We start from the raw sequence: 113,594 nt of genomic DNA, 5'->3' as shown, positions 1-113,594 counted from the left end.
CGGGGCCGCCGCAACTAAATGCACAAGGCATATTTAGTGCGGCAGCCCCGCCAGGCCACCATAACAGGAATCTGTTCGATCAGGCGAACAGCGTGCAGAACAGCCACGCGCCGACGATCGCGCCCAGGATCGGGGCGACCACCGGAATCCAGGCCTCGCCCCAGCGCGAGGAACCCTTGTGCGGGATCGGCAGCAGCTGGTGCAGCAGTCGCGGCATCAGGTCGCGGGCGGGGTTCAGGCCGGGGCCGGTCGGGCCGCCCATCGAGGTCACCAGACCCCACACGATGAAACCGACCACGATCGATGCGGCAGCCGGATTCGCAGCGCCCCACGGCAGGCTCAGGCAGCACAGCGCGCCAAGCACGAGCATCAGCGTGCCGAAGAACTCGTTGACGAAGTAGTTGACCTTCGAGTTGTAGGCGTCGGTGGTGCTGAAGGTGCCGAAGATGGCCTCCGCCTCCTCGGTGTCGCGATAATGCGGGTAGTAGGTCACGAACACGATCAGCTGGCCCACAAGCGCGCCGAGCAGCTGGGCGATGATATACGGGAGCACTTCACCCCAGGGGAACATGCCGTTGATGGCCTGGGCCAGCGTCATGGCCGGGTTGATGTGCGCGCCGGAGATGCCGCCGAACATGAGCACGGGGAACATGACGCCGAAGCCGTAGCCCATGGCGATGGTCAGCCAGCCGGCATGATGACCCTTGGTGTTTTTCAGTTCCACGTTCGCCACGGCGCCGTTGCCGAACACCATGAGGACGGCCGTGCCGATGAATTCGGCTGCCAATTTGGTAAAGAGCGAGTATTCCATGCGGATCCCTTGTCTTCTCTCGATACTCTCGTATTACAGGCGACGAGACTTCGTTCGGCGCCTAAAGAACATCGATTACCTTACCTCGCCCGCTGTACGAGGCACAACCTGGCCGTCAGGCGGCATCCGGCTCGATGGAAGACGGGTCAACCCGCTGGTACACATCAACGGTATCCCAGTGATCCTTGACGAAGGGGTTATGCGCCGGCTGCGCAGTATGACGCCGCTCGATGGGAGTCCGATCCCAGGTGTCCACATACGTGTACTCGATGCGGCCGGGGGCAAGTTGCTCGATGAATCGGTCCCGATAGTAATCGCGCTCGGACAGCAGCGTATCGACCAGATAGCCAGACTCACCAGAAAAGTTACGCAGACCGCGATAGTACAGCAGCTTCTGCGAGTCGCGAACCACAGCCGGCACCGTATCGATACGCAGCAGTTCCTTGAACATGATCATCCTGCCGACGCGACCGTTGCCGTCCGACAACGGGTGTGTGGATTCGAACATCCAGTGGGCCTTCGCGATCGCATAGGGGTCATCCGTAAGATTCCGGTATAGCTCGTAGACCACATTCATGGCGGCCGGCACGTCAGCGGGGAGAACGGTATGGATCTGTTCGATCTCACTGATCACATTCGGCAGAATCTTGTATCCGCCGATATTCCTGTCCGGATTCGATTCCTGGCTGGTGCCACGTTTCAGGATCGACTGCATCGTGCAGACCATGGTCTTATCAACCGGATCGTCGACATGATCAAGCATCCAGTCAAACATGCGGAAGTGATTGCCCATCTCGATGACGTCATCGGCGCGGATGATGTCATCCGGCCCATCCGCCAGTACCGAACCGGTAGTGAACAGCTGGGCCGTCTGCTCCGGGGTCAGCGTGGAGCCCTCCATGTGGTTCGAATTGTACCCCATGGCGATCTGCGTGTTGTAGTACAACCCATGAGACACCCGTTCGCTGCGCTCCCGCACCAGCCAATCCACAAGTCTGCTCATAGACGCTCCAATCCATCGCCCGCACGTTGCTCATACTCATGTTGGACGAGAGCCCAGGGATCGTATGGTACATGAATACGAAAAGGTCCCGACCGCGAACGGTCGGGACCTTGCGGGTGCCCCCTCAGGGACTCGAACCCTGGACACGCTGATTAAGAGTCAGCTGCTCTAACCAACTGAGCTAAAGGGGCTTGCTCAGCGGCTCTCTGTTTTCTTGAGCCGAGTGATTACTATACTCAGAATTCACCGACTCGCAAGCTTCGGCGTGTCGCGCTTCATGATTTGCCATCAAATGCCGCGTCAAGCCGGCCTGTCGATGTATCCCCCCCCGCACGCGCCATAACGACAAACCCCGCCGTCCGCCGTGCAAAAGCGGCGAACAGCGGGGTCGAATGCTTAAGCTCAGACTCGTTTCAGCCTGGTGACCGGGTCTTACTCAGCCACAACCTTCACGGTGAAGGACGCGGTGATCTCCGGGTGCAGAGCCACGGTGGCGGGGAACTCACCGGTGGTCTTGATGACCTCGACCTCAATGGCCTTCGGATCGACGGCAGCCTTGTCGGCCAGAGCCTTGGCGATCGCGTCGGCGGAGATGCCACCGAACAGCTTGCCGGACTCGGACACCTTGGCGGCGATCTCAACGGTCGTGCCCTCGATGGCGGCCTTGGCGGCGACGGCATCCTCGCGGGTGGCGACGGCCTTGGCCAGACGGGCGCGGCGCATGGCCTCGATCTGGGCAGCGGCACCCTTGGTCCACGCGAAGGCCATGCCCTGCGGGATCAGGTAGTTGCGCGCGTAGCCGGCCTTGACGGTGACCACGTCACCGGACTGGCCGAGGTTGGAGACGGTCTGGGTGAGAATAACCTTGGTTTCAGCCATGATGCAATCCTCCTAATCCAGATCAGCGACCCGAGGTGGCGTACGGCAGCAGAGCCATCTCGCGGGCGTTCTTGATGGCCTTCGAGATCTCGCGCTGCTCCTGCACGGTGACACCGGTGATACGACGGGAACGGATCTTGCCGCGATCGGAGATGAACTTGCGCAGCAGCGCAACGTCCTTGTAATCGATCTCGGTAACCTTGGCAGCCTTCAGCGGGTTCGGCTTCTTCTTGAACGGCTTGACCGGCGGCTGCGGCCTCTTGCGTGACATTGTGATGTTCTCCTTACAACTGATTCAGCGCAATGATGCGTATTGGAAAAGGTACGGTTTAGAACTCGGGTTCCTCGGAGTCGCCACCGAAATCGGTCGTGGCCCCGAATGACGAGAAGGAGGAGCCGGAACCGGCATCGCTCCACGGATCGACGGCCGGACCGGACTGTGCGGCCATGGGTGCCGAAGAGGCACCACCCTGGTACCCACCGCTCTGGTAGGAGGCTCCGCCGGAGTACCCGGCACCGCCCTGATACCCACCGTTGTTCTGGAATCCGCCGTTGTTGCCTCCGCCGAATCCGCCACGATTGCCGCCCGAGAAGCCGGAGCTCTGACGGGTGACCTGGGCGGTGGCGTAGCGCAGCGACGGGCCAATCTCGTCGATCTGCATCTCCACGACGGTGCGGTTGGTGCCATCGTTCGCCTGATACGAACGCTGCTGCAGACGGCCCTGTGCGATGACGCGCATGCCCTTGGTCAGCGACTGGGCGCAGTGGTCGGCGAGTTCACGCCAGGCCGAGCAGCGCATGAAGAGCGCCTGCCCGTCCTCCCACTGTCCGGACTGCCGGTTGAACGTGCGCGGGGTCGAGGCGATGGTGAAGCTCGCCACGGAAGCGCCACTGCCGATGGTGCGCAGCTCGGGATCCGCGGTGAGGTTACCGATGACGGTGATGACGGTCTCGCCTGCCATGTCGTGCCTTCTTACCTAGTACCTATATTCCAGCTTGGTTGCGCCGTATTGACGACTTACTTGACGTCCTTACGAAGGATCTTCGTACGGATCACGGATTCGTTGAGGTTGAGCACACGGTCGAGCTCATCGTTCGTGGCGGGCTCGCAGGTGTAGTTGACCACCACGTAGTTGCCCTCGGTCTTGCCGGCGATCTCATAGGCGAGCTTGCGACGGCCCCAGATGTCGATATTCTCGACGGAACCGCCCTCGTTGGTGACGATCTCCAGATACTGCTCGGTCAGCTTCTTCAGACCGCGCTCATCCAGCTCAGGATCGGCAATGAACATCAATTCGTACTTATGCGCAGACATCACCCACCTCCTTCGGACTATTCGGCCACGGACCTTCCGTGGCAGGAGTGTGTTTGCGTGTTATCCGCAGATACTCTGCGGGCAACCGTGTAAGGATAACCCGCGGCACAGACATTGAGGCATGCCCGATACCGGCGTCCCCGCGCCGCTTCCGTGCAACGTGCCACCCGCTACTGCAGATTCACGGCGATGCAGTCATCGGTGCTGTACCCGTTGGCCGGGCACCATGCGGTGGCGTCCGCGGCGCTGCCGAATCCTTCGCCCGACAGAATGACGTAGAAGTCCGTGGTACCGTTCTCCTGGTAGGTCGGATAGTCGCCTGACCAGATGAACAGCGCATTCGGGTGCTTCGCGCGCCGCTGCAGGAACTGTTCGTAGATATCCCGATATTTCCAGGTTTTCCCTTCCACTTGCATACCATATTGCTTGCTGGACAACTGCGTGGTGAATGTGGAGTAGAAGGCGTTCGCCGCGGTCGTGTCATGATCCAGCTGCCAGCTCATGGCCAGCTGCGCATACCGTTCGATATCCGCGTCCGCAATGTTCGCCCCGCCCAACGCTCCTTCGGCGGCAGCCGCGGAAGCACCTGATGCCGTTGCGCCCTCGGTGAGTTCAACGCTCGCGTCTGAAACATCAATCTGATCATACGGACGCCAGTATTGCACCGTGGTGAATGCCAGATCGGCCTGTGCCGTTCCGTCATCGAATTCCAGTGGATCGTCTCCAAAGTCGTAGATGGCCGCGGCCACAACGTTGCCGTCATCCTGTATCGTGACCTGCACCCCTGCGGCGGAATATGAGGAGTCCCCACATGATTCCGATTCGAAATCCACACTGGCGATCAGCAAGGTCCCCCTGAGTCTCACATCCGACAGTGACGCATCCGGCACCGTGCAGACAACTGTCCGCGATTCATCCCCCGCCGAAGCGTGCCCCCGTGCATCGGCGTCACCGGAATCGGCCGTATCCTCCGCGTCATTTGAGTCCGACGATTCAGATGATTTACCGGACAGCGATGTTCCGGCGGTACCGGACTGTGCCGAGGCATCGTCGCGCAGCACGAACCACCAGACGCCGAATGCGGCAATCGCAATAACCGCCACCACCACAGCCGCAATCGCCGCCACGGCACCCTTAGTCATTCCGCGTTTCCGCTGCGGTTCAGGTTCTACGGGAACTGCCGAAGCAACCGGAGCGGCAGGTCGGAACAACTCCGCGCCGCAATGCATGCAGAAGCGCATCGAATCATCAATCGCGGCACCGCACGCCGGACAGACCGTAGACGGATTCGTAGCCGCCGGCCGAGCAGGCTCCTGTCTGGCAGCGCCGCACCGCATGCAGAATTTATCCTGCTCCCCCATGGGAGCGCCGCAGGATTGACATGGCATCATTGCATCCCCTTTCATCCGATTGTCCACCGGCTGACGGTGCCAGTATAAGACCGCTTCTCTCATGTCGGTAGATATGTACCGTCTCCTGAAAAGTATGGCTAGCATGGGATACAAGAAGAGAACAACCCATTTCCGAAAGGAGTTGTCATGTTCTGTCCTCACTGTGGAGCGCAAATGAGGGAGGGGGCAAGGTTCTGCGCGCAATGTGGCCAGCCGATGCCCACGCTCCCCACCCCAACCGCCGCGCCTACCAATATGGAAGAGCCTGTGGTGGAAGCAACGATGCCCATGCCTCAGTTCTCCGGCTCCTCCCAGCCGGTTTCCGAGGAACCGACGGCGACCGAGCCGATGGTAACTGAACCGATGGCAGCCGAGCCGGCAGCAGCGCAACCGACGGCGGCCGAGGCCGGCGTCGCGGTGCCGGCACCCGTTGACGGATTCGTTGAGGCCGGTGAATCCCCCGCACCGGCGTCGAATGTCGAGCCCGCGGTCGAGGACAGTGCAGGGGACAACACCACGGCTACGCCGCAGGCTCCCCTTGATGAACCCGCAGAAGCGCCAGCTCCCGACGACGCTCCGACAACGGCAATCCCCGCTCAGGAGCAGCCGACCATGGCCATACCGATGCCGGCGGAGCCGGCACAAGCAGAGCCGGCACAAGCGGAGCCGGCACCGACGAATTATCAGCCCGCGCCCGAACAGCCGGAGGCACCGCAGACCCCCGATTTCCAGGACCAGTCCGCCGCCGGACCGGTGCCACTTGTTCAGCAGGTGCCACCCATTCAGCCGACCCAGGCACCGATTATCAACACGCAAGCCATTACCTCCAATGCCACGGTCAAGGAGCTCACTGCTCCCGCGGTGCTGCAGACCGCCGGCGTTTCCCTCGGTATCGGCCTGGGGTCGGCCGTTGTCATCGCGCTGATCAGCGCCATTGTCTGCCTGGCCGGCTCCAGTCAGGCATTCTCTGGCATGGGCCAGTTCTCGTCCGTCATGTCGTATGGCGGTATGGGCGACCTCGGTTCGATGGTTTCCGGTCTGAATTTCTTCCAGCTGCTGGTCATGTCGCTGATTATGGGCGTCTCCGGCGCGTTCTCCCTGAGCGCGTCCGCCGCGGGAATCTCGCTGGATTCACTGGCGAATGTCTCCCTGTCCATGCCCGTTGGGCTGTCCGGCGTCGCCCTGATGGTCGGCGCGGCGTTCGGCGCCTACTGGTTCGCCCGGAAATCCGGCATCCGGTTCGCGTGGACCGGCGCAATCAGCGCCGCGGCCGTCGGCCTGGTGACCTCCATCCTGTATCTGGTGCTGGGTGCGGTCTTCCCGCTCAGCCTCAGTGTGGCCAGCGGAGGATACGGCGCTTCCGCCTCGTTGGTGGGTGCGACCTTCCGAACCTTCCTGATGACGTTCCTCATCGCGGGACTCGGCGCACTGGCCGGCTACGCGTTGGCCCAGTTCGCCCCTGATTCCAGCAACGTGTTCATCGCCGCCTGGCGTTGGATGCACCGCACGCGTGGCTTCGTGCGCACCATTGCGGAGTCCATCATGGTGTACGCTGTGGTGTTCACCGTCATCGGCGTCATTGCACTGATTGCCATGGCCATCTCCGGCAAGGATCCGTCCGCGTTGGCGCTGGTCTTCTTCCTGTTCCCGTTCCTGCCGATCGCCACCTTCGTCATCGGCGCTCTCGGATCGTTGGATGTAACAATCACCGGCCAGCAGTCTACCGGTATTTCGGTATTCGCCTCCGGCATGGGGAATGCGCGCTGGGTGTTCGTGGCACTCGTCGTCGTGTTCATCGTCGCCACACTGTACGTCGCGCTGCGTGCCGCCGCCCGCAACATGTATGACCGCGCCTACGCCGATTGGAAGCATTCCTGGAAGTCGCCGGTTGTGGCATTGGTCGCTTGGCTGGTGATTGATTTCGCCGTCGCATCCATGAACGTCACGGCTTCGGTTTCGACCCAGGGCTCGTTCTCGGCGGCGTTCGGCCCGGCCATGTGGTTCTTCCTGGTGGCGGCCATCTGGGCTTTCCTGGTTGAGGTGGTTGCGCTGACCTTCGGTCCGTCGCTGGTGACCTCCATGCCGGGCCTGTGGAAGGTGTTCGTAGGTGGCACCGTGCAGCAGACGCCGCAGAACGTGGCGGATTATGTGGCGGCCTGCTCGCCGAAGAAGGCCAACGCCGCGCAGCAGCCGTCCGGATTCGATACCGCCTCGGAACAGGCTTCTGTCGATTCCGTCGGAACCACGCCGGCAGCCACAACGCAGACATGGCAGCCCCCGACTGCTGTTCCGATGTCCGCCCCGACGGGGCCGGATACCCCCAATGCCGCCAACGCGACGCAACCGATTCCGGTAACACCTGCGCAGCAGACAACGCCGACACAGCAGATTCCGACAGCTGCCGCCATGCCGGCGCTCACCGATCAGGTGCCGCCCACCACGTCCGCCACTGCGCAGATGCCGCCCGTCATACCGCCGGCCGCTCCGGCTGCGCCGAAGGGTAAGCCGCTGACTGCCAAGCAGAAGACCGGCATCATCATCGGCGCGGTTGTGGTAGGCGTGATCGCCGTGCTTGGCATCGCCTATGCGGTGCTGAATGCCACGGTGTTCAGCCCCCAGTCTGTCGCCGACCGCTACGTGGCGGCGCTGTCCAGCGGCGACTACGAGGAGGCGAACAACATCGCCGACCCGCAGCTCGACCAGGACCAGCATCTGCTGCTGACGAACAAGGCCGCGCAGACCGAGAACGCAACCATCACCAACGCCCGAGTCACCGGTATCACCGACAGCGCGGACGGCTCCAAGCTCGTGAACGTGACCTACACCATCGGCGGCGAACCGGTGAACGACACCTTCACCATGGCACCGTCCGGCTCGCAGTTCCTGATCTTCCGCGACTGGACCGTCACCACGCCGCTGCTCAAGGAGATCACGGTCTCCACCGACGCTGCCACACCGGGATTGACCATCAACGGCGTTGAGGTCGGTGAGGAGAACGCCGTCAGCGGCTCCTTCGGCTCGGATCTGGTGTTCAAGGTCTATCCGGGAACCTACCGCATCGCGGTCACGGAAACCGAGTTCATCACCGAATCCGGCGACGGACCGGCCACCGTAAGCACGAACGGCTCTACCTATGCCTACACGAGCGTCGAGGCAACCGACGCACTCGTTCAGGCGGTTCAAGATGGGCTCGACGCACAACTGCAGACCTGCGCTGCCTCCACCGAATTCGAACCGGAAGGCTGCCCGTTCAGCATGTACACGTTCTCGGAGGATCGCTACCGTAACGTGACGTGGAGCATCACCGAATCGCCCGAGGTTGACTACATCGACCTTGGCTCCGGCGAGTTCATGACCAGCGGCGGCGAAGCCACCGCGACCTACGAGTATCGTCAGTACGACGACAGCTGGGAACCGGACGACTACACCGATTACATCTACGTCTACGGATCGTTCACGATCGACGGTGACCAAGTGAACGTCACCATGGACACGTACTGATTCGGATGACCGGCTGCAGGCACCCACCATGCAGCCGAGTCTGACTCACACAATCCATGACGTAACAGGCAACCCGCCATCCGCTCCTGGGTGGCGGGTTGCCTGTATATTGGATACGGTTGTAACGCGGCGACGGCAGAACATATACGTCAGACTGGGTCGCGCAACCGCACAGGCCACATAGAGGCTACGGAGAAAGGCGGAACATGTCGGCGATTCTCGAAGGCACACCGGATAAGCGACTGGCGCTGGTGACGGGACGCGCCTACCCCGAACAAGCCGAGGAAACCGCCAAATACCTGGGCACCACCGTGCTCGAAACCACCGCCTATGACTTTGCGAACGGCGAGATGTACATCCGATTCACCGAGCCGGTGCGCGGCGCCGACGTGTTCGTGATGCAGTCGCACACCGAACCGATCAACACGTGGGTGATGGAGCAGCTCATCATGATCGACGCGCTCAAGCGCGCCTCCGCCCGTTCCATCACCGCCGTCTGCCCGTTCATGGGCTATTCCCGCCAGGACAAGAAGCATCAGGGTCGCGAGCCGATCACCGCCCGCCTGGTCTTCGACCTGTTCCGCACCGCCGGTGCCGACCGCATCATGACCGTGGACCTGCACGCCGCGCAGGAGCAGGGCTTCTTCAACGGTCCCGTCGATCACCTGACCGCCATGCCGGTGCTGCTCGACTACGTCCGCGGCCACCTGCCGCTGGAGAACACCACCATCGTCTCCCCTGATGCGGGCCGCATCAAGGTCTCCGAGCAGTGGGCCGCCAAGCTCGGTGGATTGCCGCTGGCCTTCATCCACAAGACCCGTGACACCACGCGCCCGAACTGCGCGGAAGCGCACGGCATCATCGGCGATGTGGCAGGCCGCGACTGCGTGGTGGTGGACGACATGATCGATACCGCCGGCACCATCTGCGAGGCCGTGCGTACTCTGAACAACGCCGGAGCAGCCTCCGTGACCCTGGTGGCCACGCACGGCTTGCTCTCCGGTCCGGCCGTGGAACGCCTGAGCCAGTGCGGCGCGCGCGAGATCGTACTCATGGACACCGTGCCGGTGCCCGAGGAGAAGCGCCTGCCGAACATGACCGTGCTGTCCGTGGCGCCGCTGTTGGCCGCCGGCATCCGCTCCGTGTTCGAATCCGGTTCGGTCAGCACGCTGCTCAACGGCCTGCCCGAAGATATGCGCCCGCGCAACATCTACGCGTAAATCACCGCGACTTTATCGACACAAGTTCGAACAAGAATGCACCTGATCACGCACCTGCGCTGATCAGGTGCATCTTCATGTCAATCAAGCCGCCGGTGATATTACGTCAGCTGCACCCCATACTGTCTGACACTGTCTGACACATAATCGGCGCTGCACAGCCAGCAACGCATATCCCCGCATATCCTTATGCACAAGATTGCATACTACCCGCCCGTTCCCGCGACACGCACATAATCATGTAAGCCCTGCAACGTCAACGGTCAGCGTATACTCGCTTCGGCAAACAACCAATGCATAACCAATGCATACCGATTGCATACCATAGGAGAACATCCCATGACCGAAGCAGAGAAGAAGACTGCCGCCGAATCGACACAATCGAATGGCGCAAAGTCCAAGACCCCGCTGATCATCGGCGCCGTTGTGGTCGTTGTGGTCGTCATCGCCGCGATTGTGGCGTTCCTGATGATGAACCAGGGCGGCGGCAACACCGAGGAAGCCCTTTCGCTGTGCGAGCGCAACGCCGCCGCGATCGAAGTGCATCAGAACACGCTGTCCACCGTGCAGGAGTCCGCCGACGCGCTGGACTTGGATGGGGCCGACGAGGCCGCGCTCGAAGCACTGGAGGCCGCCCAGGAGGAAGTCGACGCTCTGGGCGAGATGCCGGTCTGCCCGGCCGACGGCTCGGCCAAGGACATCGAGGCCGTGACCGAGGAGATCAAGACGTACGCGAACGATCTGCGCGCCGCCACCAACGACCTCGACGTCGCCGTCAAGGCCCTGGCCCCCGCCGAGGAGTAAATCCGGCCTCGTCGTGCCCGGTTCAACCCGGAATCGGGCACGGTCTTACGCCAGGGTGCCGTGGGCAAGGCGGCCCTGCACCCATACGGCACGGATGTTCGCCGGCGTTGAGAGGTTCATAATCTTCTGGAACGTGATCGCCGGATCCTCGTCGTTCTCGAAAATCGGCAGATCGTTGCCCGGCGCGTGCACGTCGATCAGCTGCACATCCCACGCGTAGCCGGCCTCCAGGCGTCCGGCACGTACACCCAACGCCTCCGCACCGCCAACGGTGGCCAGGTAGAACGCCCGGTCAAGGGTGACCAGAGCGTCCGACACTCCCCCACGTTCCGCCGCCTCATGCGAGGCGTCCACGCCGGATTCCAGATTGCGGGAGACAATCGCCGCCAGACGGACCATCGCATGCACGCTCGGATCGTAGCCGCCGGAAATATCGGTGCCCAGGCCGACCGTCACGCCCTGGCGACGATACCGACGCACCGGCGCCACCGCATTGGCGAAGTACGCGTTGGACAGTGGGCAGTGCGCCACGGCCGCACCGCGCCGAGCGAACAGGTCCGCATCGGATTCGGACAGGTACACGCAGTGGTGCATGACCGTATGATCCGTCAGCAGGCCGAACATGTCGAGCGCCTCGGTGTCCGACCGGCCGTAGCGCTCGAATACGGTATGGTGCTCCCAATCGCTTTCCGAACAGTGCGACTGGGTGAAGCAGTGGTAGCGGGCCGCCAGCTCGCCCAGTCCCTCCAGGGCCGCGTCGGTGCAGCTGGGGATGAATCGCGGGGTGATGACCGGCTGGACGATCGGCGGTGCCGCGTCACATACACGATTAGACGTCACACCATCCGCCACAGCATCTTCCCGGCAGTCGACACCGGCACCACCACTGGCGTCGGTACCGTTGTCGGCAGCTGCGTGTGCGAACTCACGCACCTCGTTGATGAACCGTTCGGTTTCGGCCAACGCCGTGGCGGTGTCCTCGCGGTAATAGTCGGGATTGGATTCCGGGTCGTCCATCACGACCTTGCCGATGAAGCCGCGCTGGCCGAGTTCGGCGCAGACGTGCGCCAGGTTGACGGCGGCGGCGCGGTCGATGGTGTCATAGTACAGGACGCTGGTAGTGCCGCGGGCGAGCGTGGCCTGGACGAGATGGCGATGGGCGCGGTCGGCGTACGCAAGGTCGGCGAAGCGGGCCTCCGTGGGGAACGTGTAGCGGCCGAGCCAGCGTTCGAGCGGTTCGTCGAGCGCGGCACCGGCCTGCGCCCACTGCGGGGCGTGCAGGTGCAGGTCCGAGAAGCCGGGGAGCAGGACCTGGCCGTCGGCGAGGCTGGTGAGCCGGTTGAGTCGGGCCAGTTCGGCGCGGATGGCGTGGTACTGCGGGTCGGCCGGGGTGAGGACGGCCGCGATGACGCCGTCGGTGCCGACGAGATACAGCGATTGCGGGCGATACGCGACATGGGTCTCGCTCTCACTCGTGTAAGCCGGGCCCTCGACGGCGAAGGCGATGGTGCTGAGATCGACGGCGATGATTGGCATGGTGTTCATGGTTCGATGTTCCTCGTCGTTACTGCTGGTACCTGTTGATCGATGCTTGGTGATTTCAATCTACCGGAAGTTGTGCCGTAGATATGCATTTAATCGTCGACAACAAAGTTCTCAAGTTCTTCTTCATTGGCATAGGTTAGTTCGAAGGCCGCTGCGTAGGTTTCCGTTGCGCTCGTATTGTAGCGGCGCCGCCATGTGTTGCCATAGCAGTCGGTGAATTCGATCTCGGTGACCTGATGCTCATCCGTTGTGCTGTAGATGGACATCCACTCCGAGTCGGATGGCAACGGTTGCGGGTGGGTCCAAGGGTATGTAGTGGCGGGGCGGATCAGCCAGTTGCCGGGACGAACCATGCGCCATGGGTGGGACGCGCCCGGGACCGCGTAGCATTTCTCCCTCCCCTCGCCGCCCGCACCGGTACGGCACCGGGGCTTCTGGGAGAAATCACTCTCGACCCACCGAACCCAAAGTCGCACGTCGAAAATCGAAGCCTCGGTGGGCACGCTGAGCTCGATGCCATACCGAAACTGCGGCTTGCTCGAATCCCCGGAGCACCGTTGCATGACGGCGAACGCCTCCACATGGGAGATCTCGCGTTGCCTATCACGGAACACCTCACGGTTACGGGATTCCCGCAATTCCAAGTCATGCCGTTCACGGCGCTCCAACTCGCGCGCGTCCTGTTTTGCCTCCTGTTCCTCGGCCCATCGCTGCTGCCTGAGGGAGTCACGACACTGAATACCCGCAAAAATCAGCGCCGCCAACGCGGTCAAAGCCATGACGACGTTGCCAATAGCGCTCACCGCATCACACCATGTCCAATCCATGGTTCTCTCACCTCTGATCACTTAGGGTGCTGGTTACCCTTCTATGTCGATGCTACCGTGAAACATCCCGCTGGCGTGGTACCCGCCCATTCCGGCGTTATTCCGCAACCTTCAGGATGTTTGCCCATCTACGACGCGCAACGCGACCCCCTCGCCAGCATTCTCACGACAAATCGTTGATGACCACCCAAACACCCTATGCGGCACGCCGCGAGTTCCGCACAATGCCGTCGATTCCCTCTTTAGGTACATATCCCCTCAATGTACAACGTTGAAAACGATGCTACAGTGGACACGCGGCAGCGATGCCGCAACACAAGGGTGTACGCACGCCAAAAGCGTCGACGCATCGCAACGACACGGAGGTGCGCCCCCGCACTCGTCCACGCACACTACGCACATCAGAGACGAGGAAGGTCATATGCGAAATTTATAACGTTATAAAACGCCGACGTTGATACCTCCATCTTCCAGCTCATGCAGAACCGTCGGAGCCAAACCGGCGGCCGCACTGACCGCCGCCGCACTGCTGCTCGGCATTGTCGGAATGGGAACGACCACAGCTTCCGCGCAGGAAACCACGCCGCAACCGATCGTCAGCTACGATTTCTCTACCGCCGCCAACGGCACCACCACCGTCGCCAACGATGTCGAGAACTCGTTGTTCGGCGACGCCGTTGTCACCGACTCGGATGACGAAACCGCGGGACATTACGAAGAAGGCGCCCTGCAGATGGATGGCAGCTACTACGTGAAGCTGCCCGATGACATCCTCAAGGACCACGCCTCCGCCACCATCTCCACCGTGGTGCGCAACGACGAGTTCAACAGCTCCGGCAGCCAATGGACCTATCTGTGGTCACTTGGCGGCACAGGCCAGACTGCCAAAGGATCCTGGGCCGCGTCCACCCACACCTCGCTCTACACCTCCATCACCTCCAAGGAAAACGGCGCCGGCGAGACCTTCTTCTCAGCCTCCGAGAACCTGTCCATGGACGAGTTCCAGACCTTCACCGCCACCATCGACGGCACGACCAACACCGTGACCCTGTACATCAACGGTCGTGAGGTCGGCAGCAGTCCGGTCACCACCAATCCCGCACAGTTCGGCGACCATACGCACAACGTCATCGGCGAATCCCGCTATCCCGGCGTTGGCGACGCCTATTACCATGGCGCCATCAAGATGTTCACCGTTTATGACGGCGCGATGACCCAACAGCAGATTGCGCAGACCCTGCCCACCGACGGTGTCGCAGATCTGCTTGACAGCCAGGCCTCAGCCATCGACGTTCCGGCCTATGCCAAGAACGACTTCACCCTGCCGAACAGCACGCGCAACGCCACCGTCGCATGGGAATCATCCGATGAAACGGTGATCCGCGTCGACAATGCGACCGGAGAGGCGAGCGTCACCCCGCAACCCCAGGACACCGCCGTCACCCTGACCGCCACACTTACCCCGTTGGACGGAATGTCCGCGCCCGCCGAACCGGTGAGTCGCGAGTTCACGGTCACGGTGCCCCACGACGTGACCGAGGACGAACTGCGCGAGATCGTGGCCGCCAACGTGGTCGTCGACAACCCCGACGACGTACGCGGCAGCCTGTTGCTGCCCGCCACGGTCCGTGTCGAATCCTATGACGTGGACGGCACCGTCTCCTGGGCCTCATCCGATCCGGACACGCTGGCCATCGAACCGTTAACAGAAGGCTCCACTTCCTACACCACCGTGGTCACCCGCCCGTCCTGCGGCAACGCTCGGACGGTCACGTTGACCGCCACAATCAGCTCCGACACGTTCGCCGAACCAATCGTCAAAACCCTCGATGTCATGGTCCAGCCATCCGCCGCCGGCGATGACCCGACGCACACCCGTGTGACCTCCCACGACCCGGGCATCATCAAGGCCAACGGCAAATACTACATCTTCGGCTCGCACCGTGCATTCGCCAAGAGCACCGACCTGCAGCACTGGGAGTATTTCACCAACAACCTCGTGACCGATTACCAGTCCGTGCTCGGCGACATCTGGGAAGCGTGGCCGAAGCAGGACACCAATCCCGATCTTGCCGGCAACATGTGGGCGCCCGAAGTGGTCTGGAACCCGACAATGAACAAGTGGTGCATGTACCTGAGTGTCAACGGCGGCGGCGCACAGTACCAGAAGACCGTCATGGTGCTGCTGACCGCCGACGACATCGAGGGCGACTGGACCTACGTGGGTCCGGTCATCTACTCCGGGTTCAATGCCGACAACGCCAACCAGACCGACGTCTACCGCGTGCTGGGCGAAGGCGCGGACCTGAGTCGGTACGACAGCCTGCAGGATACCGGCATCAACGCCATCGACGCCAGCGTGAAATACGACGGCAACGACATGTGGATGGCACTCGGCTCCTGGTTCGGCGGCATCTGGATGATCAAGCTCGACCCGACCACCGGCCTGCGCGACTACACCACCACCTACGAAACCGTGCCGAACGTCTCCGACGCGTACTACGGCCACAAACTGGCCGGCGGATACGGCAACTCCGGTGAAGGCGTGGCGCTCACCAAACAAGGCGACTACTGGTACATGTTCCTCTCCTACGGCGGTCTGACCCAGACAGGCGGCTACCAGATGCGTGAGTTCCGCTCCGAGAACATCACCGGACCATACGTGGACCAGAACGGCAACTCGGCGGTATACACCCAGGGTGTGCCCGACGACAAGGCCTTCAACCGAGGATTGCGCATCCTGAGCTCGTACAGCCAGACCGGCTCGGAGAACGTCAAGACCGCACAGGGCGGCAACGCCATCTTGACCGACGATGACGGCAGCGTCTACAACGTGTTCCACACGCGTTTCGTGCGCACCGAAGGCAACCTTGAGGAGCATCAGGTACGGGTGCAGCCCATGGTGGTACCGCCCGACGGATGGCTGGTCATGGCACCGTATGAGAAATCCGGCACCGTGCGTCAACAGGACGCATACACCACCGAGCAGGTGGCAGGCGACTATGAGATTGTGGTGCACAACCCGATTGCGTTCTACGCCGGCGGCGGCGATTCCAGCGACGCAATCTACCATGCACAAACCGTGACGCTGAACACCGACGGCACAATCGGTGGTGCCGCCACCGGAGCGTGGAGCGTGGATGGCACCGCGGTGTCCATGACCATCGACGCCGCCGAGGAAGGCAGCCTGCTCCATGGCTCATACACGGCCACCTTGGGTACGCAGACCACCGAAACCAGCGACTACGCGATGTTCTTCACCGGCGTGGGCGGCGACGTATTCCCCGACGCCGGTCCGGATGCGCAGTATCAGACCGGACGCGCCGCGTTCTGGGGCACGAAGGCCATTGATCCGCCGACCGCGGAGATCGTACCGTGCCCGACGGATCCCACCGATCCGGATGATTCCGGTCAATCGCCCGATCCAGACAGCCCCATCGACCAATCCGGCCAGAACAACCCCAACAATCAGGCCGGAGACACGAACGAGACCAAGCCGTTGGCGCAGTCCGGCTCGGCGACGGTGCCGGTACTGTTCGCCGCCATGGTCGCGATCACGTTCGGCGGAGCGTGCGCGTTCGCGCGCAGGAAGCGCCGCTGACGGGGACGACTGATTAGGGAAATCCGACGGGAAGAACGGCTAACAGCCGTTTGCCCCGCCGGATTTCCTGAGTCGTCAGGCAATACACCCGATAGTCATCCATGCCATTACGACAGTGCCTTGGTCACCTGAACCGCGCACGGATGCGAAACGGGCGGATCGGCCCTGCCGCCTCACACATTGCGATGAGACCGGACCGATCCGCTCATGTTGCCGGGGATGTCACGCCATCACCGACGCACCCGCCTGCGACCCAGCCAAACCCCTGCGCCAGCGCCAGCCAACACAATCACGGTGACCACAACGGCGATGATGTCGGAACCGCTCCGTGCAAACGCACCCCCAGTCTCCGCGGCGGATGCCGTCGCACCGACGTCGTCACCGTCGGCCCCGGTGATGTCGCCGGATTCGGGGGCATCACTGCCGACCCCGGCATCGCCCTGCCCACCGTCGGCTGACACCAAGGCGTCCAACGCGTCGGCGAGCCGTTCGGCGGCAACCACGACGAGACCGTTCTGTTCGCTGCTGAATGTGGTGTTTTCCTGCAGGGACAGCGCCTCCTCATACACGGGAACCAAGGCAGCCAGCGAATCGCCGGTATACGAACCGGACTCCCCATCCAGCACCGTCCGAGCCTCCGCGATCGGTTCGCTCAGAGGAGTCTTGTCCAAGGCCGACATGGCGCCGTACAGCGAAACGTATCCGGGAATATACCGGGCGGCAAGCGTGTCGTACATGCGCGAATACAAACGGGCTTGGAAATTCGTCAAGCCGAAGCCGGTATCGGAAAGGTTCATCGTGCGGAATTCCAAGTTATCCGGATCATAGGCACCCTGGGCAAACGTCATGTCGACAGACGTCGCCTCGGATGCGCCCCTTCCTGTGCCGCTCGTATCCAGCGCGCTGCCAGTCGCGTAGTCGAACGAGGTGCCGTTTCGACCCGACCACGGCGTTATGATCAGACTGGACGTGCGGAACGGATCCGCGCCCACACCATAATAATTGTATCCAGCCACTTCCTTATTGGACGAAACCGTCTCACCGGATTCGTCCACCGAGTATATCGGGTTGCCGTCGGCATCCAGCGGATACCCGTCGGGCCCCCAGACGTTGGTTGAGACCACGGCCAACCCGTCACGGTCGGTATAGCTGCCCATACGGCTCTCCCGGTACCAAGCATTGCCGGTCGTCGCAGTCGGATGCAACAGCAGAGACGCCCCCTCTGCCGCATAATAACGGCCGAGTTCCGGATAGAAGTGCCCATCGCGGCAGATCTCGACACCCGCCTTCAACGGATTGCCTTCCGAATCGGCCCATTCCGGCATCTCGATCATCACGGGCGTGCTGCCGGCCACGGACCATACGGTTTCCTCGCTACCGGCGCGATGCATCTTCTGAAACGACTCGGTATGGCCATCAGGGAAGCAAATCGCGGCGGAGTTGTACACCTTATCAGCACCGTCCTCCACGATAGGACCTCCCTCCGGCATCTCCGGCATGCCAAAGATGATGTACATGTCGTACTGCTGTGCTGCGGAGGCAAGCTGCTGAACGGATTCGCCACGGCTGGTGTCGCCTGCGGGACCGACGATCTTCTCGGCGAGAACCACCTGCATGTAGTCGTCGCTGGAGGCGAGCTCCCTGTTCACCTCGGCATTCGCCGTATGTGCGTCGTTCGCACCCACTGGGTCGGTGCTGTCGTATCCGGTCAGGATTGTCTCGGGGAAGACCAGGATATCGACGTCCTGCGATGCGGCATAGTCAACGTATTGCAGCATCATGTCGACGTTCGCCTGCTTGTCACCCCATACGGCGCTGACATTGGCTACCGCCGCGGTGGGACCGTCATCGGAGCCGTAGTAGTACGACAGCGAATCACCCGATTCCTGCATGTCCGCAAGCTCGTCATACCACTTCGCATAGTAATCAGGGTGGAAATCGTTGGCGATCTGCGTGGTGCTGCCGACGCTCAGCCGCAAATCAGCATTGTTGGTCAGTGCGCCCGCCTCACCGGTCAGCAATGTGCCATCTTGGTTCTCGCCCGCGTAATACACGCCGCCATCGAATGCGCCTTGCATGATGACGCTGCCTCCCGGGAAATCATACGGCTGTGCCTCCCCGTCCGCGGCGTAGCCGTCCGCGCCCACCAAGTCGGCGCTAGCGATGGTCAGGCCGTCACGCGAGGCGATGGATTCGAGGCGATTTCGGTAATACCATTCCCACCCAATCGCATCGGCGACGCCATCGCCGTCGATATCGGTGTAGCTACGGGATGTGGCGGTCGGATTAACCAACAAGCTGACACCCTGCGCCGCATAGTACCGTTCGATTTCAGGCATCGCATACGTGTCGTAGCAAATGCTCAGACCGACCAATCCCCATTGCGTCTGCAGAATCACAGGGGTCGAACCTGGTGTGGCCCAACTGCCCTCTACCGGCGAAATCTTCTGGTACGCCGTCACCGTACCATCCGGGGAGGCCGCGAACGCGGAATTGTACGCATGCTCCGAATCGCCAGGAATCCTTTCGGGAGTGCCGAAGATGACCCACATATCGTACTTGTCTGCAGCCGACGCCAATTCCAAGGTGATGGGACTTTCAGTGGTTTCAGCCTGGGAAACAGCCATTCGATATGCAGGAGAATTCGGATCGCTGGATGATACATACCCGGTCAACGCCATCTCAGGGAAGACAATCATCCTCACTCCAGCCGCAGAAGCCTCGTCAATGTAGTCGAGCATGCTTTCCTTGTTGACCTGCTTATTGCCCCAAACCGGGTGGAAATTCACCACGGAGAGCTGGCCGGCCGGAATGGTCCCATTAACAACAACCCCATCAGTATGAGCGGCAGCGTCGCTAGTATAGGGATCAGCGTACGCGCTGCCCGCGGCGCCCAGCGTCATCGTCATCGACAGGGCCACGCCGCTGGCCACTGCGACGGTTTTCAGCAGCAGACGGCGACCACGCGCGCGCAATGACTGCCAGTCATGTCTCGAACCCTCCTGCGAACTCGCAATAATCATCGGTCGTTTCATCTTTGTTTGTTCCTCTCTTGCAGAGCGACCAAGGTGCCTCGGTCGCGTCGTATCCTCACCACGCCTACGCCGCAACGCATTCCTTAGTTCGGAGTCGGACAATTCGGTATCTTGGCACCGATTTTTTTCGGAAGCGATTCGGAAATATTTCGTTGTCGCGGGCGACACGCACCTTCCTGCCGATGCGGGCACCGATAATTTACGACCCAGAAACGCGGCAGCAAACAGCGGGATATCTCCATCGCATTGCCATAACGGGAATGCGACGCCCGAATGCGCAACGGGACTGCCATTATGCCAACCGCCAAACTGCCACCCAATCGCGGAATTCTTCACCCCGACGAAGCGAAACATCCGATTATCTTGAGAAGTGAACGATAACGACTATCCGAAGAAGACCCATGCAGACGTTCACCAGCACGAGAGCCGGACTGACGGCATTGAAGCCGCGCTGCAACACTGCTACATCGTCCAACTATTCCGAAACTGGCGAGAACCGCCACAGATCGGCCGTCCTCATCATCCTGCGTGGGGATATGAGATGATCGCCGATCTGACCCATTGCAATGGGACACATATCAAGAAGTCCGGTCTGGCAAAGCCCGATACAATACAGGAAAAGTTTTGGACAGGTCGCATGACCGTCTATGAAAACATCCGCATCCCATTCGCCGTTGAAGCTGTTCGTCCGAGCAGACAGGCTACAATGTTCTGCGGTAGATGAACACTTGGTAAATAGACGGTGACATGCAGCAGACAATCATTGGCGATTCAGACATGGACGAGGCCGAGGCAGAGAACGAAGCGGCCACGGATTTCAACGAGGACAGGCATGCCGATAACGCCGGCAATAGCGACAACGTAGTTGATGACGCCGAACATGCAACCGCGCTCTCACACATTGCCTCGCTCCTGCGCTGTTACAGGGACAAGCAGCGGACAGCCGACATCGCCGAACATGGCAAACAGCTCTCTCGCCTCGACGCACTCCTGCACCGTTACGAGGACAAACTCCAAGCAACCGACAACCCAGACGCTACAAACACTGCAGACAGCGCAGATGTCGTGGATGTCGAAGCGGCCCCGCAGGCCGAATCACCAACGCCAACCGAACAAATCGAACAATCCCAACCGACAGCACGGGAACGACTTGCCGCCGCAGTTCAGGTTCTCAACCATATCGGCCGCGGCATCCGCACGGTATGGGGCAAACGCCCCAAGCTGTCGTACGCGTTGTATGCCATCGTGTTCATTGTCGTAACAGCCGCTGCGGTACTGTTCCTGCAGTGGAGCGTATACAACCCGATTGAATATGCCGACGATGCGCAGGTTGACAACACCACACGGATCATGGGCACCATGGCCGGGCAACTGACGAAGTTCGTCAGCCAGATGTGGTTGGAGAACCAGTGGCAGTTCCTGCTGAATTTCCTGGCCGTGGGTCTGATGTATCTGGTCGTCGTCACGTTCCTGAACCGCTTCTGGGTGGCCACCGCCATCTTCGGCACCGTCATGGTGGTGTTCTCGATAGCCAACCGGTTCAAATACCTGCTGCGCAACGAGCCGATCATCCCGGCCGACCTCAGTTTCATCTCCAGCGGCAACACCGGGGAGATCGTGTCGTTCATCCCCGAGGACGGTGAGGATCTGGTGAATGCCGCCATCGTCGGGCTGACGTACTTCGTGGTCATTTGCCTCGCCCTGCAGTTCCTCGACCGACGCAATGGCCTGATTCCCTGCCACTGGCGACCGTCGCGGTTCCTCCGGGTGACGAATATCATCGCCGTACTCGCCCGCATCGCGGCGTTTGTGGCGACCGCGTCCCTGCTGGTTTCGTTCACGTGGAACCTCAACGTTCCGAACTCCTGGGCGCAGCAGTGGGCGCGGGAGTTGGGCGACTCGTCCCAGCCGTGGAACGCGATGGCCGACGCGCAGTCCAACGGCACGGCGATCAACTTCCTGCGGCTCGCCCATGCCAAAACCATGGAGCAGCCGAAGGGGTACTCCGAAGAGACCATGCAGGCCGTCGCCAAACGTTACGCGGCCGCCGCGGATGACATCAACGCCACCCGCACCGCCAATCTCACGGACAGCACCGTGGTCATGATCCTATCGGAATCGTTCTCCGACCCCACGCGCATTCCCGACGTAGCATTTTCCGTCGATCCGATGCCGAACATCAGGGCGATCAAGGATGCCACGACCTCTGGTCTCATGCTTTCCCCGGGGTACGGTGGCGGCACGGCCAATATCGAGTATCAGGCCCTTACCGGTCTGAATATGGCGAACTTCGACGAATCGATGCTTTCGGTCTACCAGCAGCTGGTGCCCTCCCAGGAGGAACCGTATTCGTTCAATCGAATCTGGTCCGAACAGTACGGCGAGAGCGGATCCGTCGCGTTCCACCCGTACTACAAGAACATGTACCTGCGGGACCACAACTATGACCGATTCGGGTTCTCCGAGCTGCTGACGTTGGACAGCGATCCGGCCATCGAACATCAGGACCACATCGACGCCTCACCGTACGTCAGCGATGCCGCGTCATACGCCAATGTGCTCGATGCCGTCAACAGCCAGGACCATCCGCAGTTCATCCAGCTGGTCACCATGCAGAACCACAGCGGCTACGGAGACTATTACGCAACTAACGAGTTCAGGGAAGCCGATCTTTCCCCGTTGAATGACAACGAACGTTGGCAGATCGAGAACTACACCAAGGGGCTCAACCTGACCGACCAGGCGACGGCGGACTTCCTGAACACACTGAACACCATCGACAAACCCGTGACCGTGATCTTCTACGGCGATCACCTGCCGAGCATCTACACCACGGCCAACGCCGATATGGACAATACACTGACGTTGCACGAAACCGACTACTTCATCTGGTCGAATCAGGCTTCCGCAAGCGCTGGCGGCAAGGTGTCCGGGGAACACACCGCGTTCTCGTCCTCGAACTACTGCATGTCCTTGGCGGCGGAACACATGAACGCCACGGTCTCCCCGTATCTGGCACTGCTGACGGAACTGCAACGGGAGATTCCCTCCATCAGCCGTGTCGGTAGCGCCGCCGCAGGATGGGGAGAGGGAGACGCCACCTATCTGGATGAAAACGGCGACATCATCGATCCGGAGACACTATCGGAGCGTGCGGACCAATTGCTGCACGACTACCAACTCGTACAGTACGACATGACCGCGGGAGATGGATACCTGTACCAGACCGAGTTCTTCGATGTGGAGGAGTCCGATCATGTTCCGCTGATGCGCGATCAGGTACCGCAGACGTATGAAGCGATGCAGACAGATGACCCGTATGTGGATATGTGGTATCAGGAGTATTGGTACTGACGGAGGGTGCGGTTCTTGGTGTTGGGCAGGCGCTCTCGACGCATAGCCACTCAGTGCCCCTGCAGCCGGTATTTCTCCTCCGTTGCAGCCTTGGCCGGCTCCCACCAATCGCGATGTGTCCGGTACCACTCGATTGTTGCGTCGAGTCCGGCCGCAAAGTCCGTATACTGTGGCCGCCATCCGAGCTCACGTTGGATCTTGCCGGCGTCGATCGCATACCGTTTGTCGCCGCCCGGTCGATCGTTGACGTGGTCGAACGCGTCGGCAGGCTGCCCCATCCGTTCGAGGATCATCCGCAGCACCTCGATGTTGCTATACTCGCCGTCCGCTCCAACCAGATAGGTTTCGCCGATACAACCGCGCGTCAGCACCGCCCATACGGCACTGCAGTGATCCTCCACACTGATCCAGTCGCGCACGGCCAGTCCCTGCCCGTACAGTTTGGGCCGGATACCGCTGAGGATATTCGTGATCTGCCGCGGAATGAACTTCTCCACATGCTGCCACGGTCCATAGTTGTTCGAGCAATTCGAGATGGTTGTCCGCACGCCGTAGGTCCGGTGCCAAGCTCGTACCAGATGGTCGCTCGCGGCCTTGGATGCGGAATAGGGGCTGGACGGTTTGTAGGGGGTGGTTTCGGTGAACCGATGCGGATCATCGAGCGAGAGATCGCCATAGACCTCGTCAGTGGAGATGTGATGGAACCGGAGATCATGCCGCCTCGCCGCTTCGAGCAGCACGTATGTGCCGTCGATGTTGGTGCGCAGGAATGGCGCCGCGTCCAGGATGGAGTTGTCGTTATGCGATTCGGCGGCGAAGTGGACGATCGCATCGATGGGTGGCAGAGTCGATTGTGCAGAGACCAGGGACTCGACCAATTCCGCGTTACAGATATTGCCGTGGACGAACGTCATACGATCATCGGGTACGCCGATCAGATTCGCTCGGTTGCCGGCATACGTGAGGGCGTCCAGCACTGTGATATGGATATCGGGGTGTTCGCGCACCACATGGTGCACGAAGTTCGCGCCGATGAATCCCGCACCGCCGGTGACCAGCAGATGCCGAGGCCGGAATGCGTCTCGTTCGTCAGTCATGACACCCATGGTAAGTGAACGTCGGGAATAGACTGATTCCTTGAGCATAGCAATGATAGTGACGTGACCACCAAGATCCGCGGCAGATTACCTTGGCCGCATGGAGCTTATGGCGGGCCAGTAAACGGCAACTATAGGACGCCGATCAGGTCAGGTGCTTCGGTGCGGCTGAAACGGCCGCTTCAAGACGCTGCTTTTCCTCCGACACAATCCGTTGCGCGATTTCAGTGACCTTATGGGTAATCCACATATTCGCCGTAGTGCCAGCGCTGTAGTCCGCTTCGGCATACATATCGATGCGACCATCCTCACGGAGCTGTTCCACTTGCGCGAATGCTTTCTTGTTCCCCTTCGGATACACGGCGAATGTCGAACCGCCGTAGTGTTTGACCACGGAAAAGGCGGGCACATCACTGGGCCCATCCGCAATGTAGATCATGTTCTCGAACCGTACGCGACGCAGATTCTTGGGCACGCGGGCATTGACGTCAATGCCCTCCTCCACGGGAACGCCTTTGTTGATTTCAAAAAGCGCCCGTGTCTTCGACGTGTTGTCGATGGTGTACCCCAGCTCGCCGATGACCGAATCGCCTTCAGCGTTGCGCGTTTCGATAAGTTCACATCCCCAAATATGGTCAACGTGATCGGATACCGCCGACCCTCGGATCACCTCAGCCATACCAGTGCTGACGATGTAATGCTCCACTCTGATGCCCCGCTCGGCAAAACTCTTATTACTGCCGATTACGGACCGTGTGCTGTCGAATATCTCCGGCACACCTGGATAGAAATTCAATTCACTGCCGGATTCTCGCAGAATCGCATTGTTCAGCCCTTCAAACTTTCCACCCGGTTGAGTTTCGTGGATGAACCGATTCAGATAAATGGTGTCTTTGTTGACCTCTACACCTTGTGTCTTTCGATAATGTTCCGGCAGGGCATTGACTTCCTCCCAGAATTGCTCAGCATTCACATTGTATCGAGCGAATAACGGATCCTGCATGTAACCGTCAACCAAGGTGCGGTCGAAATCCCAAATCACGGCGATCACATTGGCCATATGGCCTCCTTTTCGGAGTCACGGCGATTTTGGTTGCGCGACTCCATCATATGTCAATCTACCGCTTCAGCACTATCGATACCCAGTGCACAAACGCTTCCGTCAGCGTCACCGGTGCGACTTCCAGATAAGGTACGCGGAAAGCGTGATGCCGTCCATGATGTTGCCGGCACGTACCATGTCCTCGAATTCGTTGCAGTCCAGCCATTGCAGACGCGGATCGTTGAGCGCGGCGGCGTCGGCGCGATCCGCGGATACCCGAAGTTCCACGACCGCGATGGAGTCACGCAGTTTTCCGGTATCGGCATGGATCATCTGCAAAGTGTGATGCGAGAGCGAACGTATGCCGGTTTCCTTCATCAGTTCGTATTCGGCAGTGTCGCCAACGATAAGTCCAGGCTCTCCGAGGCTACGCGGAAATTCCCATTCGTCTGAGTTCGTGGCGATACGCCAATGCCGTACCAAAAGGACTCGCCCGTCCGGGCGGACCGCCACGCATACCACGCTGGGCTGCCCGCCACGGACTTGTGCGAAATACATAGGGTACGAAGGAGATGAAACATCTTCGGCACTCGTTTCGCCGTCATCAGCGCGTGCGACGTTGGCACAGATGACTTCGAACTGAGCATCATCGCCGCCACGAAACACGGTTTCCTCGCTTTGCACGATGAAATCCGTATCCATTCCGGTGCGGATACCGCTGACCGGCGACTGTTTCATATCCTCCATAATGTGCTGTCTACTTGGTGAGCATGGGGTGGATTTGTTCCTGGTAGGCGGTCAGGGCGGTGTCGATGACCTGGTGCATGTCGTAGTACTTGTAGGTGCCCAGGCGGCCGCCGAACACGGTGTTGGGCACGGTCTGCTCGAGTTCCACGTACCGGGCGTACAGCTCCCGGTCCTTCTCGGTGTTGATCGGGTAGTACGGCTCGTCGCCGCGCTCTGCGAACCGGCTGTACTCCTCCCACACCACCGTGCGCCCGTGGTTCTGCGAATCGTGGCGTTCCGGGTTGAAGTTCTTAAACTCGATCGCGCGCGTGTACGGCACATCCGCGTCCGAGAAGTTCATCACCGGGCAGCCGAAATGGTCGTCCTCGTCGTAGCGGACCTCCTTGAAGTCCACCGTCCGCCACTTCAAATCGCCCAGAGCGTAGTCGAAGTACCGGTCCACCGGGCCCGTGTACACCACCGGCACGCCCGCCGCGTTCAGCGCCTCCCTGTTGTACGGCTGGGAGGCGTCGAAGAAGTCCGTGTTCAGCGACACGGTGATGCGCGGGTCGTCGATCATCCGCTCGAACCACGCCGCGTACCCGTCCCTGGGCAGGCCCTCCCACGTGTCTTTGAAGTACCGGTTGTCGTAGTTGAACCGCACCGGCAGCCGGCTGATGATCGACGCGGGCAGCTCGCCGGGGTCGGTCTGCCACTGCTTGCCCGTGTACTCCTTGATGAACGCCTCGTACAACGGGCGTCCAATCAACGAGACGCCCTTGTCGTCCAGGTTCCCCGGGTCCCTGCCCGCCAGCTCGCCCGCCTGCCCGGCGACCAAAGCCCTGGCTTCGGCCGGCGTGTAGTGCGCGCGGAAGAACTGGTTGATCGTGCCCAGGTTGATCGGCAGCGGGTACACCTCACCCTTGTGCGTGGCGTACACGCGGTGCACATAATCCGTGAATTCGGTGAACCGGTTGACGTACTCCCACACCCGCGGGTTCGACGTGTGGAACAGGTGCGCCCCGTACTTGTGGATCTCCGCCCCGGTCTCCTCGTCGAAGTACGAGTACGCGTTGCCCCCGATATGGTCGCGCACGTCGATGATACGGACGGTCGCGCCCGCCTTCTCCACCGCCTGCTGCGCCACCGTCAGACCGAACAGGCCCGCGCCGACCACCACCAAATCCGGATACGTCACTGAATCGGCCATGTCATACTCCTTCAACAATCAGTTAGAGTACAGTCGATTGACTGTACGCCATACCGAACATCGTACATGTTCGTTTCTTGTACTACTGTACGGCACATTCGCTTCCGACTATTCTGCCGACGATTCCTCTTCGAAGATTTTCGCCCAGTTATCGATTGATGGCAGGTTGTATGCCTTGTACTCAGCGGAAATCTTTTTCCAGTTCTTCTGCAGTTTTCGAGATAGACGAATCGTTTCAAACAATTCCTTGCGGAAACGCTTGTCATCACGCTTAAACCATGCCACAGAATCACCATCCGGCGCCGTGACCAAGGCAGAATCAATTCCAGCAAAAGCAAGCCACGTCCATGCGGTATCTTGCGCATCTATGGCTGTGTCAGGACGCGTCATCTTATCCGGATTGGTGCGGCCGAGCAAACCTTTCAGTACCATCTTGATGCCGAGCTTATGCCGCTGGGATGCGGACTTAGGCATATACCGAGGAGAGACAACCTCGCGTTCGGGAGCAGGGAATTCGTCAAAGCTGGCTTTGGTCTGCGCATCAGTAAATTGCGAACGGACCTTCCGCACTTCTCCCAGCTTGGTCGGCAGGCAATCAGCGATATAGGCAGGTCCACGAAGAATGTCACGCAGTGCCATGTTGCGTAGCACCATGGCCGAATAGATGAATCTCACACCCAAGCTGATCTGCGAATAGATATTTTCCCGCACCACATGCTTGCCCACTGCATCAGACTGAGTGGTTAGCGCGGCAATCCACCGGTTACGGTTCGTGAAATACTCTTCCCAGGTCCGGGCATTGTCTTTCCCGTGCCATGCTTGATGCCACACTGCCACACCAGGAAGGCAAACGGTGGGGTACCCAGCGTTCTTGGCGCGCAAACCAAATTCGATATCATCGAACTTGATGAATACCGGCATGGACAGTCCGATCTCTTTGAGAACCTTGACCGGAATCAAACACATCCACCAACCGTTGAAATCTTCATCGATACGCTGATGCCGCTCCGGCGAATCACGTAATGGCTCTACAGCAAAATCATGGTTGTATCCCAACCCTCGCGAAGGATGCATCCACATATGCAATGGGTCAATACGCTCACCCTGCGTATACAGAATGGTGCGGTTATCCAGATGGAGCATACCGCCACCAACCAATACAGGCTTGGTTGCATAATCAGCGAACTGAACAGCTCGAAGAATCGCCTCCGGCTCACTGATGGCATCATCATCCAACAGCAATGTGTACTCGCTCTTGCCGGCCTTTACCGTTTCATACATACCCCGGGAGAAGCCACCGGAACCACCAAGGTTTCGCTGACGGATATAGGTTAGCTGATCACCCAGCTCCTGAGCCACGGCATCGAAACCCGGCTGGTCACACACCAGATCACTGCCTTGGTCCGTGCAGTACACGGTGTCGAGGCGCTTGCGCAGTTCCGCCGCCTGACTGATGGCTGTAAGTTGACCGATACAGTAAGGAGCCCGGTTGAATGTGGTGATGGCAATTGACAGCGTAGTACAAGTCTGCGCGGTCCGAGCGGAGACCGGCACTTGCCAAGAGGCATCGGAAACCTGCAATTCAGCGTCAGGTGAAGCTTCGACGTCGAACCATACGTAGCCACCGTCCATGAATCCGGTTATCGGCACATCCAACACCACACGGTCGGTTTCAGAACCGGCAACGTCAACAGCGATAGTGCCAACAGGCACAGACAGGCCACGACCATTGGACTTGTACACATATAAGGTTCCCGTCCCCCGCACCTCCGCAGCAAACCGTACCGTGTCTACCGCAGTCCAACGACGCCAGTACCCGGCGGGGAAAGCGTTAAAGTACGTACATAACGAGGTACGAGACCCTTTGCGGACGACGAGCGCAGTGCGAGAGTGGACGATAAACGTGTCCTTGCCAGCGTAGCCTGTAGCACCGGATTCGGCGACGCCACGCTTGACTAGATGCTCGAAGGATGACTGATTCATCCCGCCAAAATCCAAGGTGCGCATGTCGATACGGGAGTCCAATGTGGTTTCCGGCAACACTGGCGGCGTCCAGTCCAAAGCATAAAGAGGCAACGTCAGTTCAGCATCCTTGACCGGGTATACAACGCGTACGACGTCTTCCCACGTATCAGCGTTTTTCTTCTCCGTCACGTCGTTATCCGTCATGTTTCTGCTCCCATAGCTACGAGTTCTGTTGCGTACATTGTAACCGTCGCGCACAATCACCATTGTGCACAATCATGCAATGTCGATATCATGGACTTCGCCATGACGTCTATCCTTCAGTCGCGCTGTTATCCATTTGAGCTAGCCGACCCATCACTATGTCCAATTCGTTACGTGTCGCCGGATGACTTCAGTCATATCATCGGCTGGCGTAATCATCATTGCGCTGTCGTTCAGCAATGCGTAAGAACTACGACAATGAGGATCCTGAATCAGGAAACTGCACGCATTGTCATCAAGCGCAACCGCCACGGCATCCGTATAATTCGTATCTGGGGAATGGGGAGTACGCAATGACGCAATTAACCGAAATTCACCGTCATTAAATAGGTTTAGTGGCATTTCAAAATATGCTTTATGATGTCCATGCTTCTTCATACGCATCACCATTGAGCCAGTATCATAGGTGATTCCACCTCGACGGATATCATGTAGCGCAACTGCTAGATAAAAATCTCCCGGTTCATCATATTGATATTCAATATAAAATCTGAATTTATCTTTGGTTGTGTAAATCTTTTGCTCAACCGGCACAGTACGAAGTAAAGGACAACGCTCATTTAGCCCGTTCGGATAGCCACCACTTGCAGCTTGACGCTCTTTTGCGAGTTTCCGCTCTGCTTCAAGGTTGGCCAAAGTATATTCCTGCGATACAGACTCAGGATCGCCTACGGCGATAACTTTGCCATCCTGAATCATCAAAGCCCTAGTGCAGTATTTCTTCACTGCACTCATATCATGAGTTACTAGAACAACGGTCTTAGTCGGATCTTTCTTGATTTCAGTAAAAAAGTCATTACACTTGCGCTGAAATGCCTCGTCGCCGACGGCAAGAACCTCGTCAAGAACCAGAATATCGCCTTGAGCTTTGATGGCCACAGAGAACGCTAAACGCACCTGCATGCCGGAGGAATAGTTTTTTAGCTTCTGGTCCATGAATTCCTCGAGCTCGGCAAACTGCACGATGTCGTCATACATTGCATCGATTTGCTCAGTAGTGAAGCCGAGCAAAGCACCATTCAAATAGACGTTCTCACGCCCGGTTAGTTCCGGGTTAAAGCCGACTCCCAGCTCAATAAACGGCACTAACTTCCCGGAAACACGAATCTCACCATGTTCGGGATAGTAAATTTGCGAAATCAGCTTCAGTAGCGTGGACTTACCACCGCCATTACGACCTACGATACCGAAGAACTCGCCTTGATGAACTTCAAAGCTGACGTCCTGAAGTACCTGCTGCATCTTGTAACCTTTGATGCCCTTGGTCCAGTTGATGAACGCCTGCTTAAGACCTGTAGCCTGTTCCGTTGGTAGTTTGAATGACTTGGAGACATGACTAGCGGAAAGTACCACAGGAGAGTCAGAGTAATCCCGCTTTTGCTGTGCAGTACCCATATCTTGGTCGGTTTGCCGGTTCTCTCCCATTTACATCACCTCCGCAAACTTCTTACTATTACGACGGAATAGATATACGCCCAACCACAGTGCCAGCACCGTCAATGCAATTGGGAACAGACGGATACCCCAATTGGTGAACTGATTCCAGATGGTTGGCTGTGTCTCTGGCGCAATGAAATTGTGTCTGATGTCTTGAATGCTTTGGGCAATCGGATTCAGCAATTCCAGACGGGCCAATGTGGCCAAGATACCGCCTCGATCAGTCACATAACTCAGCGGATAGATAATCGGCATCGCATAAAAGATCAACTGCTGAAGCACATCCCAGATATGTGCTATATCACGGAAATAGACATACATTGTAGCCATGATGAGCGTGATTGCTAACGTAAAAGCATACAGTTGAATGATGTTCAGCGGCAACAGCACCACACACCAAGTGAATTGCACGCGAGCAATCAGCGCGAAAATCAATACTACAATCAAATTGATTGCATAGCTAATCAGTGCTCCCATGGTGGCGGAGACCACCACAATATAGTTTGGGAAATGAATCTTACGAAGTAAATCGCCGCGGTCGACCACCGACCGTAACCCTACGCTTGCCGATTCAGTAACAAACTGCCATGAGCTGATGCCCAGCAACAGCACTACGGGATACGTTGGAGTGCCATCGGACATACGCAGGAACTTGCCAAATACCACGTACATCACGCAAAACATCATCAACGGCTTGAGCACCGACCAAGCAATGCCCAGGAACGATCCCTGATAGCGTAGACGGAAGTCAGTTCTGACCAGTCCGCGCAACACCACCCACGCATAGCCGTATCGGGCTTGCATCTTCTTCACCAAGTTCGTCACAGAATTCATCCTATCAATGTCTGGGAACCAACATGGACGAGACGGCGCGCATGGTCACAGACATCGCATCACTTGTAGCGTATGGAATATGCCCGAACGCATATCGTATCTGGGTGACCATCCCAGAGCTTTAAGTTTGTCCACGGACATCACAGCACGATTCGCTGTCGAATATCCCTGCGCTTCCTGCGTGTCGGGCATCTCAAACACCACATTGACGTCGCATGCCATCGCCACCATTCCTGCCAGGTCACGCAGAGTGACATCGGATGACGTGTCAGCGACGTTATATGCTTCTCCCGACTGACCATCGATCATGCATCGCAACAGAGCCGACACCGCATCCCCCACATATACATATGAAAACATCTGAGTTCCGTCGCTTTTTAATACGATGTCCTCACCGGCAAGACCACGATGAAGAAACTGCGACAACGCTTTGGAATCCGTAGGCAGCAATGTGGGACCGTACACCCGAGCCAATCGTGGCACCACCGAACGGACACCATACTGTCGGGCATAAGCCTGGCATAGACTCTCCCCTAGACGTTTCGCCTCCGGATATCCGGCCCTCAACGTATTGGAATCAATGTAACCGCAATAATCCTCGGCAAACTTGTCCGCATCGCCGCGGTTTCTGCCATAAATCTCCACCGACGAAGCAAACACAAACTCGTTGCATCCTTCATAGATAGTCCTGCGTCGCTCCCTAGAACTGAGGCTATAATCAAGCAAGTTTTTAAGTCCAAACACGTTGGAGGCAATGGTGTCCACAGGTTCAGTCGTATACGCCAACGGATGGGTAGTACTAGCCAAATGAATGACAATGTCCGAGTCGACTCTGGGAACCGAACCCGGTTCGCCGATGTCCATACGCTCGAACGCGAAATGGGCATTATCCCAGTAAGGCAATCGTTGCAGTGCTTTGTCACGGTTACGTCCCAATGCAAGAACGTCACATTTGAAATCATCCCGCCTGTTTTTCCACATCAGCACATCGATCAAAAATGCGCCAATCATTCCTGTAGCTCCGGATATGGCCACACGGCGACCGTCTATAGCAGACCAGTCAATGGGCAGCGAAGCATAATAATCCAAATCATCCGTGTACTGCGCAACGTCCAGTCGATTCACGAAACCAATACCCCAATCGTGCGAGTGATTATTTCAACCATTTGTCCTCGTCCGATTCCAGATACGCTTTGAACAATTCCAAATCGGCCTTTGTGGTCAGCTTAATGTTCCGGTCAGAGCCTTTGGCAAAATACAGTGTCTTCCCCAGCTCCACCATCATGGTGTTGGTGTAATTCGAACCGCTGATGGCCACACCTTCTGCAAAAGCCTGCCGATACGCATCAAGCAGGTCAGCATATCGATATGCCTGTGGCGTGGATACACGACGTATGGTCTCGCGAGGGATAAATGCCGCTGTTGATTCAGGATCATCTGCAGATACCACAAAAATCTGTTCGTTATACGGCATCGATGTCACAGCGTTTCCTTTTTCCCGACACACACGAATAACGTCGGTAAGTACATCACTATCAATCAGCGGACGGATGCCATCATGGATGATGATGATATCGTCAGGCGCCATTTCAGTATTCAAATATTCGACACCGTTACGAATGGATTCCTGCACCGTCGAGCCTCCCGGCACAATCCAACGTAACTTATCGATGTTGAACTGTTTGGCGTAGGCGTCCACTACAGCTTCCCAACCTTTAATACACACCACTAAGATAGAGTCAATCAATTCATGACGCTGAAAACTTTCTAATGTGTATATAAGCACAGGCTTATCAAGGACATTGATAAACTGTTTCGGGATATCCTGCCCCATACGTGACCCAGAACCACCAGCGACAATAATCGCTATATTGTTGACGGACTTCCCATCCATACTCATGGCTATTACCCCCTCTTCTTACTTATATACGCTTCAATAGCAGAATGATTCATGTTATTCAATTCTTCCGTAGATACATGTACCCAATGCAATCCAATATCATCAGGAAGGCTGAAAATGTCACCATATGAATGTTCCAGAAAATACATATAAGAAGCTGGAGCTGGATACATATGTCCCTCAAATTGAAGATTTGCGCAGGGAAACATCATATCCAATGCGCAAATCCATGCTAGCCCATATGGTTGATCCATATTATCAAAAGATCGGACCACACCTGTTGCACAATCAGCTGAGCAGCCTACACCTATCGAAGTTAGAGATTCCAATGCGCCATCGAAAACTTCGGAAATAGATTCTCCTAGAGGTGAATCGGCATCTTGATAGACATCTTCTGCCCATGCTGGGCCAATTACAGGATCTGCTTCAATTTCAGCGATAGTTTTACGCCGTACTTGCAAAGTTTCATTGAACGTCTTCTCGCTAATATCGGAACACCAATCAAACGGAAACAGATCAATAAAACCTGGAATCTGTTCATTCCTAGGTTTGAAGCGAATTTGCCGACAATGAGCAATTCGATCCCACACTACAGTAACTTGATACTCTGGATCATCACGCAATTCATGCATTAACCGGTAAATATCTTCTCGCATCATACCTAAATCAAGATCGTCATCCCAGGGAATAAAACCATGATGCCTTACTGCCCCAAGAAGTGTTCCACCCACCAACCAATATCGAGTAATCCCATATCGCTTACAAACATCAGCAAAATCCTCCAACATCACAGCAAGCACCTGTTGCAAAGTACCAATACGTCCAGATGCTTTAGGCATATTCAAGAAAAATCTCTGTCTTGCATCCGCATCGTCTTCGCCATCGAAGCGATATAATGACCAAAATCGAATATCACTTTTCCCTTTCTCTGCGATCTGACCCCTGCGAAGATCATTGATGCCATCTTGAATAATTCGCTGCATTTCCGGCAAGCGATCTTCCATTTCCCGCAACATTCTCTGGCAATCATCAACCTGTCTCTGTAAACCAATAACCTGTTCCTGAAACGTTTTTACAGACGTCTGTACAGAACGATCTGAAGGCCAAAAAAACCTTTCCCTTAGTCGGCGTAGTACTGACACCATCGTCTCTTCCCCTTTCGTGTATACCTGCTCGTGATTCTGAAATGGCAATGAAGATTGGATTCCCTATTCGAAAACCACCATACACAGTCATCTCATTTGACGTATTACTCCTATATAGTACAATATTTGCACTTTACCCACGCCCATGCCTTATGTCAATGGTGGAAAATTATAAGACTATACAATCAAAATCTTTTCTCCAACCAATCATTCGGATAACTAGCACTTAAATAGAATAACAAATATACATTCGCGCACAAAGCCTCATGCAAGAAAGAATATTCCCAATATCATACAATTGAGTCGACTGTCGATATTGGCACAATATTGACACTCATAGCGCCATAGATACCGAATAAGACTTTTACTAAAGACAAATAGGTCATCCAATGTATTCATATATACATTGGATGACCTATTGACCTCAAAAAAAATTACTCCATGTTTAAATAGTGTTTCCAATACTTAATCGACGTCAACTCTTTACGGGCAGCAGAGTATTCTTGGCGCAATCTCGCAATATTAGCTTTATAATAACGCAAATCACGAGCATATCGCTTCTTAATTTCGGAATAACGTTTTGTATCTTTAACTCGGATTATCCCCTTACGGTTATACCAATCAATAACAATTAGTTTATTTTTGCCCCTGATTACACCAGCAGGATACACCCATCCCTGTAACGGAATAACAGCATACCCCTCACCGCGAACCTTCAGGATACGTTGCCCATTATCCGTAATTAAATCCCGCAGTCGTTGCGGAATGCTTCGTGGTTTATCGCTTTCGATCAGCTGACGGTCAACTTTCTTTAAATCAAAACCGTGAAGATCCGGATCTTCATTAGCCATCTTTTGCAACTCATCAAAACCGACTAGTTGTTCTTTATTCCGATTTGCTGCCATGAAACTCGCTTCAGCCTGCCCTACTTTACTTATGAACTTTGGCCCCTTTAGGAAATCTTCAAAAGCGTCTAGACACAGCTCAGCATTGGCATAACCAAATTTTTTCAACTCTAGACGGATATTGTTATGCAGCTCATGCATAAAATCTGCCTCAGGGGCCATACCAGTTGCAGCTTGGGCAATCATTGTATTACGCGTAGTCTGGTACCGTTCAACAGCCGCGTTATAACGCTCATGGAACGACATATGCCACACGCACAAACTATTCATCGTAATAAAGTTTGTCTTACAACGAATACCGTACTCGGCGTCATCACAACGAACAAAGAACGGCAAGGGAAGACCATTCTTCTTAATCAAAGACATCGGGATGCAGCAATACCACCACGCGGCATACATGTTATTACGCTGCCAGTCAGTGGGGTCATACAACTCGTTATAAATCAAATTCCCAAAAACTGTCAGACGGAGAGACGGTTTACAGGGCGAGAAAGTTCCTTGTGCCGTCATATTTCCGACATCTTCCCACTGATCTTCACCAATCTCATAGTCAAGCATAGCACCGCTAATTAGTGCTTCCGAATACTCATCATTAACTAGGCGAAGCAGGTTATAGGTACGCTTGATGCTTTCAGGAGAGACGGCCACATCATCGTCCATCAACAGGATATTGGTGGCCTGCGGTGTCTGTTCCATTGCCTCAATCATGCCGCGGGTGAAGCCGCCGGCACCTCCCACATTGTCGTTGGGCCGCACATATACGTGTTCGCTGCTCAACGCCTCCGCGTCAAGCGTACGGCCGTTGTCAATCACATACATCGTAAAGTGCTCGGAAATATCCTCGCCAGAGTCGATGATCTGGGACTTGACCAGCTTGATGTTGCGTTCGATAAAGCTTTCCTTCTTGAACGTCGTAGTGGACAGTGCAAGTTCCACGTCGCGCAATTTACCGTCGTAGTTGACCGAGTAGTAACTGTTGCGGATGTATACACGGCCCTCAGTGATAATGCGAAAACCGACAAGGACCATCTTGTCTGTGATGATGAGCGGGATGTCCAGCATCTGCCAGTCTTCGGAAGCCTTCAGCTCATGCGTGGTCCCATCGACATCCTGGGAATGCGCAGAGAATGCGTCACCCATCGTTTGGTTCACCGTACAGGCGGCCCCCTTAAGTTCTAGATGAAGAAAGAACCCATCGGCGATAGTATACTTCCTGAGCTTCAACACCGACAGCGAATTAAAATACGTGGTGTAATCGTACTCACCCTTGCCGTACATCATCCACTCACCGGCATCGGTGTCAAATATCACCGGCTGGTCGCCGTTACAGTACATCGTGGGATAAGCCAGCGACCGCGGATTGGTCTCCAACAGCACGTTGGCGAACTTCATAGTGCTCACTGTTAATAGCACCGCCCTTCTTGTACACATCCATCGGATACGATATAAATCTCACTTGATATGATAGCGAATACAAAAGAAGAATGAATCGTGTACTGCGGGAAGGTCTTTCCCGGATATACGACACTCACTAATTGAGGGAAGAAGCAGGTCAAACTATGCCTTCGCGTATACGATACTTCGACATCGCTAAAGGTATCGCGATGTTGTGCGTAGTGTTGGGTCACAGCATCCTTATCACCAATGCATTCACACCTGTCGGGACCGGACAGCTTACCATACTCAATGTTTGCTTCACTTTCCATATGCCACTGTTCTTTATCCTTTCCGGTTATTTTATGAAAGTACCGGGAAAATTCTCTTGGGAGAAGGAAAGCCGGGAACTACTAGCCACATATGCCATTACTGCAACGGCGACAATTGTCGTCAATACAATTTTGGCGTTTATCCTACGTACCGGCACCAAAGCGACATTCGCTGGATGGGCAGCGGCAGCCTTCTATGGTGCGGGTGATTTGGCCACAAACTACTTATGGCCTGTGCCATATCGTATCGGGGCCATATGGTTCCTGCTCGCCCTGTTTTGGGCGCATTTGTTTGTTTATTGGATTTCCCGAAGGAAACACCCATTGCTGTGGGTGGTTTTATTTTTTCTTGTAGGGTATTTCAGCGCGAAGATTTTCTGGCTTCCGTTGAGCATCCAGTCAGGTATGACAGCCACAGTGTTCCTGTATTTCGGTATTGATGCCCGTCGGCACCGTTTACTGGATGCATTCCGTCAACGTCCGTATTTGTGGATTCTCACAGCAGCCATCTGGATCATTTTCATTTGGAAGTTCACCGGCTTCAGTATGGCAATGAACAATTACGGTGTGTATCCTATTCTTGACCTTTTTGGCTCTTTATGCGCATGTCTGTGCATAATGGGAATCGCTATGTTATGCGATAAATGGCTGGATATGATAAGCAGGGGTCTAGCGTTGATCGGCCGTCATACGTTGGCAATTCTTTGCGTACATCTTTTCGAGGACAACCTCATACCTTGGGCTGTAGTGTTGCCATGGTTGTCTGCCATAACCCATGAGCATATGACAGGTCTCGTTCTTTTCGTAGTTCGATTTGCCATCGATTGTTTGCTTGTTTGGGGTCTATATCATGTGCCCAAAGTAAATGAAGTTTTCTTTCCGATATTACGGAAAAGACAACTGAAAGTCTGAATTGACCCCTCGTTGAGGGGTCAAACTTATTCAGACAAACAAGAACCATGAATATACTTGCCACCACAGTCTGCTACCTAGAGGGGTAGACGTCTGGGCGACAATATGTAGAAAAGTATATATCCATGTAATCACAATAGCTGTTACTACGATACCAATGATGATTTTTGTCAATCTAAATGACGCTAATGTGTACGTATATTCGCCCCCTACTGGCACAGTGGATACAGAATCTTGTATTTCAGATATTACTATAAAGCACAGGGCAAAAAGCAGCATGATTGCCCAGCCGAAATCAAGGATATAGCGCACGTCATATCCGACGATATGAACATCGAAACTGAATACCACAATAAGATAGGCTATAGTTCCGAGAAAAAGGGGCACAAGTTTCTTTTGCCTTAATTCATGTCGCCAGTTCCACAGTAGCAGCACAATTACCGTAAAAGGAGCGATTAACGTGAAGTATCCACCGTAACTGGGCTGCATGGGGGTCCATATCCCCATTTGCTGTTGTGTGGTTATTGAGAAGGGAAAAGATAGTGTGAGGTACGGAGGCTGAAAGAAGTAAAGGAAAATCAACGGAACCAGTTGAGTCCATGGAAGATCGTGGTGGGTCATATCGTAACCGGTAAGGTTATAGTTCGCACCAAAATCAAATGGACTACCAAACCGAGCGTGATTATACGCTAGCAACGGTATGAAAACCACAAGGAACGGCAACAACGCACACGTCCACGTACCGATTTCATTAATGAGTCCTTTACGGTCTTCGCGTCCTTGCCGCCACAAATCGGCAATATCTTCACCGAAAATTGGAAGTGCCAGAACTGCAGCCAAAATCAGCTGCGGACGACATCCTAATGTCAGGGCCATGAAGAAAGAGCCTGCTACTAACCAACCCTTGTTGAGATTGGTCAATTTAGATTTGAACCAACATGCCAGTGCAATGAATACGCAGGCCAAACCAAGAGTTTGTGGAATTTGATAGAACAACATGTGCTGAATGGTATATGACAGCGGTAAGCTAAAGGATAGGACTGAAACAGCCAGCAGCACACTTCCAGTGCTTACCCGTACGCCGCGAGAAACCAACCAACGAGCAACTTGCAGTAATGCGACGATTCCAGCGATCATGACGAGTAGCACTAAGATGATGATAGCTATACCTACGTTTAAGTTATTGCCGGTAATTAGCCTATAGGGGGCAAACAGCACCAGCGCGGGCAATACACCAAAATAGCAGTAATATTTCCCGTCCTTAAATGCAACATCAAAATAAATAGGGGTGTTATCAGTTGTGGTTTGGGCAATCTGTGTACGTAGAGCATAATCATAAGGGTTATTCATTTGCGCCAAATCACTATTAACTGGCAAATCCAAGTACACATGTCCTTGTAGTAACGCATTAGCCAGATGCGCATACTGGTCAAAATCGACCATGCTGCCGTTGGCCATTTCACTTTGACCTGAAGGTGCCTGCAGGCCGCCAGCGACGAGCCACGCACAAAAAAGGAAACCAATTTGTACCATTGCAGCAATAGCGATTCCTACTCTGTCGAATAGAACATTGCTGCCGAAACGTTTGCGATATAGAAATGATCCAGGACGAAACAAGATGATGATGGCAGCGATAACGATTTCTAATCCCAATCGAACGATATCAATATTAAAAGGGATGACGGGATTAACTGTGATATCAGACAGAGGAATAACATCACCGTCCGTTACTTTGTACTGAAAACGAACTTCCGTGGCCCCGCCGCCAACATGCGAATATCTGGAAATATGAGATATGGTAGAATATCCGACAGTAGCTGTAGCGGCATACCAATTACTATCAGTTGATTTTTTCGTAAAAATAGTCCAGCTAAGCGATTGATCAGCACTTTCACCAGCTGATGGCTCTACATATAGGTAATCGATGGGTTCATCGCTGGCAATGGAGCGCCAAGCTTCATCGCTATCAGTTACTTTCGCGGTTCCATCCTTCTGCACTTGCAAACCGGTACCGATACCAGTGATATTGGCCTCGGTAGGAGTGGTGTTCAACGTTTGCCAGAAAGGCAAATTGAACAGAAAAATCTCGATGACTGCAAGGAACACGATTACTACAATCGGGACGATGTGGGAACGAATGAGGCGAATAAAATTCCCTCCCGTGCACATTACATCTTGCTTCTTCATTCTGTTTAGTATACCCGCACGATCCGTCGGCCACCATCGCGGCTATAGTGGTAAACATGCCAGTTAAGAACAAAGAACCGAAGGTTGCGATACTTCTCCCCTGTTACAACGAAGAAGTCACCATCGGTAAAGTCGTCCGGGACTTCCAGATGACACTGCCTAACGCCGCTATCTACGTCTACGACAACAACTCCACAGATCACACCGCAGAAATCGCTACGCGAGAAGGTGCAATCGTCCGCAAGGAACCGCGTCAGGGCAAGGGCAATGTCATCCGCGCCATGTTCGAGGACATCGATGCCGATGTTTATATCATGGCCGACGGTGACGATACCTACCCGGCCGATGCCGCCCCAGCCATGGTCGAGAAGATTCTCGAAGGCTATGACATGGTGATCGGGGATCGCCTCAGCTCCACATACTTCCAAGAGAACAAGCGGCCGTTCCACAACTTCGGCAACCGACTAGTCCGCGGCTCGATCAACACTCTGTTCGGCGCACACGTCACCGACATCATGACCGGATATCGCGCATTCTCGTTCACGTTCGCCAAGACCTATCCGGTTCTTTCCCGCGGTTTCGAGGTCGAGACCGAGATGACGATCCACAGCCTGAACAACAATCTGCGACTCTACGAGATGCCGATCCAGTACCGGGACAGGCCTGAAGGTTCGGTTTCCAAGCTTGATACCGTGGGCGACGGCATCAAGGTCATGAGCACCATCTTCCGGATGATCCGCGAATACAAGCCGCTGCCGTTCTTCGGCGGGTTCGGGCTTCTCTTCGGCGTCATCGGGTTGATTCTGACCATCTCGGTAGGCATCGATTTCATGCATACCGGTATCGTGGCACGATTCCCCACGCTCATCGGTGCGGTTATGCTCATCATCGCAGGCCTCCTGCTCATCGTGGCGGGCATCATCCTCGATGTCATCGCCAAGAACAACCGAAAGACCTTTGTCATAGACACCAATAGATTCGCTTTCCTGAAGCGGCATCATAGCTGATTATTCGACAACACCTTACAGGGATGCCTCCATATCCGACAACAGATACGGAGGCATCCCTGTTATGTACGAGAATCCGTCTACTTGATCGTCCACCGTTGCGCCTTGGTGCCATTGCCCGCGTAGAGCTGCACGTTCGCGCCGTTTGAGGTCATACCACCGTAGACGTCCAGTACCTTTCGGTCGTGCATGCCGGAATAGAACGTATAAGACCCATCTGCGTTCTTGATCGCAATCCACTTCTGCGCCCACGTGCCGTTCGATGCATACTGTTGCACATTCGCCCCATCCGCGGTCGAGGCTCCATTGACGTCCAATACCTTGCCGGAGCCGGCATTCGTCAATGTCACGTATCCCTTGGAATCATGCGTCACCCGCCACCGCTGCGCATTGGTACTGTTGGACTGATACAGCTGCACATTCGCACCGTTGGCGGACGAGCCGCCGGAGACATCCATTACCTTGCCCGATTGCAACGCGGTCTCCACCACGTACGTGCCGTCGGTCAGGTCTCCGCGGTGCTTGCTGGCCAGCTCATCCAAATACTCCCGCACGGTGGGCGCCTTGCTGATCGTCCACTGCTGGGCGTTGGTGCCATTGGCCGTATACGACTGCAATTTCACCGAATTGGCTGCATTGGCGTTGGGAACATCGATGGCCTTGCCCGCCTTACTGTTCAACAGTGCAACCTTCGAGCCATACTTCACAGCCACCCACCGCTGGGCCTGCGTACCGTTCGCCGCATACTGCTGAACCGCACCACCATTACCCATGGTGCCACCGGCAATCTCTACCAATTTCCCGGATTTGACATTAGTGATCTGGTACACACCGTTACCGACCTCTGCGAACCGATATTTCTGCGCATCGGTGTCGTTCCAGCCATACAGCTGAACCGCAACCTTGTTGGCGGTCGCCCCACCGGCGATATCCATCACCAGCTTGTTATTGATGGCGGAGGCAATCTTCACCGTGGTATTAATCGGAATCCCCGCATCTACGGAAGACAACAGGAACCGTTGCGCGTTGGTGCCGTTCGGCTCATACAGTGCGATTGCCGTACCATTCGCAGTAGCGGCACCGGCCAAATCCAAAACCCAATTCCCCAACGCTGATTGCAGATAATACCCGGGATTAGCGTCGCGAATAAACCAACGCTGTGCGGCACTCCCATTCGGCTCATACTGCTGTACCACCGCGGAGTTACCCGGCACCGCGTTCAATACGTCCAACGCTTTGCCGGAATTCACATTGGTAATCACATAGCTGCCATCTGATTGCTTGGTGAAAGTAAAACGTTGCGCACCGGACTTGTTATAGCCGTACAACTGGGTCTTTACGCCATTCTGCGTTCCGCCACCGGCAATCTCCAGACTCGACGAATCCTTCAGATACGCATTGATGTAATACGTGCCGTTCGGAATTTCAACCTTGGTCATCGACGTAACATCGTGCGACGCCTTATACGTCTTATTCCCAAACGCATTCAGATCCACCGATCCCTGGATGCCGGCCACGCTCCCCTGGGACGTGTACTGCCAGCCGCGATCATTCGTGGCATAGGGGAAGTTGGTGCGGGCACCGTAGCTGGCGACCCATCGCGTCTTGTTGCGGATGTTGGCGGAGTTGAGCGCGGTATCCAGATAGTTCGTGTACGAGTACACGGACAGGTTGTTGTATCCGGCGGCCTGCAACTTGGCATACCAGGCGTTCACGATGCCGTCGTACACGCTCGGGCTGGTCGGCGGCGTGTGACCGGTCCACGTCCACTTCTCCAGATCGTAGAACACCGGATAACTCAGGTCGCCCGGCTGCACGTCGGCCTGCCGCAGCAGGTTCACCATATCATCGCCTTCATAGGCGGCGGTCGTGCTGTCATACGCGTACGAATACGAGTAGATGCCGAACGGGATACCCAGTCGCTTGCATTCGCTGATGTTGCGCAGGGCCTGCTTGTCGAACCCGTTGCCCCAGCCGTAGCTGATGCGGATGATGGCGCCTTCCACGCCGTCGTTCTTGGCTTTCTGCCAGTCGATCTGCCCCTGCCATTCGGACACGTCGATCACGCCCTTGGCCTGCTGCGCGAACAACGTGCCATCGGACTCGAAGAACGCGGGCGTGCCATTGTACGTGCCCCAGTGGGCGCCATACGAGTTGTTCTGCAGGGCTGCGGGCCGCACCACGACACCCGCCGCACCGTCGTCCGCGACGTCCCGCTGCGTCTCCGCAACGTCGCCGTCGTCTTCCGTATCGGCCGCGTCATCGGGCTCCGCTTCGGCCGCGGCGTCCCCCATCGCCTCCTTGACCTCGGCCACCTCAACCGGAATGAACGATTCGCCGTCGGTTTTGGCGAGCGGATCGGCCGGCTTGTCCACCGTGCCGACGAGCTGCGGATCGGTCACGGTGTCCCCGGTCTCCAAATCCATCACCTCGCCGGCGTCGGTCACAGCCAGTTCCTCCGAGACCACCGTCGCGTCGTCGGGAATCTCCTTGCTTACGGTCTGCGGCAGGTCCTTGGTCGGATTATCCGGCATCGACTCCGCTTGATCCGCTGACGGTTGGCTCTGCAGAGAAGGCGATTCGTCCGCCGATGCCGGGGTTGCCGAAGTTCCCGTCGAGGCTCCCGTCGTCTCATCCAGATTCGTATCGGTCAGCGCATACGCGGGCATACCCGCCATCGAACAGGCGAACGCAGCGGACGCCGCAACGGCGAACAGCTTGGCGAAATGGGGCGCAACCATACGATCTCCCTCACAACAACATCGACTTCCATCGAACAACTTATCCGGAATGACTCTATCCCATACCCACCGTATGCACCCGTGACGGCCAGGGTTTGCGCGAATCGTTGACAATTCCGAATCTGAAACGTGCCTCACACCATGATGCACGAAATCGACAGCACAAAACCCGAATAAGCAGGATCGACCAAGCGATTTGCCGCTCAATAATTCCCCAAACGAACGCAGACATCGAAATATGCGAAGGAAAATAACAGTGAATTGCGATATTTTATTGAATAATGGCGTATTGAATTTACCCAATAGCGTAGAATAATAACCATCGAATTAATCACAAACAATGGAGGTAAAATCATGGCATCATTGCAGGGATTTCAGGAAGTATCCCTCGCGGCACCGGTCAGCAAATCCGTGATGACGGTCACGGATTCCGTGGTGCGCTTCAACAAGGCCACGGCGGCGGAACTGGGTTATCCGGCGTACGTGCACGTGCTCGTCAACGAATCGGCCAAGCAGATCGCCATCCAGGCGTGCGCCGACAAGGATGAGAACGCGGTGAAATTCAGCAAGCCCGCGGACAAGCAGACCACGTCCATCAGCGTCAAGGCACCGGCCGTGGTGGCGGCCGTGACCGCGTTCTTCGAACTGCACAACCCCTCCGAGGACGAGATCGACTACCGCTCCATCCCCGGCGTCGGTCAGCCCGACGACAAGGCCATCATCTTCGCCGTGGCCGACGCCAAGGCCGGCACGATGAAGAAGCGCGGCCGCAAGAAGGCGGCTGACGCGGAGTGAGCGGGGATGCGCCGCGGGAATCTGCCGCACAGCGCACGACGGGTTCCCGCGGCACCCCAAGCAATACACCAAACGTTAAGGTGCATCCGAACCCGTTCGGATGCACCTTTTATCCCCGCAAATATCGACATCTTTTTTTCTCACAGCGTTCATTGATGCATGCACATGAACGCAATGCCTCCGGATGGATCCCAATATCTCCGCATCGAAGCAGGACCGGCGCTTCCGCCGGCAACCCGCGCATGCCGTATCTTTCCAGCCACGGTCGGTAGGATGGAACCAGACGAGCCGGCTGACGGCGGACGACGCCGAACGCATAACAGAAATGGGGCGTGCGATGGATGTGATCACGGACTGGCTGCAGCAGCATGCGGGCAAGGTCATCCTGCTGGTTATCGTGATGGCGATCGCCATGATAGCCACCAAGGTCGTGGTCCGCGTGACCAACGAGGTACTGGGCCGGGCCAGCATACCGAATGCGTCGATCTTCGCCAACATCCTGCGCGTGATCATCTGGGCGGCGGCGATCACCATCGTGCTGCAGCCGGTGTTCGGCGTCAACCCCACCACTATCCTGGCGGCGCTTGGCGTCGGCGGCGTCGCGATCTCCCTCGGCATGCAGGATACAATCGCGAACATCATCAGCGGGTTCGGGCTCATGCTCGGCAAGGTGATCCAACCCGGCGATCTGGTGCGCATCCAGGGCACCACCGGCGTGGTCAAGGACATCACCTGGCGGCAGACCGTCATCCTCGAACGTGGCGGCAATCAGATGGTCATCCCCAACTCGGTGCTCAACACGTCGTCGCTGGAGAAACTCACGCAGGCGTCGGAGGGGTACGTGCCGGTGCCGTTCACGGTGGCCGCAGGCAGCGACCTGAAGGAGGTCGAGCGGCGTGCGCTGGACGTGGTCAACAAGGCGACCGAGGGCATGCGGCTGGAGAATGTGCCGACGCTGGTCAAGTTCACCGGGTTCACGCCGTACGGCATTACCGCGGAGGTGCAGGTGTACGCGCGGTTCGACGTGTTCCCCTCCACCGCGGCCGACGCCGCGGCGCGGGCGCTGGCCGGGGCCGACTTCATCGAACAGCATGCCGGCGCCGGCGCAATCGCCGCGGAGTAGTAGCCGGTCAGAATAGGCCGTACATCGATAGGGCGATGAGCGCGGCGCACATGGCGATGTAGATCACCATGCCCGGGTTGCCGAAGGCGGTCTGCCCGCCCAGGCCCTTCGGCAGCTGCTCGGGCGTGGTATAGAACTCGAACGTGCGACGCTTGGTGATCAGCAGCACCACGCCCGCAATCGACAGGGCTATCAGCAACAATCCATACCCGGACACCAGCATCATGCCGGCACCGTTCTGCGCCAGCAGCGCCTGGGCCGCAGCCGCATCGGTGGTGTCCGTGGTGGCGAGCGCCTCCAAGTCCACCTGCGAAAGCACCCATGGAGCCAGCACCGAACCGTTGAAGTTGATGATCATGTGCATCGCAATCGAATACCGCAGTTGGCTCGTGCGCATGTACACGTAGCCGAACATCAGTCCCAGCCCGAATGCGTAGAAGAACTGGAACAGATTCAGGTGGAACAGCGCGAACATCAGGGCGGACAGCAGAATCGACAGTTTCTCGCCATACCGGCGGGTGCGGCTGATGATCTGCTTGCGGAACATCCACTCCTCGAAGATCGGTCCCAGGATGACGCCGAAGACGATCATCGACGGGTCATTGGCCATGGCCAGATCCGCGATCGCGTTCTGGGCCGTGCCTCCGGAGAGAGTCATCGACAGCATGTTGCCGATGATGTTGCCGCCATACATGATCGGCAGGCACATGAGCAGCAGCGTGAAGAACCGGCCGGGAGTCATCGGGAACCTGCGAGTCGGCAGTTCGGGCGCCGCCTTCATCAGCATCAGGCCCATCGGCATGGCGATCAGGTACAGCGGACCGCTGGAGATGAGGAACTGCAGCCATATCGGCGCATTCACGGCGTTCTGCCCCATCGCCCGCACCAGCATCATGGACAGCGCCATGTTCAGCGCCACCCACACGGCCAGCATCACGCATGCACCGGCACCGATGCGGCCGAACCGCCAGCGCGCCTGAGTCAGCCAGTCCATTGCCGTTCCTTTCCTCAAAACGGTCCAGTTCAGCCTCAGTCTAACCCACACCCCTTAGCCGTCTGTTCCAGCCAGGTCAACTGTTGAAAAACCTGTGGGAACCAGCCCCGCTAAGCGCATAACTCAACAGTTGAAAAGTGGAACTGTTGAGAAGTCGGCGGAAAACGGCGCCGTTAAACGCATAGATCAACAGTTGAAAGATGGTCCTGTTGAAAAGTCGGCGGAAACAGGCCATATTGCACACACAAGTCAACAGTTGTCGGGGCGGCGAGCCATCCGAGCCGGCCGCCCCGACAATCCTCACACCGCCAACGCGGGCACGGCCCTGGGCGCCACCACCACATCGGAGCCGACCGCCAGACCGGCCGGCAGCTCGCTGGCCGGCAGCTGCACGGTCACGCGCAGCTGTTCTCCGCCGTTCCACCGTTGCCATTCCCCGGAGCTGATCACCGTGTCCACACGGACCAACGCGCCCAGGAAGTGGATGGTCTCCACGCGCGCGTGCTCGCCCACATTGGAGGTGTTCGTCTCGGCCGGAGTCAGCGTCAGCGCCTCCGGGCGAACCAGCACAGCAACCAGCGGACCTTGCTGGGAACCCTCCAGCAGCGGCACGCGCTGGCCGAACACCACAGCCTCGGAACCGTTGGAGCCGCCGGGCAGGCGATTGGTCAAGCCGATGAACGTGGCCACATATTCGGTGGCGGGACGCTGGTAGAGGTCCTGCGGAGCGGCGATCTGCTCGATGCGCCCGTGGTTCATGACGCCGATGCGATCGGCCACGGCGAGCGCCTCCTCCTGATCGTGGGTCACGAACACAGTGGTGGTGCCGGTTTCCAGCTGGATGCGACGAATCTCGTCGCGCAGCTGCACACGAACCTTGGCATCCAGCGCGGACAGCGGCTCATCAAGCAGCAACACGCGCGGCGAGATGGCCAGCGCACGGGCCAACGCCACGCGCTGCTGCTGGCCACCGGACATCTGCTGGGTGTACTTGCCGGCCTGATCGGTCAGGCCAACCAGCTCCAGCTTCTCCATGGCAATCCGACGGCGTTCCGCCTTCTTCATGCCGCGCACCTCCAGCCCGAATTCCACGTTCTGCAGCGCGGTCATATGGGGGAACAGCGAATAGGCTTGGAACACCATGGCCATGTTGCGCTTGTTCACCGGTGTGGCGGTGACGTCCTGACCTCCGACGAGGATACGTCCGGCTTGGATGTCCTCAAGTCCGGCGAGCGCGCGCAATGCAGTGGACTTGCCGCAGCCGGAGCCGCCGAGCAGCACCACCATCTCGCCGGGTTTGATGTCCAGGTTGAAGTCGTCGAGCGCCTTGCTGGCGGCTCCCGGATAGATCTTGTCCACATGCTGCATGCGGATGCCGCCGCCGCGTTCGGTGGAGTCCTCGAGAACCGCCTGGGCGGCTTCGGTTACGGTGCTCCCCAGATCGGTGTCGGTAAACGATTCCGACGCTTCGGCCACAACCGCCTTCTGATCGGCGAGAGTCATGATTACTTACCTTCCTTGGATGTACGCATGGCGGTGGAAATCAGGTCGAGCGCCACCAGCAGTATCACGCCGAACATCAACGCGAGCAGCGACATGGCAGTGGAGACCTGTGAATTCGACTGGCCGAGCTGGTAGAGCGCGACCTGCAGGTTCATACGGCCGAGCAATGAAGCGACCGTGTACTCGCCGAGCACTACGGCGATGGAAATGAACGAGGCGGACAGAATCGACTGCCACAGGTTCGGAATGATCACGCGGATGAACACGTGCAGCCAAGAGGCGCCCAGCGAACGCGAAGCCTCCACGAGGGTCTTGACGTCGATGGAGTTCAGCCCTACCGCAATCGATCGGAACGCGAACGGCATGACCAGCACCACGTAGGCGAAGCACAACCACACGGGGTCGGTGCTGAGCACGTCGGCGGACAGCCATCGGTAGATCGGGCCCAGGCCCACCACCAGCACGATCGCGGGAATCGTCAGCGGCAGCGTGGCCACCCACTCGATCGCACGCTCCAACCGGCGGGAGCGGATGTGCACGATCACCATCGTCGGCACCATGAGCACCAGCATGATCACCACCGTGACCACGCACAGCAGCAGCGAAGAGCCAAGTCCTTCCCACAGCACGGTCAGATCCGCGCCCAGCGACTCGCCGTTGCCGGTGAAAATCGCCTGCCACGGGGCCAGACTCCACTGTCCGGACAACGGATGCCGTACCGTGAACAGCAGCATGGAGGCCAGCGGAATGAATAGAAACAGCAACGTGAGCGTCAGCACAATCGCCTTGATGATGCGCTGTTTGCGCAGACGTGCCGCACGCAGCTGCGGCGGGTTCGCGGCGCCCACGGTCCTGTGCGCGGTTTCGGGATTCACTGCCATCGTCCGGCCCTCTTTTCGATGATGTGGCTCAGCAGCATCACGATCGCGACGACCACGACCATCGCGAACGCGAGCACCTGTGCAAAACCCTGCTGGTTCGGATCCATCTCGTTGCGCATCGCACCCTGGATCATCAGCGGCACGAGAATCGCCCGCTGGGAGAACAGGGCCGCGGCGGTGGCATACGCGGAGAACGCGTTGGCGAACAGCAGCAGGAACGCGGAGATGAAGCGCGGCGCCAGAATCGGGCAGGCCACGCGCGTCCAATACTGGACGGTGCTACCACCCAGGCTTTCGGTGGCCTCGCGCCACTCCGTGCGGATCGAATCGACTGCGGGCAGGAAGACGATGATCATCAGCGGGATCTGAAAATAGCTGTAGATCACGATCAGACCCGGCAGCGAGGACAGCCAGTTCGGGTCCACGGTCACGCCGAACAGCTGCTGCAGCAGCATCGCGCCCACGCCGTTGATGCCGATGGTGGCGATGAACGCGAACGCGAGCATGACACCGCCGAACTGGGCGAGCACCGACGAGATGGCGGAGACCATGCGGCGCAGCAGGCCGTCCGGCTTGGCGCCGATGACCAGCGCGTAGGAGGCGAGCGCGCCGACGACCGAACCGATCACCGCGGAGATGATCGACACCGTAATCGACGTGCCGAAGCTGGCGATGGTGTTCGGCTCGGCGAGTCGGGCGAAATTGGCGAGCGTGAAGCCGCCGTCGGCACCGGTGAACGCGCCGACGACCACGATGATCGTGGGCACGAGCAGGAAGCAGGCCGTGTATGCGAAGAACGGAACCGTAACGCCCACGGTGCCGAGTTCCTTGCGATGCGCGGCGACGAAGGAGGTAGCGGACGGGCCCGCCGTCTTACGGGCGGGCCGTCCCTGTGCGAGTGCGATGGTCATGGGATCAGTTGCCGATCGTCGCGTCCCAGTTTTCCTGCAGCCACTCGGTGATGCGGGTGGAGTCCTCATTGGTGTAGCTCAGCGAGTCGCCCTCGAGTACGTCCGCGTCGGCCAGAATGTCCTGGTCCACGGTGCCCTCGTCGATCATCGACTGCAGCAGGATCGGGTTGGAACCGCCCTTGAGCCACAGATTCTGGGCCTCCGGGCTGTACAGGTACTCCATCCACAGGCGGGCGGCCGCCGGGTGCGGGGCGTCCTTATTGATGGACTGGTTGTAGTAGCTGACCACTTGAGCCTCGGGGAAGGTGATGTATTCCCAGTCCACGCCCTTGCTCTCCAGGCTGGCCTCATAGGAGGCCTGGTTGTAGGTCCAGTCGAAGACCACACCGGTCTGGCCGGAGTCGATGGTGCCGTTGGTCACGTCCACCTGGGTCAGGTTGCCGGCGTCCTTGAGCTCCTTGAAGAAGTCCAGGCCGGGCTGCAGGTTGTTCAGGTCGCCGCCCTTGAGCGCGTTGACCATCACGAATCCGTTGAACGCGGCACCAGCCTCGGCAGGCTTGCCGTTCAGAGCCACAGTGCCAGCGAACTTCGGGTCGAGCAGGTCGTCAATCGATTCGATCTCACCGTACTTGTCCTTGTTCCAGCCAACGGACATAATGCCGGTATAGTCGCCGTAGTACAGGCCGTCCGGATCCTTGAGCTCATCCGGAATCTTGTCCCAAGCCTGTACCTTGTAGGGTGCGAAGTAATCGGTGTTGGTGGAGGCCACGGCCAGACCGGTGTCGAACACATCCGGGGCGGCGTCGGTGCCGGCGTTGGTCTTGGCGGCATCGATCTCCTCCTTGGAGGAGGCGTTCGGGTTGAGCTCGGTGACTTCGATCTCCGGATACTTCTCCTTGAAGGTCTCGATGACCTCGCCCCAGTTGGACCAGTCGTGCGGCAGAGCGATGACGTTCAGCGCGCCCTCCTCCTTGGCGGCGGCCTCGAGGTCCTCGAAGCTGCCGAAGTCGGCCACGGAGGTGGCGGCGGCCCACTCCTCGTTGGCGTCGGAAGCCTGGCCGGCATTGTCGCCGCCGGCCGCGTTGGCGGAACCGCAGGCGGCCACGGACATCAGCATGGCGGCGGCGAGTGCGCCGGCCGCGATCTTACGCAGGGAATTCATCTACGTTCCTTTCCTCGGTGACATTCGGCCCGGCAACGATGAGTGGCTTGCCGGCCGTTCACGATTCAGGAGCGTAGGCGGCCAAGTTAACGCCAGATTGACCTCCTCATGAACCCCCAACGGATTATGGCGACCATCCGCTGAACTTTCGGTAACATGCCGGCTCCATAGGTCAACTGTTGAAAAGATGGCGGAAACTACCCCAATTAAGCGTATAAGTCAACGGTTGAACAACAGCCTTGCAGAAAAGGTGGTGGGAACTCACCTCATGTCAGGCTGCGGGCAACACATTCAGTTGGGGATTGTCATCTTCAGTTGGAAACCTATCCGCCATCATCGCCGTCGAATACCGCCAAATATGGCTTTGCCTTCAGTTGGAAACCCGAAAAGTTTCCAACTGAAGGCAATAATCCCCTACTGAGCTCAGAGCACGCCCTCGATCAGGGTGGTGATCAGATCGGTGTAGCTGAGGCCGGTGGCCTCCCATGCCTTGGGGTACATGGAGATCGGGGTGAAGCCGGGCATCGTGTTGATCTCGTTAATCATGATGGCGCCGTCGGCGGTCACGAACGAATCCACGCGGCTCAGGCCCATGCCGTCCACGGCCTTGAACGCCTTGATCGCGGTCTCGCGCACGCGCTGCAGCGTCTCCTCCGGCAGGTTCGCGGGCACCTCCACATGCGAGGCGGAGGAGTCCATGTACTTGCTGTCGAAGTCGTAGAACTGGTCGCCGCCGTCCTCGCGGCGGTCGAGCACGATCTCGCCCGGCCAGCTGGCCTTCGGTTCGTCGCCCGGCTTGGCGCACAACACCGCGCACTCAATCTCGCGCGCGTCGATGCCCTGCTCGATCAGCACGCGCCAGTCATGGTGGGAGGCCTCGAACACGGCGGCGGCCAGTTCGGCCGCATCGCCCTCGCGCTCCACCTTGGTCACGCCGAAGCTGGAGCCGGCACGCGACGGCTTGACGAACAGCGGGTAGCGCAGGCCGGCGGCCTCGACCTCGGCCATGATGGCCGCGGCGTCGGAGGCGAACCCGTCCGAGGCGTCAAAGGAGCGCGCATCCAGCGTGACGCCCGGCGCCGTGGCGATGCCGGCGGCGTTCAGCAGCACCTTGGTGTAATGCTTGTCCATGCACGCGGCCGAAGCAAGCACGCCGCAACCGACGTACGGCACGTTCATCATCTCAAGCAGACCCTGAATGGTACCGTCCTCGCCATACGGGCCGTGCAGCACCGGCAGCACCGCATCGATATGGCCGAGGGATTCGACGGTGTCACCGCCGACCAGGAACCCGTCGCAGCCACGGCTCACGTCCAGCAGCACCGGACGGGACTCCGGGGTGACCTTGACCTCGGGCAGGGCGTCGCCGCTCAGATCCCAGCCGCGCGGATCCTCGCCGTTGACGATCCACTGGCCGTCCTTGGTGATGCCGACCGGAATCGGTTCGAAACGCTCGGTGTCCATCGCCTTCAGGACGCCGGCGGTCGAGATGCAGGAGATCGGATGCTCATCCGCCTTGCCGCCGTACAACACCACGATGCGCTTCTTAGCCATGCTGCCCATGTCCTTTGTCTCGTGTTTCATTCAACCGATCAGTCGACCGATTCGATCAGATAACCGGGTACCAGCCTACCCGCAGCCGTGCTCTACGTCGGCGCTTCCGCATGTGTGCATGGACCATTTGACGCAGTAGATTCACAAACCCGCGATAAAAGGGTCTTGCTGCTCCCGTCTGATTGCAAACGCCAGCCCAGCGAAATGGCTCCGTTCGCTCACTCCTCGGTGATATCGGGACCGAACAGTTCGGCAAGCATCTCGCTGCAGCTGATGCCGCGATCCAGCACATGGCTCATCGCGGTGGCCAGCGGCGTCGGTACGCCGAGCTTCCGACCCAACGCCACCACGGCGTCGGTGGTCGGCACGCCTTCGGCCACGCCGTTGCTCACGCGCGTCGCCTCCTCCACGCTCAGCCCCTTGCCCAGGTTCGCGCCGAACGTGTAGTTGCGGCTCAACGGCGACCCGCAGGTGGCGATCAGATCGCCCACGCCCGCGAGCCCGCAGAACGTCTTGGGGTCGGCGCCGGCCGCCTTGCCCAGCGCGGTCATCTCGGACAGGCCGCGCGTCTCGATCATCGCGGCGGTGTTCTCGCCATAGCCTGCGCCACGCGCCATGCCGACGGCGAGCGCGATCACGTTCTTCAGCGATCCGCACATCTCCAATCCGATGACGTCGGTGGTGACGAACGCCTTGAAATAATGCGTGGTGCAGGCGTGAGCCACACGGCGCGCATTGTCGATGTTCGTGCAGGCGACGACGGTGGCGGCCGGCTCCCGCGCAGCGATCTCCTTACTCAGATTCGGCCCGGAGATGGCGGCGAACCGATCCTCCGGCAGGCCGAGGGTCTCGGTGACGACCTCGTCCATCCGTTTGCCGGTGGTGCGTTCGATGCCCTTCATCAGGGAGACGACGATGGCGTCGCCGGGAATCAGGTCGCGGAACGGTTCGAGCGCGACGCGGGCGGCCTGCGCGGCAATGGAGACGATGATGATCTCCGCTCCTCTGACGGCCTCGGCGCGATCGCCGGTGGCGGTCATGTTCTCGGGGAGACGTTCGACGCTGGGCAGGCGGACGGCGTTGTGGTGACGGTCGCGGATGCCTTCGACGATTTCGGGTTCGATGGCCCACATCGTCACGTCGTTGCCCGCATCGGCCAGCACCTGACCGAATGCCGTGCCCCACGCGCCTGCGCCCAGTACCGTGATCTTCATCGTTCCGCTCCTTTGCCGATCGGTCCACTATGTCTCAAGGTCTGCGGTCATCCTACCCGCAGGTATGCACGGGACTCCCGCCGCCCGACGAACGGGCGCCGCACCAGGTTGTCCGCATGTGCGCCGCTACCGACACGTGCGCGTGCGAGCCGCCGCCCGCGCACGCCGCGTATCCGGCTCACCACGCCTGGCGACGCATGTTGCGGTAATCCCAGTATCCTTCGGCGGGCATGCGTTCGCCGCGGATCTCTTCCATGACCTCGTTCATGCGGCGGAAGACGCGCATCGTCAGCTCCGACACCTTATCGGCGGGCGGCTCCTCGCCCCAGGAGTCCATGTCGGCGAGCAGGTCGGCGTAATCGAGTTGCTCGTCGTAGCACATGACCACGTTCTTGCGCGGCCAGGGCCACCACTGGTTGATGCTGGCGGCGCCCCAGGTGACGGCGCAGAAGATCGGCACCTGACGGCCCAGGCGACGGGAGGATTCGAGCGCGATGTAGCCGATGCCGGGCTTGAGGCTCATGACCCATTTCTGCGGGTCGCGGGTCACAGTGCCTTCCGGCCAGATGGTCAGCGGCCGGCCGGAGGTGATGATCTTGATCGACTCCTCCTCGATGGCCTTGGCCTGGCCGCTGCGGCGCGGCACCGGCTGCATGCCGACGAGCTGGAACCATTTGCCAATCAGAGGCCACTTGGCCATTTCGGCCTTGGCCATATAGCGGGGGCGACGGCCCATGTGGAACAGGCTCATCATCGGCACGAACACGTCATACATGGTCACATGCGAGGCGGCGGTGATGAACGTGCCGGTTTCGGGGACGCGTTCGAGGCCCCAGGCGCGCACCTTGCTGCGGTTGCGCAGCACCTTGGAGACACCTCCGAGCAAACGCTCGGTGGCCTTGGGGTTCTGCGCGTTGATTTCAGCGGTGTTGGGCGTGCGCGGGCCGGTCGGATAGTAGCGGGTCGGGTCCACGAGGTGATGTTTTGCGTCGAGGCGTGCAACCTGCTCATCACTGAGCGGCTTGACGGCTGAACGCGGGGAGGGTTTTCCTTTCGATGCCATGGTTCCATTGTGCCGCACTCCCCCGAACTTCGATTACGGCACGCACCGTTTGTCCGAATCGGGGGATTCGTTCGTAACGGCGTCGTATGTGAACGCTCACTCGACAGAATCCCCCGATTCGGACATTCGAATTTTACATACCGACCGACGGTATGTATACTGGGATCACAAGCTCGATCAGTAGATTGGCACATGCGGACGGGTACGGAAGGAAAGCCCATGGCACGCAACGCACACCCGGAAGTCACACGGCGGCGCATCCTCGATGCCGCGCAGAAGCTGTTCTCCGAAAAGGGATTCGAACACACCTCGATGCAGGACATCGTCAATGAGCTTGGCAACCTCTCCAAGGGAGCGATCTACCACCACTTCCCCGGCAAGGAAGCCATCCTTGAAGAACTCACGCACCGCGACTTTGCAACCAGCCACGACCTACTCAACGAACTACGCCAACGCACCGACCTGACCGGACTGGAGAAGCTGCGCGAGCTCATACGCCGGTCAATCACCAACGAGACGCATCTGAACATCCAACGCGACGCCGCCCAGTTCCTTGAGGACCCCACCACGCTGGCCCACAACCTGCAAAGCTGGCAGACCACGGTGGCCAACGGATTCCACACCCTGATCATGGACGGCGTGGAGGACGGCTCCATCACCACCGAATACCCGCGCGAGGCTGCCATCCTGCTCTCACTGCTACTCAACTACTGGGTCGCCTGCGCCCCCACCGCCGCCGACACCGAGCCCCGAACGAGATGCGTGGCGACCATGCTGGCCGCCATCGGCCTGCCGGTGCTCAACGAGGAGTTGATCGATCTGACCGTTCGCGGATTCCAGGCCATCAACGCCCCGAGCTTCTACCCCGAACCGCACGACACCGCCGACGATCGCAACCGCTAGCCCCAGCGCCCGCAGACCCCTGCACGTCCCCGGCAATCCTTGCGCTATCCGCCGTATCCGCCCCGTTGTTCGTCCACTTTGACGGCCGGCGCGATGAACACGTGACACCATGCGTATGACAATCGGGAATCAAGCTTATGATAATCAGGAATGAATGCTATGATAATCAGGAATCAAGCTTATGATAATCAGGAATGAGTTGATATGATTCCACGCGCGATCACCCCCAAAATGGTGGATTTGCTCACGAAATTCCCCATTCTCAGTCTCACTGGGGCACGACAATCAGGCAAGACCACGTTGCTCAGGGAGCAGTTCTCCGATTATCGTTATGTCAATCTTGAGCAAGCCAACGTTGCAAATCTGGCTCGAACAGACATCAGAAGCTTCCTGTCCCTGTATGACAACAACGTCATCTTCGATGAAGCGCAGCGAGTCCCCGACTTGTTCTCCGAATTGCAGGTTATGGTCGACGAACGCCGTCAGACACCTGGACAGTTCATCCTGAGCGGCTCCCAGAACTTCCTGCTGATGAACAACATCACGCAATCGCTGGCCGGACGCGTGGCCATCATGCATCTGCCGCCACTGTCCCATATGGAACTTACCGCCGCCGACATGATGCCGTCGACTACCGACGAATGGACGTGGCGCGGCGGATACCCGCGCCTATATGACATCGACATCGCCCCCGAGGACTATTTCCCGAACTACATCAGCACCTATGTGGAACGCGATGTACACCGCGAGCTCGGAGTCCAAAAACTGACGGAATTCCGCACGTTCCTCACTCAATGCGCACTGCACACCGGCGAACTGGTCAATTACGCCGCACTGGCGCAAGGCAGCGGGGTGGACGCCAAGACGGCCACGGGATGGCTGTCGCTACTCGAATCGAGCTTCATTACCTTCCGGTTGTACCCCTACCACCGCAATATGGGCAAACGTCTCGTCAAGACCCCGAAGCTTTATTTTCACGACACCGGCTTGGCCGCCCACCTGCTCGGCATCGACTCCCCAGAAGAACTGCTGTTCAGCAAATTCCGAGGCCCTTTATTTGAGAATGCCGTGATCAGCGAACTCGTCAAGCAGTACCAAGCGCAAGGCAAGCGACCGCACCTGTATTTCTGGAGAGATACCAATCGCAAGGAAATCGATCTACTCATCGAAAAAGGCGGCTCTCTGCGCCATGCCATTGAGATCAAGGCCGCCAGCAGCTACGATTCCCACGCTTTTGGCCCGATTAGTGATTTGTCATCGCAGCTCGGTTTAAACTCAACCGACTGCGCAGTGGTGTATGGCGGCCAAGAATCGTTCAATACCAAATTCGGACGGCTGATGACCGTTAATCAGCTCGACCAGCTCGTGGCGTGATTGCCCATCCGGGGTCACGGCGCATGGCGTGCTGTTCTTACCCTCGGATACGTGACATTCCAAGACATATAGTTCCGCCGTCACTGCGTACTTGCTAATCGGCAAGTACGCGGTGACGGCGTTTCACACAGTTTGGAGGAAACGGGCGCGCCCGCAGACATCCGCCCGGTTTCACCGTCCGACGATCAGTCCACGTCGGCGCCGAGGGCGGCGAGCTTGCCGCGGAAATCGGCGTAGCCACGGTCGATCAGCGAGATGCCGTGTACATTCGACGGACCGGAGGCCGCGAGCGCCGCAATCAGGTGGCTGAAGCCGCCGCGCAGATCCGGCACGTCGATGTCGCGACCGGTCAGCGGTGTGGGCCCGAAGATGACGGCCGAATGCTTGTAGTTGCGCTGCTGGAAGCGGCAGGGCAACGAACCGAGGCATTCGCGGTACAGCTGCACGGTCGCGCCCATCTGCACAAGCGGCTTGGTGAAGCCGAAGCGGTTCTCGTACACGGTTTCGTGCACGATCGACAGGCCCTTGGCCTGGGTGAGTGCCACGACCAGCGGCTGCTGCCAGTCGGTCATGAAACCGGGATGCACGTCGGTTTCGATGGCCACCGGGTTCAGGTCGCCGCCCGGATGCCAGAAGCGGATGCCCTTGTCGGTGATGTCGAATTCGCCGCCGATCTTGCGGAACACGTTGAGGAAGGTCATCATCTCCGGCTGGGTGGCACCCTTGACGAAGATGTCACCGTGGGTGGCGAGCGCGGCGGACGCCCAGCTGGCAGCCTCGATGCGGTCAGTCAGCGAGGTGTGCGTATACCCCTTGAGCTCCTTGACGCCTTCGATGCGGAAGGTGCGGTCCACGTCCACGGAGATGATGGCACCCATCTTCTGCAGCACGGCCACGAGGTCCATGATCTCAGGCTCGGTGGCGGCGCCGGACAGTTCGGTCTTGCCCTCGGCCAGCACGGCGGCCAACAAGGTCTGCTCGGTGGCGCCGACCGACGGGTACGGCAGATGAATCTTCGCTCCCCTCAGGCCGTTCGGCGCGGTGATGTGGATGCCGTCGGCGTGGTCCTTGTCCACATCGGCACCGAGCTTGCGCAGGGTTTCCAGATGGAAGTCGATGGGTCGGCCGCCGATGTTGCAGCCACCGAGCGCCGGGATGAAGGCCTCGCCGAGGCGATGCAGCAGCGGTCCGGAAAAGAGGATCGGGATGCGGGAGGAGCCGGCGAGGGTGTCGACATCGGCCACGGACGGCATCTCCACATGGGAGGCGTTGATGGTCACGACGCCCTTGTCGCCGTTGACGTCCACGTCCACGCCGTGCAGGCGCAGCAGGTCGGACACGACGTGCACGTCGCGGATTTCCGGCACGTTCTTGAGCACCGAGGTGCCCGGCGCGAGCAGAGCGGCCACCATGGCCTTACTGACGAAGTTCTTCGCGCCACGCACCTTGATGGTGCCGTTCAACGGCTTGCCGCCCTCGACGTGCAGGACGTCTTCCTTGTTCTCGGCCACAGTCAACCTCTTTTCATGGAAACACACTGTATTCCAGTGTGCCACAACGCTTGTGGCGACGCGGTGAAATGCGCCAGAAGCGGTAACGCGCTTCGCACTGTCCCCTTTTTGGGGGAATCCCGCCCCTCCCCACCGCGCGGGAGAAGACCGCGCAACGGATGGAGGCAGGAAGCACGCTGCCATCTCTCATCGGAAAAGACGCAACCATAAAGTCAGCCCGGCCACGGCCCCGCACTAGAGAGAGGACGGGGCAATAGGACGACGAGACGACTCAGCGGGACTTGATGCGCCGGGCCAGCCGCGCGTCCCACATGGCACCGGTGGCGCTCATCACGGCGTCGGCGCCGGCCGCACGGTAATCGTCGTAATCCAACGGTTCCACCACGCCGCCCACGCCGATAATCGCGAAATCCAACCCGAGTCGTTCACGGATCGCAGCCAGGCGCGCGACCATATCGAGTCCGGCGTAACGGATCGCATGTCCGCACACGCCGCTGCGTTCCCGGCCTGCGCCGGGCAACGCCTGATTGCCGTTCGCATCGACGAGTCTGGCGGAGATCGTATTGATGGCGGCGATGGCCTGCACGGTGCCGCGGGCCACGGTCTGCCGCACCATCAGCTCCAACGCCGAGTCGTCGGTCACGCGCGCATAGGTGTAGCGACCCGCCCCGGAGTCCTGCGGCCACGGTTCCGTTGCCACCGGCGGGATGTACGCCAGTTTGATGATGAGAGGACGATCGGCGATCTCGTTCTTGACCGCTTCGGTGATGCGACCGACCAGATGCGGATCGTGGCACAACAGCCGATTATGTCCTTCGTTGGGGCAACTGGTGTTCATGGCCATCAGTCCCGCGCCCGTCTCACAGACCAGCCGCGCGGTGGTCACGTGATCGGCGATGTAATCGTCGGTGGACATGCCTTCGACGCGCGAACCCTGGAAGCTGGGCACCAGCAGCTGCCCATGGCCCGCCGCCGCGATGGCTCGGCGCATGTCCGGCTGCCAGATGTCGGGGTCGCGCGAGGGCACGCCGAAGGAGTTGGAGATGGAGATCGGCGTCTCGTAACGGGTGTCGGCGAGCACGCCCTCGTCAAGTTCGGGGCTGCCCGGAATCAGGAGGCCGTCGGCGGACCGGGGATGCACGGCGAGGACGTTGGGGAACGCGTTGCAGCCCCAAGCCCGCGACCGTACGGTTTTGTAGACGGCCAGGTCGAACCCCATGCGGAATGCGGCGGTGGTGAACCGTTCGTTGAGCAACGGTCCGGCGGGGATGCCGAACGGCAGGCTCACCGGGAAACCGAGGAACGATTCGCATGGCGACGTTGCAGACTGATTGTCCACCCGCGCCGGATCCGCCAACGCCTGCGCGAAGGCACCGAACGGGCCTTGCACATAATTGTCCTCATAGGTGCGGTTGACGTCGTAGAACGGCTCGAAAGACTGGCTCATGGTTCCATCTTGACACACGCCACCCCCGCAATGTGGTTGTTTTCCGATCCGCGACCAACCACATACGCGCGGCCGAATGCACCGCATCCATCAGGTTTAGACTCGCCGTGCCTGACTCGCATTTGGCACTGTCCCCATGCTGTGTTATGGTTATATCTTGTGCTTGAGATGCGCCTGCATCGAGAACACCATGGAGGATTCGCCTAGTGGTCTATGGCGCACGCTTGGAAAGCGTGTTGGTGTAACAGCCTCACGAGTTCGAATCTCGTATCCTCCGCCATCAGGGTTTTGAGCTATGCTCAAAACCCTTTTTCGTTGTTCGGTCACGCAACAAGCGTATCGGTCTTGACCCCGGCACGGTTGCAGGCCTCGCTGGCATCGTCAGACTCGCAAGACGTCTCGTCCTCCAACAGCTGCAACACAGTATCACCGTATTGCTTCGGCTCGCAGAGGATCAGCGCCAACGCGGCCTTACGGGCCAAGTCCTCGTTGGGCATGCGCGCCATCGCCACGGCAGCCATGCTGGCGCCCACGCTCATCATCGAATCCTCCTCGTCGCCGGGTGCATCACAGCACGGCGTGACGCCGCACGACCCATCGCACACCCCATCGAGACAGGATTCATCGGCACAATCGGCGTCACGTCCCTCCGCATCCAGCATCGCATCGCACTCCGACTGGCTGAGCCCCGTGTATTTCGGCAGGTCGGCGGTTTTCACCTTGCCCGAAGCAACCGCCGACTCCATCGCACACCGCACCTGATCATCCGCGCAGGCGCTGAGCACGCATACCGGCATCACCAGAAATCCGATGTCCTTGACGAACCCCACGAATCCACGCAGCTGTTCCACACCTCTATCGAACAGCTCCCGATCATGGTCCTCGAGTCCCAGCCACAGCATGCCGGCATACGAGGGACCCATCAGCGAATTCGCCACGTCCTGCAGATACGCGGGATTACGCCACAACGGCAGATCCGGCTTGTCTCCGGTCCGCTCAACGTCCATGAGGATCTCATGCGCCGCGCAGTCACTCCACTCATTCCACAGCGATTCAAGGGCCTCGATCAGCCGTTCGGCGTCATACACATAACGCGTATCGACCTCCGCGAACCCGGGAGCGCGTTCCCCGTCCAACACCGTCACCTCTCCGGCGGCGAGCGCACGCGCATAGTCCAGATCCGCCGCCGCGCGCAGCTCCTTGATGTAATCCACCACGCGCCGGTAGCGCATATCGGGCAACGCACCCATCCCGAGCACCTTGTCGTCCTCACGCAGCATGCACATACCCAGCCATGGCTGCGTAATCATCATGCCGGCGATATCCAGGCTGCGCGGCTCTCGTCCGCCCCATCGCAGCATGCTGTATGCGGCGAGCCGGTACATCTGCGCGCAATGGTCATGCATGGCCCGCTTCTGTTCGCGCTTGTTGCCGTACCGTCGTCTGCCGTTCCGCGCGCAGCGTTTCGCCAATTCCCGCGCGGGCACCGGGTGGATGAGCAACGGCGTGCGGTCCGAGGGCTCCCCCACGAACAACGCCTTGGAAGCGTCGTTGACCAAGTCGTACAACCATACCGTCATGCCGTATTTGCGCACCACGGACGCCGTTCCCTTCATGAACCGCCGACATTCCGTAATCAGATCGCCCATCAGAGACGATGCGGCCGCGCAGATGGTGGTGGTCCAGCCGCCGCAACCGTATACGTCATCGGCCAGGACAAACAACCGGTGGTCCAACGGATCCCGTCGTTCGGGATGGGCGCAGGCCTCGCGCATCGCCTCGGTCGAGGTCAGCTCACCGAAACGCCGTTCCAAACGGTTGACCGACTGCAGGAATCCGACGGTGTCCATTGCCAAGATAGCCATGATGTCCCCTTTGCCGCGCCATATGCGACTGCCGGACGGTCCGGCCGATCGGCGCGTACAGGACACTCTGGCACACCGCGATCCGCGTTGCCACAGGCCTTCGGAAATCTGTGGATATGTGGATGAAGTTATACTTATCCACCACGCGCAGGGGGCAGCAGCAGGACTGTCGGCCAGTTACCGTCCGCCTGCAGTCCCGCATCCGAAGCGGTACAGCGCCCACCCGTCGGCATAGTCGCCGGCATCGGCATAGTCGCGCACCTTGACGAGCGTGCCGTCCGCCACATACCGGTCGATCAGATCCTGGCGATGGAACGGATCGTATTGCTCCTTGAAGGTGAACATCTGCAGACTCTCCGCCTGCGGCCCCATCGCCAGGAAATACTCGGGCTCCTCCGGATTGATCGGGCAGACCGCGTCCAGCAGGACGTCGCCGTCACCGGAGTCGAAGGCGCGCTCCACCTGTCCGAAGATGGCCCCGTTCTTCTCGGCCATCGGATTGTAGATCGGGAACAGCATCTGCGTGCCGAACGCGGCCATGCCGTACATCGAACCGTTCAACGGGTCGGAGATCACGGTGGCCTCGTCCCCCACGGTTTCCGCCACATCCTTCAGGATTTCGTATTTCGTGCCGGTGAGCTGTTCGGTGGGTTGGTCGTCACTCAACTCGTAATTGGCTCGGATCGAATCGCTCATCGCCGCACGCGTGGTGTCCGCGAACAGGCAGGTCGCCGTCAACGCCGTCACCAGCGCCACAGCGATGACCGTAGGCATCATCGAATACGTCCGACCGGATCTCACGCGGTTGCGTCCCGTCCGCTCGTCGGCGATTGCGACCACGTCCTCCGTTCCCGCAGACATGCCGGTCCCAATACCAACGTCGGCGACACCGATGACGGCACCAGCGTTACCACGTCCGCCAGCGCCGCCCCGAACGCACGCCAGCATGCACACGGCGAAACAGATCAGCGGCACCACGCCGAGCGGGATCATCGTCAACGGCCGCGTCTCCGCCCGATACCAGGCGGCGGCCACGATGTTCGGGAACCATCCGGTCAACGCGGTCGAGCACACGTAGACCAATCCGTTCAGCAGGAACGCCAGCAGCAGCGATATCGCGTCCTTGCGCACCTCGCGAGCGGTGAACGGCCGTTCCGAGAAGCGCACGGCAGACCGGCAACCGGATGATGCGGTACCCACGCCGTCGCCGGACCCGCCACCGGGGCAGGCATCGCGACCGTCGCCGGTTCCACTATCGCGACCGTCGCCGAAACCACCATCGGGACCGCCAGTCTTCGTCGATGCCGATGCGACCGCGAACCATCGCGGCCGAACCATCACCAGCACAACCACCAGCACGGCCACCGCCACGCCTGCGGCCATCACCGCCCCGGCAACGCCTGTCAGGTTCTCGGTCACGTACACGCGCAGCGCCTCCGGCACAGTGCGGTTCGGCACGAAGGTGTGGAACCAGCTGGACGGGTCGAAATACCGGTCGGACCGGTACGAGGACATCATGTACAGCAGGAACGCCACCGCGCACACCGCCACGGCACCAACCATGGCCAGGATCAGCTTCCACGGCAGACGCAGCAGCACGAACGGCCCCATGAACAGCAGCCAGGTGAACGCGATGCGCGGATGCGCGAACAGGCACAACCCGCCGGTCAGCACCGTGACGGCCATCCATCGCGCGATACCTTGCCGCGCGGCAATCGCATCGAACAGCCGCAGTGTTGCGACCATCCAGAACGGCAGTAGCGAGGTCGCCAGCCCGTAGGCGAGCAACGGCCCGGATTGCAGCATCTGATACGGATGGCAGGGAGAGACCACCGCCAGCAGCGGCACCAGCACCGCCATCGCACTGGAGAACGGACGCCACGGCGTACGGCCGTCCACCCGCCGCGTCCAATATCCGATGAACATCTGCATGCCCGCCGGCCAGATCAGACCGGCACCCACCAGCCACACCACGTTGAACGCCGCATAGACGCTCACGTTCAGCCCCAGCAGCTCGCCGGCCTTCACCAGCCCCGCCGCCAGCAGGTGGAACAGGGGCGGGTAATACGCGTCATTCGGCCAGAGGCGGGTGGCCGCCCCGACCCCTTCGTCCAGGATCTTGCGGATGAAATAGTAATGCGCCGGGGCATCGATCTGGTGCAGCGGATAGTTCCACACCGCCTCCCCGCGCGGGAACCATGCCAGCACCACCGCGAACGCGGCCAGCACGCCCAGCACGGAGCAGATCGGCAGCAGCAATCGACCGGGCATCATCCGTTTCGCCACAGTCCGCACCGTAATCGCCGGCACCGCGGCTGTTTGCGCGGCAACCGACCGTACAACGGTTCGCATGATGTCTGCCGATGCTTCGCCACTGCACGCCTCACCACTGCACGCCTCGTCGCTGCCGTTCTCCGCATTGTTCGCCGACATATCCGCCACGGCTTCGACTCCCGTCATCCGTCGTTCTTCATGCACCCAGCCATCGTATCGCCGCACACGGAACTCAGACTCCCCGCCGCCACCGTCTCATCACCCCTACAATCCCGCGGTTTCCAGCGGGCTTTCAGACTTCCCCAAGCGGTATAACAGAATTGCACAAGATAACATACACGTAGCCTGACCATAGTGGTGGCTACGGGCGACCCGCCGCGCACACCTCGCCGCGGCCGGTCGCCCGGCCACTGTTGACCCGCGGCGACGGCCATCGCCTTCGCCGCACCGTGAGAGAACTGGAGAAATGCCGCATGTTCGTTCTCAAGAATGCGTGGGCCGCCGTGATGCGCCGGAAATGGCGCTCGCTGCTGACCCTGCTGATCGCCCTGCTCGTTACGTTCGGTTCGATGTTCGGCTTGGCGGTGGCCGCGGAGAACGAGACCGCGAACGGCGCCACCTATGACGCCCAGCAGGCGAACGCCACCATCACCCTGTCCGACAAGGGGTTCGCGGAACGAGACGGCGCGGATCCGTCCTGGCCCGACGATCATCTGATGTCCTGGGACGATTACACCGCGTTCGCCACTGCGGCGCAGTCCACCGGCCTGCAGTTCAGCTATACGGTCACCGAGTCGGTGCCGGTCCGGCAGAGCGAGTCGATCAAGCCGGTCGGCACGGCGGATGAGGCAAGCGCCGACGACACCGGCGGCGAGCTCACGCTGCGCGGCTTCTACACGCTGGATGCGGCACGCGCCAACGACCTGGGTCGTTACCGCGTGGTGGAGGGCAAGCATCTGAGCTACTCCGGCCGGGCGCCGAAGGGTGCGCTGATCTCGCGCGAGGTGGCCGACGCGAACGGTTTGAAGGTCGGCGACACGTTCACTGTGGGCCATCCCACCGATGCCGATGCCACGATGGAGATGACGGTCCGCGGCATCTACGAGTACGTGGACGATGACGCGCCGTCCGGCCGTGGCGACGACGCCAGGCTGAGCAAGGACAACCGGCAGAACGCCATCTATGTGAGCGCGTACACGTTCATTGTCAGCAACAACCTCGATTCCGGCGAGGAGACCGGATGGGCCAAGCCGGATCTCAACATCATGTTCATGCTGTCCAGCCCCGACGACTACCAGTCGTTCGTCAAGGCCGCCAAGAAGGCCGACGCCGAGCTCAAGGACGGGTATGAGATCTCGTCGCCGTCGTTGGAGGCATACCGCAAGTCGATCGCCCCACTGGGTGCGCTGAACGACACGATGCGGATCACGATGATCGCGCTGTGGGTTGCGGGCGGCCTGCTGCTGGTGGCGTTGGTGGTCTCCGACGGCCTCCGACGGCGCGAGGAGATCGGATACGCGCTGACCGTGGGCGTGTCCAAGACGCGTCTCGGCTGGCAGTTCATGCTGGAGGTCTGGATGGTGACGCTGCCGGCGTTCGCGATCGGCGCGCTGGCCGGCGGATTCGCCGCCGGACCGTTGGGAGCCGCGTTGGCCGACGGCCATGCGACCGCGATGACGGCCGACGTGGTCTGGACGATGGTCGGCGCGGGGCTCGGCTGCTGCCTGGCGCTGGCGTTGGTGGCGATGCTGCGCGTCGCCGCGTTCAAGCGCATCTCGCTGTTTGATTCCCGTTCGGAGGTGACGGCATGACCGACAAGGAACTGAAGGATATGGACGAGACCACGTCGATGGATACGACCGCTGCGGCGGACACCGCGACCGAGACGGCGGACGTGAACGAGGCGGTGGACGATGCGCTGCTGTCCGATGTGGACGAGTTGCCGTTCGACGTGGATTTCGACGATGACGACACCGACGACGACATCGCGGATGTCGCCACGGATGTCATCGGTACCGACGACGGCGAGCGCGACGGTAACGTCGACAACAGCAACGTTGTCGACGACGACACCGACGACGTCGACGACGAGACGACCGGTGTCGATACGACGTCCTCGGCACCGGCGGACGGCGGCGCGGACGTCGTGGCCGCGAACGCCGACCACGTCAACGCCATGCTCAGTCTGGCCACGCCGAGGGAATCGACCGACGACGAGTCGTCCCCCGATTACATCGAGACCCCGCGTTCCGCCTCGTCCGCCACGGCCGTCTCCACCCACATCGACCGTGAGGTCAAGGTCGGCGACGAGGATCTCAACCTGCTGCGCGCCTACCCCACACTGTCGCTGCACGACGTGACCTACCGCGACCGCAAAACCGGCCGCACCCCCGTCGAACACCTGACCTGCGCGTTCGCGGCGGGCACGGTCTCCGCCATCCTCGTGCCCGACGGCGACGATATGGCGCGCACGGCGATGGTCGGCCTCCTGTCGGGATTGCTGATGCCGGAATCCGGCCACCTGATGAACCGCAGCGCGGAGTACCTCAGCATCGAACCGCTCGAACTGCGCGGACACCGCATCGGCCTGGTGCCGCAGCGGTTCGCGGTGCGCGGCGATCTCTCTCCGGTGCGGAACCTCGTGTACGCCATGGACGCCTCCAACCGCAACTTCCTCAAGCCCAAGCCCGTGCTGGCCCGCGAACTGCTGCTGGCGTCCGGACTGGACGAAACGCTGTTGGACAACCGCGTCGATTCCCTGAACGAGGTCGATCGTCGTCGTGTTGCCATCGCACGCGCGGTGTGCTGCGAGGCGGAGGTCGTGGTGCTTGACGAACCGTTGGACGGACTGGAGGACAGCGAACGCGACGCCATCATGGAACTGCTGCGCGGCATCGCGCACGGCGATCCGAAGCGCTGCGTGGTGGTCGTGACGCAGGACGTCGCCGTTGCGGAATCGGCGGATCAGACCGTCACGCTCTGACGGCAGGCCGCGCCGTCGGAAGCCGCCAATCAGATCATGCGCATGTGCCAGTGCTCGGCGAGCGCCGGCACGTCGGGCATGCCGTATTCACGGACCAGGTCGAGCCAGCGCCGCTTGTTGTCCTCGCCGAAGCGGGCGGCGCGGGCCGTGTAGGCGTCGGCGGACACGAACTTCGGCGGCACGGATTTGCTGTGGTACTTGTCCGCCACCATCACCGACTCCTGCTCCAGATTGAGCGGCACATAGTCGTCGGGCGGCAGCGGCAGTCCCTGGGCGATGACGCTTTCGCGCGTGAGCCCCACGCCGGTGTGGTTGCGCGCGAATTGCGCGATTGACTCGTCTACGCCCTCCTCAAGCAGGTACTCGTAACCGAGCAGACCGTGCAGGATGTAGCGTTTCTTGCTGAACTCCAACGGTTCGCCGTTGCTGCCGTTATGCTTCTTCTTCAATACGCGGTAGGTGCCGATGTCGTGCAGCAGGCCACCGATCACCACCAGGCGCTCGTCGATGAGGCGCGGCGGTACGGTGCCGCCGGCCACCCCGTCCGTAGGAGCCGTGACGGTGGATTCGGACACAACCACATGCGGGGCTGCCGAAGCGCGCTCCGGCAGCCCCGGGTAGCACCCGGTCCGTTCCGGCGCATCGACGGGCAGGGTGCAGCGGCGCATGAACAAGGCGTTGCGGCGGCGGGCCAGTCGGCGGGCGATATCGGCTACGATGACGCAGTGCGTGTGGATCAGGTCGTAGGCCGCCTGCGAGGGGGCGATCTTGCGATGGAGTTCGTCGATCTGTTCCATGGTGGGAATAATGCCGCTCATACCGCCATTCTATGCGCGAAACGCTAAATCCCGCAGATCGTCTCCGCTTGTCGGACGAGTGCCCGCCGGCCTACAGAACGGACGCCACCCGGAAGAATCGGAACCTTGTCCGATTCGGTCATCGCGCCGGGCATCCGCCATACGCCTCATACGGGTGTTCCGCGGGCGGCACGCGGCTCGCACGGGATGGCCGAACACGCGGCGAGGGCTTACCCTAGTAAGTATGGAAATTCATGTTTTGGACCACCCGTTGGTGGAACACAAGCTCACTGTCCTGCGCGACAAGAACACCTCGTCCGCAACGTTCCGCGAACTCGTCTCCGAGCTGGTCATGCTCGAGACCTACGAGGCCACCCGCAACATCGATGTTGTGGACTGCCCGATCGAGACACCGATCTGCCCGATGGTCGGCAAGAAGCTGTCCGACCATCCGCGTCCGATCATCGTGCCGGTGCTGCGCGCCGGCCTGGGCATGCTCGACGGCATGACCCGCATGCTGCCGACCGCCGAGGTCGGGTTCCTCGGCATGAAGCGTGACGAGGAGCATCCCACGCAGCAGATCACCTACGCGAACCGTCTGCCGGATGATCTGACCGGCCGCCAGTGCTTCCTGATCGACCCGATGCTCGCCACCGGCGGCACGTTGGTCGCGGCCACGCACTATCTGGCCGAGCGCGGCGCCAAGGATGTGACCGCGCTGTGTATCATCGCCGCCCCGGAGGGCATCGAGTTCGTCAAGGAGCACATCGACCCGTCCATCGACTTCAAGGTGGTGGTGTGTGCGGTGGACGAGGGCCTCAACGAGAAGGCCTACATCGTCCCCGGCCTGGGCGATGCCGGCGACCGCCTCTACGGCGTCATCGACTGAGCCCGTCCGCCTGTTACGGAAAATCCCGGCTACCGAATACCTGGTGGCCGGGATTTTTGCTACACCACGCCCGATGTACCCGGGCCATTTGTGACTCTGCGATATCGCGACCGTGATACGACCATCAAATCGGCAGAATAACGCCGTTTCCTACAATGTGTCACAGTCACGATGTCGCAAGGTCACAATGTGTCAGAGTCCGGCATGGGGCCGCGGGCAGCGCGCGGCGATTATGCGCGGCGACGTTGGATCGCGATGGCACCGGCACCGAGCAGGGCGATCAGCACTGCGACGCCCATACCGATGACGGCGCTGCCAGTGGCGGGGATCCGCTCGGGATCGGCCTGCCCGTTAGCAGTGGTTTCGCTACCCGGCTGGTCGGGATCCGACGTAGTATCCGGGTTCAATCCTGGCTCCGGATTCGGATCAGGGTCAGGATCGGGATCAGGATTCGGTTCCGGCTCCGGCTCCGGCTCGGGTTCCGGTTCCGGCTCGGGTTCGGGCTCCGGCTCAGTGTCCGGCGCGACCGCATGCACCTGCCATTCGGCGACGGCGGTGCTGCCGGTTTGCGGTTGGTCACCGAACGACTGCATGACCAGACGCAGCTTGCTGGTGGTCACCGGCTCAGGCCAGGTGGCTTCACTCCACCCGTCATTGGAAACCGCCCAATGCCCAGGCGCGTTACGCTCGGCCGTGTAGGTGGCGTCGGGAACATCTGCCCAGGCACCGGCACCGTCCTGCGCCGCGGCATCCCAGTATTGCAGACGCCACGCGCGGGGAATCTGTAAGCCGGCCCCGCTCTGCGGATCCGTCTGATCGGAGGTGAACTGCACACGACTGGAGTCGATGACGACGTCGCGATCCCATGCATATTCCAACGCCGTCTCGCCCACGTTCGGCCAAGTACCCCAGATGCACTCGTTCTCGACCGTGCATCCGTCGGGAATGATCACGCCGTCGTTCAACGCGGCCGCGCCCCTGGTCCATCCGGATTCCGCGCCGCTGGAATCCGTCACCATGGCGTCACGCTCGATATAGCCGACCAGCGGCACCGAGGCGTCGGAGGGGATGTCGGCGGATACCGGCGTCGACCTATTGCCGGCCACATCGGTGGCGCGGAAGGTCACGCTCTGCCGCGCCGGAGACGTTGCGGCAATGGACTCACCATCCTGGTACGCCGTCCAGTCGCCGTCGTCGAGCCGGTATTCGATGCCGGCCAGACCGGAACCGTCATCGGTAGCGGACAAAGTCATCGTACGAGTGCCGGCATCCACACTCGATGTGACGACCGGCGCTTGCGTGTCGACCCATATCTCCGCGCTTTCCGGTACGGAGACACGGCCGGCCGTGGTGGTGGCTTTGGCATGGACGCGGACCAGTCCTTCACCCGTCACTGGCACCGAAGCCGAATTCGCTCCCGCGGCCACGGTCTGCCATCCGCCAGCCCCGATCTTGAGTTCGAGTTTGGCCAGAGGCGCACCGCTGGGATCCCGTCCGGAGATGATGGCGACAGGCTGGGTCACCTTCCAACCCTCGTTCCCTTCGACTCCGGCGAGCGCCACACGCACGGTGGGTCGCTGCGATTCGCCGGATGGGGCATGGCCGTCCTCCACCTGAACGTTAATCGTCACGTTCCCGCCCAATGGGTCGTTATCGGAACCGTTGGCCGGCACGCCGGCGACCACGCCTCGCACCGTGAAGGAACCGGCTTGGGAGTAGGAGACCGGGTCAATAGGGCGCCAGATGACGGGCGCGTCCACGCCGACGCCGGGTTCGCTGCCATAGGTCACGTGAACGGTGAACGGCAGGGTCGGGGCGATGCCGGTGGCGGTGGTGACGACGGCGGGATCGGTGACGGTTGGGATGTCGTCGACGGCGTGCACCTGCCATTCGGCCACGCCGACGGAAGCGTATCCGCCGTCGACGGGCTGGGCGGTCATATCCAGTTCGAGCGCGGTGGCGGTCACCGGGGCGAAGGTCACGACGTTCGGCTGATCCGCGCCAGTGGCGGTCGGATAACCGCTGGGTTCGGGCACATCATGCCAATCGCCCTGTTCGTCGAGATAGCGCAGCTTCCAGGAAGCCGGCGCACGCAAGGCATTGGAATCCACATCGAACCAGACGGTGGCGGAGTCGATGCGAACCGCCCCGTCCCACTGGTAGATGAGCGCGTCGACGGACTGCGCCTGCGGCATGCCGCGGTAGTTCGTCCAATGATTGGGCGGTACGACGGCGGCCTGCAGCACGCGGCCGTCATTGACGGCCCCCTTCCAGGAAGCGGTTTCGGTGTACGTGGCACTCACGGTTGCATACGGGGCCACGTTGTCGGACGGGGTCAGACGCTCCGCCTTGGTCGGATGGGCCTGGGCGCTCATCCGCCCATCGGCCCATGACACCTCGTCGATGGATACGGCACGGCGGAAATCGGTGCCTCCGGCTTTGTCGCCGGTATGGTAGGTGACCCACCACGTATCGCCGAACGGCAGCACGGAGGGATGCATGGTGGTGGAGGACCCGGATTCGAGCAGGACCCCTTGGTAGGTCCACGGACCGAGCGGATCGGAGGCGGTGGAGTACTGCACGCACGCCTGATAGTTGGATTCCACGCAGGTGGCGATGCCGGAACCGGGTTTGCCGCCGTCGTACACGTTATAGTAGACGCCATCGCGCTCGAACACCCATGCCGCCTCGAAGAACCCCTTGGGACCGTTCGCGTATGAGCCCCCATTGGCCGCGGTGTCGAGCCGGGCGTTCACGTCGGCCGCGTAGGCGCTGCCGAGCACATCCTGCTCCGGGTCGTAGTCGGGGATGGCGGACAACGCATCGGCGTCACGCATCGTGAAGATCTTCGGTGTACCATGCTCGGAACCGTCCACTGTCTCCAGTTGCGTGTACGAGGTGCGTCCGGTGTCCGGATCGGTGGCCATGCGCACGGCGAGTTGGCTGTTGAAGGTACCGAAATGCAGATACCCCTTGCCGTCGCCGTCGACGAAGAACGCCGGGTCGATGGTCTCGATGCCCGTCTGCGTGGTGGTCAGCAGCGGTTCGCCGATGGCGTCCTCCCACGGCCCCAACGGGCTCCGGGAGCGTGCCACGCCGATGGAGAACGGGTCGGCACCGGCCGGCGCATTGCGGTCCTTGACGGGAATGTAGTAGTAGAACCAGTCATCGGAGGGGTCCTCGGCGGTGCCGCCGTCGTCAACGGCGACATGCCCGGCATAGGCCCCGTCGCCGGTCGCCCAGTCGAACAGGTCGGCCTGCAGGATGTCCTTGTAATGGGTCCAGCGTCCGCCGGCGGGGTCGTCGGTGACGTACACGCCCCAGTCATGCATGTCGAAGCTGCCGTAAGTGGGCGCGGCCTCGTCATGCCCAGTGAAGACGAACAGCTTGCCGTCGTAGGACAGAGCGGCGGCGTCAGCGGAGTAATAGTTGGCGTCCAGGTCATCGGGCGTCGCAACGCCCTCGTCCTGGCCGATCGGGTTGCGTAGGGCCGCCGGCTTGGCGCTGTTGTCGATCTGCGCGACCTCGACGGTGGGGTTGACATACGGCAACGCGTCATAGGGATGGCCGGCGACGCTCGGTGCCTGCGCCGCGGTATCGGCCGCCACGGCTTGGGTGGGCAGCAGCGCGGCCGCCATCAGAACCGCCGTGGCCGCGGCCAACGTACGGATACGTGTATTCATCGCATCGATGCTTTCTTGTGTCATGAAATATCCGGGGTACGGGCGGCGGGGCCGCCTATGGCAAGGGCCGGAACCGTCGTCGTTCCCGAAAACGGTTCCGGCCCTGCGGTCAGGTTCCATTCGAGTTGGTCGAACGGAACCATATGGTGTCAGCTCACTTGCCGGTCATGCGGCGGCGAGCGGCGAGAGCCACGGCCCCGGCCAGCGCCAGCAGCGCCACGGCGGCGACGCCGATAACCGCGGCGCCGGTGGAGGTCAGCTGACCGGCCGGCTTCTGGCCTTCGACGCCCGTTGCCGGCTTCAGACCGGCGAGCGCGTCCTCGATGGCCTGGACGGCGGCGTCCGCCTGCGCCTGGGTCGCGTCCTTGTCGGACAGGACCTGCTGCGCGTTGGAGAGCGCCTCATCGAGGGCCTTGAGCGACTCCGCCGTGTAGGCGGTGCGGTCAATGGCCTGACCCTTGGCGATCGTGGCGGCGAGCACGGTCGTGTCGACGGCGCCCGGCTCATCCGGATCGGTGGTCTCGGCGGGCTTGAGGTCGCGGATCGCCTGCTGCAGCGTCTCCGCGGCGGCGTCCACCTGCTCCTGGGTCGCTTCGGCGGAGGTCAGGACGGCCTTCGCGTCGGCGAGCGCACCGGCGAACACGGCCCACGATTCCGGCGTGTAGTCGGCTTCGCGGAGCGCGTCGGCCTTGTCCACGGCCGCCTTCAAGGCGGTCTTGTCGGCCTCGACCGGTTCGACCGGCTTGGTCTCCAGGGCGGCGACCGCATCGTTCAGCGCTTGGGCGGCGTTGTCCACGGCCTGCTGGGTGGCGTTCGCATCCTGCAGGACGGTGTTGGCCGTCTCCAGGGCGGTGGCGACGGCGGCCCAGGTGGCCTCGGTGTAGGCGTTGGAGTCGAGCTCGCCGGCCGCGTCGATTGCGGTCTGCAGGGCGGACTTGTCGGCCTTGGCGACGAGGTTCTTCTGCGCGTCCTCAAGTGCGGAGGTGGCGGAGGTGACGTCGGGTTCGGTGGCCTCGGCGTTGGCGTACACGGACTGGGCGTTCGTGAGCGCTTCCGCCAGCACCTGCCAGGAGGCCGGGGTGAACCGGTTCTGATCCAGAGCGGACGCGGCGTCGATCGCGGCCTTCAGCGCGGTCTTGTCGACCGGTTCGGGTTCGGGCTCGGGATCCTCGCCTTCCACGGCGTGCACACCCCATTCAGCGACGGCGGTGCCGTAATACGGGATGGAGGCGCCTTCGATGGTGGCGTGCGGGTGCAACACCAGACGCAGACCGGTGGTTTCGACCGGCTCGAAGGTCACGGTGCTCCAGCCGCCGTCCTCGGCCTCGCCGCGGTGGGTCGGATCGTTGCGGACCACGGTGTAGGCGCCGTCGGCCGTCGGAGTGACGGACACCCAGTTGCCCTCGGCATCACGGTACTGAATCTCCCAGCTGTCCGGGATCTCCAGGCCCGGGTCGTCCTCCTGGGCCTCGCTGCAGTTCGCCCAGAACTGGACGCGCGACGAGTCGATGGTGGCGACCTCATTCCAGGTGTATTCGGCGTAGATGCCGTCCTGGGCCTGTCCCCAGGTGCCCCAGACCATGGCGTTCACGTCGGCCTTGTCGGTGTCCGGCCAGGTCTGGTCGATCACCACGCCGTCGTTGAGCTTGCCGGCAGCCGGGGACCAGCTGGCCTCAGCGCTGACATTCAGCCCGGAGGCCTGGCCTTCGATCCAACCTTCCAGCGGTTCCGGCTCGGGCTCGGGGCCCGGTTCCGGCTCCTGCGCATCGTTCGGGTTCACGAGCACGTGGACCGTCAGACGCGCCGGACCGCTGGCGCCGTCGGCGACACCGGTCACGACGTAGTCGTTGACGGTGTTCAGGTCGATGGCGGCCACCTCGTCCTCATTCCAGGTGACAGCGCGGTCGTCCTGGGCGCCGTTGGGGAACTGAACCGGCACGGTGGTCGGCAGATCGATCGACGCGGCACCACGGTAGACGCTCTGTTCAATCGGCTGTGCGGTACCGGAGTTCTGGTTATCCGCGTCGGACTTGACGTTGAGGATGGCCTGCGCACCGCTCAGGGCGCCGGTCACGGTGCCGTTGAGGGTGATCACCGCGCCGTCGACGAGCTGGTCGTCGGTGACGGCGGGCCAGCTGACCTTGAGGTCGTGGCGGCTACCGTCCGCGTAGTGGGCGCTGACGGTGGTCGGCAGGTCAAGCTCCTCGGCGGTGGTGCCGGACTGCACCATGCGGTGCACGTCGTCCACGCCGAGCGGGTCGGCGGCGTAGGCCTCCAGCTCGCTCAGGCCCACCGGGGTGCTGGAGAACACCACACGCATCGCAGTGGTCCACACCTGTTCGAAGGACACCGAGTTGCCCTCGGCACGGTTGACGGTGTACGACTGGCCGTCCTTGAGCGTCACATCCTGCCAAGCGCCCTCGGCATCCAGCACCTGCACCTTCCAGCCGTTCGGCATCGGCACGCCGCCGCCGTCGGACCAGAAGTAGGCCTGCACCTTGCTCAGCGGCACGGCGGCATCCCACGTGTAGGTCACCGTCGGGTTCCGGTCCTGCGACTGACCCCAGTTGTTCCACGACTTCATCGGGTCGGTGCCCTCGAGGTCGACGATGCCATCATTGAGGATGGCCACGTCACCGATGGCGTAGCTGTTGCGGGAGCTGGCCTTGGCGGTCGCCTGGGAGGCGATGTTCACGGTGCCGTCGGAGGGAACGCCGTGCACGGTCACATCCATCGTGGAGGTCTTCTCGCCGTCGGAGGCGGTCAGGCGCAGCACGTAGTCGCCTTCGATGTTGAAGGTCACGGTCGTGCTGGCGGCCTTGTCGTCCATGAAGGAGGCGACGCCGCCCTCGGGTCCGGAGACCTGCGTCCAGGTCACGTCGAGGTCGCCACCCGGCAGACCGTCATCCTTGACCACGCCGACGATTTCAGCGCCGGACGAGGTGCTGCTGTCGACGTACGCGTCGATGCTCGGAGCCTGGTTGGTCGGTTCGGCGGTCGGCTCGATGCCGGTGTTGTACGCCTGGATCGACTTCAGACCGATGGCCTGACCGGCCTGCGGGGTGAAGGTGGCACGGATGGCGGTGGCCGTCACCGGGTCGAACTGGATGCGGTTGTAGTTCGCGCCCGCATAGGTGGGCGTACGCACCTGGTTCGGCAGCGCCTTCCACTCACCGGACTCGTCCTGGTATTCCAGCGTGTAGACCGACGGCTCCTTGTAGCCGGTGATCGTCTGGGAGGACGAGGTCTGGTAGAAGTACAGGCGCACGTCGTCGATGGTTTGCGCGCCGTCCTTGAAGGTCACGGTGATCGAGTCCTCGGCGTTCTCGGATCCCTTGGTGCCCCAGAACGACTCCATGACGTTCTTGCCGTCCACCGCATTGGTGGCCGGGTATCCGTCGGCCTCGTACGTGGCCTCGACGTCGGCGCCGCGCGCCACGTCGATCTGGCTGTCGGAGGCGGAATCGATGTTCTGGCCGGAGGTGGCGAAGATCTCGGTGACGCGGTCGTCGGCGCCGTAGGTCACCTGGTTGGCCGCGGGCAGGGTGGCGGTGATCGCGCCGGTCACCTGGGCGCCCGAGTCATCCATCACCTCGACGGTGCCGGTGGCCGGATCGTAGATCAGGTGCGCCAGCTTGTCGGATGTGAACACGGGCTTGCCCGCCAGGTACAGCGTGTAGCCCTTCGGGGCGTTGTACGTGCCGTCGTTGTTCCACACGATGGACAGGTCCTGGCCGTGGTAGCTCAGGTTGTTCACCGTGAAGTGCTCCCAGCCGGGGATGGCGATCGGGTTGAGCTCGATCCTGTTGTCCTCGCGCGGCACCATGCCGGCCACGTCCTCGATGATCGTCCAGTTGGTGGTGCCCAGCTGGGTGTGATGGATCCAGGAGCGGTAGGTGATCTTGCCGCCGTTCTGCGTGGCGTCCAGGTTCTTGTCGACGTTGTTGACCGTGTCGTCACCGTTGAGGTCGCCGACTTGGTCGTTATCCATGTTCCAGAACTCGTTCTGGTCGGGATAGTTGTTGTTGCCGCCCTGGTAGTGCGCGAAGGCAACCCAGTACAGCAGCTTCTTGAACGACTCGTTGGTGATGTAGCCGTTCTCGTCGGCGTTGTAGTCGCGGATGCCGGCGGAGTAGATCTGCAGCAGCGGCGTGGCGTTGATGATCGAGAAGTTGTTGGAGCCCGGGAAGCCCAGTTCCTCCTTGTCCGCCTGATTCGCGGTGAAGAACGGGAAGATCGGGAACTCGTCGGCGTCCTCGAACAGGCGCAGCGCATCCTCGTACTCGGCCTTGTACCCGTCCTCACCCTCGGAGGGCATCAGCCCCACGGAGTACGGGTAGTAGTTGTTATTCTCCTTGTACTTGGCGAAGGCGCCGTCGCTCAGCCACTTGTGCTGGATGAGGTTGGTCTCGGGGTTCCACAGCTCATCGAGCACCTCCTGCTGGATCTGGTCGGCGGTTTTCTGCATCGCGTCGGCCTTCTCCTGCAGCTCCGCCTTCTTGACCTCGTCGCTCTCCGCTTCCGCGGCGGCGTAGTAGGCCTGCGCGGAGGCGTTGGCGTTCGCCCACATGTTGGCGGAGCCGTCGGCACGGTCCATGCGCTGCCCGCTGCGGCCGGGCTCGGAGAAGGAGACGGCGTCGGCGTCGTTACCGGTCATCGACCACCAGGACCAGTCGATCAGATGGTTGTCGTTGTCGTTCTGGTCGTCGTTGTCATCCGGTTCGCTGGCGGAGTTGAGCAGACCGTTGACATCATCGGAGCCGTAGTCGCCCAGCGCCTCGGCCAACGACGAGGGGCCGCCGTGGACCTTGTAGGAATCCCAACCGGCCTTGGTGATGTACTGCGTGTAGCTGTGGTTCCAGTTGGCGGGATCACCCGGGTTGTCATGGTAATAGTAGTATCCCGATTCGCCCTTCTTGGCGGTCTGTCCGGCCGAGACCCAGGTGCCGTAGGCCAGATCCGGGTTGCGCAGCCACTTGGTGTCGTTGATGAACATGCCGGAGGTCAACACAATCTGGTTGTTGTAGCCGAGCACACCCTCGATGGAGGTCGGATACTGGAACGTGTTGCCGGGCATGTTGGCATCGAGCGAGTTGAATCGGGCGAGCCACCACCGGTAGACCACGGTCTTGTCGATGTTGTGCTCCGGGGTCTCGACGTACGGGATGTTGTCGACCCACCACTGGTTGTAGGTGGTCACCGAATCCTGGTAGGAGGCGGCGGGATCCACTAGGTCGCCGGTGGCACGGGCCTCATACTCGGCGGTGGAGCCGGGCAGTTCGTCAGCGATCAGACCGAGCTGGACCTTGGTGGTCTGCGGGACGTTGGCCTGAAGCGCGAGCGTGGAGACGAGCGCGCCGTCCTGCACGGTGAAACCGTTGCCGGAGAACCGCGGGTACAGCGTGGTCAGGTTGTTCTTGACGTTGACGCGTCCGGTCAGCTCCGTGGCGCCGTCCTCGCCGGTGTCAACGAACGGCGATTCGGCGGTGAGGGTGACCTCGCCGTCGGCGGTGTCGGAGACCTCCAGGTTGGCCACCATCACGTTGTTCTCAGTGATGTACTTGGTTTCGGTGATGGTGAGGGTGCCATCCGCATTGGTGAACACGGTGGTGAAGTAGCTCGGGGTCTGCTTGCGGCGGGACGAATCCTCGCGCATGGTCTGTGCCGCACCGTTCAGGCTCACCGTAATGGTGAAGCCGTCCATGCCGGTCTGATCCCAGTAGGCGGCGTCGCCGACGAAACCCAGCGCGCCGGGGGTGTGCGAATACATGTACGCCGCGCGACCACGGGTGAACAGGTAACCGTTGCCGTCGGCGCCCTCGTAGCGGTATTCGTCGGCCTCGTTCTCGCCCGTGCCGTTGGGCTGCGCCCCGGTGCGGGAGAGGATCTTGTCGATGTAGAAGTCGTGGGCCGTGTCGGTGCCGGCGCCGTTGGCCACATCCTTGTCGAAGATGGTCTTCAGGTAGCTGGTCGACGGATCGTAGGTCAGCCCGTTCTCCTCAAGATACTTGAGGTAGGTGGGGTCATCGGATCCATAGAAATGGGGATACCCCATCGCCGAATTCGGATTGTCGATCGATGTACCGTCGGCGGCGGCCGCGGTCGACACCGGAACCAGCATCGACGCGGCGACCAAGCCGGCGATCAGCGCCGTTCCCGATCGCGTGAGCACGGTGCGGAAGGCAGACCTTCCTCCCGGCCTCATCTGTGAACTCATGGATTGAACTCCTCTCAGGCTTTCGCCTGCTCTGCTTCATTGCAACGACCGCCGTCGAGACGCCGACTACGGCCAACAGCTCGAAATGAGAGAAAATTCCGCGAAAGATTTACTGGAGACTAACTTCTTATTCGCAGCAATACATAATTATACCTAGCGAAAGCCTTTTTGCAATTTTCGTCGTGTCTGCATCATTTCCCACTTTCGAACATCGAAGTACATCGAAATCAACAGCAGAACACACCATCCGAAACACAAGGACGGCCGGCCAACCCCGCAGGACCGACCGACCGTCGTTCTCTCATTTCGAAACCGGACGGCCAGCTCCAGTTCCGACCACCCGGCCCTATCCGACGCCGCGGTTTTCTCCCCGCGGTCGCCGGACAAGTCACACTCCGTCCGGTGCCAACCAGACGCACGGCTACGAACGGTTCAACCAGACCGTCATCTGGCCGTCGTCCCGGTTCGCCCAGGTGTAATACGGCACCATCCGCAGCTCAGCGAGCTCGCAGATGCCGCGATTCTCGGCGCTCAAATAAAGCGGCCCTTCCTCCGAATCCTCCTGCGCGCGCATCGCGCCCTTCGTCACCACGCCGACGCCGCCCAGCAGATCCGGTTCGAACCGGTAGCCGGCTTCGGTCGGAGCCGCGCCACTCACCGAATACAGCCAGAGCGGACCGGGGTTGTCGCATTCCTCGGCGCAGTAGACGAGCGGGCCACGCATGACGGCCACCTTGCCCACATCCTCGCGCACACGGTTCGAGGCACGCACCAGCCGCACCTCCATGTCCAGATCCAGCACCACGGTGAAGCCTTCGGCCCCGGCCGGCACCGTGACGTAGACGAACCCGTCCTCCACGCCGTCAGTCAGCGGCTCGCCGTCCACCGTCAGCGTGTAGCGGGACTGCGACCACGCCGGGATGCGCACCCCGAACCGCACCGGAGCGTCCGTCGGGTTGTCCATACGCCACGCGATCGTGCCGTCCCACGGATAGTTGCCGGTCTGTTCGATCCGCATGCCGTTCGGGAACACGGCCTTGGAGGCGATGAACTGGTGCGCCAGGATCGTGCCATCGGCCATGACCGTGTAGATGTACCGGTCGATCGAGGTGATCAGACGCGCCAGGTTCGCCGGGCAGCAGGCACAGGCGAACCAGCCGGCGCGGTGCGTGAGCACGTGGGCCTTGTCCGGAGTACCGGCGGACGCCGCTGGATCGGCCTCCAGCGGGTTGACATAGTAGAAATGCGTGCCATCCAGCGACATACCGGCCAACGCGCCGTTGAACAGCTCCTTCTCCAACACGTCGCCATACTCGCCACAGGCCTTCATGGCCAGCATCTGTCGAGCGAAGAAACTCATGCCCACGGAGGCGCAGGTCTCACCGTACACTGTGTCGTTCGGCAGATCGTAATCGTAGGTGAACGACTCACCCACATGCGTGGAACCAATCTGTCCGGTGATGTACATGCGGCGGCGGACGATGCTGCTCCACAGCCGCTCGGCGGACTCGGCGAGCGAGGCGTCGCCGGTCAGACGCGCGATGTGGGCCAGGCCCGTGCACAAATAGGTCACGCGCACGGCATGGCCGTCCGCATCACGCTGATCGGCGATCGGCTCGGCCGCCTGATAATAGGTGCGAGGGAAATCGCGAATCACCGCAAAGAAGTCACGATCCCAGCCGTCGGCACGGTTCTGCTCATCATAGAAGTCCGGATCCTGCCCGCGGATGTTGAGGAACCACCGGCCCATCGCGGCATACCGCTCCTCACCGGTGGCTTCAGCCAGGCGGGCGAGCGCCAGCTCGATCTCCGGGTGGCCATCGGCCCCATGGATCTGCGTCTCGCCATCGCCGAAGTTCTCCTCAATGCATGCGGCCATCCGCTTGGCTACACCGAGCGCCTTCTCATTGCCCGTAGCCTGCCAATAAGCCACGGCCGCCTCGATGTAATGGCCCATCACATACAGCTCATGCGACTGCTGGATGCGCTTGAAGACACGATCATGTTCCTTGATCTGGAAGAACGTGTCCAGATAGCCGTCCTCACGCTGGGCGTGGGCAATCAGATCGACCACGCCGTCCGCCAGTCGGCGCAGCTCCGGATCATTGCGGTGGTGCAGCGCGTAGGCCACGGCTTCCAGCCACTTGTACACATCCGAATCCTGGAACGGCATGCCGTGGAACGGCGCGTTCTCCTCGCCGGCGGCCACCTTCAGGTTGCGGATCGAATGGTTGAGCTTGTCATAGGTATCGACCGGATTGCCGCCCGGATCCGGCGGCAGGTCGACCTCGCGCTCGCCGTTGAGAACTGACCACTGATAGGGCAGCACCTTATCGATGACCAGGTCGATGTACCGTCGCCAGAACGCCGAGGTGATCTCGACGTCGGGAAGCCGGGCCTCGGTGCCCGCGCCCTCGGGGGTTGCGGTTGTGGCATTCATGATGAGTTACTTTCCGTTTCGTTACTTCCCACCCCTTCCCGCCGCGTACACCCGTGCGGAGGCAATATCATGGCCGGCTGTATGAGCCCGGACGCACGGGCGCACACGGCCGGCCATGGCATTGGGAGGAAAGGAGAAGGGTATGTTGTGTTTGGTTGTTTGGTTGCGGGGCTCCGTCAATCAGCCCTTGACCGCGCCCGCGGTGAAGCCCTTGACGTAGTACTTCTGCAGGGCCAAGAACAGGATGGCGGCCGGGATCATCAGCACCACGACGCCCGCCTCGGTGGCACCGTAGTCGATGACGCCCATCGTCTGCTGGCGCATGTTGACCATGGCCAACGGCAGCGGGGTATTGTCCGAGCCGGCGAGGTACAGCGGGATCATGAAGTTGTTCCATGCCTCCAGGAAGGCCAACAGGCCAACAGTGACCATCGAGGGCTTGACAACCGGCACCAGCACGCGGATCAGCGCCTGCAGCGAGTTGCAGCCGTCCACCATGGCGGCCTCCTCAAGTTCCTTGGGGATAGCGTCGAAGGCGTTGCGCATGACGAACGTGGACATCGGCAGCTGGAACAGCGTGATGACCAGGCCGATGCCGACCAGCGTGTTGTTCAGACCGATCTGGCTGTACCACACCATCAGCGGAATCAGCAGCGAGGCGTACGGTACCATCAGGATGGACAGCGTGACCATGAAGCCCAGGTTGCGCCCCGGATATTGGAACCGAGAGAACGAGTAGCCGGCCATCGTGCAGACCACCACGGACAGCACGATGGTGATCAGCGAGATGACCACGGAGTTGAACAGGTAGACCGGCAGACCGGCTTGGTAGTTGAACAACGTGACGTAGTTGTTGATGCCCCAGCCGTCGGCCTGGGCCGAGCCGGGCTGTGGGCTGAACGAGCTGATGATGACCCAGACCAGCGGCGCGATGAAGATGAGGGCCAGGATGACCTGCAGGATGCGGCCGATGACGCGCTTCCACAACGGAGTAGTCATGATCCGTTCCTCCTTACTTGGTGTTGTCGCGCATGCCGCGCATCTGGATGGAGTTGATGATGACTAGGGCCACGAGCACGATCAGTGAGAGCGCCGCGGCCATGCCGAGGTCCTTCTTGGAATCGAAGGCGAAGTTGTAGATGAGCTCCACCACGGTCATCGTGGCGTTGTTCGGACCGCCCTTGGTCAGGATGAAGAACTGGTCGAAAGCCAGGATCGAACCGGTGACGCAGTAGACCAGACACATCACGATCGTCGGCTTCATCAGTGGCAGGGTGACCGAGCGGAAGATGCGCCAAGTGCTGGCACCGTCCATGCGGGCCGCCTCGTACAACTCGCCCGGGATGGACTGCAGGCCGATCATCATCAGCAGCATGTAATAGCCGGAGAAACGCCAGACGATCACGATGATCGTGGCCCACAGCGCGGACTGACCGGTGGCAAGCACCGAGCCGCCGTCCTCAATCAGCCCGAAGAAGCTCAGGATTTTGGTCACCGGGCCAACCTGCGGGGAGTACAACGCATAGAACAGCAGGGAGGCGGAGGCCAGGCCGGTGGCGCTCGGCAACAGGAAGCAGGTACGCAGCACGTTGTTCCACCTACTGGATTCCTGCACGATCAACGCCAGCCCCAAACCCAGCACCAGCAGGAAGATCGTGACGATGACCGTGTATTCCAGCGTGAACACAATGGACTGTCCCAGCAACGGATGGCTGAACACCTCGATGAAGTTCTCAGGGAAGTTCCAGCCGCGGTTGCCGCCCATCAGACTCCAGCGGGAGCAGGCCATGACGACCAGCAACACGATGGGTACGAAGAACAACGCAACAATCATCACCCAATCAGGTAATGCGTACAGCAGGCCCCGTCGAGTCGCATCAGCCTTGGCTTTCGACTTCCTCGCCGCCGGCGACGGGGCATGTTTGGAGACACTAGTCATATTCTCTCCTCATCATGATTGATTGCTCGGGATTCGCCAATGAAATCCCTCATTGACGTCCCGATTACCAACAATCAGGCCGTCCATGACACACTTCAGGGCGGAAAAGGAAGCGGCGCCGCCGCACGGCAGCGGCGCCAAGGAAAGGAGAACGGAAGAAGTCCGGAGGACCGGCCGGCCCATACGGGCCGACCGGTTCGAGTCACTGGGCCAGCACGTCGGTGACGGCCTGGTTGTCAGCCTCAAGGCTGTCGCCAGCACCCCAGACGTAGTTCTGGATCAGCAGCTGATAGGGGGAACCGGCGGCGTTGAAGGCCTCGTTGAAGGCGGCCGACTTCGGAGTCTGGCCGTTGCCGTCGATGATGGTGGAGTTGATGGTCTGGATGCGCGGATCGGCATCCTCGTAAGCGGTCTTCAGCGTCTCGATGTTCGACGCGGTGTAGCCGTTGGCGGCGAAGACCTCGGCCTGCGTATCGGACTGCATCAGCCAGTGCAGGAAGTTCCAGGCCTGGGCCACGTTCTTGCAGTCCTTGGAGATGCCCATCGCGTCACCACCCAGGAAGGTGGAGGTGTTGCCCGAGGTGCCGGCGATCGGGGTCACACCGACCTCGAAGCCGCCCGAGGCCTCGGCATCGAAGATGTCGTTGAGCGAGGTGTTCGGGTAGGGCATGACGCCGATGACACCGTTGGCGAACGGCGCGGTCCAGGTGGCGCCGGTCTCCTCCTTGGAGCCCGCACCCAGGCCGTTCTCAGTGTTGGCGAGCTCACGGTAGGAATCCAGCACGGCCTTAAAGGAGTCGTTGTCCAGGAAGGCTTCAGTGCCGTCCTCGTTCATGACGCTCTCGCCATCAGCCCACGAGGAGGGGAACAGATTGAAGGCGAGGGCGCCACCGGACTGACCGGCCAGGTAGGAACCGGCCACGCCGTCCTGGCCGAGCGCGGCCACGGCCTTGGCCTGCTCGGTGAAGGACGCGATATCGGTCGGGCCATGCTCCGGATCGAGACCAGCCTGCTCGTACAGGTCCTTGTTCCACACCCACACGGAGACGTCGGTGATGAACGGCAGCGTGTACTTGGCACCGTCCACGGTGCCCGCCTCGATATGGCCCTGCTGCAGGTCGTCAAGATTATCCAGGCCGTCGATCTGCTCGGTGATGTCGGCAAAGATACCTTCGGAAGCCCAGTACGGAATGCGCACGACGTCGCCGGCCAAGATGTCAGGCAGGGAGTCGGTCTGCGAGGCACCGCCGACTCGGCCTTCCATGTCGTCGTTCGGGATGATCTCCAGCTTGACCTGGTTCTCATGACTGGCGTTGTATGCCTCGACCACGGCCTGGGCCTGACGCTCCAGCGGGGAACGGGTCCACAGGGTGATCTCGGTGCCGTCATCCGTGCCTTCGGCGGGAATGTCGGCTGGGGCTGCAGCGTTGCCGCCGTTGCCGCCACCGCAGGCGGCCAGCGGCACCAGGAGCGCGGCGGCTGCGATGCCGGCAAGCGTTCTCGTCACCTTATTGAAAGACACCATGTTCGCTTCTTTCTCTTGTAGTTACCGCTCAACAGTGAGAGACGGAGGCGGAAGTTCCGCCATTCCGCCGTCCGCGACACCCGGCACGCCGCTGCGCGTGTCTTCGGTTATCGCGAAAGGCTTTTCTCACTATACGCCCTTTTTTCTTTTTTTGCAAAATCGCTTTCGCAATATTGCCACACCCCCAAAATCAAACACACTCACAAACACCTTCACAGGCAGTTGACGCAAGAACGCCGGAAATTACTGCATCCCCCACCAGGGAACCCGCTCACAATCCACAAAACGTTCTCAAACAACACTCACGCAACGTTGAGAATCCATACACATGCGAAATAGAAATTATGCATTACGAAAGTATTTTCTTATTTTTTCCACATCTTACATTCCTTGAGCACCCCCCGTGCGAAAATCTTTTCGCATTCCGTTTTTCTGCCGTACAATGGAGGTCAACAGTTTTCGCTTGGAAAAGGATTCGCCAATGAAGGACGAAACGCTGGAGGAGACACGCATCCATCGCAAGATTACCCTCGCCGACGTGGCTGCGGAGGCCGGCGTCTCACTCGCCACAGCCTCAAAGGCCCTGAATAACCAGCCTCGCGTCAGCGACGCCACCAGGGCCAAGGTCATCGAAATCGCCAAACGGCTGGATTACGCGCCCAACACCTTCGCCCAGTCCCTGGCCACCGGCAAAACCAACTCCATCGGCGTCATCACCTCCGATCTTGTCGGCCGATGGAGCATCCCCGTCCTGATCGGCGCGGAGGACGAACTCGGCAACTCATCGAACACCGTGCTGCTAAGCAACGCGCGCGGCGACACCCTACTCGAACGCAACAGTCTCGATTTCCTCATCTCCCGCAACGTGGATGGCATCCTCATCGCCGGGCAGGAGACCAACCCCCGCCCGCCGTTGCGCGTACCCGCCAACGTACCGCTCGTCTACGCCTACGCCCCCAGCGAGGACCCGCAGGATTGCTCCGTTACCTGTGACAATGTGCAGGCCGGTCGCTTGGCCGTCGAACACCTGCTGTCCTGCGGCAAACGCAAAATCGCCATCATCGGCGGCAGCGAAACGTTCAATGCGGCGGTGGACCGACTGCACGGCGCACTGGACGCCCTGCACTCAGCCAATCTGGAGCCCGCCGGACCCGTCAGGTTCAACGAATGGTCGGAAGCCTGGGGACGCGCCGCCACACGGCTACTGCTCGACCAACACGTGGACTTCGACGGCGTGGTCTGCCAGAACGACCAGATCGCGCGCGGGTGCCTTACCGTGCTACAGCAGGAAGGCCTCTCCGTGCCGCAGGACGTGGCTGTCATCGGACATGACGACTGGCAGGTGCTCACCCTCGGATCCATGCCCACCCTAACCAGCATCGCCAATCAAACCGAGGAAATCGGCCACATCGCCGCCCGCAACCTGCTCGACGCTATCCAGGGACGTCTGCACCACGGCATCGAATACGTGCCCTGCCGCGTGGTCCAGCGAGCCTCCACACTCCCGTTACGCTGACCCCGCCTCAAACACGTACACGCCCGAATATCGCCGCCCAAACCCGCGACATACTCGGACCATTTGTGACTCTGCGGCATCGTGACTGTGACACATGATCTCAGAACCGCGGAATTCCGCCATTTCTGCGCGATATCGCAGAGTCACGATGTCGCAGAGTCACGACGCGGACAGGAATACGGGGCCACACTCAGCGCTCGTCGGGGACGAACGACTCGAAGATGTGGTGGTCGAACCAAGCATCGCATTCGGCCACCTCGTCGCGACTGCGCACGGTCCAGGAGACCGGCACCGCGCCCAGCGCACGGTTCAGGCGCACCTGCGGGGAACCGCCGCTGCGCCAATCACACGCCACAAAATCCGGACGGGACAGCCAATTGAACAGCAGCCGACCCGCGGTCCAATAGGTCACGTCGGTCTGCCCCAACGGCAGCGGCTCGATCAACTGGCCGCGGCACACCTCCGGACGATGCTCCCTGTACCAACGCATCGCCATCGGATGGAACGACTCCACCACATACGGACCCGCATACGCCTGCAGCAACGCATCGCCCTTCTCCATCAGCTCCACACAACGCGGCGTCCAATCGCTGCCGTCGATCTTGTATTCCACGATCAGCGGCACGCGGCCCGCCACCACCTTGAGCACGTCTGAGAACAGCGGCACATGTTGGTAATACCCCAGCGGCGGCCTGGCCGGGGTCACCACCAGACCGGGGGCCTCCACCGCGTTCGGCACCGGTTCGGCCAGCTCGCAGCCGGGGCGCGACGGCGTGGGATACAGCGGGATCCGGGTCAGCTCGTCATAGGTCAGATCGCAGATGCGGCGCGGATCGCCCGCCACACGCATCAGCGTCTCGTCGTGGGCCACCACCACCTGACCGTCCATCGTCAGCTGGATGTCGAGCTCGATGCCGTACCCGGCCTCGCAGGCGGCGACGAACGCGGCCAGGGAGTTCTCCGGGGCGATTGGGCCGACGCATTCGGGCGTACCGTAGCCGGCCTTCATCGCCATACGACGAGCCAAGGCCACGTACTCCCCACTTTCGGCCGCATACTGCGCGGTCAGGCCGGAACCGGCGTCGTGCAGACCGCGATGCGCGTACCAGACGTCCGGGATCGACGGCACGTAGTTGTCGCGCTTGTCGGAGAAACTGCGCGGGGCGATCGCCCACACCGCGGCGCCCGCCGCAGCCGCGCCGGCCAACAGCACCTTACCGAACATCCCACGTTCCGCCATGATGATCCTTCCTCGGGTCGGATGGTCCACTGCTATCGAGACTAGCCGCATGTCCCGTCTTTGCCGGGGTCGCGGCAGGGTTCCGGCATGGCATCGGGCTCCGCGATCCGGATGCGGGTGAAGTATTCGGTGTCGTTGTCATGGTCGATGCGCGCACCGAGATGCCGCTGCACGGCGAGCGATGCGGGATTGTCCTTGTTCACGGACAGGTACGCCTCCCTGATGCCGTACTCGGCCAGTGCTATCGCGAGGATCATGCGCAGTCCGGCGGTGGCGTAGCCGCACCCGCGATACTCGGGCGCGATGCCGTAGCCGATATGCCCCGCGCCTTCGCGCAGACGATCGTTGAGACAGTGCCGCAGGTTGAAGATGCCCACATAGTCCCCGCTGTCGTTCACCAGGATGTACTTGGTGGCGGGCACATACCCCTCCGGGAGATTGCGGCCGGCGTGCATATCCTCGACCTTGCGCATGTATTCGGCGAATTCGTCGCGACTCAGGCCATACGCATCGTTGATGAACCCATGCTCGTCCGCCTGGAATTTGCCGAACAGCTCGTACGCCCTATCCAGGTCGCCAGTCCATGCCTTGATCAATTTCATGCCGCCATGGTAGCGCGGGGCATCGGGGAATACGGGGGCAGTACCACGTTTACGGAGCGGTGCGGCCGGCTCACACCGTTTCGCGCCCGAATCGCGGAAGCAACGCCGCTTCTGGATACAACCGACAATCGCCGATCTACGCGCGAAGGGGCACCAAAGGCTCGACATCAGGCAATCACCCTTCGGCTGCCGGTGGGTATGTGGATGAAGATATCCACCAGCAGCCCGACAGCCGCAATCGTTCGACCACATTGCCCCAGCGAGCTGGACAGCGTACTCGTCTCTTCCCTACCGTGAAGCCATACGAAGAAAAGGGGGACACGTGCTATGGCATCATCGTTGGCATACTAACCGTAATACGTCAGGTTATACTTTTCGTATGCGAATCCTGATCCATCCCCATGCGCACAAGCATGGCATTACCGACGATCAGATTCGCGTCGCTTATGAAACCGGGGGTTCCAGCGCGGCAATCCGCAGCCAAGATCGAGACAGCGATCCTCCGCGCTGGGCATCCATCGGCTTCGATGCCGACGGCCGACAAATCGAACTTGTATTTGTTCGGCTCGACGCCACCACCATTCTGGTATTTCATGCCAACTACGCAACCAAAACATTTCGCGATCAAATCAGGAGGGGACGAATATGACGCGCTATACCACTGATAACGGAACCGTCATCACCGATGCGATGGTGGAACGGTGGGCGGAGGATGCCGAGCAAGGCTTCGCTCACAGTACCGTGACACCCGTAACCGGACGGCCTTGGGAAACATGCACCGAGCCGATGAAACCCCGTACTGTCCGGATGCCTGACAGCCTCTGGCGGCTGGTCGAACAGCAGGCGCGCAGCCAGCACCTTGGAGTCAGCGCGTTCGTGCGGCAGGCACTGGCGCACGAGCTCGAATCATAGCCCGTCGCCGGTGATCACTGTCACCCCCATCGCCGGCCGCCCCGCCTGCGATGTCCTCGATATCAGGCCTCGGACGTGGACTCGGATCGCGCGGGCGTATAGGTGCCCGCCAGCGCCTTCTCCTCGGGGCGTCCGATCGGCCCGACGCCAGCGGCGCATATTTCATGTCACTCATGGTCATTCCTTTCGTATATGCCGGAAAAGAGCCCGGCGGGGCCCGGAGGACCCCGCCGAATGGGGCCGGATTGGCGGTCCGGCCGTGAGCGAGAACTCGGAGGAGGGAGCTCTCAGGCTTGTGTTCGGACGCCGGCCTCGGCCGCAGCCGCCGCACGCCGGCTCATGTACCGCCGGACGGCCACGACCTCCAGGCCCACCAACAGCAGGCCGAGCACCACATCGACAGCGATCATGGCGACCTGCCAGACCGGCATCGACTGCTCCGGCTCGCCGTTCTCGTACACCCAGCTGTTCACCGCGGTGTACAGGATGTTGTGCGCGGCGCGGCGCATCTCGATGACCGAGGTGGCCGAACGGTCCTCGACGTGGTTGGTGGTGTCCGTAGTGGAAAGCATGGCGTCGGTTCCGGCGCGGATCACCTGATCGGCGGTCTGGTAGCTGTAGTTCGGCCCGGAGAAGTAGTCGGTCTCCAGGAAGCCACGGAAGCCCCATTCCCCGTGCAGAACTGTCTCGTTCAGCCCCTCATGGGCGCTGACGTAGGTGTTGCCGATGTAGTTGTAGGACCCCATCATGGCCTGGGCGTCGCCATCGGCCTTGACGATGATTTCGAAGGGCTTCAGGTAGATCTCGCGGATCGCCTGCTCGTTCGACCAGGTGCACAGCTGGCCGTTGCGCTCGTTCTCCTGCTCGTTCAGCGCGAAGTGCTTGGTGAACGAGTAGACGCCGAATTCGTCGGCCCCGAGCATCTGCTCGGCGGCCAGTTCGCCGGTCAGGAGCGGATCCTCCGAGAAGTACTCGAAGTTGCGGCCCGCGAACGGGGAGCGATGGAGGTTCACGGACGGGGCGTACCACCCGGAGACGTGGATCTCGCGCGCCATCTGCCCGATCATCTGGCCGAATTCGCGGGCCAGATCCTTGTTCCACGAGCAGGCGATGGCCACGTTGCAGGGCAGACCGATGGAGCTGACACCAGTGAAGTTATCCTTCAGGGCGGCAGGTCCGTCCACGTCGGACAGACGCACCTTGCCGATCGAATCGACGGCCGCGTTCTGGTAGCCGGCGTTGGCGATCAGGTTGTCCATCTCATCGACGGTCAGCTGGTCGAGCAGGTCGTCCCACTGCGGGTCGTCGTAGTCCACGCCGCGCAGATCGGCCAGACGGATGCCGTTGTCGGCGCCGGTGGTCGGCATCTCGTCGTCGGGATCGTCGAATTCGGTCGGATCGTAGTTGCCGAGGTTGTAGTACGTCGCCTTGTCCTCATCCGACATCGAATAGTTCGTCGGAGCGGCGAGCGCGACGTCGGTGTTGGCGAAATGGTCGGCACGGCTCAGGTATTCCAGTCCGCCGTTGGCCGCGTCGAACACGTTGGTGGCGGGGATGGCGTCGCCGTCGTGGGTGTTGTCCTCGGTGTCGTAGGTGATGGTCTCGGACACGGTCACCGTCTGCTCGTCGATCACGGTGTGCGAGCCGGCGTTGATCGAGATGACGTAGTCGCCCTGTTCGAGCACGTAGGCCCGCGCGTCCTCGTAGTCGTAGGAGGCCATGTCGTCGTCATCGAACTCGATCGAGACCGTCTCGGATTCGCCGGGTTCCAGCAGCCCGGTCTTGTCGAACGCCACCAGGTTCACCGACGCCTTCTCGATGCCGCCGTTGACGTACGGCGGGTTGACGTAGACCTCGACCACGTCCTTGCCCGCAACGCCGCCGGCGTTCGTCACCGTCACGTCGAAGGAGACGGTGCCGGAGGACGGATCGTACGAGACCTCGCCCATCTCCTGCTCGAAGCTGGTGTAGCTCAGGCCGTAGCCGAACGAATACTGCACCGTCGCATCGTAGTCGAGCACACCCTCGTCGTCCGCGGTCTCGTAATACCGGTAGCCCACGTAGATGCCCTCCACGTAGTTCACGAACTTCGGCGAACGCAGGCCGCGGGCGGATTCGATCTCAAACTCGGAGACGTTGTCGTACTGGTTCGGACCGAAGTTGTTCCACGTCGGGGTCTGAGTCAGATCGTTGAGGAACGTGTCGGAGGTCTTGCCGGAGGGATTGACCTCGCCATTCAGGATCTCGCCGAGTGCGGTGAAACCGGCCTGACCGGGATGCGGCGGCCACCCATACGGTGGAGTGCGCGAGCTTGCGCGTGTTTTGAGAAACGACGGTCTTTCGGTTCACCGCAACGGTGACCGCAATCGCCAGTACCAGTGCCACAACAACCGCAATGAGCTGCGGTCGGATGGACTGGATCACGGCGAGAACATCATCGATATTGATGCCTAACATTGCTTGTCCTTTTCTTCCATCCCTGTTCCGTACATATGACGGGCTCGAAATCGGCGTCCGCTACCTTGCTTGGCCTGGAACAGGTATCCGTTGCCCGTTGTTGATGACAGTTTCATCACAACAGGCGAATCGTGCACTTGATCGCGAATTCGGTAACCTGCATTTACTGACTCACAACATGCGATTGCATGCAAAAAACGCATACGCTATCGATGTCACCTGCATACGGTTGCGTACACACCGCTACGCCAGGTCCACGCTCCGTCTCATGGCCGCAAGGAATGTTTCCGAGGCAAGCGACAACGGCCGGTCTTCCATCCATGCCAGGCTGGCACGCACATCGATACGGGGACTCAACGGACGGAAACATATCTCGCCGCCCACGTCAAGCAGTGAATCCCCCAGGCCGATAAAGCACCCATAACCGGCCTTCACCATCATCACGGCATTCTGAATGAGGTTGGAGGTGCCCACCACATTCAATCGCTCCATCCGCCCGCCCAACCAACCAGAGAATTCGTTGCGCACAAGCGAGCCACTCGGCACAATAATCGGGAAACCGGCAAGGTCTTCCGGTTTCACACTCTCCAAGGCGGCCAATGGATGGTCCCGGCGTACCATCACGGATTGACGGTCCCGAACCGGCAACTGCAGATGGTTAAACCCCGTCAGATCGACCGGTTCAATCAACACGGCGAAATCCGCCACTCCCTGCCGCAACCACTCCATCGCATCAGGACCGTTGCCTGATCGAACATGGAACATCGTGCGCGGGCATCGCTCACGGACAGTCGCCATCACACGGCATACGTCACTCATCGCTTCGCATTCCGCAGCACCGATATACACATCGCCCGCAACATCATCCGCGGAGGACAACAGTTCGCGTTCCGCCCGCTCTGCCATCATGACGATCTCCTGCGCACGACGGCGGAACCGCTGTCCGTCACGCGTCAACGACAGTTGACGTCCACGATTGCCACGCACAAACAACGCAACGCCAAGCTCCCCTTCCAACGCCTACACCTGACGAGAAAGCTTCGACTGCGAAACACCGGAAGCCGTTGCGGCTTCCGCAATGCTCCCATGTTCGCAAGCCGTCAAAAAATACCGCAACGTCTTGGTATCCATGAAATTCCCCCGAATCCGGTCCGCTACCGTTTCCTGGAGCGACGGCCCTTGAAGTAGATGTCGAAGACGATCCACACGGACAGCACGAACGCCACCACGTAGCCCATGAACCCGACCACGGGGATGCCGAACACAATCGGCGGCACACCGGCGAAATACACGATCGACGAGCCCACATACAGACCGACCACGATCAGCGCCATCGTCAGGCGGTTGACCATCTCGGAGAGCATACGCATCGGCTCCTCGGCGCCGGCCAGCTCCATGTTCACCCGCAATTGGCCGCGCGTGAGCATACGCGCCGCTACCTTGGTCTCGGAGAGCGCGCCGAGCAGGCCGTGCAGCGCCGCATGCGCCTCGACGCCCAACGACTTGACTTCATCCGCGGCTGCGCGGTCCAGGGGCTTCGACGTGGCGATGTGCTCCGAGATGATCTCGATCATGTTCACGTCGGGGATGAACTCGTCCAGCAGCCCTTCCAGCGTGACCAGCGCGCGGGCCACCGTGGTCACCGTGCTCGGCACCTCGATGCCGTGCCGCTGTGCCAGCTGGGTCAGCGCGGTCACGAACGAGGCCAGGTCCAGGTCCTTCAGATCCACGGTGCCGTATTCGGCCACGATGGTGTCCAGGTCGGCCAGCAGCGCCGGATAGTCGGACGCATCGGACTCAGTGCCGGCGAATCGCAGCAGGCCGTCGGCGAGCGCCGGCGAGTCCTGTTTGGCCACGGCGAAGATCATCTGCTTGAGCACCGAACGGGTTTTGGCGTTGAGCCGGCCGGTCATGCCCAGGTCGATCAGGACGATCTGTCCGCCGGCGATGATGATGTTGCCGGGGTGAGGATCGGCGTGGAAGAAGCCGTCGTCGAGCACCTGGGTGGCGTAGTTGTCTACGAGCTTGGTGCCGATCTCCTTCAAGTCGTATCCGGCGGCGATCAGCTGTTCGGGGTGCGAGACGGAGATGCCCTCCACATAGTCCATCACCACCACATGCTCGGTGCACAGATCCATGTAGGGTTTCGGGCAGTCCATATAGACGTAGGGCTGGCAGAAGCGTTTGAACTCGGCCAGATTGCGGGCCTCCACGAGGAAGTCCGTCTCGGATTCGAAGGTATCCCAGAGTTCCTCGACCACACCGCCCAGATCCACCACCTGCGCACTGGGCATGACCCGGGTGGCCAGACGGGCGATCGAACGCATGATGGATACGTCCTGGGCCATGGTCTCACGCACACCGGGGCGTTGCACCTTGACGGCCACGTCCTCGCCGGTGAGCAGCGTGGCCCGATGCACCTGGGCCAGCGATGCGGAGCCCAGCGGGGTGGGGTCGATGTGCTCGAAGATCTCGCCGATGGGGCGTCCGTATTCCGAGGACAGCGTCTCCAGGACGGTCTGGTACGGCATCGGGTCGGCGTCGGCGCGCAGTTTCGCCAATTCGTCGCAGAACGCCTGCGGCAGGATCTCGGAGCGCATCGAGAGGATCTGCCCGACCTTGACGAAGGTGGGGCCGAGCGCCTCCAGCATGAGCCGCATCTTGACCGGGGTCAGGCCGTGGATGACGTCGAATTGGTTGGCGATGCGGGCGATCTGCCAGAGTCGTTTGAGTTTGTTGCGCCGTGTCAGATGGTACCGCGCGGCGAATGCGTCGTTGCGGCGGGAGCCGAACAGGCCGATGAGTTCGGCCACTTCCGCGTCGGGGGTGCCGGGAGCGTACTGGCGGCCATACGTGTATGGAAACGCCGATGTAGGGGTGTCCGACGTGGAGATGTCCGGTGCGGCGGTATCCGACGTGGAGATATTCGATGTCGGCGTATTCGACGCTGAAGCGTCAGGCCACTGTGTTGCGCCCGATGGCTGCCGACCGGTCTTGGGGGATGGGGATTTGTTGCTCATTGCGGCATCAGCAACCGTCCGATGCGCTTGCGCGACACCGGACGGCTATAGGTGGAAGAGCCTTACTCGGCCTGATCGGCCTTGGCCTCGTGCTCTTCCTTGACCTCTTCGGCCTTGCGCTTGAGCTCGGTGTTCAGGGCCTTGCCCTGCTCAACGGTCAGCTCGCCCTTCTTGACCAGATCGTCAACGATTTCCTGACCCTTCTCCACCGTGGTGGCCAGGGCGCCGACGCCCGCCAGAAACACCTTGCGCAGGCCTTCACCGAAATCGAAATCAGCCATCGTGTCCTCCTTTGAACGGATGTGGTTCCACTCTACCGCACCACGCACTTCACGCCGACTCAACATTCGAGGGACGATATCGAAAAACGGCACAGTGGCATCAAGCCATCCCTTATCTGGAAAAGTGTGTTATGCAACACCTTTTCCGCATACCAGTGCAGGGGATGGGAAAACAGTACTTTCCGACGGAACGCTTACCGCGGCCTGCCGGCAGCCACGGCCCTGGCCTTGGCGGCGATTCCGTCGATGCGTGCGAGTTCGGCGGCCCGGTCCTTGGCCTGGCGCGGCTCGAATGCGCCGTAACGCCGTTCCACGGCCGCGCGGATGAGGAAATCCGCAATGGCCGGGTTCTTGGGCAGCAACGAGCCGTGCATGTAGGTGCCGATGACGTTGTTGACGCGCGCGCCCTCGGTGTGGTCCTCGCCGTTGTTGCCGGTGCCGTCATGGTCCACACAGCCCAGCGGTTCGACGCCCGGATCGAGGAAGGTCTGCCCGGAATGGTTCTCGTACCCGATGATGTCGCCGAAGTGCGCGGAATGCTCGACGAGGTTGCCGATCATGCGCACGTCGCGCCCGATGGTGTGGGCGCCGATGATGCCGATGCCGTCGAGCCGGGTGCCGTCAATCGTCTCGAAGTAATGGCCGAACAGCTGGTACAGGCCGCAGATCATCAGCATCGGCACGCCGTCCGCGGCGAAGCGGCGCAGGTCGTCGGCGCGGGCGAACAGGTCGTCGATGATCTTCTTCTGCCCGGTGTCCTGTCCGCCGCCGCCGAGGATCATGTCCACGTGCTCAGGCCACGGGTCGCCCTGGTTGATTTCGTGGATGCGCGGCGCATACCCGTACAGCGCGAGCCGCCTGGCGACGGTGAGCACGTTGCCAGAATCGCCATAGATGTTCATATCCTTGGGATACAGGGAGACGACGTCGATGACGCCGGCACCCCCATTGGTCTCGTTGGTTTCGCTCATCGTCGCTCCTTAACGTCCCACGCCGGCATCGGCGACTTCGGTCATGCGGCCAAGCCGCGCACGCACGGCGAGCATGGCGGTGTATGTGCAGTAGATATGCTTCGGCGTGCCCGGATTGGCGGTCACGAACCGTTCGACGGCCTTATCCAAATCCGTATCGACCTCAGCGACCGGCACCTGGTCGTATTCGAGGCGCAGCGCCATATCCCACGCGCGCACGCCGGAGATCATCGCCACACCGGTGCTGCGCAGGCTGGTGAAGTCCACGTCCCACAGCCAGCTCATATCACGGCCATCGGCGTATTCGTCGTTGATGCAGATCATCGTGTCGTGTCCCTCGGGCGGGAACGACGCCAGCGACAGGCGGAAGCCCATCGGGTTCTTGACCAGCAGCAGCTCCACCATGGAACCGTTCACATCGATTGATTCCCCGCGACCGAACGCGGGGGTGACGGTCGAGAGCGCGGCCATCAGCGCGTCGGTATCCGACTGTGCGACGGATGTCATGCGTGCGGCGGATGCATCAGAGTCCGGTGAGCCCGTCGATTTCGCCCTCGTCGTTCCGATTGCGTCGCGACGGATGTCCGCCAGCACGGCACGTACCACGGCGAGCGCGGCCGCGGCGTTGTACAGGTTGTAGACGCCTTCGAGCCGGACCGGCGTGGTCAGGTCGGTGCCGTCGATGCGGAACGTGGCCTGATGGTCGCCGACCGCCATCAGCGTGACGTCGGCGGGAAGCGCTTCGGGAGTATGTCCACCGGCGTCGGAATCCCCGTCAGGGCAGGATCGGCCGCCCTTGCCGGCGACAACACCCGAGCCGTCGGATGCGGCAGCGGATGCTTGGCCGGACTCCATGTGCTCGGCGGCGGTTCCGAGTCCCGGCAGGCTCACCGTGGTGGCCATGTCGTCATCGGAGGGGAAGAACGAGCGCAACGAGGCATCCAGTCCGAAGTAGCGGACCGAGGCCGTGGCGGGCACCACATCGGCGAGCGCGGCGATGCGCGGGTCCTCGCGGTTGAGCACCACGGTGCCGGTGGTAGCTTCGGCCACACTGCTGAGCAGGCGGGCGGTGTTGTCAATCTCGCCGAAGCGGTCGAGCTGGTCGCGCATGACGTTGAGCAGCAGGCAGTAGCGCGGCTTGACCTGGCGAACGAAATGCACGGCGTAGGCCTCGTCGAGTTCGAGCACGGCGATGTCGGCGTCCAGCCGACCGCCGAGCGTCACCCGGTCCAGCAGGGCCGAGACCACGCCGCGAGTGAAGTTCGAGCCGGTCGGGTTGGTGAACACCTTCAGGCCGAGGTTCTCCAGCACGCTGGCCACCATGCGCGTGGTGGTGGTTTTGCCGTTGGTGCCGGAGACCAGCACCACGCCGAGCGGCAGCTGACCGAGCGTGCGTGCCAGGAAACCGGGGTCGATGGTTTCGGCGATCTTGCCGGGGAACGCGCTGCCGCCGGAGTGCACGAGCCGTGCCGCCTTGCGGACGGCCTTGCCGATCAGCGGGGTGGCGAAGGCGTGCCAGGGGCGGCGAGTCTTCGCGTCCACAGGTGCCGGCTCCGTGATGGTTGTCTGGTTCTCGGCGGCCGGCTGTTGCACGGCAGACGACCGCCGCGCGTCCGCCGGTTCCCCAACTGTCATATTCCGCGATGCCATCGTTACACCCCCTGATTGTTGTAATCCTGCGGCATGTCCTTGAATTTCGACGTCGCGCCGAGGAATGCCAGATGGAAGGTATCGGTCGGGCCGTTACGGTGCTTGGCCATAATGATGTCGGCCTCGCCCGGACGGTCCTCCTTGTCGTAGAAGTCGGGGCGGTGCACGAGGAACACCACGTCGGCGTCCTGCTCAATCGAGCCGGATTCGCGAAGGTCGGACAGCTGTGGCTTCTTGTCGTTGCGCATCTCGGGTCCGCGGTTGAGCTGGGAAAGCGCCACAACCGGCACCTCAAGCTCCTTGGCGAGCAACTTCAGCGCACGGGAGAATTCGGAGACCTCCTGCTGGCGGCTTTCCACGCGCTTGCCCGAGGTCATCAGCTGCAGGTAGTCGATGACCACGAGTTTCAGGTCATTGGTCTGCTTGAGCCGCCGGCATTTGGCGCGGATCTCCATCAGGCTCATGTTCGGGCTGTCGTCGATGAACAGCGGCGCGTTCTGCATACGGTTCCAGAACTTGTTCAACGTGTTCCACCGTTCCGGCGTGATGTCGTCGGCGCGGCGCAGCGCGACCAGCGGGATGTCCGTTTCGGCGGAGATGATGCGCTGCGCCAGTTCCGTCTTGCTCATCTCAAGGCTGAACACGATGGAGGTCAGGCCGTGGTGCAGCGAGGCGGCACGGGCGAAGTCGATGCCGAGCGTGGACTTGCCCATGGCCGGGCGGCCGGCGACCACAATCATCTGGCCGGGCTGCAGGCCCTGCGTCACGTCATCGATGTCGCGGAAGCCCGTGGGCACGCCGCGTTCCACATTGCCCTGTTGGAGGTTGTCCAGCATCTCCAGCGTGTCCTTGACGGCATCGCCGAGCGGCGCGTAATCCTGCCGCACACGACCCACGCTCATCTCGTAGACCTCGGATTGGGCCAGGTTCACCACGTCCTCGGCCTGGGAGCCCTCCGCCGAATACCCGAGCTGGGCAATCTTGGTGCCGGTGGCGATCACGTTGCGCAGAATCGCGCGCTGGTGCACGATCTCGGCGTAGAACGTGGCGTTCGCGGCGGTTGGCACCGAGGCCACCAGACTGTGCAGGTAGTCGGCGCCGCCGACCTTCTCCAGGTCGCCGGCTTTGAGCAGCTCGTTGGCCACCAGCACCACATCCACCGGCTGCGAGCCGGAGAACAACGTGATGATGGCCTCATAGATGGTCTGATGCTTCGGCTGGTAGAAATCGGTGACGTCGATCATCTGCGAGACCTCGCCGATGGCGTCCTTGCTCATCAGCATGCCGCCAAGCACGGCCATCTCAGCGTCATCATCGTGCGGGGGCACACGGTCGAAGATCACGTCACGCGACGACGCACCGGAGGCGCCGGACGTATACGACGCGTCACCGGCGTAACCGTCCGCGCCGCGCGAACCGCGGCCGTTTCCGCCCGAACGGGACTCATCCCAACTGTTTCCATCAACCATACGTTCGAGTATAGATGCAGGCCCGAAAGCCGGTAGATATCTACCGACCGCCCATGTTCCCATCGACGTCCAACAGCCAATCAACGGCCCGGATGACGGTAATGCCGTCCTGTGTGGTACCGACGCCGTAGGGTTCGAGCGTCACGACGACCTTCGGGAAAGAGTCGCCGACCGCGCGCAGCGGCGCCAGTTCACGCTCGCGTGTGGCTTCGTCGGCCATCGACGCGGTAACCTGAACATACCGCATCGCCGATCCTCGTCTCGCGACGAAATCGACCTCTCCCGTGGGCAGCGCACCGACATGAACCGTCCATCCGCGGCGCAGCAGTTCCATGTATACGATGCCCTCCAGTTGGAATCCGGCATCGATGCCCGCGAAGCCCAGGGCATAATTCCTGAACCCGTTGTCAACCGGATAATACTTGCGTTGGGGACGGAGGATCTGTTTGCCTCTCAGCCCGGATTGTTCCGCCGCATAGATCACGAACGCCTGCTCCAGCATCCTGATCTGCTCGTCCAGCGTCTGCGGGCTGATGGCGACGCCGGATGATTTCAACGTGTTGACGATTCTGCGCACCGAGAACAGGTTCCCGGATGTCGCGAACAGATACCGCGCGATCTTGTCGAACGTCGCGAGATCGCGGATACCATACCTGCTCGCCACGTCCTTGACGACGATGGTATTGAATATGGCGTCCAGAACCTCCGCGGCGCGCGATTCGTCTGCCGGCCCCATGGCAAGCAGCGCCGGCATGCCGCCGTACCGCATGTAGTCGGCCAGCAGCACGTCGGGCGAATCCGACGATTCGTTCTGCAAGGCGCGGCATGATACGTATTCCTCGAATGAGAACGGGTAGACCGGTATCTCCACATACCGGCCGGCGATGTAGGTGGCCAGTTCGCCGGACAGCAGCATCGCGTTCGATCCGGTCAGATAGATGTCGGTATCCGGCTGCGTCTGGAAACGACGGACGACCTTCTCCCAGCCCGCCACCTCCTGCACCTCGTCCAGCAGGATGACGAACGTACCGTTCTTGTCCGCGGCACGGTACGCCGCAGACAGTTCCTCATACAGGTCTCGCGCGGCGTAGTCGAAGGGCAGCCCCGCGGCATCGAGCTGTTTGAAGAACAGATTGGATTCGGCGATGCCGTTTGCCCTCAGACGGTCGGCGAACATACGCAGCAACGTCGACTTGCCGCACCGGCGGACACCCGTCAGCACCTTGACCTCGTCGGTGCCCATATGGGCGACGAGGGATTCCAACAGTCGGGGCCGGGGATACGTCAGCATGCTTTCAAATATACAACGTATTCTATATTATTCGCAACAGAAATTATAATATAAAATATATTTTATATTTACCGAGACAACGACCAGTATGTTCGACGCGCTCACAGCAGCACCACGGTTCATAGCCCGACGTCTCAGCCGGACGCAACACCTCCGCGAATTCCGCACATGGTCGCCACCATGTGTTCATCCACAGTCCAACCGGGCGACACGCTCGGACTCTGCAATGTGGATAGAAAAACGTGAGTTATCCACATTTTGGGGATAAGTCTGTGGATAGCGGGGTGGGTTATCCACAATATGGGGATAACCATGTGCATAACATGGGGATAACCGAATGGACGTGAGACTGAGATTTGCATATCCGAACCAATCGTGGTAAAGGCAGACGGACTCCCATCCGCAGCACCCACATCCGCCTCCGCATTCGCACACCGTTTCATGTGCGTTTCACGGGGATATCCAACCGGTGCAACCGAACGCCTCCTCCCCCTATCCCCAACATTCCCATTCCGGTACAATCGCCCCATGCCACAAACGAACCACGCTGACACCCGCGCCATCAACCGCCAGATCCTCGCCCTCGCCATCCCCACCTTCGGACAGCTCATCGCCGAACCCGCGTTCGTGCTCATCGACACGGCCATCGTCGGCCATATCGGCGACGCGGCGCTAGCGGGACTCTCGGTCGGTTCCACCATCCTGCTCACCACGGTCGGATTATGCGTGTTCCTGGCCTACAGCACCACCAGCCAGGTCGGCCACCTCATCGGTGCCGGGCGCCGCCGCGAAGGGCTCGAAGCCGGGATCGCCGGGCTGTGGCTGGCCCTTATCATCGGCTCCGTGGCGTCATTGGTCATCTTCCTGGCCGCTGAACCGCTGTGCTGGGCCATGGGCGCGCGCGGCGACGTGCTCGACAACGCCACGGCCTATCTGCAGGCCGTGGTGTTCGGAATGCCCGGCATGATGCTGGTGTATGCGGCGAACGGCATCTTCCGAGGGCTGCAGAAGGTGCGCATCACCCTGGCTGCGGCGGTGTGCGGCGCGGTGGTCAACACTGTACTCGACGTGCTGTTCGTGTTCGGATTCGACTGGGGCGTGACGGGTTCCGGCGTGGCCACACTGATCGCCCAATGGTTCATGGGTCTGTTCCTTGTCGTGCCAGCGCTGCTGTGGGCGCGAGCGGACGGCGCGGACTGGCGGCCACGGCTGCACGGCATCCTCGGCAGCGCCAACGACGGCTCCGTGCTGTTCATCCGCTCGCTGGCGCTGCGCGCCTGCATGGTGGCCACCGTCATGGCGGCCACGTCGATGGGCACGCAGGTGCTGGCGGCCTATCAATCGGTGAACTCATGCTGGAGCTTCGTCATCAACATATTGGATGCGATCGGCATTGCGGGGCAGGCGTTGGTGGCCGCCGAACTGGGTGCCGGGCACCGTGACCGTGCGCGCCTGATGACGCGTGCGGCGGGCCGCTCCGGGCTGATCGGCGGCGTGGCGATCGGCGTGGTCCTGATCGCGGTCGGATTCGTTGCCGCGCCGCTGTTCTCCCCGACACCCGACGTACAACGACTCATCACAGTCGGCATGATGGTATTGGGGATATTCCTGCCGTTGGGCGGATGGATGTGGGCCGTGGACGGCATCCTGATCGGCGCGGGCGACTATCGGTACTTGGCGGCCGGTTGCGCGGCCACGGCGGTGGTCTATCTGCCGGCGTTGTGGGGACTCCATCTGGCCGACGGCGTGTTTCTTACCAATGATGAGGTCCGAATGGCCGTGCTCTGGACGGTGATCAACCTGCTGTTCATCGGCGCACGCGCCATCTTCAACGGCCTACGCATCCGCACCGACCGCTGGATGCGCTGACCCGGTCACGTCAGAGAACGGCGGGCGGCGGCGAGCATGATGCGGGCGGTGGATTCCCGCCACGAAGACCATCCGTACCGCTTCGTAATCGTCTCGTCGGAGGTCGCGCCCAACGACGATCCGTCGGCGCGGGTCAGGTCGAACAGCATGTCCAGCAGCACCGGATCGCCGCGCATACGCGCCGCCAACTCCGCGCCAACGGCCGGATCGTAAGGATCCCGCCCGGTGGCGAACTCGGAAAGCGTCAGATGCTCGCGCACCAGCAGCGTGGCCATCCCGACCACGCGGTCGCCGAACCCCATGCGGCGCAGGATCACCGGCGCGTGCCGTGCGCCTTCGGCCGCATGGTCGCGCACGCCAGGGCGTTTGCCGATGTCATGCAGCAGTCCCGCCAGCAGCAACGCGGCATACTGCTCGTCATCGTAATGCTCCGACAACCCCGGCATCGCCGCATCCGACGGGACCGCACTGATTGGGGTCGCGCCTCTGACGCCCGCGTCAACGCCACGGGGGCCGCCATGGCCGTCGGGCCGCCCGTCGCCGCGGCCCAATCGCGAAACGACCTGGATCATATGCTGGTCGATGGTGTACCGATGCGCGGCCGAGGCGCTCGGACGGTTGCGGATACCCAGCCATTCGGGCATCCACCGCCCGGGGATGCCGACGTAATCCAACCGCTCCCACACCTCCGGCAGGTTCGCCCCGCAGGACAGCAGTCGAATCAGCAACGCACGCTCCTCGGCGTTCCAGTCATGGTCCCGCATCGGGCAACGCGTGAGATTGATCAACGTCACCGGATTGATCGGCAACCCCGATTCGCCCGAGGCCACCGCCACGCGCAACGGCAGCGCCGGATCGGACGACGGATCGGCACCGGGCGCGAGTACAATCTCCCCCTCATGCCGCGCCACCCCGGGGGCGATGACATCGAACGTCGGCGCCTCGCGGCGTCCGCCCGACCGCGGCTGGAAGATCTGGAAGAACGCGAATCGCGGCCGGTCGTGGACCAGCGAGCGCCGGGCGCGCGACGCGGTGTCCAGATAGGCGAACGACACCGTGCGCCCCAGTCGGGCGATCATCGTCATCAGGTCGTCGATGGAGGCGGCGGCGCGCTCCCCCTCCGGCAGCGTGGGGTCCGCCAGACCCAGCATCGCGGCGACCGCAGGCTGGTATGCGGTCAGCAGCAGGTTGGTATCGCGTCCCGCCGCCAGGTGGATGCAGTCGCGGACGTCCAGCAGCCGTTCGACCGCGTCGTCATACCTGCCGTGGGGCCGGTCAGCCAGCCACGACGCGGCCAGCGCGGACACGAGCACCGTGTCGCGCAACCCGCCGTGCGCCTCCTTGACGTTCGGCTGGTTGAGATACGGCAGCCTTCCGGATTCCAACAGACGCGCCCGCGCCGAGTCCAGCAGTTCGGGCAGACGACGGCGCGCGGCACGGCGCCATCGTTCGAGAATCGACGATGCCGTGTCCTCGATCAGTTCCGCATCGCCCGCGACCGGCCGCACCTCCAGCCATCCGGTGGCCGCCGGCAGATCATGGTCCGTCACCGCCTCGCACTGCGCGCGGGAGCGCACGGCATGGTCGAGGTCCAGGCCACTGTCCCACAGCGGATACCACAGCAGATTCGCCAGCTCGGTGATCTGGTGCTCGTCCAGCACATGCCCATCGTGGATGAGCACCAGGTCCAGATCCGAACACGGACCGATCTGCCCGCGGGACAGGGACCCGGTGGCGGCCAATCCCACACCGCGGTCCGGCACCACGAACGACGTCGCCGCGCACGCCTCGTCCCACAACGCTCGCAACCGGTCCATCGCCAGCGCGGTGCGCGCGCGACGCTTGCCCGCGCCATCACGGTATACGCCATCCGCATCCGGGGCGCTCAACTCCAGGAACCGTGCCTTCAGTCCATCCACGGCACTCATATCGGACTCCTCACCTTGCGGGCGCCACACCGACGCCGAACCACGCCCCGACCGCCCGCACCACATCAACAACCACAGCGGTTCCCCCGAATGAACCGCGCCGCAGCAACAATCAATGAAAGATCCCCGCACACCGTCGGCGTGCGGGGACCCACAATAGAGCGTCCTAACGGACCACCCGTCAGATGGCGGCCGAACCGGTCTCGCCGGTACGCACGCGCGTCACCGAATCAAGCGGCGCGACCCACACCTTGCCGTCGCCGATCGTGCCGGTGGCGGCGGCCTTGACGATCGCGTCGACCAGCACCTGCACGTCCGCGTCATCCGCAAGGATCTCCAAACGGATCTTCGGCATCAGGTCCACCGTGTATTCGGCACCGCGGTAGATCTCGGTATGGCCGCGCTGACGGCCGTAGCCGTTCGCTTCCGACACCGTCATGCCGTGCACGCCGGCCGCGGACAACGCGGTCTTGACCTCGTCGAGTTTATGGGGCTGGATGATGGCTGTGATGAGCTTCATCTCACTTCACCTCCTTGAGAACGGAGCTGGCCGTGCCAGCGAAGTCGTAGGCGCGTTCGCCCTGATCCGCCAGGTCGATGCCGCCGATCTCCTGGGATTCGGTCACGCGCCAGCCGATCGTCTTCTCCAACGCGAACGCGATGATCGCCGTCACCACCGCGGAGAATCCGATGGCCACCAGCGCCACCAGCAGCTGGACCACCAGCTGACGCCAGTCGCCGCCGGCCAGCAGGCCGGTGCCCTCGCCGAACAGGCCGATCAGCAGAGTGCCGATCAGACCGCCGACGCCGTGCACGCCGACCACGTCAAGCGAATCGTCATAGCCGAGCTTGAACTTCAGGCCGCAGGCAAAGCAGCAGACGATGCCGGCGACCGCGCCGATGACCATGGCCCACAGCGGGGAGACCACGTCGGCGGCCGGGGTGATGGCCACCAGGCCGGCCACAATGCCCGAAGCCGCGCCCATGGCGGTGTAATGGCCGGAGCGGATCTTCTCGGTGAAGCCCCAAGCCAGCATGGCCGCGGCCGCGGCTGCGGCGGTGCTCACCCAAGCGTATCCGGCGGTGCCGTTGGCCGCGAACGCCGAACCCGCGTTGAAACCGAACCAGCCGAACCACAGCAGGAACGCGCCCAGCATGACCATCGGCACGTTGTGCGGACGCATCGGCTGCGTGCCGAATCCCTTACGCCGGCCGATGATGAGTACCACGATCAGCGCGGCGGTTGCGGCGTTGATATGCACGACCGTGCCGCCGGCGAAATCGTGGGCGGAGGCGCCGATCGCCTGGGAGATCGCGCCGTCCGGGGACAGCAGGCCGCCGTTCCACACCATGTGGGCCAGCGGGCAGTAGCACAGTGTGATCCACAGCGCCACGAAGATCATCCACGTGCTGTACTTGATGCGCTCGGCCAGCGCGCCGGGGATCAGCGCCACGGTGATCATGGCGAACGCGGCCTGGAACGCCACGTCGATGCTGCCCGGGTACGCGCCGGACGTATCGACCGCGGTGAACACGCCATCCTGCGCGGTCATCGAATCGCGCAGCAGGAAGCCGGTGACCGGGTCGCCGAAGATGCCGGCCACGTCATTGCCCGCGTAGGAGATCGACCAGCCCCACAGCACCCAGACCACCATGGTGACCGCCAGCGCCGCGGCGGACAGCATCAACATATTCAGCACGGCCTTGGCTCGCACCATGCCGCCATAGAACAACGCCACACCCGGCGTCATGAGGAAAACGAGGGCCGCGGAAGTCAACAGCCATGCGGCAGCTCCGGTGTCCATGTTCTACCTCCCTCTCTTATTGCAATGTCATATCAGTTCGTCGCCCGGACGGACGGGCCGACCGCATCGGCCGTCCGTCGGAACACCGACGTTCGGTATCAAACGTCCGTCCGATGTTCAACACGTTACGTTGTGTTTCTGGATGATTACGTTCCAGGGACCGCGGACGGCACCCGAAGGGGGCAGAGCACCGGAGTTTTTCGCCAGTTGCCGCCGTTTGGAGGCGATTGTTGCGTGTATGTGACGACGCCGGAGACCCCCGTTCGGGCACCGTCCGCGATGCGGACTCCCGACGGGGGCGCGGGCGACCGTCAGGCCAGGATGCCGTCCACGAACCCTTCCGGATCGAACGGGGCCAGATCGTCGGGGCCCTCGCCCAGGCCGACCAGCTTGACCGGCACGCCCAGCTCCTTCTGCACGGAGATTACAATGCCGCCCTTGGCTGAGCCGTCCAGCTTGGAGAGCACCACGCCGGTGATGCCGATCGCCTCGGCGAACACCTTGGCCTGGGCCATGCCGTTCTGTCCGGTGGTGGCGTCGAGCACGAGCAGCACCTCGTCAACCGGCAGGTTCTTCTCGGTCACACGGCGGATCTTGCCCAGCTCGTCCATCAGGTTCGCCTTGTTCTGCAGACGGCCCGCGGTGTCGATGATGAGCACGTCGGCCTGCTCGTCCTTCGCGCGCGCGGCGGCTTCGAACGCCACCGACGCGGGGTCGGCGCCGTCCTTGTCGGAACGGACCACCGGCACCCCGACCTTGGCGCCCCACGTCTCCAGCTGATCGGCGGCCGCGGCACGGAACGTGTCGGCCGCGCCCATCATCACCCGCTTGCCATCGGCCACGAACAGCCGGGCCAGCTTGCCCGCAGTCGTGGTCTTGCCGGTGCCGTTCACGCCGACCATGATGATGACGGACGGCGTGTTCGCACACTCCTTGTTCGCATTGAGCCGACGATCCATATCCGGGCCGACCAGGTCGAGCAGCTTGGAACGCAACGCCTCACGCACCTGCGCGGGGTCGGCGGTGCCGGTGATGCGCGAATCGGTGCGCAGTTCGTCCACCAGCTGCGCGGAGGCTTCGGCGCCGACGTCGGCAAGCAGCAACGTATCCTCCACGTCCTCCCAATCGGCTTCGGAGAGGTTGTCCTTGGCCAAGATATTGAACAGCGCCTTGCCGAAGGGGTTCGACGACTTGGCGAGCTTGGCGCGCAGCCGTTCGATGCGGGAACGCGCGCCCTCCGGCTTGTCCAACGCGGGTTTGGCGGGGGTTGGTGTCGCGGCGGTAGATGTTGTGGCCGGTTCCGGCGCAGCGGCCGGTTCCGGTGCGGCGCCGGCGGGGGCCGGGGTCGCGGACTGCCCGGAGGCCTCAGGTTCCGCCGACTCCGGGCGAACCAGTTCCCGAGCGGAAGCCGGCTGGTCGCCACCGACGACGGCGGTCGGCGACTGTTCCTGCTGCGGTTTGCGATCCGCGGAACGGCGGGAGTGCAGATACCAGACAATCGCGATGACGGCGATAACAACAATGGCGGCTACAATGCCGATGATCACATTCGGTTCCATGTCACCAAGCCTAAAAACCGCAACGGACAGGGGCTAGGCACGCATCCGCCTACACTGGTGCACATGGCCAATTCCTCTCGTATGACGTCGCTGCAGCGGCGCGAACAGCTTATCCGCATCGGACGTTCGCTCTTTGCGTCCAAGGGGTTCGAGGCGGTCAGCGTGGAGGAGATCGCGGCGAGCGCCAAGGTATCCAAGCCGATTGTCTACGAGCATTTCGGTGGCAAGGAGGGGCTGTATGCCGTGGTGGTCGATCGCGAGATGCGGGCGCTGACCGAGGCGCTGTCGTCCGCACTGGCCACCCCTTCCGACCATCCGCGGCAGATCGTGGAACGCACGGCGCTGGCGTTGCTCACCTACATCGAGGAGAATGCCGCGGGCTTCCAGGTGCTTGTGCGCGATTCACCGTCCACCGACCCCGCCGGCTCGTTCAGCTCGCTGTTGGGCGAGGTCAGCATGAAGGTCGAGGAGCTGCTGGTCGTCTCGTTCAAGCAGCGCAAACTGCCGACCAAGGGCGTGCCGTACTATGCGCAGATGCTCGTCGGTATGACCGTGTTCACCGGACAGTACTGGGCGGACCAGCGCAAGATCAGCAAGGAGCAGCTGGCCGCGCACATCGTCAATCTGGCATGGCATGGCCTGTCACGGCTGGAGGCCAAACCCACGCTGCGATTCGAGGGAGCCAAAGCCAAACGCAACGCCGCGCAGACCGCCGCGTTGCCATCGCCCGCCGTCATCACCGTCGAACCGGTGGAGGACGCGGATGCCGCGCCGGATCCCCACGACGAGGACGACGCCCCCCGATCCGGAGCCGACCCGGAACTGACCTTGGACGACGTCAGGGGTGTATTCCGGGTCTCCCCTGCATAATTTCAGGGGATGATTCACCGCGGCCGCCGCGCATGTCGATGCGCGAAGTGCTACGTTGGAACCAGATAGAGCAAACCGACCGGCCTCTTACGGCCAGCAATCGAGGAACACCTAGCATTATGGAGCAGAACACTGCCAAAACCATCACCTTCGTGGTGCCTGCGTACAATATGGAGACCTACCTCAGCCGGTGCATCGAATCGTTGGTCGCAGCGCAGCGCAACGATGACATCGAAGTGCTGATCGTGGACGACGGCTCCCACGACAACACCCCGCAGATCGCCGACGCATACGAACGGCGATACCCCGGCATCGTGCGCGCCATCCACCAGGAGAACAAGGGGCACGGCGGCGCGGTGAACACCGGTGTGGCCGAGGCAAGCGGCGTGTACGTCAAGGTGGTGGATTCCGACGATTGGATCGGCGCGGAGGCGCTCGAACGGGTGATGGAGACGCTGCGCACGCAGGTGGCCGGCGACGCGCCGATCGATCTGCTCGTCACCGACTACGTGTACGACAAGGTCGGTAAGCGCGTCAAGCATGTGGTCGATTTCAAGCATGTGATGAAGCCGAACCGCGTACTCACCTGGGATGATCTCGGCCGATTCGGTGTGGCGCAGTACATGATCATGCACACGCTGACCTTCCGCACCGAGGTCGTGCGCGCCTCAGGCATGCAGCTGCCGGAGCACACGTTCTACGTGGACTTCATCTACTCGTACCACCCGTTCCCGTGGATCAAGACACTGATGTACCTCGACGTGCCGTTCTACCACTATTTCATCGGCCGCGAGGGGCAGAGCGTACAGACCGACGTGATGATCCGCCGTGTCAACCAGCTGCAGCTGGTCAACCGCTGCATGCTGGCGGCCACGCCGGAACGCGGCACCGTGCCGGACGGTCTGTACCGGTACATGATTCACTTCCTGGCCATCGAGAGCTCGGTGACCAGTGTGTTCCTCATCCTTTCGCGCAAGCCGGAGAACTACAAGGTCAAGGATGAGCTGTGGGAGAATATCCGCCGGACCTCGCCCGGCATCTACCACGATGTGCGGCGTAAGCTGATCTCCCGTGCACTCAACCTGCGCGGCTCGGTCGGACGATGGATGATCCGCGTGGGCTACCGCGTGGCGAATCTGGTGGTCGGATTCAACTAAACGCGACCTGCCGCGCATGCACTCGCCAGTCGAGGTACGGCGTTGCTTGACAAGCGTATGCAACACGTTTGTCTCTTCGGCGCGTCGCGCTGTATAATGTGAGTTTGTTGCCCCTCTAGCTCAACGGTTAGAGCAGCGTCCTTTTAAGTCGTGGGTTGTGGGTTCGAATCCCACGGGGGGTACTCTCAAGGAAAGGTCCGCCTCCACCGGCGGACTTTTCCATATCATCACCTGTTTCTTCCGCCACACCCATTCTCCGCATCAGGGAATCATCCATTAACGACTCTGGTGATGTATTCAGAAAATGTGAAGCTCTTACCAAGTCAGCAACGGACCAAGAAACTACGCCTTTGAGTTTTTTTGACATAGCAGCTCGCTGAATCCCCAACGCCTCTGCGAGCGATGTTTGAGACAAACCATACGCAGTCAACATCATCTTGACATTCCAAGAAATGACTTTTTCCGTATACGAAACATCATCAAGACCTGTTTCAACCGGAGCGGACATTACAGCCGTCATAGGCATCCTCAATTCATCTTGTATCTGTATTTTCAACAGAGTTTAACACGCCGACTTGTGTTGCGTCAAAAGAAACACTAGACTGTATCTTGCAAGGAAACATACGACCTGCAAGGGATGCAAGACGGAGGTTACTTATGTCGATGAAGGAGTGGGTTAAGGCGCAGGGTTTGTCTTACCGCCAGCTTGCTTCGGACATGGGCGTCTCCGCTTCGCAGTTGTGCAAGAAGTTGAACCGGCAGTCGGCATGGCAGGAGGACGATCTGGTGTGGTTTTCGGATCATTACGGGCTGTCCGCTGATTTCGTGATCGGCTGCTCGGAAGAACCGTATCGAGTGGGGGTGGCTTGATGGCTTCAGTGATTCCTGTTGATTGTCCCGTTGATGATTATCTGGTCGTGCGTGTTGGCGCGGCGACGATGATCGTCCCGTCCGGTTTGGATGCGTCCTTTGATGATCTGGCCGGTATTCGTCACCGGTTCAACGAGGTGTTGTCGGAGCAGATGCGTCTCGCCCGCCCTTCGTTCGCGGCCGATGATGCCGTGTCTCGTCCGGAGCTTGAGTTCCCGACCATTTCCGAGCAGGAGCGTCGGGATTGCAAGGATTTGTCCCGTCGTCTTGCGTTCTGGGGTGACTCGCGGATGGCGGTTGGCTCCCGGTCCGGAAAGGAGGTTCGAGAGTAAAGGAATGCCCGGCTCCCCGATTAGCGGTCGCGGAGCCGGGCGGTAAACCATCCAGTCACATGATCCCGATGATGGACTTCGGATCGTGTGTCAACCAATGTCGTTCAGTTTTGGAGGTTCACATGTCCAGTGTAAACGGGTCGTTGATGACCGTTGTTTTTGATGATACGCGCGACACGCCGATGCTTGGCCGGACAAGTGCGGATTGTTTTCGGGAGGCGGAATGGTGGCGGCATCGGGCCGCTTTGTATCTGGATGCGGCCGTCGGTATCGGTGTCGGCACGATGGCGTTGCTTCTGCTTCTCGTCCTGTTCCCTTTCGTTTCGGCGGTGGCCGCGTTGGCGGTCGGCATGGTTGCGGTGCTGGCCGGCGGGTTGTTGGCCCGTTGGCTTGTGGGGAACTATCGCGACGCGATGGATTTCGCCGTTTGGAGTCTGGAAGGGGCTTGCGTTGGAGGAGATCGAGGCTGACATGAGAAGGATCGCCTATTGCCTGTCGGGTCTTGCGACGGGTCTGCGTGCCACGCAGGAGGCCGTGGATCGTATGACGGTCATGGCGCTTGTGATTCGGATGCAGATCCGTGGTCTGGGCGCCGCGCCGAACGCCTCCGTTTCCCCGGCCGTTGTGCCGTTGGTTCTGGAAGGAGGGATGTGATGGCGTCGGTTGTGGGTTTGCTTGCCCGGAACATGGGGTCGCGCATCAGTCTGCTCGCGGGGTCGGTGGATTCGTCCCTGACCGTGGAGCAGGTCGTCGCCGCCGCGTATGCGGCCGGTGTGGAGGATTCGTCCTCGTTCGTGTGTGATTGCGATTTCGCGTCCCGTGATGGTTCGGCGGAGGTTCGTCGTGCCGCTTCGGCGTTGAGCGAGGCGTTGTCGATGCTGCGGCATCCGTCGTCGTGTGGAGAGAGGTGTTCGCGATGAGTCGTGATTTTCGTTTTCTGGTGCATCTGCTGGGGTTGTGCGTCCTGATGGCCTTGTCGGTGGGGTCGTTGTTCCTGATCGCTTGGCTGCTGGTTCTCGCGTGCTCCTTGGTGGGTGTGGATCTGGCGTTCCCGTTCGCGTTGGTGTCCTCGATCCTGCTGGTGACGGTGGTGTTGGTGCCGTGGCTTGCATACGAGACCCGGATCGCGGTTTCGGATGATGACGAGAGGGAGGCGTGACATGACCGCCTGCAAGGTTTTCTCCGCCAGGGACGTTCGTCTTATCGAGGCCTCCCCTGCCGTCATGTCCGTGTCGGAGACGGGGCGGATCTCGTACACGACGGCGTTCCGGCTGCATCTGCTGGCCCGGTTGCGGGCGGGTGATACCGCGACCGAGGTGTTCGCCGCCGCGGGTCTGCCGTCGTCGCTGGTCGGGCCGAAACGTATCGAGCGGGCGGCCGCGCACGCGCGGCGTTCGGAGCGTCTGGCCCGTCTGCTGGACGAGCGGGGCGACACATGGGATTCGATGGTGGCCAGGCGCGGCACGTCGGACGACGATCTGATGCGCGTGGTCATGGCGGTGTCGAACCGTTGCTCGGGTTTGCAGGAGCGGCTGGACCATATGGAGCGTCTGGTCGCCGCGCTGACCTCGAGCGTCGATCTGGGGAGGGCGTCATAAACGGGCGTGAGAGCAGCGCCGGGCGCGTGATCCGCATGCTTGGCGAGGGCAGGCCGGACAAGGTCATCTCCCGGGAGACCGGGTGGCCGCAGACCGCCATCGATTCGATGAAGACGTTGTTGGAGCATGAACGGTTCAGGGAGGTGCGTGATGGCCGGTGACGCGATGGTGCTGATCGTCCTGCTGATGGGTTGTTCGGTGGCGGGCGTGCTGCTGCCGTTCGTCCTGGTGGCGTTGCGCGTGCTGATGATTCCGGTGCGTATCGTCGCCCTGTTCTTCAGGTTCGTGTGGAACGGGGGCCGAAGATGACCGCGGGAACGTTGGAGAAGGTATGGCGTCTGAACGATCCGCGTCTGACGCCCGCCGCGAAGTCCGTGCTCTCCTATCTGGCGTACCGGGCCTATTATGCGGACGGGCGGGCCGCGTGGCCGAGCGTGGACACCGTGAGCCGGGCCACGGGATGCAGCCGAGCGACGGTGCATCGGGCCGTGAGCATGCTGGTCGAGCTGGGGTATCTTCGCGCCGCCGACGACCAGTCGTGGAACGCGAGGAACGCGGTGACGGGAGAGCCCGTGCGGAGGAACTACCGGACGACCGTGTGGGACGTGCTGACGGAGAACTTCCGCGACGTGGAGTCCGAGTCCGCGGAGCGTATCGCCGATCAGACAATGGATGCCGGATCGTCCACCGATATTCAGGGGTCTCAGAATGAGACCCCTGGGATGGAGCCGGTTCAGGGGTCTCAAATTGAGACCCCTGAGTCTGAACCGCACCCCGATTGTTGGA

87 protein-coding genes, 3 tRNA genes and 3 pseudogenes are annotated in these 113,594 nt (G+C 60.8%); 34 read left to right on the top strand and 59 right to left on the bottom strand.

Annotated elements, in window-relative coordinates; all coding sequences use genetic code 11:
• Positions 1-79: 79 nt before the first annotated feature.
• The 8 genes from B4C31_RS06965 to B4C31_RS06930 form a co-directional block, all read right to left on the bottom strand.
• Positions 80-811 (bottom strand): MIP/aquaporin family protein, encoded by a 732-nt coding sequence (locus tag B4C31_RS06965; RefSeq protein WP_291531890.1) that lies wholly within the window; start codon positions 809-811, stop codon positions 80-82.
• A 115-nt stretch (positions 812-926) separates the two neighbouring features.
• Positions 927-1,814, bottom strand: coding sequence for a Fic family protein (locus tag B4C31_RS06960; protein ID WP_291531889.1), 888 nt, complete (start codon positions 1,812-1,814; stop codon positions 927-929).
• A 117-nt stretch (positions 1,815-1,931) separates the two neighbouring features.
• A tRNA-Lys gene (locus B4C31_RS06955) sits at positions 1,932-2,005 on the bottom strand.
• Positions 2,006-2,246: 241 nt separating this feature from the next.
• Positions 2,247-2,693 carry a 50S ribosomal protein L9 gene (gene rplI, locus B4C31_RS06950; RefSeq protein WP_033507813.1) on the bottom strand — a complete coding sequence of 149 codons (447 nt, stop codon included), beginning with the start codon at positions 2,691-2,693 and terminating at the stop codon, positions 2,247-2,249.
• A gap of 22 nt (positions 2,694-2,715) precedes the next feature.
• Positions 2,716-2,964, bottom strand: a complete 249-nt coding sequence (rpsR, locus tag B4C31_RS06945) for a 30S ribosomal protein S18 (RefSeq protein ID WP_003810112.1) — start codon at positions 2,962-2,964, stop codon at positions 2,716-2,718.
• A 58-nt stretch (positions 2,965-3,022) separates the two neighbouring features.
• The gene (locus B4C31_RS06940) at positions 3,023-3,655 is read right to left on the bottom strand and encodes a single-stranded DNA-binding protein (protein ID WP_291531888.1); all 633 of its coding nucleotides are present in this window, start codon (positions 3,653-3,655) and stop codon (positions 3,023-3,025) included.
• 56 nt (positions 3,656-3,711) lie between these two features.
• Positions 3,712-4,008, bottom strand: a complete 297-nt coding sequence (gene rpsF, locus B4C31_RS06935; protein WP_193530677.1) for a 30S ribosomal protein S6 — start codon at positions 4,006-4,008, stop codon at positions 3,712-3,714.
• A 170-nt stretch (positions 4,009-4,178) separates the two neighbouring features.
• Positions 4,179-5,561, bottom strand: coding sequence for a zinc ribbon domain-containing protein (locus tag B4C31_RS06930; RefSeq protein WP_291531887.1), 1,383 nt, complete (start codon positions 5,559-5,561; stop codon positions 4,179-4,181).
• A gap of 105 nt (positions 5,562-5,666) precedes the next feature.
• Here B4C31_RS06930 and B4C31_RS06925 point away from each other — a divergent pair, with 105 nt between their 5' ends.
• The 3 genes from B4C31_RS06925 (at position 5,667) to B4C31_RS06915 (ending at position 10,924) form a co-directional block, all read left to right on the top strand.
• Entirely contained in the window at positions 5,667-8,900 is a 3,234-nt protein-coding gene (locus B4C31_RS06925; RefSeq protein WP_291531886.1) for a heme utilization protein, read from the top strand.
• A 206-nt stretch (positions 8,901-9,106) separates the two neighbouring features.
• Positions 9,107-10,120 carry a ribose-phosphate diphosphokinase gene (locus tag B4C31_RS06920; RefSeq protein WP_291531885.1) on the top strand — a complete coding sequence of 338 codons (1,014 nt, stop codon included), beginning with the start codon at positions 9,107-9,109 and terminating at the stop codon, positions 10,118-10,120.
• A gap of 339 nt (positions 10,121-10,459) precedes the next feature.
• Entirely contained in the window at positions 10,460-10,924 is a 465-nt protein-coding gene (locus B4C31_RS06915; protein ID WP_291531884.1) for a hypothetical protein, read from the top strand.
• 45 nt (positions 10,925-10,969) lie between these two features.
• On the opposite strand, the gene B4C31_RS06910 is transcribed toward B4C31_RS06915, so the two are convergent.
• Together B4C31_RS06910 and B4C31_RS06905 are read right to left on the bottom strand one after the other, a co-directional pair.
• Positions 10,970-12,469 carry an amidohydrolase family protein gene (locus B4C31_RS06910; RefSeq protein ID WP_291531883.1) on the bottom strand — a complete coding sequence of 500 codons (1,500 nt, stop codon included), beginning with the start codon at positions 12,467-12,469 and terminating at the stop codon, positions 10,970-10,972.
• 89 nt (positions 12,470-12,558) lie between these two features.
• On the bottom strand, positions 12,559-13,296 hold the full coding sequence (locus B4C31_RS06905; protein ID WP_291531882.1) for a hypothetical protein: 738 nt from the start codon (positions 13,294-13,296) through the stop codon (positions 12,559-12,561).
• Positions 13,297-13,843: 547 nt separating this feature from the next.
• On the opposite strand from B4C31_RS06905, the gene B4C31_RS06900 reads away from it, so the two are divergent.
• Positions 13,844-16,897 (top strand): family 43 glycosylhydrolase, encoded by a 3,054-nt coding sequence (locus B4C31_RS06900; RefSeq protein ID WP_291531881.1) that lies wholly within the window; start codon positions 13,844-13,846, stop codon positions 16,895-16,897.
• A gap of 230 nt (positions 16,898-17,127) precedes the next feature.
• Here the strand turns inward: B4C31_RS06900 and B4C31_RS06895 are convergent, their stop codons facing one another.
• Entirely contained in the window at positions 17,128-19,932 is a 2,805-nt protein-coding gene (locus B4C31_RS06895; protein ID WP_291531880.1) for a carbon-nitrogen hydrolase family protein, read from the bottom strand.
• A gap of 370 nt (positions 19,933-20,302) precedes the next feature.
• Between B4C31_RS06895 and B4C31_RS06890 the strand changes: the two genes are divergently transcribed.
• Both B4C31_RS06890 and B4C31_RS06885 read left to right on the top strand, forming a co-directional pair.
• Entirely contained in the window at positions 20,303-20,656 is a 354-nt protein-coding gene (locus B4C31_RS06890; RefSeq protein ID WP_291531879.1) for a hypothetical protein, read from the top strand.
• A 341-nt stretch (positions 20,657-20,997) separates the two neighbouring features.
• A complete protein-coding gene (locus B4C31_RS06885) occupies positions 20,998-23,286 on the top strand; it encodes an LTA synthase family protein (RefSeq protein ID WP_291531878.1) in 2,289 nt (762 codons plus the stop codon).
• 50 nt (positions 23,287-23,336) lie between these two features.
• Here the strand turns inward: B4C31_RS06885 and rfbB are convergent, their stop codons facing one another.
• The 11 genes from rfbB to B4C31_RS06830 all read right to left on the bottom strand — a co-directional run bounded on the left by rfbB (position 23,337) and on the right by B4C31_RS06830 (position 37,212).
• Complete coding sequence (gene rfbB / locus B4C31_RS06880) at positions 23,337-24,383, bottom strand: dTDP-glucose 4,6-dehydratase (protein WP_291531877.1); 1,047 nt, start codon at positions 24,381-24,383, stop codon at positions 23,337-23,339.
• Between the two features lie 145 nt (positions 24,384-24,528).
• Positions 24,529-25,443, bottom strand: coding sequence for an HAD family hydrolase (locus B4C31_RS06875; RefSeq protein WP_291531876.1), 915 nt, complete (start codon positions 25,441-25,443; stop codon positions 24,529-24,531).
• 108 nt (positions 25,444-25,551) lie between these two features.
• Positions 25,552-26,172 carry an NUDIX hydrolase gene (locus B4C31_RS06870; RefSeq protein WP_291531875.1) on the bottom strand — a complete coding sequence of 207 codons (621 nt, stop codon included), beginning with the start codon at positions 26,170-26,172 and terminating at the stop codon, positions 25,552-25,554.
• 10 nt (positions 26,173-26,182) lie between these two features.
• Positions 26,183-27,361 carry a UDP-galactopyranose mutase gene (gene glf / locus B4C31_RS06865; protein WP_291531874.1) on the bottom strand — a complete coding sequence of 393 codons (1,179 nt, stop codon included), beginning with the start codon at positions 27,359-27,361 and terminating at the stop codon, positions 26,183-26,185.
• A gap of 108 nt (positions 27,362-27,469) precedes the next feature.
• Positions 27,470-29,530, bottom strand: a complete 2,061-nt coding sequence (locus B4C31_RS06860; protein WP_291531896.1) for a glycosyltransferase — start codon at positions 29,528-29,530, stop codon at positions 27,470-27,472.
• Between the two features lie 156 nt (positions 29,531-29,686).
• The gene (locus B4C31_RS06855; protein ID WP_291531873.1) at positions 29,687-31,015 is read right to left on the bottom strand and encodes an ABC transporter ATP-binding protein; all 1,329 of its coding nucleotides are present in this window, start codon (positions 31,013-31,015) and stop codon (positions 29,687-29,689) included.
• Entirely contained in the window at positions 31,016-31,861 is an 846-nt protein-coding gene (locus B4C31_RS06850) for an ABC transporter permease (RefSeq protein WP_414631854.1), read from the bottom strand. It abuts the gene before it with no gap.
• Between the two features lie 45 nt (positions 31,862-31,906).
• Positions 31,907-32,986, bottom strand: a complete 1,080-nt coding sequence (locus B4C31_RS06845; protein WP_291531871.1) for an NAD-dependent epimerase/dehydratase family protein — start codon at positions 32,984-32,986, stop codon at positions 31,907-31,909.
• Positions 32,987-33,014: 28 nt separating this feature from the next.
• Positions 33,015-33,755, bottom strand: a complete 741-nt coding sequence (locus B4C31_RS06840) for an IspD/TarI family cytidylyltransferase (RefSeq protein WP_291531870.1) — start codon at positions 33,753-33,755, stop codon at positions 33,015-33,017.
• An 11-nt stretch (positions 33,756-33,766) separates the two neighbouring features.
• On the bottom strand, positions 33,767-34,906 hold the full coding sequence (locus tag B4C31_RS06835; protein WP_291531869.1) for a LicD family protein: 1,140 nt from the start codon (positions 34,904-34,906) through the stop codon (positions 33,767-33,769).
• A gap of 434 nt (positions 34,907-35,340) precedes the next feature.
• On the bottom strand, positions 35,341-37,212 hold the full coding sequence (locus B4C31_RS06830; RefSeq protein WP_291531868.1) for a glycosyltransferase: 1,872 nt from the start codon (positions 37,210-37,212) through the stop codon (positions 35,341-35,343).
• 134 nt (positions 37,213-37,346) lie between these two features.
• Between B4C31_RS06830 and B4C31_RS06825 the strand changes: the two genes are divergently transcribed.
• The gene (locus B4C31_RS06825) at positions 37,347-38,429 is read left to right on the top strand and encodes an acyltransferase family protein (protein ID WP_291531867.1); all 1,083 of its coding nucleotides are present in this window, start codon (positions 37,347-37,349) and stop codon (positions 38,427-38,429) included.
• Positions 38,430-38,459: 30 nt separating this feature from the next.
• Here the strand turns inward: B4C31_RS06825 and B4C31_RS06820 are convergent, their stop codons facing one another.
• A complete protein-coding gene (locus B4C31_RS06820; RefSeq protein WP_291531866.1) occupies positions 38,460-40,616 on the bottom strand; it encodes a hypothetical protein in 2,157 nt (718 codons plus the stop codon).
• A 56-nt stretch (positions 40,617-40,672) separates the two neighbouring features.
• Between B4C31_RS06820 and B4C31_RS06815 the strand changes: the two genes are divergently transcribed.
• Positions 40,673-41,623 (top strand): glycosyltransferase family 2 protein, encoded by a 951-nt coding sequence (locus tag B4C31_RS06815; protein ID WP_291531865.1) that lies wholly within the window; start codon positions 40,673-40,675, stop codon positions 41,621-41,623.
• Positions 41,624-41,703: 80 nt separating this feature from the next.
• Here the strand turns inward: B4C31_RS06815 and B4C31_RS06810 are convergent, their stop codons facing one another.
• Entirely contained in the window at positions 41,704-44,364 is a 2,661-nt protein-coding gene (locus B4C31_RS06810; protein WP_291531895.1) for an RICIN domain-containing protein, read from the bottom strand.
• 354 nt (positions 44,365-44,718) lie between these two features.
• Between B4C31_RS06810 and B4C31_RS06805 the strand changes: the two genes are divergently transcribed.
• Positions 44,719-45,159, top strand: a complete 441-nt coding sequence (locus tag B4C31_RS06805) for a hypothetical protein (RefSeq protein ID WP_291531864.1) — start codon at positions 44,719-44,721, stop codon at positions 45,157-45,159.
• A gap of 337 nt (positions 45,160-45,496) precedes the next feature.
• Complete coding sequence (locus tag B4C31_RS06800) at positions 45,497-46,282, top strand: mechanosensitive ion channel family protein (protein ID WP_291531863.1); 786 nt, start codon at positions 45,497-45,499, stop codon at positions 46,280-46,282.
• A 7-nt stretch (positions 46,283-46,289) separates the two neighbouring features.
• Here the strand turns inward: B4C31_RS06800 and B4C31_RS06795 are convergent, their stop codons facing one another.
• From B4C31_RS06795 to B4C31_RS06760, 8 genes are all read right to left on the bottom strand, one after another.
• Positions 46,290-47,276 carry a CPBP family intramembrane glutamic endopeptidase gene (locus B4C31_RS06795; RefSeq protein WP_291531862.1) on the bottom strand — a complete coding sequence of 329 codons (987 nt, stop codon included), beginning with the start codon at positions 47,274-47,276 and terminating at the stop codon, positions 46,290-46,292.
• 300 nt (positions 47,277-47,576) lie between these two features.
• Positions 47,577-48,779, bottom strand: coding sequence for an ABC transporter ATP-binding protein (locus B4C31_RS06790; RefSeq protein WP_291531861.1), 1,203 nt, complete (start codon positions 48,777-48,779; stop codon positions 47,577-47,579).
• A 2-nt stretch (positions 48,780-48,781) separates the two neighbouring features.
• Positions 48,782-49,660 (bottom strand): ABC transporter permease, encoded by an 879-nt coding sequence (locus B4C31_RS06785; RefSeq protein WP_291531860.1) that lies wholly within the window; start codon positions 49,658-49,660, stop codon positions 48,782-48,784.
• A complete protein-coding gene (locus tag B4C31_RS06780) occupies positions 49,651-50,571 on the bottom strand; it encodes an ABC transporter permease (RefSeq protein ID WP_291531859.1) in 921 nt (306 codons plus the stop codon). Before B4C31_RS06780 ends, B4C31_RS06785 begins: the two co-directional genes overlap by 10 nt.
• Positions 50,572-50,575: 4 nt before the next feature.
• Positions 50,576-51,733 carry an ABC transporter substrate-binding protein gene (locus tag B4C31_RS06775; protein WP_291531858.1) on the bottom strand — a complete coding sequence of 386 codons (1,158 nt, stop codon included), beginning with the start codon at positions 51,731-51,733 and terminating at the stop codon, positions 50,576-50,578.
• Positions 51,734-52,156: 423 nt separating this feature from the next.
• Positions 52,157-53,287 carry a D-alanine--D-alanine ligase family protein gene (locus B4C31_RS06770; RefSeq protein WP_291531894.1) on the bottom strand — a complete coding sequence of 377 codons (1,131 nt, stop codon included), beginning with the start codon at positions 53,285-53,287 and terminating at the stop codon, positions 52,157-52,159.
• A 218-nt stretch (positions 53,288-53,505) separates the two neighbouring features.
• The gene (locus B4C31_RS06765) at positions 53,506-54,501 is read right to left on the bottom strand and encodes an NAD(P)H-dependent glycerol-3-phosphate dehydrogenase (RefSeq protein WP_204386518.1); all 996 of its coding nucleotides are present in this window, start codon (positions 54,499-54,501) and stop codon (positions 53,506-53,508) included.
• A 178-nt stretch (positions 54,502-54,679) separates the two neighbouring features.
• A complete protein-coding gene (locus tag B4C31_RS06760) occupies positions 54,680-55,564 on the bottom strand; it encodes a lysophospholipid acyltransferase family protein (RefSeq protein WP_291531857.1) in 885 nt (294 codons plus the stop codon).
• Between the two features lie 219 nt (positions 55,565-55,783).
• On the opposite strand from B4C31_RS06760, the gene B4C31_RS06755 reads away from it, so the two are divergent.
• Complete coding sequence (locus B4C31_RS06755; protein ID WP_291531856.1) at positions 55,784-56,467, top strand: TetR/AcrR family transcriptional regulator; 684 nt, start codon at positions 55,784-55,786, stop codon at positions 56,465-56,467.
• Positions 56,468-56,671: 204 nt separating this feature from the next.
• Positions 56,672-57,841: an ATP-binding protein gene (locus tag B4C31_RS06750; protein WP_291531855.1), complete on the top strand. Its 1,170-nt coding sequence runs from the start codon at positions 56,672-56,674 to the stop codon at positions 57,839-57,841.
• A gap of 185 nt (positions 57,842-58,026) precedes the next feature.
• On the opposite strand, the gene murA is transcribed toward B4C31_RS06750, so the two are convergent.
• Both murA and B4C31_RS06740 read right to left on the bottom strand, forming a co-directional pair.
• The gene (murA, locus tag B4C31_RS06745; RefSeq protein ID WP_291531854.1) at positions 58,027-59,352 is read right to left on the bottom strand and encodes a UDP-N-acetylglucosamine 1-carboxyvinyltransferase; all 1,326 of its coding nucleotides are present in this window, start codon (positions 59,350-59,352) and stop codon (positions 58,027-58,029) included.
• A 271-nt stretch (positions 59,353-59,623) separates the two neighbouring features.
• Positions 59,624-60,799 (bottom strand): diguanylate cyclase, encoded by a 1,176-nt coding sequence (locus B4C31_RS06740; protein ID WP_291531853.1) that lies wholly within the window; start codon positions 60,797-60,799, stop codon positions 59,624-59,626.
• Between the two features lie 192 nt (positions 60,800-60,991).
• Between B4C31_RS06740 and B4C31_RS06735 the strand changes: the two genes are divergently transcribed.
• Positions 60,992-61,079, top strand: a tRNA-Ser gene (locus B4C31_RS06735).
• Positions 61,080-61,122: 43 nt separating this feature from the next.
• On the opposite strand, the gene B4C31_RS06730 is transcribed toward B4C31_RS06735, so the two are convergent.
• Positions 61,123-62,664: a hypothetical protein gene (locus tag B4C31_RS06730; RefSeq protein ID WP_291531852.1), complete on the bottom strand. Its 1,542-nt coding sequence runs from the start codon at positions 62,662-62,664 to the stop codon at positions 61,123-61,125.
• A 177-nt stretch (positions 62,665-62,841) separates the two neighbouring features.
• On the bottom strand, positions 62,842-64,950 hold the full coding sequence (locus tag B4C31_RS06725; protein ID WP_291531851.1) for a DUF6541 family protein: 2,109 nt from the start codon (positions 64,948-64,950) through the stop codon (positions 62,842-62,844).
• Positions 64,951-65,411: 461 nt separating this feature from the next.
• Here B4C31_RS06725 and B4C31_RS06720 point away from each other — a divergent pair, with 461 nt between their 5' ends.
• On the top strand, positions 65,412-66,749 hold the full coding sequence (locus tag B4C31_RS06720; RefSeq protein ID WP_291531850.1) for an FtsX-like permease family protein: 1,338 nt from the start codon (positions 65,412-65,414) through the stop codon (positions 66,747-66,749).
• Entirely contained in the window at positions 66,746-67,921 is a 1,176-nt protein-coding gene (locus B4C31_RS06715) for an ATP-binding cassette domain-containing protein (protein ID WP_291531849.1), read from the top strand. The genes B4C31_RS06720 and B4C31_RS06715 overlap by 4 nt, the downstream gene beginning before the upstream one ends.
• 29 nt (positions 67,922-67,950) lie before the next feature.
• Here the strand turns inward: B4C31_RS06715 and B4C31_RS06710 are convergent, their stop codons facing one another.
• Positions 67,951-68,739, bottom strand: coding sequence for an HD domain-containing protein (locus B4C31_RS06710; protein ID WP_291531848.1), 789 nt, complete (start codon positions 68,737-68,739; stop codon positions 67,951-67,953).
• Positions 68,740-68,962: 223 nt separating this feature from the next.
• Here B4C31_RS06710 and upp point away from each other — a divergent pair, with 223 nt between their 5' ends.
• On the top strand, positions 68,963-69,607 hold the full coding sequence (gene upp, locus B4C31_RS06705; protein WP_291531847.1) for a uracil phosphoribosyltransferase: 645 nt from the start codon (positions 68,963-68,965) through the stop codon (positions 69,605-69,607).
• Positions 69,608-69,837: 230 nt separating this feature from the next.
• On the opposite strand, the gene B4C31_RS06700 is transcribed toward upp, so the two are convergent.
• The 6 genes from B4C31_RS06700 to B4C31_RS06675 all read right to left on the bottom strand — a co-directional run bounded on the left by B4C31_RS06700 (position 69,838) and on the right by B4C31_RS06675 (position 85,411).
• Positions 69,838-73,290: an OmpL47-type beta-barrel domain-containing protein gene (locus B4C31_RS06700; RefSeq protein ID WP_291531846.1), complete on the bottom strand. Its 3,453-nt coding sequence runs from the start codon at positions 73,288-73,290 to the stop codon at positions 69,838-69,840.
• Positions 73,291-73,444: 154 nt separating this feature from the next.
• Positions 73,445-79,495, bottom strand: coding sequence for an Ig-like domain-containing protein (locus tag B4C31_RS06695; RefSeq protein WP_414631855.1), 6,051 nt, complete (start codon positions 79,493-79,495; stop codon positions 73,445-73,447).
• A 433-nt stretch (positions 79,496-79,928) separates the two neighbouring features.
• Positions 79,929-81,947: a glycoside hydrolase family 127 protein gene (locus B4C31_RS06690; protein ID WP_291531845.1), complete on the bottom strand. Its 2,019-nt coding sequence runs from the start codon at positions 81,945-81,947 to the stop codon at positions 79,929-79,931.
• A 180-nt stretch (positions 81,948-82,127) separates the two neighbouring features.
• Entirely contained in the window at positions 82,128-82,946 is an 819-nt protein-coding gene (locus tag B4C31_RS06685) for a carbohydrate ABC transporter permease (RefSeq protein WP_291531844.1), read from the bottom strand.
• 13 nt (positions 82,947-82,959) lie between these two features.
• A complete protein-coding gene (locus tag B4C31_RS06680) occupies positions 82,960-83,886 on the bottom strand; it encodes a carbohydrate ABC transporter permease (protein ID WP_291531843.1) in 927 nt (308 codons plus the stop codon).
• A gap of 202 nt (positions 83,887-84,088) precedes the next feature.
• Positions 84,089-85,411, bottom strand: a complete 1,323-nt coding sequence (locus B4C31_RS06675; protein WP_291531842.1) for an ABC transporter substrate-binding protein — start codon at positions 85,409-85,411, stop codon at positions 84,089-84,091.
• Positions 85,412-85,892: 481 nt separating this feature from the next.
• On the opposite strand from B4C31_RS06675, the gene B4C31_RS06670 reads away from it, so the two are divergent.
• The gene (locus tag B4C31_RS06670; protein WP_291531841.1) at positions 85,893-86,927 is read left to right on the top strand and encodes a LacI family DNA-binding transcriptional regulator; all 1,035 of its coding nucleotides are present in this window, start codon (positions 85,893-85,895) and stop codon (positions 86,925-86,927) included.
• A 190-nt stretch (positions 86,928-87,117) separates the two neighbouring features.
• On the opposite strand, the gene B4C31_RS06665 is transcribed toward B4C31_RS06670, so the two are convergent.
• Positions 87,118-88,167, bottom strand: a complete 1,050-nt coding sequence (locus tag B4C31_RS06665) for a glycerophosphodiester phosphodiesterase family protein (RefSeq protein WP_291531840.1) — start codon at positions 88,165-88,167, stop codon at positions 87,118-87,120.
• Between the two features lie 41 nt (positions 88,168-88,208).
• Positions 88,209-88,769, bottom strand: a complete 561-nt coding sequence (locus B4C31_RS06660; RefSeq protein ID WP_291531839.1) for a GNAT family N-acetyltransferase — start codon at positions 88,767-88,769, stop codon at positions 88,209-88,211.
• Positions 88,770-89,148: 379 nt separating this feature from the next.
• Here B4C31_RS06660 and B4C31_RS06655 point away from each other — a divergent pair, with 379 nt between their 5' ends.
• The gene (locus B4C31_RS06655) at positions 89,149-89,418 is read left to right on the top strand and encodes a hypothetical protein (RefSeq protein ID WP_081883155.1); all 270 of its coding nucleotides are present in this window, start codon (positions 89,149-89,151) and stop codon (positions 89,416-89,418) included.
• Complete coding sequence (locus B4C31_RS06650) at positions 89,415-89,681, top strand: ribbon-helix-helix protein, CopG family (RefSeq protein ID WP_051912274.1); 267 nt, start codon at positions 89,415-89,417, stop codon at positions 89,679-89,681. Before B4C31_RS06655 ends, B4C31_RS06650 begins: the two co-directional genes overlap by 4 nt.
• 287 nt (positions 89,682-89,968) lie before the next feature.
• Here the strand turns inward: B4C31_RS06650 and B4C31_RS06645 are convergent.
• Positions 89,969-91,969: pseudogene (locus B4C31_RS06645) on the bottom strand (glycoside hydrolase family 3 N-terminal domain-containing protein); the annotation flags it as partial.
• A 13-nt stretch (positions 91,970-91,982) separates the two neighbouring features.
• On the opposite strand from B4C31_RS06645, the gene B4C31_RS06640 reads away from it, so the two are divergent.
• Positions 91,983-92,135 carry a hypothetical protein gene (locus tag B4C31_RS06640; RefSeq protein WP_291531837.1) on the top strand — a complete coding sequence of 51 codons (153 nt, stop codon included), beginning with the start codon at positions 91,983-91,985 and terminating at the stop codon, positions 92,133-92,135.
• Positions 92,136-92,381: 246 nt separating this feature from the next.
• On the opposite strand, the gene B4C31_RS06635 is transcribed toward B4C31_RS06640, so the two are convergent.
• The 8 genes from B4C31_RS06635 to B4C31_RS06605 all read right to left on the bottom strand — a co-directional run bounded on the left by B4C31_RS06635 (position 92,382) and on the right by B4C31_RS06605 (position 100,820).
• Positions 92,382-93,155, bottom strand: a complete 774-nt coding sequence (locus B4C31_RS06635) for a LysR family transcriptional regulator (protein WP_291531836.1) — start codon at positions 93,153-93,155, stop codon at positions 92,382-92,384.
• 3 nt (positions 93,156-93,158) lie between these two features.
• Entirely contained in the window at positions 93,159-93,269 is a 111-nt protein-coding gene (locus B4C31_RS08855) for a LysR family transcriptional regulator (protein ID WP_367172072.1), read from the bottom strand.
• A gap of 23 nt (positions 93,270-93,292) precedes the next feature.
• Positions 93,293-95,158: an ABC1 kinase family protein gene (locus B4C31_RS06630; protein WP_349679133.1), complete on the bottom strand. Its 1,866-nt coding sequence runs from the start codon at positions 95,156-95,158 to the stop codon at positions 93,293-93,295.
• A 62-nt stretch (positions 95,159-95,220) separates the two neighbouring features.
• Positions 95,221-95,439 (bottom strand): phasin family protein, encoded by a 219-nt coding sequence (locus tag B4C31_RS06625; protein ID WP_033508835.1) that lies wholly within the window; start codon positions 95,437-95,439, stop codon positions 95,221-95,223.
• Positions 95,440-95,633: 194 nt separating this feature from the next.
• Positions 95,634-96,410, bottom strand: coding sequence for a type 1 glutamine amidotransferase (locus B4C31_RS06620; RefSeq protein WP_291531835.1), 777 nt, complete (start codon positions 96,408-96,410; stop codon positions 95,634-95,636).
• A gap of 9 nt (positions 96,411-96,419) precedes the next feature.
• On the bottom strand, positions 96,420-98,045 hold the full coding sequence (locus B4C31_RS06615) for a Mur ligase family protein (protein WP_291531834.1): 1,626 nt from the start codon (positions 98,043-98,045) through the stop codon (positions 96,420-96,422).
• Positions 98,046-98,062: 17 nt separating this feature from the next.
• Positions 98,063-99,529, bottom strand: a complete 1,467-nt coding sequence (dnaB, locus tag B4C31_RS06610; protein WP_033507355.1) for a replicative DNA helicase — start codon at positions 99,527-99,529, stop codon at positions 98,063-98,065.
• A gap of 40 nt (positions 99,530-99,569) precedes the next feature.
• On the bottom strand, positions 99,570-100,820 hold the full coding sequence (locus B4C31_RS06605; RefSeq protein WP_291531833.1) for an ATP-binding protein: 1,251 nt from the start codon (positions 100,818-100,820) through the stop codon (positions 99,570-99,572).
• A 528-nt stretch (positions 100,821-101,348) separates the two neighbouring features.
• Here B4C31_RS06605 and B4C31_RS06600 point away from each other — a divergent pair.
• Entirely contained in the window at positions 101,349-102,689 is a 1,341-nt protein-coding gene (locus B4C31_RS06600; protein WP_291531832.1) for an MATE family efflux transporter, read from the top strand.
• Between the two features lie 5 nt (positions 102,690-102,694).
• Here the strand turns inward: B4C31_RS06600 and B4C31_RS06595 are convergent, their stop codons facing one another.
• The 4 genes and pseudogenes from B4C31_RS06595 to ftsY form a co-directional block, all read right to left on the bottom strand.
• Positions 102,695-104,617 carry a protein-PII uridylyltransferase gene (locus B4C31_RS06595; protein WP_291531831.1) on the bottom strand — a complete coding sequence of 641 codons (1,923 nt, stop codon included), beginning with the start codon at positions 104,615-104,617 and terminating at the stop codon, positions 102,695-102,697.
• A gap of 181 nt (positions 104,618-104,798) precedes the next feature.
• Positions 104,799-105,137, bottom strand: coding sequence for a P-II family nitrogen regulator (locus tag B4C31_RS06590; protein WP_033507348.1), 339 nt, complete (start codon positions 105,135-105,137; stop codon positions 104,799-104,801).
• A 1-nt stretch (position 105,138) separates the two neighbouring features.
• Positions 105,139-106,422, bottom strand: a complete 1,284-nt coding sequence (locus tag B4C31_RS06585) for an ammonium transporter (RefSeq protein WP_291531830.1) — start codon at positions 106,420-106,422, stop codon at positions 105,139-105,141.
• 311 nt (positions 106,423-106,733) lie between these two features.
• Positions 106,734-107,798: pseudogene (gene ftsY, locus B4C31_RS06580) on the bottom strand (signal recognition particle-docking protein FtsY); the annotation flags it as partial.
• A 246-nt stretch (positions 107,799-108,044) separates the two neighbouring features.
• Between ftsY and B4C31_RS06575 the strand changes: the two are divergent.
• The 3 genes from B4C31_RS06575 (at position 108,045) to B4C31_RS06565 (ending at position 110,190) form a co-directional block, all read left to right on the top strand.
• Complete coding sequence (locus tag B4C31_RS06575) at positions 108,045-108,851, top strand: TetR/AcrR family transcriptional regulator (protein ID WP_291531828.1); 807 nt, start codon at positions 108,045-108,047, stop codon at positions 108,849-108,851.
• A gap of 119 nt (positions 108,852-108,970) precedes the next feature.
• Positions 108,971-110,008 carry a glycosyltransferase family 2 protein gene (locus tag B4C31_RS06570; protein ID WP_291531827.1) on the top strand — a complete coding sequence of 346 codons (1,038 nt, stop codon included), beginning with the start codon at positions 108,971-108,973 and terminating at the stop codon, positions 110,006-110,008.
• A gap of 109 nt (positions 110,009-110,117) precedes the next feature.
• Positions 110,118-110,190, top strand: a tRNA-Lys gene (locus B4C31_RS06565).
• 95 nt (positions 110,191-110,285) lie between these two features.
• Here the strand turns inward: B4C31_RS06565 and B4C31_RS08850 are convergent.
• Positions 110,286-110,516, bottom strand: a pseudogene (locus B4C31_RS08850) (helix-turn-helix domain-containing protein); the annotation flags it as partial.
• Positions 110,517-110,665: 149 nt separating this feature from the next.
• Here B4C31_RS08850 and B4C31_RS06560 point away from each other — a divergent pair.
• The 10 genes from B4C31_RS06560 to B4C31_RS06515 all read left to right on the top strand — a co-directional run.
• Positions 110,666-110,878, top strand: coding sequence for a helix-turn-helix domain-containing protein (locus tag B4C31_RS06560; RefSeq protein ID WP_291531826.1), 213 nt, complete (start codon positions 110,666-110,668; stop codon positions 110,876-110,878).
• Positions 110,878-111,210 carry a hypothetical protein gene (locus B4C31_RS06555; RefSeq protein ID WP_291531825.1) on the top strand — a complete coding sequence of 111 codons (333 nt, stop codon included), beginning with the start codon at positions 110,878-110,880 and terminating at the stop codon, positions 111,208-111,210. The genes B4C31_RS06560 and B4C31_RS06555 overlap by 1 nt, the downstream gene beginning before the upstream one ends.
• A gap of 122 nt (positions 111,211-111,332) precedes the next feature.
• Positions 111,333-111,680, top strand: coding sequence for a hypothetical protein (locus B4C31_RS06550; protein WP_291531824.1), 348 nt, complete (start codon positions 111,333-111,335; stop codon positions 111,678-111,680).
• The gene (locus B4C31_RS06545) at positions 111,661-111,864 is read left to right on the top strand and encodes a hypothetical protein (RefSeq protein WP_291531823.1); all 204 of its coding nucleotides are present in this window, start codon (positions 111,661-111,663) and stop codon (positions 111,862-111,864) included. Before B4C31_RS06550 ends, B4C31_RS06545 begins: the two co-directional genes overlap by 20 nt.
• Positions 111,864-112,130, top strand: a complete 267-nt coding sequence (locus B4C31_RS06540) for a hypothetical protein (protein ID WP_291531822.1) — start codon at positions 111,864-111,866, stop codon at positions 112,128-112,130. The genes B4C31_RS06545 and B4C31_RS06540 overlap by 1 nt, the downstream gene beginning before the upstream one ends.
• Positions 112,127-112,369 carry a hypothetical protein gene (locus B4C31_RS06535; RefSeq protein ID WP_291531821.1) on the top strand — a complete coding sequence of 81 codons (243 nt, stop codon included), beginning with the start codon at positions 112,127-112,129 and terminating at the stop codon, positions 112,367-112,369. The genes B4C31_RS06540 and B4C31_RS06535 overlap by 4 nt, the downstream gene beginning before the upstream one ends.
• A 1-nt stretch (position 112,370) precedes the next feature.
• Positions 112,371-112,808, top strand: a complete 438-nt coding sequence (locus B4C31_RS06530) for a hypothetical protein (protein ID WP_291531820.1) — start codon at positions 112,371-112,373, stop codon at positions 112,806-112,808.
• Between the two features lie 26 nt (positions 112,809-112,834).
• A complete protein-coding gene (locus B4C31_RS06525) occupies positions 112,835-112,969 on the top strand; it encodes a hypothetical protein (protein WP_291531819.1) in 135 nt (44 codons plus the stop codon).
• Complete coding sequence (locus B4C31_RS06520; RefSeq protein WP_291531818.1) at positions 112,959-113,117, top strand: hypothetical protein; 159 nt, start codon at positions 112,959-112,961, stop codon at positions 113,115-113,117. The genes B4C31_RS06525 and B4C31_RS06520 overlap by 11 nt, the downstream gene beginning before the upstream one ends.
• The coding region (locus tag B4C31_RS06515) for a helix-turn-helix domain-containing protein (RefSeq protein ID WP_291531817.1) at positions 113,114-113,594 on the top strand (481 nt) is incomplete at its 3' end. The genes B4C31_RS06520 and B4C31_RS06515, both read left to right, overlap by 4 nt.

Origin of the sequence: Bifidobacterium sp. UBA4282, from assembly GCF_002394995.1 — a bacterium.
Taxonomy (GTDB): Bacteria; Actinomycetota; Actinomycetes; order Actinomycetales; family Bifidobacteriaceae; genus Bifidobacterium; species Bifidobacterium pullorum_B.
This window is presented reverse-complemented; position numbering and strand designations above follow the sequence as displayed.

What these genes read in the sequence shown, in the direction of transcription:
- B4C31_RS06750 (WP_291531855.1), top strand. Translation starts at nt 56,672, where the DNA reads ATGATTCCACGCGCGATCACCCCCAAAATGGTGGATTTGCTCACGAAA.
- B4C31_RS06585 (WP_291531830.1), bottom strand. Translation starts at nt 106,422, where the DNA reads ATGGACACCGGAGCTGCCGCATGGCTGTTGACTTCCGCGGCCCTCGTT.
- B4C31_RS06960 (WP_291531889.1), bottom strand. Translation starts at nt 1,814, where the DNA reads ATGAGCAGACTTGTGGATTGGCTGGTGCGGGAGCGCAGCGAACGGGTG.
- B4C31_RS06910 (WP_291531883.1), bottom strand. Translation starts at nt 12,469, where the DNA reads ATGAACACCATGCCAATCATCGCCGTCGATCTCAGCACCATCGCCTTC.
- B4C31_RS06720 (WP_291531850.1), top strand. Translation starts at nt 65,412, where the DNA reads ATGTTCGTTCTCAAGAATGCGTGGGCCGCCGTGATGCGCCGGAAATGG.
- rpsF (WP_193530677.1), bottom strand. Translation starts at nt 4,008, where the DNA reads ATGTCTGCGCATAAGTACGAATTGATGTTCATTGCCGATCCTGAGCTG.
- B4C31_RS06690 (WP_291531845.1), bottom strand. Translation starts at nt 81,947, where the DNA reads ATGAATGCCACAACCGCAACCCCCGAGGGCGCGGGCACCGAGGCCCGG.
- B4C31_RS06680 (WP_291531843.1), bottom strand. Translation starts at nt 83,886, where the DNA reads ATGACTAGTGTCTCCAAACATGCCCCGTCGCCGGCGGCGAGGAAGTCG.
- B4C31_RS06815 (WP_291531865.1), top strand. Translation starts at nt 40,673, where the DNA reads ATGCCAGTTAAGAACAAAGAACCGAAGGTTGCGATACTTCTCCCCTGT.
- B4C31_RS06605 (WP_291531833.1), bottom strand. Translation starts at nt 100,820, where the DNA reads ATGCTGACGTATCCCCGGCCCCGACTGTTGGAATCCCTCGTCGCCCAT.
- B4C31_RS06855 (WP_291531873.1), bottom strand. Translation starts at nt 31,015, where the DNA reads ATGGGAGAGAACCGGCAAACCGACCAAGATATGGGTACTGCACAGCAA.
- B4C31_RS06920 (WP_291531885.1), top strand. Translation starts at nt 9,107, where the DNA reads ATGTCGGCGATTCTCGAAGGCACACCGGATAAGCGACTGGCGCTGGTG.
- B4C31_RS06820 (WP_291531866.1), bottom strand. Translation starts at nt 40,616, where the DNA reads ATGAAGAAGCAAGATGTAATGTGCACGGGAGGGAATTTTATTCGCCTC.
- B4C31_RS06940 (WP_291531888.1), bottom strand. Translation starts at nt 3,655, where the DNA reads ATGGCAGGCGAGACCGTCATCACCGTCATCGGTAACCTCACCGCGGAT.
- B4C31_RS06775 (WP_291531858.1), bottom strand. Translation starts at nt 51,733, where the DNA reads ATGAATTCCCTGCGTAAGATCGCGGCCGGCGCACTCGCCGCCGCCATG.
- glf (WP_291531874.1), bottom strand. Translation starts at nt 27,361, where the DNA reads ATGGCCGATTCAGTGACGTATCCGGATTTGGTGGTGGTCGGCGCGGGC.
- B4C31_RS06620 (WP_291531835.1), bottom strand. Translation starts at nt 96,410, where the DNA reads ATGAGCGAAACCAACGAGACCAATGGGGGTGCCGGCGTCATCGACGTC.
- B4C31_RS06550 (WP_291531824.1), top strand. Translation starts at nt 111,333, where the DNA reads ATGTCCAGTGTAAACGGGTCGTTGATGACCGTTGTTTTTGATGATACG.
- B4C31_RS06710 (WP_291531848.1), bottom strand. Translation starts at nt 68,739, where the DNA reads ATGAGCGGCATTATTCCCACCATGGAACAGATCGACGAACTCCATCGC.
- B4C31_RS06835 (WP_291531869.1), bottom strand. Translation starts at nt 34,906, where the DNA reads ATGGTGTCAGTACTACGCCGACTAAGGGAAAGGTTTTTTTGGCCTTCA.
- B4C31_RS06760 (WP_291531857.1), bottom strand. Translation starts at nt 55,564, where the DNA reads ATGGCATCGAAAGGAAAACCCTCCCCGCGTTCAGCCGTCAAGCCGCTC.
- B4C31_RS06965 (WP_291531890.1), bottom strand. Translation starts at nt 811, where the DNA reads ATGGAATACTCGCTCTTTACCAAATTGGCAGCCGAATTCATCGGCACG.
- B4C31_RS06860 (WP_291531896.1), bottom strand. Translation starts at nt 29,530, where the DNA reads ATGACGGATAACGACGTGACGGAGAAGAAAAACGCTGATACGTGGGAA.
- B4C31_RS06660 (WP_291531839.1), bottom strand. Translation starts at nt 88,769, where the DNA reads ATGAAATTGATCAAGGCATGGACTGGCGACCTGGATAGGGCGTACGAG.
- B4C31_RS06615 (WP_291531834.1), bottom strand. Translation starts at nt 98,045, where the DNA reads ATGACAGTTGGGGAACCGGCGGACGCGCGGCGGTCGTCTGCCGTGCAA.
- B4C31_RS06875 (WP_291531876.1), bottom strand. Translation starts at nt 25,443, where the DNA reads ATGGCCAATGTGATCGCCGTGATTTGGGATTTCGACCGCACCTTGGTT.
- B4C31_RS06715 (WP_291531849.1), top strand. Translation starts at nt 66,746, where the DNA reads ATGACCGACAAGGAACTGAAGGATATGGACGAGACCACGTCGATGGAT.
- B4C31_RS06785 (WP_291531860.1), bottom strand. Translation starts at nt 49,660, where the DNA reads ATGGCAGTGAATCCCGAAACCGCGCACAGGACCGTGGGCGCCGCGAAC.
- B4C31_RS06685 (WP_291531844.1), bottom strand. Translation starts at nt 82,946, where the DNA reads ATGACTACTCCGTTGTGGAAGCGCGTCATCGGCCGCATCCTGCAGGTC.
- B4C31_RS06555 (WP_291531825.1), top strand. Translation starts at nt 110,878, where the DNA reads ATGGCTTCAGTGATTCCTGTTGATTGTCCCGTTGATGATTATCTGGTC.
- B4C31_RS06590 (WP_033507348.1), bottom strand. Translation starts at nt 105,137, where the DNA reads ATGAAGCTCATCACAGCCATCATCCAGCCCCATAAACTCGACGAGGTC.
- B4C31_RS06790 (WP_291531861.1), bottom strand. Translation starts at nt 48,779, where the DNA reads ATGACTCTCGCCGATCAGAAGGCGGTTGTGGCCGAAGCGTCGGAATCG.
- B4C31_RS06630 (WP_349679133.1), bottom strand. Translation starts at nt 95,158, where the DNA reads ATGAGCAACAAATCCCCATCCCCCAAGACCGGTCGGCAGCCATCGGGC.
- B4C31_RS06915 (WP_291531884.1), top strand. Translation starts at nt 10,460, where the DNA reads ATGACCGAAGCAGAGAAGAAGACTGCCGCCGAATCGACACAATCGAAT.
- B4C31_RS06665 (WP_291531840.1), bottom strand. Translation starts at nt 88,167, where the DNA reads ATGGCGGAACGTGGGATGTTCGGTAAGGTGCTGTTGGCCGGCGCGGCT.
- B4C31_RS06765 (WP_204386518.1), bottom strand. Translation starts at nt 54,501, where the DNA reads ATGAAGATCACGGTACTGGGCGCAGGCGCGTGGGGCACGGCATTCGGT.
- B4C31_RS06535 (WP_291531821.1), top strand. Translation starts at nt 112,127, where the DNA reads ATGAGTCGTGATTTTCGTTTTCTGGTGCATCTGCTGGGGTTGTGCGTC.
- B4C31_RS06895 (WP_291531880.1), bottom strand. Translation starts at nt 19,932, where the DNA reads ATGAAACGACCGATGATTATTGCGAGTTCGCAGGAGGGTTCGAGACAT.
- B4C31_RS06730 (WP_291531852.1), bottom strand. Translation starts at nt 62,664, where the DNA reads ATGGCTATCTTGGCAATGGACACCGTCGGATTCCTGCAGTCGGTCAAC.
- dnaB (WP_033507355.1), bottom strand. Translation starts at nt 99,529, where the DNA reads ATGGTTGATGGAAACAGTTGGGATGAGTCCCGTTCGGGCGGAAACGGC.
- B4C31_RS06870 (WP_291531875.1), bottom strand. Translation starts at nt 26,172, where the DNA reads ATGGAGGATATGAAACAGTCGCCGGTCAGCGGTATCCGCACCGGAATG.
- B4C31_RS06770 (WP_291531894.1), bottom strand. Translation starts at nt 53,287, where the DNA reads ATGGCTAAGAAGCGCATCGTGGTGTTGTACGGCGGCAAGGCGGATGAG.
- B4C31_RS06900 (WP_291531881.1), top strand. Translation starts at nt 13,844, where the DNA reads ATGGGAACGACCACAGCTTCCGCGCAGGAAACCACGCCGCAACCGATC.
- upp (WP_291531847.1), top strand. Translation starts at nt 68,963, where the DNA reads ATGGAAATTCATGTTTTGGACCACCCGTTGGTGGAACACAAGCTCACT.
- B4C31_RS06600 (WP_291531832.1), top strand. Translation starts at nt 101,349, where the DNA reads ATGCCACAAACGAACCACGCTGACACCCGCGCCATCAACCGCCAGATC.
- B4C31_RS06540 (WP_291531822.1), top strand. Translation starts at nt 111,864, where the DNA reads ATGGCGTCGGTTGTGGGTTTGCTTGCCCGGAACATGGGGTCGCGCATC.
- B4C31_RS06810 (WP_291531895.1), bottom strand. Translation starts at nt 44,364, where the DNA reads ATGGTTGCGCCCCATTTCGCCAAGCTGTTCGCCGTTGCGGCGTCCGCT.
- B4C31_RS06520 (WP_291531818.1), top strand. Translation starts at nt 112,959, where the DNA reads ATGGCCGGTGACGCGATGGTGCTGATCGTCCTGCTGATGGGTTGTTCG.
- B4C31_RS06675 (WP_291531842.1), bottom strand. Translation starts at nt 85,411, where the DNA reads ATGGTGTCTTTCAATAAGGTGACGAGAACGCTTGCCGGCATCGCAGCC.
- B4C31_RS06755 (WP_291531856.1), top strand. Translation starts at nt 55,784, where the DNA reads ATGGCACGCAACGCACACCCGGAAGTCACACGGCGGCGCATCCTCGAT.
- B4C31_RS06655 (WP_081883155.1), top strand. Translation starts at nt 89,149, where the DNA reads ATGCGAATCCTGATCCATCCCCATGCGCACAAGCATGGCATTACCGAC.
- rfbB (WP_291531877.1), bottom strand. Translation starts at nt 24,383, where the DNA reads ATGACTGACGAACGAGACGCATTCCGGCCTCGGCATCTGCTGGTCACC.
- B4C31_RS06650 (WP_051912274.1), top strand. Translation starts at nt 89,415, where the DNA reads ATGACGCGCTATACCACTGATAACGGAACCGTCATCACCGATGCGATG.
- rpsR (WP_003810112.1), bottom strand. Translation starts at nt 2,964, where the DNA reads ATGTCACGCAAGAGGCCGCAGCCGCCGGTCAAGCCGTTCAAGAAGAAG.
- B4C31_RS06530 (WP_291531820.1), top strand. Translation starts at nt 112,371, where the DNA reads ATGACCGCCTGCAAGGTTTTCTCCGCCAGGGACGTTCGTCTTATCGAG.
- B4C31_RS06840 (WP_291531870.1), bottom strand. Translation starts at nt 33,755, where the DNA reads ATGGATGGGAAGTCCGTCAACAATATAGCGATTATTGTCGCTGGTGGT.
- B4C31_RS06575 (WP_291531828.1), top strand. Translation starts at nt 108,045, where the DNA reads ATGGCCAATTCCTCTCGTATGACGTCGCTGCAGCGGCGCGAACAGCTT.
- B4C31_RS06560 (WP_291531826.1), top strand. Translation starts at nt 110,666, where the DNA reads ATGTCGATGAAGGAGTGGGTTAAGGCGCAGGGTTTGTCTTACCGCCAG.
- B4C31_RS06595 (WP_291531831.1), bottom strand. Translation starts at nt 104,617, where the DNA reads ATGAGTGCCGTGGATGGACTGAAGGCACGGTTCCTGGAGTTGAGCGCC.
- B4C31_RS06805 (WP_291531864.1), top strand. Translation starts at nt 44,719, where the DNA reads ATGGCATCATTGCAGGGATTTCAGGAAGTATCCCTCGCGGCACCGGTC.
- B4C31_RS06700 (WP_291531846.1), bottom strand. Translation starts at nt 73,290, where the DNA reads ATGAATACACGTATCCGTACGTTGGCCGCGGCCACGGCGGTTCTGATG.
- B4C31_RS06625 (WP_033508835.1), bottom strand. Translation starts at nt 95,439, where the DNA reads ATGGCTGATTTCGATTTCGGTGAAGGCCTGCGCAAGGTGTTTCTGGCG.
- B4C31_RS06780 (WP_291531859.1), bottom strand. Translation starts at nt 50,571, where the DNA reads ATGACCATCGCACTCGCACAGGGACGGCCCGCCCGTAAGACGGCGGGC.
- B4C31_RS06800 (WP_291531863.1), top strand. Translation starts at nt 45,497, where the DNA reads ATGGATGTGATCACGGACTGGCTGCAGCAGCATGCGGGCAAGGTCATC.
- rplI (WP_033507813.1), bottom strand. Translation starts at nt 2,693, where the DNA reads ATGGCTGAAACCAAGGTTATTCTCACCCAGACCGTCTCCAACCTCGGC.
- B4C31_RS06905 (WP_291531882.1), bottom strand. Translation starts at nt 13,296, where the DNA reads ATGGATTGGACATGGTGTGATGCGGTGAGCGCTATTGGCAACGTCGTC.
- B4C31_RS06695 (WP_414631855.1), bottom strand. Translation starts at nt 79,495, where the DNA reads ATGAGGCCGGGAGGAAGGTCTGCCTTCCGCACCGTGCTCACGCGATCG.
- B4C31_RS06795 (WP_291531862.1), bottom strand. Translation starts at nt 47,276, where the DNA reads ATGGACTGGCTGACTCAGGCGCGCTGGCGGTTCGGCCGCATCGGTGCC.
- B4C31_RS06570 (WP_291531827.1), top strand. Translation starts at nt 108,971, where the DNA reads ATGGAGCAGAACACTGCCAAAACCATCACCTTCGTGGTGCCTGCGTAC.
- B4C31_RS06740 (WP_291531853.1), bottom strand. Translation starts at nt 60,799, where the DNA reads ATGAGCCAGTCTTTCGAGCCGTTCTACGACGTCAACCGCACCTATGAG.
- B4C31_RS08855 (WP_367172072.1), bottom strand. Translation starts at nt 93,269, where the DNA reads ATGGATACCAAGACGTTGCGGTATTTTTTGACGGCTTGCGAACATGGG.
- B4C31_RS06850 (WP_414631854.1), bottom strand. Translation starts at nt 31,861, where the DNA reads ATGAATTCTGTGACGAACTTGGTGAAGAAGATGCAAGCCCGATACGGC.
- B4C31_RS06670 (WP_291531841.1), top strand. Translation starts at nt 85,893, where the DNA reads ATGAAGGACGAAACGCTGGAGGAGACACGCATCCATCGCAAGATTACC.